The following is a 96,391-nucleotide window of genomic DNA, read 5'->3' as shown; positions in this document are numbered from 1 at the left end:
ACTTGGCAAGGTCGTTGCCGATCTGGATGTAGGTGCCGGTCTTCGAAGCGGTGACGATCTTGTACTCCGCCCTCGGCGCAGCGGCTGCGGACGACAGGAAGATCATCCCCATCAGCACGGTCAGTAGGGTTGTGATTCGCATGCTGGCTCCATCGAAGGTTGGTAGTCGCGCCAGGCGATGCCTGGCCCCTTGCTGCTGCTCGCTGTCTGATCACTTCTGGCACAGGGCCAGCGCCGCAAGCGCTTCATTGCACTCTTTTTCCTTCGGATCCGCTACGCCAATTGCGGGCGCAGGGACTGCGGGCTTCGGCGCTTCCTTCGCGGCAGGGGCAATCGGGGCGGCCGATTCCACCAGTCCGATTGCATTGGACGCCTTCACTGCGGCGTTTCGAAGCTGGTCACGGCGGGCGGCCTGCGCCAGGATTCGCTGATCGAAGGTCTCCCTCAACTCCAGCACGCCGGGGTCATCCGCGTGGTCGACGTCCAAAGTATCGAGCACGCGTTCCGCCGCTGCCAGGTCGCCACGGCTCAAGGCGCTCTGGACCCGCGCGATATTCGCCTTGAACTCTCGCTGCCTGCCGGCATCGCTTTCATTGTCGAGATAGAAGTGATCGAACATCAGCGCGATCACGAGGACTGCCAGCGTCGCCACGATGGCGATCACGAGGCGGAGCGACACGACGGAGTTGCTTGCCCAGTTCCTTGACCCGCGGCCCCCGCCCGCTACTTCCTGCTGCCAGACGGCGCCAGGGCGGACCTGCCCGATCTCGGGGTTCGTTTCGTCATTGGTTGCGCGGGTCAAGACGAGACTGCCTACAGGCTCTTCCTCTGGCTGCACCGTGTCCGCAAAATCCACCTGAATGGGTGCCAGGGCCCGGCCTCTGGCCGACCTTGCGCCAGCAGTGTGAGCCGCGGCACTCTGGATTGTCTGATCAGTACCGCAGAACCGGCAAAACCGGTCCCCTTCCTGCAACAGAGCAGCGCAATGCTTGCAGGACATCGGCGTAGACGAGGGCTGATCGGCCAGGCTCTCCATGACTCGGAACAAGGTTGATGCTCGCAATGGAGCGATGCCAGTCTCATTCTGGACCCGTGTGGCGTCAATCGGCCATCCGTCGGAGCCCCCGCCAAACTTACCTTTTCGGCTATTTTTTCTTCGGGAAATTCCCTGCAAAAATCCGTCGTTCTCGCGACTCAAGTGTTGCGAGGATGCCAAAGTACATGGCACTCGCGGGCTACCATGGCCCATGGACTGCACGACCTATATCGAGGCCGAACTGGACCTCTATTTCGCTTGGCTCACCCAGTTCGAAGCCAGTATTCCCCGCGCGCACGACGTCGTCTCGAACTGGTACACGAGCCACGTGCTTCAGGCCTACACGCGCTACTCGTGGTTCAAGCCTTCCACGCCGGGAGCGCCTGCCCTGTGCCTGGCCAACATCACCTTGGCCGACAGCGCCAGGGGCCAAGGCTACTTCGCCAGGTTCGTCGAGCGCTTCACCCATGGAGGCGATGGCTTGCAGGCGCGAGTGCTGTATCTGGAGAACATCGCCAGCCCCCGGTTCGAGGACAAGCTCCTCCGGATGGGATTCCAACGCTGCAATTACGGGACAGGCGAGTTCTCGGCCTACTACCTGGTGCGATAGCGCGATCGCGATCGCGACGTTGCCGGATCGCTCAGATTTCCCTGTCCAGCCCCTGCGCGCGCAGGACGGCCTTCAAGCGCCGCACTTCGTGCTCCAGATCGAGGATCAGCGCGGCGGCCTCGAGGCCCACGCCGAAGTCGCGCTCCAGCCGTCGCGCATCGAGTGCGCATTGCAGGTCGCTGCTGTGAAAGCGCCAGTCGTCCGGCCGTTGGGCCGGCGTGTGCGACGCGATGATGCCGACCTCGACCAGCTGAACCACCCACTCGATCTCCGCCCCGCAGGCGTGGGCGAGTTCGCCGGCGGCGAGCGGGTGCGACGCGCTCAAGGTGGTGCTTGTGACGGAAATGGTAGCCATGGTCATCACACTCCGAGGTGGCGGCGCGGATCGAAGGGCGCCGCCTGTGCGAGTTGTTCATAAGCCTTGCGCGCGGCCTCGGTGTCGGCCGGCGGCAACGCAATTTCGAGGAGCAGGTAGAGGTGGCCTGGCGGCTTGCCCGGCAATCCACGCTCCTTGAGCCGCAGTTTCAATCCGTTGCGCGCATTGGGCGGCACCGTGACCTCGACCACGCCGCCGTCGGGCGTCGGCACTTGCACCTGTGCGCCTAGCGCGCCTTCGGTTGGCGTGATCGGCAGCGTCATGTAGAGGTCGCGATCCTCGATGCGGTAGCGCTTGTGTGGCGCGATGCGCACTTCGAGGTAGAGGTCGCCGGCCGGCTCGCCGCCATGGCCTGGCATGCCTTGCCCGGCCAGGCGGATGTATTGGCCAGGATGCACGCCGGGCGGAATCTTCACGCTCAGCGTGCGGGTTTTCCACTCGGGCCGGCCCTGGGCGTCGATCTCCTGTGAACGCAGCGTGATCTCGCGCTCGGCGCCCTTGAGCGCGTCTTCCAGCGCGATCTCGATCGCCGCATGGTGGTCCTCCCCACGGGCACGGTAGTTCCTGCGCTCGGCGCCGCGTCGCTCGGCGGCGCCGAACAGTGACGAGAAGAATTCGCTGAATTCCGCATGGTCGGCCGGTCCCTGGTGCGGGCCGCGATGGAACTCGAAGCCTTCGTCCCATCCCGGCGGCGGCTGGAATCCTCCATCCGGGCTGCCGCCGCGCGCCACGTGATCGGCCAACTGGTCGTAGGCGGCACGCTTTTCCTTGTCGCGCAACACGTCGTTCGCCTCGTTGAGGTCGCGCATGCGCAGTTCGGCGTCCGGCTCCTTGCTGACGTCCGGGTGGTACTTGCGCGCCAGCTTGCGGTAAGCCTTGCGCACCTCGTCCTCGGAGGCGCCGCGTTCGAGCCCGAGGATCTTGTAGTAGTCCTTGAAGTCCATGCCGATGAATCCGTGGGGGGGTGGGCTAGGCCAAGGCTGCGCCGCCGTCCACGGCCTGCAGGAGCGGCTTCACGCGCCATGCAGAGCCGCTTCGTTCGAAGCGCAAGGGTTGCGCGTTGCCGAGCACGCTCATGTCGATCGGCACGCCGAGCAGCGCCGCGAGCACATAGAGCGATCCGCCGTGCGCCACGATCAGCACGGGCGCCGGGTGCGTCAAGGCTTGTTCGAGCGCGATCCGCTTGCGTGCGACGAACTCGGGCAGCGTCTCGCCGCCTTCGGGCTCGCAGGCCCAATCGATGTCGGCGGACGAAGTGCCGATCAGCGCGCCGAAGTTGCGCTCGCGCAGGCCCTCGAACACCACCGGCGCCATGCCATGCGGAGCCGACACCGTGTGCGCCGTGGTCAATGCGCGATTCACGTTGCTGCTCGCGATGCTGCGGATCGGCTCGCCGGCGAGCAGTTCGGCCGCGCGAGCGGCCTGCTGCAGACCCAGCGCGCTCAATGGCTCATCGGTCGTCTGGAAGATCCGGCGCGCGTTGCATTCGGTCTGTCCGTGGCGCAGGAAGTAGAAGTGGTCGCAAGCAGGTGTCAGCGGCTGTGCGGCTGCCAGCTTGACGAGTTGTCGAAGGCCGTCGTTCATCAGGTCAATCAAAAGAGGGCATGTGGGGCATCCACCCTACAGCATCCATTCGATGGGCAGGATCTCCAGGAAGTTGATCCAGCCACGCTTGAGCGCGCCCGAGCCCGGCTCGGTCGTGTAGATCGTCTCGCCTTGCGGTGTGCGGTCGATCCATTCCATGCTGCCATCCGGCTTGAGCCGAACCTGGTAAGCCGCCTTGGGGATCGCGGTGTCGAGCTGCTGCGCAAGACGGCCCGCCAGCACCGGGCTGTCGATGATCACGCCCATTTCCGTGTTGAGGTGCGCCGAGCGCGGGTCCAGGTTGAACGATCCGACGAAGATCCGGTTGCGATCCACCGCAAAGGTCTTTGCATGCAGGCTCGCGGCCGAACTTGCGCGGCTGCCGCTTCCGGGCAGACCTCTGGCTCTGTCGTCGTCCTTCTCGGGCGGTGGCACGCCGATGCCCGGCTTCAATTCGTAGAGCGTGACGCCGGACTGCAGCAGTTCCTTGCGGTACTTGGAGTAGCCGGCGTGGACCGGGCTGACGTCGGTCGCCGACATCGAGTTGGTCAGCACCCGTACCTTGATGCCGTTCTGCGCCAGCGTGGTCAGGGACTTCGTGCCGCCCTTGCCGGGTACGAAGTAGGGCGATACCAGGTCGAGTTCGTTCTGCGGATTGCCGAATGCTTCTGTCAGCAGCGGCAGCATCTGCAAGTCCTTGCGATCGGTCGTGTCGAGCACCTTGGCCGGGTTGTCGTGAATCACGCGCGCCGTCGTCCATTCGAAGCTGAGCTGGTTGTCAGTCAGTTGGCGCAAGAGCGGGGTCCGCCGCACGGCCTCGACGTAGCGCTGGGCCTCCGGGCTCTTGTGGACCTGCTCCCATTTCTGGAGCAGGCGCGCTGCGCCGTCGGATTCCGCGGGCGGCAACAAGCTCGCGGCGGGATAGGCGGAGGCGCTGTTCCAGAACAGGTCGAATTCCTTGGAGACTTCGCGCACGACGGGCCCGACCGCCATCACGTCGAGATCCTGGAAGCCGACTTCCATGTTGGCGCCGTAGTACTCGTCGCCAACGTTGCGGCCGCCCACGATGGACACCTGGTTGTCCGCGGTGAAAGCCTTGTTGTGCATTCGCCGGTTGACGCGCGAGAAATCCATGGCGAAGTCGCCGACCCTGAAGCCGCGGTTCGCGAAGGGATTGAAGAGGCGGATCTCGATGTTGGGGTGTGAGTCGAGCGCTGCAAGGGTCGGGTCGAGGCCGCCGGTGTTGGCATCGTCGAGCAGCAGGCGAACGCGCACACCGCGTTCCGCCGCCTTCCAGATGGCTTCCCACAACAACTGTCCAGTCGTGTCGCCATGCCAGATGTAGTACTGGAGGTCGAGGCTTCGATCGGCGTATTGCGTGAGCAAGATCCGGGCGGCGAAGGCGTCCTCGGCGACGGGGAGCGGATGGATGCCGGACTTGCCCGGGTTGGCCGATGTGAGCGTTCGGACCGACTTGCCTAGTCGGGTGTCATTCGTGTTCGTGAATGCGGCGGACTCTGTGCGCTCGAAGTGCCCAGGCAAGCTGGCACAGCCCGAGATCAACAGCCCAAGAAGGAAGGCAACCAGTACACGCGATGAAATCATGGATTGGGCCTGACTCGGCGACGACTATGTGCGCATTCTAGGCACGCCCCTGGTTTGCTACAGCTTGGGAATGCGCAGGGTCTTGCTGATCATCAGCGTGCCCGACAGCGCAAAGAGCAGTGACAGCGGATGAAGCACCCACGGCCCGAGCAACCACTCACCGCCCCAGATGGCATCGCCGATGCGGCCCTGCCATGCGGCCAGCGCGAGCACGCCCACGAGCACCACGCTGGTCGGGATGGGAGTGCCTTCGAAGTACTTGACCTTGTCGGCGCCTTCGGAAAGCGCTTCGGCCGTGACGTTGTAGCGCGCGAGCCGGCTCACGCCGCAGCACACGAAGTAGATGAGCAGCACGCAGTCCCAGCCGCCGTCGAGTCCCGCGGCAAAGGCGAGGGAGGCGGGCATGACGCCGAAGGAGATGACGTCGGCGAGCGAGTCGAGTTCGCGCCCGAGGGCCGAATGGGTTTGTCGCCAGCGAGCGATGCGGCCGTCGAACACGTCGAAGATGAAGGCCGCGGGCGCCAGTGCGGCTGCCCAGAGGAAGTGGGTGAGCGAATGGCTGGCCATATACGCCATCGCGAGGAAGACGGCGCCGACGCCGCATGCCGCGTTGCCCAGGGTGAACACGTCGGCCAGGTGGAAGCCGCGGATCATCGAGAAGTGCTTTCGGACGGGGGCCGATGCGGGAGATGAAGGGGGCATGGGTGCTTTCGTTTGGAAAGTTGCGGGACACATTAGCGCAAGGGCGTTCCGGGCGGTGTAGTCGCATTCTGATGTCGCGTGCGCCGCGCGGGGGCTCAGGCGCCGCCGGGTCGCGCCGCGGCGTCGTGCGCTTCGGCGATATGGGCGAAGCGTTCGAGCAGGCAGGCCGCGGTCGCCGTGCCTGCGACCCGGTCGCGCAACGCCGCGGGATCGACGCCCTCGGCGCGCAAGGATTGCGCGAGCTGCTCGACGTAGCCGCGCATGATGTCGGCGTCGAACTCGGGGTGAAACTGAACGCCCCACGCGTTCTCGCCGATGCGGAAGGCTTGCGTGCGCTCGAAGTCGTTCCCGGCGAGGCGCACGGCGCCCTCGGGAAGCCGCAGCGCGCTCTGGCGGTGCACCACGTGCGCGTCGAAACGAGATGGCAGGTCATGCATGAGCGGATCGTCGGCGGCCTCGGGCGTGAGTTCGACCTGGACCGTGCCGATCTCCATGCCGCCCGGATGGTCCCCGGCCTCGCCGCCGAGGGCACGGGCCAGTAGCTGGTGACCGAAGCAGATGCCGAGCACGGGGGTTCGGCTGGCGACGAGTTGCGAGAGCCACGCGCCGGTGGCCTCGCTCCAGGGTTCGCGATGCGAGACCATCGCGTGAGACCCGCTCACGATGGCACCGGAGATTTCCGCGGGCGAGGGCAGGGTGTCGCCGCGTCGCGGGTCGAGCACCACAACCGGCAGGCGGGTGTCGCCGAGGCCTGCGGCCATCCAGTGCTCGAAGTCGCCGCGGCGTTCGCGCAGCGCATTGAAGGTGTCGCCGAGCTTGATGATCGCGAGGGGACGAGGGGAGAGGTCTTCCATGCGCGTGATCATGCCGCACTCATGCGGGAACACGCTGCTCGACGACCTCGATGGCGCCTGCGACCCGTTGCGCCACCTGCGCCACGAGATCCTGCCTTTGAGGCGCCTCGCGCCAGCGCAGGCGTGTGCCGGACTCCCAGTCCGAATGGCTGCGGGCCGGTTGCGCGGCGCGAATTACATCGGCGATCGTGCGATGGGCCGCGTCTGTTGCGCTCGTTGCGCCTGCACCTGCGTCGATCCGGTCTACGGCCGCGTGACCGCGCTGCTCCAGCGCTCGCAGCAGGCGGAGTTGCCAGCTCAGGAGCACGAACAGCACCCGGTCTTCCACGGTGAGTTCGTGCACATCGCGCAGCTTGTTGGCGAGCTTGCGGCCCAGTGGGCCCCACCCCTGCGACACTGCACCACCGATGGCGCCGCCGAGCGCCGCGCCCGCGCCGAGCGAGAGGCCTGCAAGTGCGAGGTCCGCGACGACGCCCACCGCGGCGCCGACCGCAACGCCCTTGCCGAGCAGGATGCCTGCGTCCTTCAAGGCCTCGGGATGGAAGAAGTCCATGGTCCATCGACCTTCCACCAGCGGCAGAGCGGCTTCGTCCGCATCGCCTTCGCGAAAGCCGTAGAGCGCGAGCAAATCGTCGGCGCAGCGCTGCGCCTTTTCGAACAGGTCTTTCTGCAATCCGTTGACCAGGCGCCGGCGGCCCTCGGCGTCGGCGAACTCCGTGGCGGAGGCCGTGCGGCGCATGGCGGTCGCGTCGATCAGCAACTCTGCGATACGCGTGCTCGCAGCCTGCCGACGCTGCCTGAACTCGGCGTCGAGAAATGCCGCGACGCCATCCAGCGTGCCGCGTCGGTCGCGTAGCAAGGTCGACAGATCGCGATAGAGATCGCGCTCGGCGCCGACAAAGGGTGCCGCTGCATCGAAGCGCACCACCACGTGCAACCCATAGGCCGAAAGCAGCTCTTTCCAGGCGGCCTCTCGGCTCGTGGCACGGCCCACGAAGTTCAGCACGGGTAGGACGGGGCGTGCGCAGGCGCTCAGCAGTTCGATCTCCGCGCGGAACTTGGGCAGCACGGGTTCGCGCGCATCGATGACGAGGAACGCGGCATCGACATCGAGCAGGGCGCGGAGCACTTTGGCCTCCTGTTCGAAGGCGCCATGCGCTTCGGGGCCTTGCAGGAACTGTCGGATGCGGTCGGGCGGCGTCAGGCTTCTGTCGAAGTCTTCGAGATGCTCGCGCAGTGCGACGGCGTCCTCCAGGCCGGGTGTGTCGAAGAAGCGCACGGCGGGCGCACCATCGACCACCAGATCGACCGACTCGACATGGCGTGTGGTGCCGGGCCGCTCCGACACTTCACCGAAATTCACGCGCCGCGTGAGCGTGCGCAGCAACGAGGTCTTGCCGGCGTTGGTGTGGCCGACCACGGCGATGCGGATGGGGTTGGAGGGCTTGTTCATGCTCCGGTCCAGCCGTGAAGCATGGGTTCGAGCGCATCGCCAGCGTGCAGGCCGTCGAGTCCGGCATCGGCCAGCCAGGCGTGCCAGCGCTGCCGGGCGGTGTCGTCGGGCGCAGTGCCGAACAGCCACAGCCGGCATTCGCCACTCAAGGACATGACCTCACGCAGGAAGCGTTCGGTGCCGCGGTCCGGACTGGATGCTGCATGGCAGCCGACCAGCACGCGTCGGGGGCGCACGCGAGCCAGCGTGTCGAGCAGTTCGCGCCGGGCGTTGGCGCTGCCGTCGATGCGCATGGCCTGCGCGCCACGCATGTCGAGCGCGGCCGGCGGCCACGGGAGTTCATCGGGCAGTTCGAAGCCGACGGCCATCAGCGAGTCGGTGGTGTCGCCTGCTGCCAGAGCATGCGTTGCAAGGTGCGGCAGCTGGCCGGGATCGGCGTCGACGATGTGCGGTGGCGCGAGCGCGTCCAGGCGCGCGAGCAGCTTGCGGTAGTAGGCCTGAGACAAATCGGGCCGAAGTGCCTTCTTGCGCACCTGCCACACGGCCGCGCAGAGCAGCGCAAAGACCACGCGTGGCAGCAAGCCGTAGACCACGATGCAGCCGGTGAGCCATAGCGCCCAGGCGCGCTGGCCCGAGGCGGCCGCCAGCGGCGAGCGCACCGCCTGCGCATCGGGCACCGGGAAACCCAGCCACGCGGGCGCGCGCCCGAGAAATTCCACGCTGCGCACGAAGAAGTCCGGTTCGAGAATCGTGGTCTGCCAACTCAGCGTGTAGTTGCGAAACGCGAGTGCGAAGAGCATGGCCGCGAGCACCACGGCGAAAGAGAGCGTCCAGATCGCATGGCTCACGAAGCCCAGCGCCCAGGGTAGCAATCGCGCACGGTTCAGCAGTCGCGTGATGGCGCGCAGCAGCACCGGCGCCTGGCCGCGCTGGCCGCCTGCCACGCGCGCCGTGAGCGTCAGCCAGAGCCAGCCGAAAGACGCGTTGAACGATCCCAGCGGAACGACCAGACCGACCAGCCACGCCACCAGCGTGATCAGGTGCAGACACAGCAGACTTGCCAGCGCGACGACGACGTTGATCTGCCCGGTCCCGCCGAGCACGTTGCCCGCGAGCGTCAGGCCTGCGATGACGATGACCGCCACCAGCCCCAGCAGGACCCATGGAGACCAGGCCCGCGCCCGGGCCCATTCGTCCTGCAGTCCGATACGCTGCCCGAGAATCCGCGCGCGCTCGACGATTCGGCGGCCGGGGTCTTGCTGAAGGCGCATCGCCTCTCGCAGGGCTTGCGCGTCGTCGAGCGGGCCGGCTTCCTCGACCAGTTGCACCGCCTCGGTGATCGTCGCGTCCTGGAACGGAGAGGGGTGCACCACGGGATTCAACGGCTTCCTTTACAACACAGAGCAATGCCGGCGCACCGGAGGGGAGCGCGAAATTATGCCCGTGCCAAGTTGGCCGATCGCCCATGAAAAACGGGGCCGCTCGGCGGCCCCGTCAACCCCGTGGCCGGGGATACGAAAGAGGAAACGGGTGTTCTCAGCGGAGGCCGAAGAACGAAAGCACGGCGACGACGACCACTACCAGACCGACGATGTAAATGATGGAATTCACGGTGGAAACTCCTCTTTGTTGAAGACGAAGCCAGAATGCCCGCCGACCAGGGGCGACGATGTCGGCGGGCGTCACCGCGCCCTGTAGGACTTGCAAGTCAGACCGTCGAGGGTTCCGCGACCGCGTAGTCTTCTTCGTCGCTGCCGTCCCCCAGAAAGCCGCCGCTCTGGTGGGCCCACAGGCGCGCGTACAGGCCGCCTTTCGCCAGCAGCGTCTTGTGATCGCCTTCCTCGACCACTCGGCCTTCGTCGAGCACGATCAGCCGGTCCATCGCCGCGATCGTCGACAGGCGGTGCGCGATCGCGATCACCGTCTTGCCTTCCATCAGGCGATAAAGACTGGCCTGGATCGCGGCCTCCACCTCGGAGTCGAGTGCGCTCGTGGCCTCGTCGAGCAGCAGGATCGGCGCATCCTTCAGCATCACCCGCGCGATGGCCACGCGCTGGCGCTGCCCGCCGGAGAGCTTGACGCCGCGCTCGCCCACGTGGGCCTCGTAGCCGCGGCGCCCGTTCGGGTCGCCGAGCGTCTCGATGAATTCGTGCGCCTCGGCGCGGGCGGCGGCCGCGCGGATGGCCCCGTCCCTCGCATCGGGCTTGCCGTAAGCGATGTTGTCGGCGACCGAGCGGTGCATGAGCGAGGTGTCCTGCGTGACCATGCCGATGTGGGCGCGCAGGCTGTCCTGCGTGACGTGGGCGATGTCCTGTCCGTCGATGAGGATGCGGCCGCTGTCCAGGTCATGGAAGCGCAGCAGCAGGTTCACCAGCGTCGACTTGCCCGCGCCGGAACGGCCCACGAGGCCGATCTTTTCGCCGGGCGCGACGGCGAGCGTCAGGTCGTCGATCACGCGCCTGGCTCCGTCGCCGTAGCGGAAGCTCGCATGCTCGAAGCGCACCTCGCCGCGCGGCACATCCAGCGTGCGTGCATCCGGCGCATCGAGCACGGTGCGCGGGCGCGACAGCGTCTTCATGCCGTCCTGCACCGTGCCGATGTTCTCGAACAGGCTGGTCATCTCCCACATGATCCAGTGCGACATGCCTTGCAGGCGCAACGCCATGGCCGTGGCCGCGGCCACTGCGCCGACGCCGACCGAGCCCTGCGACCAGAGCCACAACGCCATGCCCGCCATGCCGGCGGTGAGGCCCATGCTCAGCGTGTGGTTCACGATCTCGAAGGCGCTCACCAGTCGCATCTGGCCGTAGCCGGTGTGCATGAATTCCTTCATCGCCGCGCGTGCGAAGCCGGCCTCGCGCTGCGTGTGCGAGAAGAGCTTGACGGTGGCGATGTTGGTGTAGGCGTCGGTCACGCGGCCCGTCATTGACGCACGTGCATCGGCCTGGGCTTTGCCGACCTTGCCGAGGCGCGGCACGAAGAACACCAGCGAACCAATGTAGAGCGCGAGCCAGATCAGGAAGGGCAGCATCAACTGCCGGTCGAGCACTGCGGCGAGCACGATCATGGTCGCGACATAGACGCCCATTGCCACGAGCACATCGGCCAGCACGAAGATCGTGTCGCGCACTGCCAGGGCGGTCTGCATGACCTTGGCGGTGATGCGGCCAGCGAACTCGTCCTGGTAGAAGGCCATGCTCTGGCCCAGCATGAGCCGGTGGAAGTTCCAGCGCAGCCGCATCGGCAGGTTGATCGCCAGCGTCTGGTGCTTGACGATGGTCTGCAGCGCGACCACGCCGATGCTCGCGAGCAGGGCGATGCCGAGCCACATCAGCGTGGTGCCGCGGTCTTCCCACAAGCGCGCTGGCACCTGGTCGCCGAGCCAGTCGACGATACGGCCCATCATGGCGAACAGCAGCGCCTCGAAAGCCGACATCACAGCCGTGAGAACGGCCATGGTGGCGATCGGGCCCCGCAGCCCGCGCGTGCAAGCCCAGAGAAAGGCGAGGAGCCCGTGCGGCGGCAGCGTGGGCTCGGCGGGCGGGTAGGGGTGAAGCAGTTTTTCGAAGAAACGGAACAAGGCGGGCTGTCTCCAGTGAGGCGCCACTGTACCGGCGGCCGGGGTGGTTCGCGCGCAGAGGGTTATGGCCCGTCCGCTTGCCGGCCGCCCAGTTCTTCGCCGAGGAAGTCGATGAGGCTGCGCAACTAGACTGATGCCCAAGGAGCATTTCGATGAGCACACACCTCTCGACCCTTCCCACCTATTTCATCTCCCATGGCGGCGGCCCCTGGCCGTGGATGAAGAAGGAAATGGGCCACGCCTACGACCAGCTCGAAGCCGCCCTGGCCGACATGCCCCGCCAGATCGGCCGCACGCCGGCTGCGATCCTGATGATCTCGGCGCACTGGGAAGAATCCGCCTTCACGGTGATGGGCAACCCGCGCCCGCCGATGATCTACGACTACGGCGGCTTTCCCGAGCACACCTATAGCGTGCGCTACGACGCACCCGGCTCGCCCGAACTCGCGCGCCGCGTGCAGGCGCTGATCGAGGCGGCGGGGTTGCCCGCGCGGGTGGATGCCGAGCGTGGCTTCGACCACGGCACCTTCGCTCCCATGGCCGCGATCTATCCGAAGGCCGACGTCCCGGTGGTGCAACTGTCGCTGCGGCGCGGGCTCGATCCGGCCGAGCACATCGCGCTGGGCCGTGCCATTGCGCCCCTGCGCGACGAGAACGTGCTGATCGTCGGCAGCGGCCTGAGCTATCACAACCTGCGCCAGTTCGGCCCGCAGGCGCGCGATGTGTCCAAGGCCTTCGACGATTGGCTGGACGAAGCGGTGGTCGCCGAGACGCCACAGCAGCGGGTCGAACGATTGCTGCAGTGGTCGACGGCGCCGGCGGCGCGCATTGCACATCCGCGTGAGGAGCACCTGATTCCGCTGATGGTCGCGGTGGGCGCGGCCGAAGGCGAAGCCGGGGAGCGCATCTATCACGAGGATGCCTTCATGGGCGGCATCGCCGTGTCGAGCTTCCGCTTCGGAGCGGCGGCGGCCTGAGCGCCGGTGCGCGGCACAATGCACCGGTGCCTTATTTCTCGACCTTCGATCCCCAGGCGGAAGCCGACGCGCTCCGCCTGATCGCGCGCATCGACGCGCTCTCCACCCATCACGATGCCGAGCATGGCGGCGTGCGCGTACGCTGGCGCCGCTTCGGCAATGACGACACGCACCCGCCGCTGGTGTTGCTTCACGGCGGCCACGGCAGCTGGATGCACTGGCTGCGCAACGTCGAGGCGCTCTCGTCCACGCACACGCTGTGGCTGCCCGACATGCCGGGCTTCCATGATTCCGACACGCCGCCGAAACCGACGTCCGGTCAGGCGGCGGTCGATCCGCTGCTCGATGCACTCTCCGGAACGCTCGACAGCCTGATCGGAGCGCAGACCGAGATCGACCTCGGCGGCTTCTCCTTCGGCGGCCTGGCGGCTGCGAAGTTCGGGGCACGACGCGGCGGTATCCGTCGGATTGCCTTGCTGGGCAGCGGCGGCCACGGCACGCTGCGCCGCATGACAGTGGAGATGATCAACTGGCGCGCCGCCGAAGACCGCGACGAGGAGCGCGCGGCGCTCTTGCACAACCTCGCCGCTCTGATGCTGCACGACAAGACGGCCATCGATGCGCTGGCTTTCGCGATCCACGACATCTCCTGCCATGGCACGCGATTCCGCAGCAAGGACATCTCGCTCGCGGGGGGATTGCAGGTGGCGCTGGATGCCATCGGCGGGCCGCAACTCCTGCTCTGGGGCGAACACGACGTGACCGCCGATTCGCGCCCGCTCGTCGCGCAACTCGCAGCCGGCCACCCGCAGCGCGAAGGCGTGGTGATCGACGGCGCCGGGCACTGGGTGCAGTTCGAGCGCGAGGACGAGGTCAACGCGCAGTTGCTGCGGTTTCTCGCCTAGCCCGGCAGCGAAACATCCTTGCGGCGCCAGAACGCCGCATCCGGCACAGGGCCCGCGCCGGCCGCTGCGTTGTCCGCCATGTGCTCGGGCCGGCTCGTTCCGGGAATCGTGCAGGTCACGGCAGGATGGCTCAGCACGAACTTGATCAGCACCTGCGCCCAGGTCGTGGCGCCGATCTCGGCGGCCCAGCCGGGCAGGGGCTTGTCGCGCAGCCGGCGCAGCAGCCCGCCGCCGCCGAAGGGCATGTTGACGATGACCGCAACGCCGCGTTCCGCCGCCAGCGGCAGCAGGCGCTGTGCCGCTTCGCGCTCGTCGAACGAATAGTTGATCTGCAGGAAATCGAGCTTCTCGGCACGCAGCACGGCCTCGACCTCGGCATAGGCCGACGCGGTGTAGTGCGTGATGCCGATGTAGCGCACGCGGCCCTTGTCCTTCCAGCCGCGCAAGGTCTTGAGGTGCGTGCGCCAGTCGACGAGGTTGTGCACCTGCATCAAGTCGATGCGATCGGTGCGCAGGCGCTCGAAGGACTGTTCCATCTGCGCGATGCCGGCATCGCGGCCGCTGGTCCACACCTTGGTGGCGAGAAAGGCCTTGGCTCGCTGGTTCGACGCGGCCAGGAGATCGCCGGTGACGGCTTCGGCGCGGCCATACATCGGCGAACTGTCGATCACCTTGCCGCCCGCGGCGAACAACGCATCGAGTACGCCCGGCAGGCGCTGGTACTCGGCGCTCCCGGCCGCGACGTCGAAGCCGATCCAGGTGCCGCAGCCGACCACGGGCAGCGCTTCGCGGGTGGAGGGGATGGGGCGGGTGTTCATGCGGAGAGGTCCTGATGTCTGGGCCGACGCGAATGGCAGTGATGCGCCGAGGGACAGGCCAGCTCCGAGGCGCAGGAAGTGCGATCGACGAATCGGATGGGGGTTCATGATTCCGAATGATCGTCTCGGGAATGCAAAAAGAAAAACCCGGCATCCCAAAATACTGTATAAAAATACAGTTACTCGATCCATCATGGGCCTCCCTTCCCTCGACTCTTTTTCACCCTCCGCGCGGCACAAGGTCTGGCGCGGGGATGAGCTGGGCATGGCCGATGCGCAGGTCATCGCCACCGGCCATGCCCCGCTCGATGCGCAGTTGCCCGGTGGCGGCTGGCCGGTCGGGGCGATGACCGAACTCTTGCAGTCCGCGCCCGAGGCGCATTCGTGGCAACTGCTATTGCCGGCGCTGGCGCATGCGGTGCGGGGCGGCACGGGGCCGGTGGCGCTGATCGGTGCGCCCCATGAACCTTTCGGCCCCTCGCTGGCGGCGCACGGCTTGCCGATCGAGTCCTTGCTGTGGATTCGCAGCGAGGCGGCCGCCGCACGGCTCTGGGCGTGCGAACAGGCGCTTCGCTGCGCCGACGTGGCCGCTGTGCTGGCGTGGCTGCCGCAGGCGCGCATGGGCGATCTGCGGCGGCTGCAGCTCGCGGCGGCGCAGCACGAATCCCTGCTGTTCGTGCTCCGGCCCGCGGCGTCGGCGTCTTCCACGTCGCCGGCCCGTTTGCGCCTGCAGGTGGCGCTCTGCGAGGAAGACAAATCGCGGCTCGATGTCCACATCCTCAAGCGTCGAGGGCCGCCGCTGGCCTCGCCCATCCAACTGCCGGCATGCGGCGAACGCATGGCCGCGCTGCTGGCGGCGAGCCAGCTCCGGCGCAAGCTGCTCCGTCAGCAGCAAGGCGTGCCGCAGGCAATCGGCACAGCCACGGTGGTGCGCATCGACCTCCACCAAGGAAAACGACATGCACTGGATCGCGTTGCGCTGGCCGCAGCCTGAGGCGGAGATGCGCATGCCGCCGATGCCCTCCGACGAGGCGCTCGGTTGGTGGGCCCTGCAGTTCACCCCGCGCGTCGCCTGGGTCGACGAGGCGCTGCTGCTCGAGGTGTCCGCCTGCGAGCGGCTGTGGGGCGGGCGGCTGGGCCTGATGCGCCAGATCCTGAGCCTCAATCCCGCGCCGGTGCGCGTTCAGCAGGCGCAGGGCGCGACTTGCCTCATCGCGCTCGCGCGACTGCGGATGTTCGCGCGCGGCGAGCAGCCTCCAGCCGATGTGCCGTCCGGGCTGCCGCTCGACACACTGAGCGCCGCGCGCGATCACCTCGAGGTGCTGGCGCACCTCGGCTGCCGCACCTGGGGCGAGGTGGCGGCATTGCCGCGTGGCGGCCTCACGCGGCGCTTCGGCAAGGATCTGCGCACCGCGCTCGATGCAGCCTACGGATTGCGACCCGAGAGCCATCGCTGGCTCACGCTGCCCGATGTGTTCGAGCAGAAGCTCGAACTGCCCGCACTGGCCGAAGGCGCACCCGAACTCATGTGGTCGGCCAATCGCCTGCTGTCGGCGCTACAGATCTGGCTGCGTGCCCGGCAGCGAGGCGCGCGTGCGCTCGAACTGCAATGGACGCTCGACCTCAAACGCTTCAACGGCGTGAACCTGCCGCCGCACCAGCTCATCACTGTGCGCACTGCCGAGGCGACGCAGGACATGGCGCACCTGCGCCGCTTGATGGCCGAAAAACTGGCGCTCACCACGCTCGCTGCACCCGCAAGCTGGCTGCGACTGCGTTCGCTCGAAACCGATCCTTGGGCTGGCGCCAGCGAGAGCTTCCTGCCCGAGGACAACCGCAAGGGCGACAGGCTCCATGAAATGGTCGAGCGGCTCAGCGCGCGACTCGGTCCGCAGCAGGTGCTCGTGCCCGTGGCGCAGGCCGATCACCGGCCCGAGCGCAAGCAGACATGGCAACCCGCCTTGAACACTGGCCGGCGCAGCGAAGCCCGTTCGCGGAACACCGTGGAACCAGCTTCGCCTACGTGGCTGCTGCCCGAGCCGCTGCGTCTCGACATGGATGGCGAGCGCCCGTGCTACCGCGGACCGCTGCGTCGATTGATCGGCCCGCAGCGGGTGGAGGCTGGCTGGTGGGGCGGCGTTGAAGACGGCGGCCGGCCTGCCGTGCGCGATTACTACGTCGCCGAAAGCCCCGAGGCCGGCCTGGTGTGGATCTTTCGCGAGCGCCCGGCCGCTTGCTTCGCTGAAGGCGAAGTTCGCTGGTACCTGCAAGGCCTCTATGCCTGAACTCAGCGACAAGAAAGTCCGCGCGCTCACGCTCGCGGCGATGCATGCGTTGCCGAAGCGGCAACCGCCCGTGCCTGGCTTGCCAGGGTATGCCGAGCTTCATTGCCTGACGAGCTTCAGCTTCCAGCGCGGCGCGTCCACGCCCGAGGAATTGGTGGAGCGCGCCTACCAACTCGGCTATGCGGCGCTCGCGATCACCGACGAATGCTCGGTGGCTGGGGTGGTGCGCGCACATGTCGGCCTGCGCGAACTGCCCGCCAAGCTCGATGCCTACGAGCGCGACCACCCTGAAGAGCCGCCGATCCCGCGCAACCCGGACTTTCGCCTGCTGTTCGGCAGCGAGTTCCGCTTCGAGCGCTTCAGGTTCGTGGTCATTGCGAACGACACAGAGGGCTGGGGCAACCTCTGCGAGTTCATCACCGCCGCGCGCACCACCGAACTGCCCAAGGGCGAATACCGCGTGAGCTGGGAAGACAGCGACGTCGCCTCTCTGCAGCATTGCCAGATTCTTTTCGTGCCCGACCGAAAGCCCGTTGGCACGGTCGATGTCGCCACGCTGCACGATGACCTGATCGCGGCGAAGACGCTTTATGGCGGCAGCCTCTGGCTCGCCGTCGAGATGCTCAACGAACTCGACGACGACCTCTGGTTCGTCACGCTGGTCGAGGCCGGCGCGCGGGCCGGCGTGGCGCTCGTGGCGGCCGGCGATGTGCACATGCATGCACGCGCACGCAAGCCGTTGCAGGATGTGCTCACGGCAGTGCGCGAAGGCAGGACCGTGGCCGAGTGCGGCTTCGCGCTGCAGCCCAACGCCGAGCGCCACCTGCGGCAGCGCGTGCGGCTGGCGGGGCTCTACACGCAAGAGATGCTCGCGAACACGCTCGAAGTGGCCGGACGTTGCCGCTTCGATCCCGAGGTGATCCGGGAGAACTACAAGTACCCGCTCGAAAGCGTGGGCAACGGAGAAACGCCGGCACAGACGTTGGTGCGCAAGACTTGGGAAGGCGCACGCGGGAGATATCCGGCAGGCATCCCGGAGAAGGTGTCCCAGCTGCTTGAGCGCGAGCTGCAATTGATCCTCGACCTCGAATACGAGATGTTCTTCCTCACGGTCGAGGACATCGTGCGCTTCGCCCGTTCGAAGGACATCCTCTGCCAGGGCCGCGGCTCCTCGGCCAATTCGGCGGTCTGCTACTGCCTCGGCATCACCTCGATCAATCCCGACAAGGGCCACCTGCTGTTCGAGCGCTTCCTGAGCCGCCATCGCCGCGAGCCGCCCGACATCGACGTCGACTTCGAGCACCAGCGGCGCGAAGAAGTCATCCAGTACATCTACGAGAAGTACGGTCGCGAGCGCGCCGCCATCGCCGCGGTCGTGATCTGCTACCGCTCGCGCAGCGCGTTGCGCGACGTGGGCAAGGCGCTCGGCGTCGATGCGCGGCTTGTCGACGAATTCGCCAAGGACCACTACTGGTTCGACGAGACCGTGCTCGGCGAGCAACTGCAGGCAGCCGCCGTGCGCGCGGAGGTGCAGGAAGACCCGCTCAAGCTGCAGCAGTGGATCGAACTCACATGCGAGCTCAAGGGTTTTCCGCGCCACCTGAGCCAGCATGTCGGTGGCTTCGTGCTCACCCATACGCGGCTCACGCGCCTGGTGCCGGTGGAAAAGGCTTCGATGAAAGATCGCTCCGTCATCCAGTGGGAAAAGGACGACCTCGAAGCCATGGGCATGCTCAAGGTTGACGTGCTCGCGCTGGGCATGCTCAGCGCCATCCGCCGCGGACTCGAACTCATGAACCACTGGCGTGGCACGGCGCTGCAGATGCACCAGATTCCCAATGACGACCCGGAGGTGTTCGACATGATCTGCGACGCCGACACCGTCGGCGTGTTCCAGATCGAGAGCAGGGCGCAGATGTCGATGCTGCCGCGCCTGAAGCCGCGCACCTACGAGGACCTGGTGATCGAGGTTGCGATCGTGCGTCCGGGGCCGATTCAGGGCGGCATGGTGCACCCCTATCTCAAGCAGCGCGAGCGGGTGCGCAAGGGGCTCTCCATCCACTACGAGAAGGACGAACTGCGGCCCGCGCTGGAGCGCACGCTGGGTGTGCCGATCTTCCAGGAACAGGTCATGCAGATTGCCATGGTCGCAGCCGATTTCACCGCCGACGAGGCCGATCAATTGCGTCGCGCCATGGCCGCATGGAAGCGCAAGGGCGGTCTCGGGAAGTTCCACGACAAACTCGTGAATGGCATGGTTCGCAAAGGGTACAAGCCCGCTTTTGCCGAAGCGATCTTCAAGCAGGTGATGGGCTTCGGCGACTACGGCTTTCCCGAGAGTCATGCCGCGAGCTTTGCCCTGTTGGTCTGCGTCAGCAGTTGGCTCAAGTGCCACGAGCCCGCCTGCTTCCTGGCGGCCTTGCTCGATTCGCAGCCGATGGGCTTCTACAGCCCTTCGCAGCTCGTGCAGGACGCGCGGCGCCATGGCGTCGAGGTGCGGCCGGTCGACGTCACGGCGAGCGAATTCGACAGCAGCCTCGAAGGTCGCACGCCTGGCGCGCCGCGCATGCCGCCTGGCGCCGATGCGCGCCATGCCGGGCGCTTGGGCAATGCCGACCCGCCCGCCGTGCGTCTGGGGCTGAGCCGCATCGCCAGTTTCAGCAAGGCCGGCGCCGAGCGCCTTCTGGCAGCGCGCGCACTGGCCCCTTTCACCAGCACCGAAGACCTTGCCTTGCGCGCCGAACTCGACGCCAAGGACATGGCGGCGCTGGCCGCCGCCGATGCATTGATGTCGCTCTCGGGCCATCGCCGCCAGCAGGTGTGGGACGCCACCGCCCAGCGCCGCGCACCCGCCTTGCTCAAGGGTGTGCCGATCCACGAGCCCACCTTGCAACTGCCCGCCGCGCCCGAAGGCGAGGAGATCCTCGGCGACTACGTCTCGCTCGGCCTCACGCTGCGCCGCCATCCGCTCGCATTGCTGCGCTCACGGCTCGCCCGCATGAACCTGATGAGCGCGGAGCAGTTGCGCCCGCTGCCCAGCGGCCAGACCGTGCGCGCCTGCGGCATCGTCAAGGGCCGCCAGCGCCCGCAGACCGCCAACGGCACCATCTTCGTCACGCTCGAGGACGAGACCGGCAACGTCAATGTGATCGTCTGGAGCCACGTGATCGAGGCCTGGCGCGAGCCGTTGCTCAAGTCGACGCTGCTGGCGGTGCAGGGCACGTGGCAGCGTGATGTGGACAGTGGTGGCGAGGTGCGGCATTTGGTGGCGACGGGGTTCAGGGATCTCACGCCGATGCTGGGCAGGTTGGCGCAGGCGAACAAGAGCCGGGATTTTCACTAGGCGGGTCGTTCGTGCGCCGTCACGGTCCGCGTGATGAGTCGGCCTTCGCGCAGCAGAGACACCTCCACGGGCCGCCCGATGCGGTCCGCGCCGAGCAGGCGCAGAAGGTCGTCCGCGCCTTCCACGACCACATCGTCCAACGCAAAGAGGATGTCGCCCACGCGCAGGCCTGCAAGCTGCGCCGCGCCGCCGGGCTGTACCTCGCCGATGCGCACGGCGTTGGCGCCGGAGTGAATGGCCAGTGACACGCGCCGGGGCAGGGGCACCGTCTGCGCCGCAATGCCGAGGTGCGCGCGCCGTACGCGGCCGTGGGCGATGAACTCGCCGATCACGAAGCGCGCCGTGTTGCTGGAAACCGCGAACGCAAGCCCCTGCGCGCCGGCGATCATGGCCGTATTGATGCCCACCACCTGCCCGGATGCGGCCACGAGGGCGCCGCCGGAGTTGCCCGGATTGAGCGCCGCGTCGGTCTGGATCACGTCGTCGATCAGGTGCCCGCTCTGCGAGCGCAGCGAGCGGCCCAGCGCCGACACGATGCCGGCAGTGATGGTCGATTCGAATCCCAGTGGATTGCCGATGCCGACGACCAGATGGCCGCGCCTGAGCATCTTCGAATCGCCGAGCGTCGCGGTGGCGGCGCCGCGCGGAAGTTCCACTCGCAGTAGCGCGAGATCGGTGGCGGGGTCTTCGCCGAGCACCTCGGCTTCCCTGTCGCCGGCTTCCGGGAGTCCGATCCGTACGCGGCGCGCACCGGCGACGACGTGGCTGTTGGTCAGCACCAGCCCGTCGCCGGCGATGACCACGCCCGAGCCCAGGCCGCCGCGTCGGTCGGGCGTGCCGCCTTGCACGCGCACCACGGCTGGCCCGACGCTGTCGGCCACCGCCGCGACCGCGTGCGAATAGGCATCGATCAGGGCGTCCTGGTTCAGATCGGGAGCGCTGCCTTCGGCGGAGGGCGAGGGGGCGTTGTCGTCGAACATGGTTTTCTCAAAGATGGATGACACCCTGCCGCACTGCCTGCGCCACTGCGTCCGTACGGCCTGTGGCGTCCAGCTTGTCGAGCAGCGAGCCGACATGGAACTTGGCCGTGTGCATCGAAATGCCCAGCCGCCGGGCGATGGTCTTGTTGGATGCGCCTTCGGCCATCAGGGCCAGCACTTCGAGCTCGCGCCGGGTCAGCGTTGCCTCGGCGTCGGCGGCGGGCACGGCGTGCGCCGGCACCACCGCGACATCGGCCGGCTCGCCGCGCTGCGCGACACGCAGCCCGGGCACATCCGACAGGGACGCGAGCAGGCGCTCCGACAGTTCCACGTCGGCGATATCGACCGCGATCACGATCGGCTCCGTGACGCCCGTCTTGTTCAATCGTCCGGCCTTTCGCCAATGGTGACGTTCGCCTCGACGGGCTCCCCGGCACGCCGCAGCGACAGCGTCACGACGGTGCCCACGCTCGCCGGGCCCAGCGCTCGCAGCAGCGCCTGCACGCTGCGCACCGCTTCGCCGTTCCAGGCCACGATCACGTCGCCCTGGTGAAGGCCAGCCTTCGCAGCCGGCCCGTCGCGATCGATGGCCATGACCATCGCGCCGATGCCCTCGGGTTCGATCTTTACGGGTTGGAGTCCCACACCCAGGTAACCGCGCGGGACCCGGCCGTGCGCTGCGATCTGCGCGGCGACCCGATCGATCGTCGCGCCCGGAATGACCAGCACGCGCCGGCGTGGCCCGAACACGCTCATGCCGATGGCCCGGCCCTGCACGTCCATTGCCAACCCGCCTTCGGCGATGCGCCGCAGGGTCAGCCCGAGTTCGATCCGTGCGTCGATCTCGCCGCCGCGCAAGCTGCGCCAGGCGGGGCCCGACAGCGAGACCACGCCCGCCGCCGCGACAGGTGCGCCGGCGAGCGACCCGACCGTGAGCGCGATGGAGCCGGCGCGCACCGGCGACAGGTCAAAAGCGATCGGGGAGGGCGCGTTGCCTTCGATGCGTAACAGAGCGATGTCGGTGCCGGCATCCCGACCAACGAGCTTCGCGCTGGCGTTCGCGCCGCCCGGCAGACACACCGTCACGTCCGCGTCGTCGGGCAGCGCCTCGTCGCAGGTGACGACCAGCCCGTCGCGCCAGGCAAATCCGCTGGAGCGCGAGCACCCGGTGTGCACTGCCACCACGCTGCCAGCTGCAGCGGCCACCGCCTCGGCCATTGCCGCGGACAGTTGTTCGAAAGATGAGGACATCGTGTCGGCCATGGGAGCTCCTAAGATGGCTTCATTGTGTGAATGCGCAAGGGGCTGACGCTACTGCCCGGATGGGCAGGGTGTGCATACTGGTCCGATGAAGCTCGAACCCTTTGTCCGCGTCGACGAAACGCCGTTCTCGGCCTCCAGGGAAGAGGTCTTGCGGATGTGGGGCGTGCCGACGAGAACATGCCGCAACGGCATCGGGCTCAATGAGCTGGACTATGAATCGATCGTCTTCCGCTTTCAGGACCGCGGCAGGCTGGAAGAGATCACGATGCAGGCGCCGGTCGTGAACATCGGCAACGTGTCGGTGCCATTCGCCGCACTCTCTTCTTTCGTTCGCGCGACCGATCCGTCGGTGTTCGAGAGGGCGGGCTTTCTCGTCAGTCCTGTGTTGGGACTGGCCTTCGATCCGGCCGAGCCTTGCTGGATTACCGCGCTCGCGGCTCACTGCATCGACTCCTGGCTCGCGATATGAACGGACCCGCCACTTTCGAGTGCCGTCAAAATGGCGCCCACCAGGACAAGGCAGCGACACTCGCGACTCAAGACACATGACCAGCTTTTTCGATTTTTCCAGGGCCAGCGTGGCCGAATTGGCGAGCACGGATGCGCTCCGGGCATTGCAGGAGGATGTCGGCGATCAGGATCTCACGGCCGGATTGGTGGCCCCGCAGCGGCGCGCCACCGCTCATGTGCGCACGCGCGAAGCCGCGGTGCTGTGCGGCGCGCCCTGGGTCGAGGCCGTGGTGCGGCAACTCGACCCGCAAGCGCGCGTGACGTGGCATTGCGTGGAGGGCGGGCATTGCGCCGTGGATCAGACGGTGCTCGAACTCGCCGGCGACGCGCGCAGCTTGCTCACGGCCGAACGCACCGCGCTCAACTTCCTTCAACTGCTGAGCGCCGTGGCAACACGCACCGCCATGTATGTCGATGCGGTGCGCGGCACGCGTGCCCAGATCGTCGACACGCGCAAGACGCTGCCGGGTCTTCGGCTGGCGCAGAAATACGCCGTGCGCACGGGCGGTGGCACGAATCACCGCATCGGCCTCTATGACGCGATCCTGATCAAGGAGAACCACATTGCAGCCGCCGGCGGCGTGAGCGCGGCCCTGCGCGCAGCGGCTGAAGTCGCTGCGCAGGCGAAATTCATCGAGATCGAGGTCGAAACCCTTGCCCAGCTCGACGAGGCGCTGGCCAGCGGCGCCCGCATGGTCCTGCTGGACAACATGGACCTGCCCACCTTACGCGAAGCCGTGCGTCGCAACGATGCGGCGGGCGGCGCCCGCGCCGTGCTCGAGATATCGGGCGGCGTCACGCTCGACAGCATTCGCGCCCTCGCCGAGACTGGCGTCGACCGCATCTCGGTCGGTGCACTCACCAAGGACGTCAAGGCCATCGATTTCTCGATGCGGTTCCTGGAAGGCTGAGCGATGGCGCACTCACTCATCGGCGTCGACTACGCCCAGCCCATCGAGACTGCCGAAAGCGGACCCGCGTGCGACACCCGCCGGGCCTGGGCCCGTGTGCCTCCCGAGCCCACGGCGGCCGAACGCGACGCCTTGAAGGATCGCATCCGCTCGTTGTTGCGCGAGCGCAATGCGGTGATGGTGTCGCACTACTACGTGCACCCCGACCTGCAGGACCTGGCCGAAGAGACCGGCGGCCTGGTGAGCGACTCGCTCGAAATGGCGCGCTTCGGCCGAGACCATGCCGCGCAGACGCTGGTCGTTTCCGGCGTGCGCTTCATGGGCGAGACGGCAAAGATCCTCTCGCCCGAAAAGCGTGTGCTGATGCCCGACCTGGACGCGACCTGCTCGCTGGATCTCGGCTGCCCGGTCGATGCCTTCAGTGCCTTTTGCGATCGGCATCCGGATCGCACGGTGGTCGTCTACGCCAATACCAGCGCTGCGGTGAAGGCGCGAGCCGACTGGCTGGTGACGTCGGGTTGTGCATTGGACGTGGTGCGGGCCTTGACGGCGCAGGGCCAGAAGATCCTGTGGGCGCCGGACCAGCACCTGGGCGACTACATCCGCCGCGAAACCGGGGCCGACATGGTGAGCTGGCAGGGCGCCTGCATCGTGCATGACGAGTTCAAGGCGCTGGAACTCGAACTGCTGAAGAAGGAGCACCCCGCGGCTCGCGTGCTCGTGCACCCTGAATCACCGGCCGACGTGATCGCGCTGGCCGATGCGGTGGGGTCCACCTCGGCCATCCTGAGTGCGGCGCAGCGCATGGATGCGAAGGAATTCATCGTCGCGACCGACACCGGCATGCTGCACAAGCTGCGCACACTCAATCCGGGCAAGACCTTCATCGCAGCGCCGACCTCGGGCAACGGTGCGACGTGCAAGAGCTGTGCGCACTGTCCGTGGATGGCCATGAACGGGCTGGCTGACGTGGCGCGCGCACTGGAAACGGGCGCGGGCGAAGTCCATGTCGAGCCGGCTCTGGGTCTGCGAGCGCGCGTGCCGATCGATCGCATGCTGGACTTCACCGCGAGGCTCAAAAGCGGGCAGCCCGCGGGCGCCATGGTCGCGGGAATCGGCGCAGCCTGAAGCTCCGGCGATGCCGGGCGCCGATCAGGTCTGCGCGTCGATTTCGAGGTTGTCGATCAGCCTCGTCGCGCCCAGGCGGGCCGCGGCGAGCGCAACGAGCGGGTCGCCGGGCGAAGGTGCTTGCAGGTCGGATCGTCGCCGCAGCACCAGGTAGTCGGGTTGCCAGCCGCGCGCCCGAAGGGCGTCCATCGCACGCGTCTCGACGGCCTCGAAATCGTGCTCGTCCGAGCGCACCGCCTCGGCCATGCCCTGAAGCGCCTTCGAAAGCTGCACCGCCTCCGCCCGCTCCGGCTCGCTCAGGTAGCCGTTGCGCGAAGACAGCGCAAGGCCATCTGCGGCGCGCAGCGTCTCGACGCCCACGATCTCGATCGGCAGCGCGAACTGGCGAACCATGTGCCGGATGATCATGAGCTGCTGGTAGTCCTTCTTGCCGAACATGGCTGTGGCCGGTTGCACGCACGAGAAGAGCTTCATCACCACGGTGCAGACCCCGACGAAGAAGCCGGGGCGGAAATGGCCTTCGAGGATGTCGGCCAGCACAGGGTCGGGGTGCACCTTGCAGGTCTGCGGTTCGGGGTACAGCGCCTTTTCGTCGGGCGCGAACAGCACATCGCAGCCGGCTGCGCGCAGCTTCTCGCAATCGCTGTCCCAGGTGCGCGGGTAGGTGTCGAAATCCTCGTGCGGCAGGAACTGAAGGCGATTGACGAAGATGCTGGCCACCGTGACGTCACCCAGCGGCTTGGCCCGGCGCACGAGGTCGAGGTGGCCGTCATGCAGATTGCCCATCGTGGGAACGAAGGCGGGGCGGTGAGAGGCGCCAAGGTGTTCGCGCAATTCGGGGATGGTGCGTGCGATGTACATGGGATGGACCGTGATCGTCGAAAGGGAGCGAAGGGAGGCAGCGAGGGCCCGCTACCACGCGTGCAGCGCGTCGTCCGGAAAGGTGCCGTCTTTCACGGCGCGCACGTAGGCTTGCATCGCCTGTGCAATGCCGCCGCTTTCTGCCATGAAGTTGCGCACGAACTTCGGCATCTTGCCGAGGTTGATGCCCAGCATGTCGTGCAGCACGAGCACCTGGCCTGCCGTTGCGTGCCCGGCACCGATCCCGATGGTCGCGCATCGTGCAAGTTCTTGCGTGAGCGTGGCGGCGAGCGACGCGGGCACCATTTCCAGCACCAGCATCGCCGCACCTGCGTCCTGCAGTTCGAGCGCGTGCCGGCGCAGAAGTGCGGCAGCCTCGATGTCCTTGCCTTGCACGCGATAGCCGCCCAGCGCATGCACCGTCTGCGGCGTGAGGCCGAGGTGCGCGCACACCGGAAGGCCGCGCTCCACCAGGAAGCGCACGGTGTCGGCAGTCCAACCGCCACCTTCGAGCTTCACCATGTGGGCGCCGGCCTGCATCAGCACCGTGGCACTGCGCAGGGCCTGTTCACGCGACTCCTGGTAGCTGCCGAAGGGCAGGTCGGCAACGAGCCAGGCGGTGCCTTGCACGCGGCGCAATCCGCGCGACACGCTTTCGGTGTGATAGCGCATGCTTTCAAGCGTGACGCCGACTGTGCTGTGCAGTCCCTGGCAGACCATGCCGAGCGAATCGCCCACGAGCAGGCATTCAACGCCTGCAGCATCCGCCATCGCGGCAAAGGTGGCGTCGTAGGCGGTCAGCATCGTGATTTTCTCGCCGCGCGCATGCATGTCTGCCAGGCGCGGCAGGCTCAAGGGTTTGCGCAGGGATGGCGGCGAAGCGGGTGGCAACGTGCCATAGGGACTTGCCGATTCCCTGGCGGTGATGGTTGACATGTTGATGGCTCGAAGTGAAATGCCGGCTGATCGACACGGCTCGGATGCCGCCTTGGATCATCTGAAAACGACCATGGCGGAGGGAAGCGCGCGGACTGTAGCATCGTCCAAATGGACGGCGGCGTTTTGACTCGGCCGCATGCGGTCAGTTGGTCGCCAACTCCGCCTGGGCGCGAAGCACGGCTTTGTTCGAGACCCCCACGACGCCGGAAAAAGGCGTGTCCAGTTCGAGGATGATGAAGATCGAACAGGCGAAGGCCAGCGCACAGATGGCCAAGGCGACGTTCACACTTCTATTGATGACCATGAACGCGCCCAGCCCGACGTAGATGGCCACCACCCATCCGCACACGATCACCAGCAGGGCAGCGGGCACCGAACTGTCCTCGCGCTCCGCGGTCAGTACGCGGCTCTGCGCGATATCGGAGGACAAGTGCATGGCGCGCGACTGGTACCACTTTTGGGAATCATTGCGCGGCAACATGGAGAGAATGGTCTGTTGAAGCCGCGTGATCGCGCGCAGGTCTGCGGAGTACTTGGCATCCTCCAGGCGTCGCTCCTTGTGGCGCTGTCGCTCGGTGAGCTCGACGATCCGGTTCAGGATGCCATGCAACTGGTCGCGAGCGGGGCGAGTCTCTTCCCCGAACCCCACGAGAGCGCGATCCAGCAGCACGATCGACGTAGAGAGCTGAATCAGCTCTGCCTCGCGTTCATCGAATGATCGCTTCGCGGAGGTGATCATGAGACCCAGCACCAACGCGAGTAGTGTGGCCAGCATTCCGATGCCGACCTTTGCGGAATCGCGTGCATCGCTCACAAGGTGGTGCTCCGGCAGCAGCGTCGACAGGCGAACGCCCAGCCAGAACCCGCTCAGGGTCAGAACGAAAACGAGAGCGGCGACGGTGTAGGAGAGCATTGGATGAACCCGGCACGAAGGTTGCCGAATCGGCTTCGAAGATGCGCTCCCTGACAAAAGACGATACCCGCTCACGCGAAAAGTGGGCAAGGACTTTGACATTGATGTGCCCGCGGCATCAATGCCGCCCGCCGTTTTCATCGAACCGACAGCGGCTTCCCCCTAGCATCGATGCACGAGGTGGCATTCATGACTCCGAATCTTCAAGGTCCGAACATCGATGGCGGCAGCGAGGGCGGCGACCCTATCGCCGAGTTCTTCGTGCAAGGCGCGGAGGACCGGTACAGCGACTGGGATCTCTTCGCGAATATGGTGCACTGGGCCAGCGTTTCGGCCGGCCTCGCGTTGATGATGGCGGCCGGCCTGGGTTTTTTCTAGCTATCGATCAGGACGAGGCCGTGCAAACGCCGGTCTTCCTGTGACGGGCCGGCTGAACCACGCGCACAGGCGCCTTGGCCTGCGTCCGACTGCTCACGGTGTGGATCAACAGGGCGCCGACCACCATCGCCATCCCCAGCAGTTCATTGCCCGAAGGGAGCTTGCCCGACGCGACGCTCATCAGCAGCGCCGAGACCGGAATGAAGTTCAGGAAGGCCGTGCCGGTGATCGTGCCCAACGAACGCACGCCATAGTTGAAGGCCAGTACGGCGATGGCGGACGACACGAGACCCACGTAGACCAGGCCGTGCCATGACAGCAGCAGGCCGTCGCCGCTGGGGATGTCCGCTGCACCCAGGACGGTCGCCAACGCGGCGCCGATCGCAAGCAGGGGCCATGACGCAACGACGGTCAATGCGCTGTATTCGATGACGTCGAGCCTGTCCGCGAACTGCGCGGCGCCGCGGGTGTACCAGACCCAGCCCAGCGTGCCTGCAAAGGCCACTGCATCACCCCATGCGGTCGATGTCTCGCCGTGAGCGTTGTGCGGCGACAGCGCACCTGAGACGATGACCACGCCGACCAGCGCGAGCAGGCTGGTGAGCAGCGTCGAGCGGGCGGGCCGCACGCCGTCGAGTGCCCAACGCAGCAACTGCGTCGTCATGGGCGTGGTGGCCATGATGATCGCGCCATGCGACGGCACGGAGTGCGCGAGGCCAGTCAGCAGCATCACGCTGAACACGCCGTAGCCTGCCACCCCTCGCACCGCGAGCGGCAGCGCATGGGCGCGAAGCTTGCGCCACGGCGCCATGCCGCGCGGCGCGATCAATGCGACGAAAAGGATGACGGAGAAGGTGTAGCGGATCAGCGTCAACCAAACCGGGTCGACGTGGTGAAGAACCCCTTTGCTGACGAGGAACATGCCTCCCCATGCGGAGGTGGCGAGCAGCAGCGCGGCGATGCCGAGTGAGCGTGGATGGATGGTGATCATTGAGGTGCCTGCAATGTGGAATCGATGGGCAGAAGCATCGGCGCCAGGTCGCTCGTTGACCATTCGTTTCTTTGGACGGGGCTTTCGGCTTTTGCGAATGGCCCGATGCGACCATCGCGCTCACAATTCGCGGCATGGAGCTTTACCAACTCAAGACCTTCGTCGCGATCGCCAGGGAGGGCAGCCTCACGCGTGCGGCCGAACGCGTCTTCACCAGCGCGCCAGCCGTAAGCGCGCAGCTCAAGGCGCTGGAGGATGAGCTCGGCGTCAAGCTGTTCGACCGGACGCCGCGGGGCATGACGCCGACGGATGCTGGCCTCAGCCTGCTCGAGGATGCAGAGCGCACGCTGGCTTCGGCGACGCGCATGCGATCGGCCGCCGAGCAGATCCGTGGTGCGGCGCAGGGTGTGGTTCGCTTCGGCACCGTGGTCGACCCGGTCGCGTTGCGGCTGGGGGATGTGCTGGTCAAGCTGGCCGAGCGTCATCCGCACGTGACGCTGCAATTGCAGCAGGGCTTGTCGCATCAGACGCTCGAGGGCGTGCGGCGAGGAGATCTGGACTGTGCCTACGCGCTGAGCGATGGCGAAGAGATCGACGGCCTCGCGGTGCAGCGCCTTGGTGCGGTCGATCTGGTGGTGACGCTGCCGACCTCGCTCGCGCGCTCGAATCCAACGATGAGCCTCGAGACGCTGACCAACCTGCCCTGGGTGGGCACGCCGCCCTCATGCATCCTGCGCGCGCATCTCGACGGCCTGTTCAACAGCATCGGCCGCGAGTATCGACCCGCGATGACTGCCGACAGCGAGAGCGCGCTGCGCGCGATGGTCGCCAGTGGCTTGGGCGCGGGCTTGCTGCGGCTCGACCAGGCCGAGCAAGCCGAACGCAAAGGCGAACTCGCGATCTGGCCAGGCTGGCGCTCGCACACCTGGCTGTGCTGGGTGGCGTCTGCGGACGACAGGCGTGCGCCGGCGGTGGATGCCGTGCGCGCCGCGGTGCTCGAGGCGTGGGCCTGAGACGGTACGTACTACCGAAGGCGAGCCGGCCCCAGCATCTCCGGCGTGATCCCGAAGGACGCCGGGTGCGCAGGGACGGTCAGTCCGCGCGCCAGGGCAGCGCAGGTCTCGCCCATCGCGGCCGAGGTCTGGATGCCGTAGCCGCCCTGAGCCGCAATCCAGAAGAAGCCCGGCGCCTCGTCGTCGAAACCGCCGACCAGATCACCGTCGGCCACGAAGGAGCGCAGCCCCGCCCATGTTCGCGTCGGCCTGCGGATCGCCAGCGTGGTCGCCTCTTCGATGCGATGGATCGCCATGGCGATGTCCATTTCCTCGGGCTGCACGTCCTGCGGTTCCACCGGGTCGGCGTTGGCGGGCGAGCCGAGCAGCATTCCTGCATCCGGCTTGATGTACCACTCCTCGTCGGCGTCATGCACCAGGGGCCACCTGGCAATGTCCATGTTCTCGGGCGGCGCGAAGATGAAGGCGGAGCGGCGGCACGGTTCGATGCCCAGTGGCCGCACGCCGGCCAGCCGCGCGATGATGTCGACCCACGCGCCGGCGGCGTTGAGCACGACCGGTGCTTCGTACACCGCGCCGCCTGCATGCACGCGCCATCGGTCCTGCACGCGCTCCATGGCCGTTACTTCGGCGTCGCACGCCAGCTTGCCGCCCGCCTGTCGCATGCCGCGCAGATAGCCCTGGTGGATGGCATGTACATCCATGTCGGCCGCGTCGGGCTCGTACACGGCACCGATGAGGCGTTCCGGTCGCAGCGCCGGGACGATGGCGCAGGCTTCTTCGCTGCTCAGTCGCCGCGCGTCGGGTGCCATCGCGTGCAGCACTCGCCAATGTTCTTCAAGCTGGGCGGATTGCCCCGGGCCCGCGACCATCATCGCGCCGCGTGGCGTGAGCAAAGGATGTTCGGCGAAGCCTGCAGGCGGATGCTGCAGAAACGCCCGGCTCGCCATCGTGAGTGCGCGCACCTGCGGCGTGCCGTAGCTCTCCATGAAGAGCGCCGCCGAGCGTCCGGTCGAGTGGTAGCCGGGTTGCGCCTCGCGCTCCAGCATGACGATGCGGCCATGCGGCGCCAGCCAGTAAGCGACGGAAGCGCCGGCAATGCCGCCGCCGATGATGAGGAAGTCGGCTTGCACCGCGGAGGAGAAAGTAGTCATGGCGCTGCTGGATTCGAATGCGGCGCAGTGTAGTGAGAAAACGTGTGGATACACGCGGCAGGATCTCGCCCGCTCCGCTTTTCGCTAACCTAGCGCGATGACTGCACTTGCTTCGCTGCGCGCCGGCGCCGACGCGCCCATCGGCCCGCCGCCACCGGCGCCCGATCTGCCGACGCCACCGCCTCCGGTCACGCCGCCGCCCGCGCCCGTGGTGGACCCGCCGCCTGCGGACCCACCGTTCGTCGAGCCCGGCGCGCCGCCGCCCGTCGCCGATCCGCCTCCGGGCGCGGTGGCGCTGGGCCGTGTGCATGCGCGACGGCTGCGCGAGGTCTATCGATCGGCCGGCTGGCCTTGCTGCGACGCCATCGAGGTCGACCTGCTGGCCGCCGGCCTGCTGGAGCGGGTGCGAACCACGCACGGCCACGAAACGCTGCGCGTGACCGATGCCGGCATCGCGCGCATTGCGACCAGCCTCGTCGTCAACCGGGCCGTGACATCGAGGCACGAAGCGCTCGTGGAGCAGGTCGCCCGCGAGATGACACGTGCCGGCCGAGTGGCCTGGCGCGGGCTCAGCCTGCGTGCGCGCCTGCCTGAAGTGGAGGAGGGCGGCAAGCCACGCTGGTGCATCGCGCGGCCCGACGTGTTTTCCATCCGCAATACCAGCGTCGAGGCGTACGCGCAGCCGATCGTCCACGAGGTCAAGGTCAACCGCGCCGACCTGTTGAGCGACCTGCGCAAACCCGACAAGCGCGCCGCCTACCTCGATCTGGGCGGCGAATGCTGGTACGTGCTGGGCTGCGACGCGAAGGGGCGACCCATCGGCGAGCCCGACGAGATCCCGTCCGCATGCGGCGTGCTGATCGCGCAGGAAGGCCGGCTTGTCGTGGCGCGGTCGGCCGTGCATCGTGCGTTGCAGCGCCTGCCGTTCGCCGTGTGGATGGCGCTTGCGAAGGCGCAGCCGGTAGCGGGATTCGACGAGGAAAGCCAGGATCTGCTCGGGGATTTCGCGGACTGATCCTCCTTGCCGTGTGGTCATCTTCCGCTGCCCTTAGGTGCAATAGCCGTGGACGGTTCAGCCACTTATGCTGCGTGGTGTCCGGGGCTGCTTTGGCGCCCGGCAAGGAGGCGATATGCGTGCCCTGTCCTTTCGATTCGCGCGTGCCCTGATGCTCGCCGCAGCGTTCCTCTCGGCGCTTGCGAGCGCGCAGCAGGCGCCGACCTTTTCCAGGGAGCAACTCGACCAGATGATGGCGCCGATCGCGCTGTACCCCGACTCGCTGCTGTCGCAGGTGCTGATGGCCGCGACCTATCCGGCAGATGTCGCCGATGCGGCGAAATGGTCGAAGGCCAACCCGAACCAGAAGGGCGACGCGGCGCTGAAGATGGTCGCGAACCAGCCCTGGGACCCGAGCGTGCAGTCGCTCGTTGCGTTCCCGCAGGTGCTGCAGATGATGGGCGATCAACCCGACTGGGTGCAGAACCTGGGTGATGCCTTCCTGGCTTCGTCCAAGGACACCCTCGACGCGGCCCAGCGCTTGCGCGCCCAGGCGCAGAAGACGGGCAGCCTCAAGAGCTCCGAGCAGCAGAAGGTGATCGTCGAGCAGGAGCCGCAGACGCAGCAGACGATCATCAAGATCGAGCCGGCGAATCCGGAGGTGGTGTACGTGCCGGCCTACAACCCGACCGTCGTGTACGGCGCGTGGCCGTATCCGGCCTATCCGCCTTACTACTATCCGCCGGCGCCTTACTACTATCCGCCGGCGCCTTACTACTACCCCGGCGCGGCGCTCGCGACGGGCATCGCGTTCGGTGTCGGCGTGGCCGCCACCGCCGCACTCTGGGGCAACACCAACTGGGGCGGCGGGAACGTCAACGTCAACGTCAACCGCTACAACAGCGTCAACGCGAACCGGCAGATCAGTGCCAACCAGACGAACTTCCAGCACAACGCGGCCAACCGGCGCGGCGTGCCGTACCGCGATTCAGCGAGTCGGCAGCAGTTCGGCAAGGATGTCGCCGGCGCGAACCAGCGCAACGATTTTCGCGGACGCGACACGGCAGCCCGTGACGCGCAGCGCCAGCAGGCTCAATCCCAACTGCAGCAGCGCGGCATGGACCCGGGCCAGGGCCGCGACCAGCTGCGCAACGACCCGGGCACACGCGACCGCGCGCAGGCGGCAGACCGAGACACTGGCCGCGATCGAGCGGGTCCAGGCGGTGACCGCGCGGGTGACCGCGTCGGGGACCGCGCTGGCGACCGTGCCGGTCCCCGCGCTGGAGCGGGGGACCGCGGGGGAGCGGGCGACCGTGGAGGACCGGGCGGACGCGGCGGTGCCGACCAGGGGCTGCAGCGGACGCAGCATGGCGGCGGCGGCGACAACGCCCTGCGAGGCGCAGGTGATGCCGGGGGGCAGGCCCGCCAGCAAGCAAGTCGCGGCGATGCGAGCCGCCAGTCCATGGCGCAGAACCGCGGCGGAGGCGGGGGCGGGGGTGCGCACATGGGCGGAGGCGGTGCCCGCACGAGTCCTGGCGGAGGTGGCGGAGCACACATGGGTGGCGGTGGCGGCGGCGCACGCATGGGTGGAGGCGGTGGCGGTGGCGGCGCGCGCGGTGGAGGCGGTGGAGGCGGTGGGCGCGGCGGTGGCGGTCGTCGCTGATCGAGAGGCGCACATGACGCAATCCACCTGCTCAGGAGATCGGACCATGTCCTTTGATGCCACACCTTTCAAGACGCTTGCGGCCTCTGTGGTCGTGGCGCTGTCGCTCGCCTCGGGCGCTTCATTCGCGCAAAAGGCCTACCCCACGCCCGATGCCGCGGCGCAAGCTTTCGTCGACGCCCTGGCGCGCACTGATGTCGACGCAATGCGCAACGTGCTCGGACCCGAATGGCGGCGCTTCGTGCCGGAAGGCACCGTCGACCAAGAGGACGTCTACGAATTCCTCGCCGCCTGGGCGAAGCAGCACAAGGTCGTGCTCGAACAGCCGGACAAGGCCCTGCTCGCCGCCGGCCCCGGAGATTGGACACTGCCCGTGCCCATCGTGAAGACCGCCGCCGGCTGGCGCTTCGACCCGAAAGCGGGCGCCGACGCCATGCGCAGCCGTCGCATCGGGCGCAACGAGCTCAGTGCAATGCAGGCCGCGCTCGCGTACTTCGATGCCCAGAAGGAATACGCGCAGAAGGACCGCGACGGCAATGGCGTGCTCGAGTACGCACAGAAGTTCGTGAGTTCGCCCGGAAAGCACGACGGGCTCTACTGGCCCGACGCTACGGGACAGGACGAAAGCCCGCTCGGGCCGCTCTATGGCGGGCAAAGAGCCGGCGAGGGCTACCACGGCTACCACTTCAAGATCCTCAAGGCCCAGGGCAAGGACGCTCCGGGCGGGGCCTACGACTACGTGATCGGCAACCGCATGCGCGGCGGATTCGCCTTGATCGCATGGCCGATCCACTATGGGGAGACGGGCGTGATGAGCTTCGTCGTCAGCCACGATGGCAAGGTGTACGAGAAGGATCTCGGCGTGGGCACCGATGCCGCCGTTCGGGCCATGGCGCGCTTCAACCCGGATTCAAGCTGGCGCAAGGTAGACGTGCCCGGGAGCTGACCGGTGCCCGCGCCACTCTTGCAGGGGCTCTGGACGGAAGTTGTAGTCCGCTTGTCACACGTGCGACAGAACGTAAACTAAGGGTGGCGCCAAGTCCGTTCGCGCACGGAAATGAGGAGTACCCGATGCAACCAGTCCTGGAGATCCGCAAGCTCGGCGAGCGCTGCTACACCTATACCGTCCGCGCACCTCGCTCCGCGGGCGAGCCACCGCCCAAGGCCTGCTATGTGGATCTGGGGCTTACCTCATTTGCCGACTGCCTTCGCGACGCCGCGGAGGCGCTGACCTATTTTTCACGTGTCTACATCCGCTATGAAGGCCTGTGCGTCGGCGAGCAGATGGTGATGCGGCTCGAAAGCCAGCCCGACACGGTGGCTCGCGAACTGCTGGCGGACTACGCGAGCCAGATCGAAGTGCCACCGGCGCCCAAGCCCGTGCCGCTCCAGCCGGCGGACCTACGCACTTCGGTCACGCGCAGCGCCACGCCGACCGGGTCAGTTCAGGTGGTGTAGTCGCCGCTGGCCTCCGGCTGGTAGTGGACCTCGGCCACCTCGGCGTTGAACTCCTCACCGCCGGGCGTTCGCCATTGGGCCGTTGCGCCAATGCGCAATCCAAGCAGGCTCATGCCCACCGGCGAAAGCACCGACACCAAACCCGTGGCCGGATCGGCATCGGTGGGATAGCACGGGGTCAGCTTCTGGCGCTGGCCCGTACGCGTGTCCACGATCGTGACCTGCGAGTTCATCGTGACGAAGTCGGGAGCGATCTCGCGCGAGGGCATCACCTCGACCAGATCCAGCAACTCTTCGAGGTCCGAGTGGGGTTTCACGGCGACCAGCTTCGTGAGGCGAACGTGATCCAGTTCGGTGAGCGTGCGATCGCCGTAGTTCTTTGCATGCATGAAAGGCACTCCTGTCGAAATGAGCGACCTGCCGACATCTTCAGCGGTCGCCAACGCGCGAGAACTGGGGCCCGGCGGTCGATGTTGCGCTAAATGAAAGAAAGAGGGGATCGCCGGGCCAAGGAGTGTGCGGCCGGCTGGCCCAGTCCCAGCATGCCCACGCCATTGCCGAGCGAACGCGTGTGCGCGCGGCAGTGGAAGAGGACCGGGGTGGGGAGATGCATGCGCTCGATTGTAGGAGGCCGCATCAAGGGTGGGGAGATGGAGCGGGTGAAGGGAATCGAACCCTCGTATGAAGCTTGGGAAGCTGCCGTTCTACCATTGAACTACACCCGCAGACCGGCGCGAATTCTACCGCGGGCCATGGGTCGGTCAGCGAACCGAAGGTCGTGCCGCACCGCGCGCATTCAAGTACACCGAGTACAGCGATGTCGTCGCGCAAATGAACAGCCGATTGAGCTTCGGCCCGCCAAAACACACATTGGCCACCACCTCGGGCACCCGGATCTTCCCGATCAGCTTTCCATCCGGTGCATGGCAGTGCACGCCATCCCCGGCGCTTGCCCACAGATTGCCTTGCATGTCGATGCGGAACCCATCGAACAAGCCGTAGCCGCACTCCGCGAAGACTTCGCCGCCGGACAAGCTACGCCCGTCGGCTTCGACGCGAAAGCGCCGGATATGCCGGGGGCCGTCGTGCACGTGCGTGACCCCGGAGTCCGAGACGTAAAGCAAGCTTTCGTCCGGTGAAAACGCGAGCCCATTGGGTTGCACGAATCCATCGGCGACTCTGCTGACTGCGCCCGACTCCGCGTCGATGCGGTAGACGCGCTGGCTCCCGATCTCGCTCGGCGCCGCGTCCCCTTCGTAGTCGCTGTCGATCCCGTAGGTGGGGTCGGAGAACCAGATGCTCCCATCCGACTTGACGACCACATCGTTCGGCGAGTTGAGCCGCTTGCCCTCGAATCGCGACGCGAGCACGCTGCGCGTGCCGTCATGCTCGGTGCGCGACACGCAACGCCCGCGGTGCTCGCAGGACACCAGCCGGCCCTGCAGGTCGACGGTGTGGCCGTTGGTGTTCAGCGCCGGTTGCCGGAACACGGAGACCGAACCGTCGGTCTCGTCCCAGCGCAGCATGCGGTCGTTCGGAATGTCCGACCACACGAGATACCGCCCGGGCGCGAACCACGCCGGTCCTTCGGCCCAGCGGCAGCCGGTGTAGAGCTTCTCGACATGGACGTTTGCGAAAACGAGTTGACGAAAGCGCGGGTCGAGTGATTCGAAGCTGGGCACGAGGTCGATCACCATTTGCTCCTGTGGGTTCACCGTCATCGAGGCATTGCGAATGTCGGCACGATCATCTTACAAAGCGGGTGATGACATCCGCACCTGCGCCGACCCGGCGCCTCTTTATCGGCCTGTTTCCCGATCCGGGCGTACAGGCTGCCATCGATGCGCACCGTCGCAATTGGTGGTGGCCGCCCGGCGCGCGAATGATTCCGCCAGCGCGCGTTCACATGACGCTGCACTTTCTCGGCGAGGTGCCCACGACGCAGCAGGCGGCGTTGCAGGACGGACTCGCCGAAGTGCCGATGCAGGCGTTGACGCTGGTACTGCGAACGCCGGAAGTCTGGCGCAATCCTGTCGCGGTGTTGCGGCCGGATGAGCACGAAGTGCTGCGCGCATTGCACGAACGCTTGAAGCAGCCGCTCCAACAGGCGGGGCTTTCACCGGAGCGGGCGCACTGGCTGCCGCATCTCACGATCGCGCGCAAGTGCCTGGGCGCCGTCCCGCCCGATGAACCGCCGCTGATTCCCTGGCAGGTCAGCGAGTTCGTGCTGGTCTGTTCGCACCTGACGCCGCCCGTCCACTACGAGATCCTGGCGCGCCATTCCACGCGTCGTCAACGATAGCAATCGGTTGCGGCAGAATCCTCCGATGAAGAAATTTCCGGTCGAAGCGAGCCTGCTTCTTGTCGATGACGACCCCGCCATCATTCAGGTACTGAGTCGGATACTTTCGGACTACACGACGGTTCGTTTCGCAACCAGTGGTGCCGATGCATTGCAGCTCAGCAAGGAATCGATTCCCGACCTGATCCTGCTCGACGCGCAGATGGGCGACATGAGCGGCCTGCAGGTGTGCGAAGCATTGAAGGCCGACCCGGCGTTGGCCGATGTGCCGGTCATCTTCGTGAGCAGCCACCAGGAATCCGAACTCGAAGTGGCGGTGCTGGAACTCGGCGCAGTCGATTTCATCCGCAAGCCATTCAATGCGTCGCAGGTGACGGCACGGGTGAACACCCAGCTCAAGCTGAAGCGCCTGTCGGACGACTTGCGCCGCTTGTCCAGGATCGATGGGCCCACGGGTCTCGGCAACGATCACGCCTATGCCGAGATCCTGGTGCGCGAAACACTTCGCGCGGCCGAGTCGGGTCAGTCGGTTGCGCTCGTCATGCTCGAGGTCGATTTCTTCCAGTCCTTCGAGGCGCTCTACGACCGGAAGGCCGCGGATGCCTGTCTTGTGGCCATTGCCGAATCCTTGCGGGGCAGCGCGCGCCGGCCCGGCGATTTCGTCGCCAGACTGGATCGCGAACGCTTTGCGCTGGTCCTGGCGGACACCTCCGCGGACGACGCGCTGCATGTGGCCAATCGCGCGCTCAGGTCCGTCGAAGCGTTGGACATCAGCCACCAGGGTTCCGCCGTCTCGCGTCACGTGACGTGCAGCGCCGGCGTCGCCTGCCTCGATGCCGCGGCGCGCGAGGAACTGGCCGGCGCGGGGGGCGATGCCGTGGAGGCCCTCGAGCGCGCCGCCCGTGATGCACTCGCCGAGGCAGCCAGGGCAGGGCGAGCGCAGGCGAGCCGGATGGCCCCCAACGCGCCGCCGCCGGAGCCCGGCACCGAGGCTGATTGACCATCCCCGTGGGGCTTCGGCAGTCCGCGCGATCGCTGATCTGGCTGGGCATCGGCCTGTGCATGGCAGCGGGCGCGGGGTGGTGGCAGGCGCGTTACAACGATTCACTCGCGCAAACGCGCTTCGACGCACTGGCCCGGCGCGCGGTCGAACAACTCACATCGCGCATGCACGCTTTCGAGTTCGGCTTGCGCGGAGCGCGTGGGGCTGTCATTGCGGCGGGCGGAGAAGGGGGCATCACTCGGCTGCGGTTCGCGCAGTTCAGCGCTTCACGCGATCTGGAGCGTGAGTTTCCCGGCTCGCGAGGATTCGGCTTCGTGCGCCGCGTGCCGGTCGCGCAGGAGGCCGCCTTCGTCGCGGCGGCGCGGCTCGACGGCAAGCCCGATTTCAGGATTCATCAACTCGGCGTGAACGAGGGCGATCGCTTCGTCATCCAGTATTTCGAGCCGTCGGATTCCACCAGTCCTGCCATCGGACTGGACATCGCATCGGAGCCCAACCGTCGCGCCGCCGCCGAGCGCGCCATGCAGACGGGCGAAGCCGCGATGACCGCGCCGATCGCGCTGGTGCAGTCGGAGACGGCGTCGCCAAGCCAGCTCTCCGTGTTGATGCTGTTGCCCGTCTACAGGGCGGACACGCAACTCGGCCGCCTGCAGCAGCGCCGGCACCGGTCCGCTGCGGCGCGCGGTACGCCGGACGAAGGGTTCGGCTGGATCTACACGCCTCTGATCATCGACGAAGTGCTGAAGGGATTCGATTTCCAGGACGGCGAGTTCGCCCTGGCCCTGGCCGATGTGACGCCGCCCGACAAGCCGGAGCCCTTCTTCACCTCGCCGGGCCATTCATCGGTCCGGCCCGGTGCGCTCAAGAACGTGCTGCCGCTGAATCTCTACGGCCGCACCTGGCACGTGGAGGTCAGCGCGCAGCCGATGTTCCTGAAGCGGTTGAACCTGCGCAGCCCGTGGGCCGCGGTGCTGATCGGCTCGACGCTGGCGCTGCTGCTGGCTCTGCTGTCCTTCATCGAGCAGACGACGCAGCGGCGCAAGCAGCAGGCGGGCGAACAGCGCTCGCGGCTCGCGGCGATCGTGACCAGTTCCAACGACGCCATCATCGGCTGCCGGCTCGACGGAACGATCACCGACTGGAACGACGCAGCGGCCAAGATCTTCGGGTACACCTCCCAGGAGGCGCTCGGGCAGCCCATGCAGGCCCTGCTGTTGCCGCCGGACTATGCGCAGGAAGAAGAGACGCTGCTGCGCCACATTGCGCAAGGCAAGTCGGTCGCCGCGTTCGAGACCTTCCGGCGTCACCGCGACGGCACGGCCGTGGCAGTCTCGGTGGCGGCAGCGCCGATCCGCTCGGCGGACGGCCGCGTGCTCGGCGCCGCCGAGACCCTGCGCGACATCACGCACGAGAGGGCGACCAAGGCGCACATCCTCGAGCTGAACGCGACGCTGGAGCAGCAGGTGGTCGAGCGCACCGGCGAGTTGGTGGCGCTGTCGGCGCGCGAGCGGGCCATCCTCGACGGAGCGGCGAGCGCCATCATCGCCACCGAGGTCAATGGCATGGTGACGCTGTTCAATCCCGCGGCGGAGGCCTTGCTGGGCTATTCGGCCGCCGAGGTCGTGAACCAGATGGAGATGAACCGCTTCCACGACGTGTTCGAGGTCCACAGCCGCGCGATGGCGCTCACCACCGAGCTGGGGCGTCCACTCGAAGTGTGCGAGGTCTTCGCGCCCGCGCCGGGCACCGGCCGGGCCCGACCCCGGGAGTGGACCTATGTCCGCAAGGACGGCAGCCGGGTCCCCGTGCACCTGAACGTGAGTCCGTTGCGCGATGCGGCCGGCAGCGTGGTCGGCTTCATCGCGATCGCGACCGACCTGTCGGAACGCAAGGCGGTCGAGGAAAGGCTGCACAAGAACGAGCGCTTCATGCGCATCGTGACCGACAACATCCCGGGGATCGTCGCCTACTGGACGACGGAGATGCGCTGCAGCTTCGCGAATAGCGCCTACCGGCGCTGGCTGGGGCGTGCGCCCGAGGAGATGCTCGGGATCACGCAGGTGGAGTTGCTCGGCCCTGAACTCTTCCGCGAGAACGAACCCTACATCCGCGCCGCATTGGCCGGGAACGACCAGCGCGTGATGCGTACCCGCACGCTGGCCGACGGATCGACAATGCACTACTGGCTGCACTACATCCCCGACTTCGACGAGTACGGCGTGGTGCAGGGCTTCATCTCGGTAGCGGTGGACGTCACCGACATGCGCCGCGCGCAAGACCAGCTCGAGAGCCTGAACCTCGCGCTGAACGAGCGCAGCGCGCAGGCGGAATCGGCGAGCAAGGCCAAGAGCGAATTCCTTGCCAACATGAGCCACGAGATCCGCTCGCCGCTCAACGCGGTCATCGGGCTGGCCTATCTGCTGCGGCAGACCTCGCTGGATGACAGGCAGCGCGAGTTCCTGCGAAAGATCGATGACGCCAGCAACGCGCTGCTGGGCGTCATCAACGACATCCTCGACATCTCCAAGATCGAGGCCGGCGAGATGGCGCTCGATGAATCCGAGTTCGGGCTGGGCGATCTGCTCGACAGCGCCATTTCGATGATGACCGTTGACGCCAGCGAGAAGGGCATCGCGTTGGCGCTGGAATCCGGTGCCGATCTTCCAAAGCACCTGGTCGGAGACGTCACCCGCATCCGGCAGATTCTCGTCAACCTTCTGAGCAATGCCGTCAAGTTCACCGCGCAGGGGTCGGTCCGGCTGAATGTGCAGGTAAAGGAGCGGCTGGAGGATCGCCTCCGCCTGCGCTTCGCCGTGATCGATACGGGCATCGGTATCGAGGCCGATGTGCTCGACCGGCTGTTCACGCCTTTCACGCAAGCCGACACATCGACCACGCGCCGCTTCGGCGGCACGGGACTGGGCCTGTCCATCGTGAAGCAACTCACGGAATTGATGGGCGGCGAACTCGGCGTCAGCAGCACCCCGGGCAGCGGCAGCGAGTTCTGGGTCATCCTGCCGCTGGACATTGCCGGCGAGGGCGCCATTCAGCCTGCGCTACCTACTCGCGCAGCGTCGACGGACCGGCGCCTGTCCCGGATGCGCGTGCTGGTGGCAGACGACAGCGCTGTGAACCTGGAGGTTTGCCAGCACATCCTCGAACGCGAAGGCGCTCAGGTCAGCGTGGCGTTGGATGGCCGCGAAGCAGTCGAGACGCTGCGCAGGAGTCCACAGGCTTTCGATCTGGTGCTGATGGACGTCCAGATGCCCACGCTCGACGGCAACGAGGCCACGCGGCTGATTCGTGGCGAGTTGGGCCTCAGGGCATTGCCGGTGGTCGCGCTGACGGCCAGCGCGCTGGTCGCCGAGCGCGATCGCGCGCTCGAAGCCGGCATGAACGACTTCATCAGCAAGCCTTTCGATGCCGAGGTGCTGGTGCGCACCGTGCGACGTTGCGTGGAGCGTGCACGGGGCCGGCTGGTGCCGACCGCGCATGAGGAGGCTCCAGCCATGGCGCCGCTTCCGCCCGGCTGGCCGTTGATCCAGGGCATCGACGCGCAGGGCGCATCGAAGCGGCTGATGGGCGACAGCGCTCTCCTCTTGAGCGTCTTGCGCAGCCTGCTCGCGGAGTTCGCCGACTTGGCTCGCGAGGGGGATGCGTCCTCCGGCGGATCGTCTTCGGCTCTCGCGGCCCGCTTGCACAAGCTGCAAGGCAGCGCTGGCGTGATCGGGATCGACGGCGTGCGGCAGCAGGCAGCCGAGGGAGAGGCGGCGCTGAAAGACGGCGACTCCCAACGGGCCGATCGTGCGCTGCGTGCGCTGGGCGCGGCGCTGCGGAATCTGCAGGCGGCGGCCCAGCCGTTTTTCGATGCGACGGACGCCAGGCCTGGGGCCGACGATGATGCGGCGCCCATCGATCCCGACGGGCTGGCCTCGCTCATCGATCTGCTGCGCAAGCAGAGCATGGCGGCGATGCCGTTGTTCGACGAACTGGGTCCGTCGTTGCGCCACTCGCTGGGCAGCGAACGCTTCGCGGCGCTGGAGCGGGCCATGCAGGCGCTTCAGTTCAGGCAGGCGGTCGAGATCCTGCAGATCGGCCAGGGCGCATAGCCATTGCCCGGTCAGGGCTGGGCGGCTTCAGCTTCGTTTCCGCCGCCGTTTGCGAATCAGCAGTGCATACGCGCCCAGGTTCAGGACGGCGACAAAGGTGCCCGATGCGATCTGCGCGCCGCGGGTGAGGCCCTCGGGATAGATCACGCCCAGCAGGTAGTGATCGATGAATCCGCCGCTGTAGCCGGCCTGGCCGGCCGCGCGCCGCAACTCGTTCTCGAGGGGCGTGAGCGGGCATTCCCATCCGAACCAGGCCACCCAGGCCGCCCACGCGACCGCCGGCAGGTGCAGCCAGGCCAGCCGAGGCCAGCGCCAGACCAGGACGCCACCGGCCAGGGCGAACAGGATGAAGAGGCCGTGTAGCACCAGGATGGCATCGGCCAGGACTCGGTTGCTCATGTCCGGGATTCTTCCCCAAACCTATAATGGAATGTTCACGCAGATCAAGCAGTTAGGTGGGTTCGATGCAGGGGCTGCCCGCAACCGGCCGCCTTCGCCACAAGCCAAAACCCAAGATGAGCCAGCCCACCTTCAGCGTCGCCGACATCCGCAAGTCGTTCCTCGATTTCTTCGCGACCAAGGGCCACACCGTCGTGCCCTCGAGTTCGCTGGTTCCCGGCAACGATCCGACCTTGATGTTCACCAACTCCGGCATGGTGCAGTTCAAGGACGTGTTCCTCGGCACCGACAAGCGCCCCTATGTGCGCGCGGCTTCCGTCCAGGCCTGCCTGCGCGCCGGCGGCAAGCACAACGATCTCGAGAACGTCGGCTACACCGCACGTCACCACACCTTCTTCGAGATGCTGGGCAACTGGAGCTTCGGCGACTACTTCAAGCGCGAGTCGCTCAAGTGGGCCTTCGAACTGCTGACCCAGGTCTACAAGCTGCCGGCCGAGAAGCTCTGGGCCACCGTCTACATCGAAGACGACGAGGCCTACGACATCTGGACGAAGGAAATCGGACTGCCACCGGAGCGTGTCGTGCGCATCGGCGACAACAAGGGCGGCCGCTACATGTCCGACAACTTCTGGATGATGGCCGACACCGGCCCTTGCGGACCCTGCAGCGAGATCTTCTACGACCACGGCCCCGAGATCGCCGGCGGCCCGCCCGGCAGCCCCGATGAAGACGGCGACCGCTACATCGAAATCTGGAACAACGTGTTCATGCAGTTCGACATGCAGCCCGACGGCAGCGTCAAGCCGCTGCCCGCGCCCTGCGTCGACACCGGCATGGGCCTGGAGCGCCTGGCCGCCATCCTGCAGCACGTGCACAGCAACTACGAAATCGATCTGTTCGACGCGCTCGTCAAGGCCGCATCGCGCGAGACCGGCGAGAAGGACCTCGGCAACAAGAGCCTGCGCGTGATCGCCGACCACATCCGCGCCACGGCCTTCCTGGTGGCCGACGGTGTGATCCCCTCGAACGAAGGCCGCGGCTATGTTCAGCGCCGCATCGTGCGCCGCGCCATTCGTCACGGCTACAAGCTCGGCCAGAAGAAACCCTTCTTCCACAAGCTCGTGCCTGACCTCGTGGCGCTGATGGGCGACGCCTATCCCAAGCTCAGAGCCGACGAGAAGCGCATTACCGATACCCTGAAGGCCGAGGAAGAGCGCTTCTTCGAGACCCTGGCCAACGGCATGGAAATCCTCGATGCGGCGCTCGCGGACGGCGCCAAGGTGCTGCCGGGTGAAGTCGCCTTCAAGCTGCACGACACCTACGGCTTCCCGCTCGACCTTTCGGCCGACGTTTGCCGTGAGCGCGGCGTCGCCGTCGATGAAGCCAGCTTCAGGGCCGCCATGGAAAAGCAGAAGGCCGCAGGCCGCGCCGCCGGCAAGTTCAAGATGGAACGCGCCGTCGAGTACACGGGCGAGGGCAATGCCTTCACCGGCTATGAGCATCTCGAAGAGAAGGCCAAGGTCGTTGCGCTGTATTTCGAAGGCGCCCCCGTGCAGCAGCTGGCCGAAGGCCAGCCTGGCATCGTCGTGCTCGACACCACGCCCTTCTATGCCGAAAGCGGCGGTCAGGTCGGCGACCAGGGCATGCTCGCCGCCGAAGGCGTGCAGTTCGGCGTCGAGGACACGCAGAAGATCAAGGCCGACGTGTTCGGCCACCACGGCACGCAGACGCAGGGCACGTTGAAGGTCGGCGACGCCGTCACGGCCCGTGTCGACACCGCGCGCCGCGCCTCGACCATGCGCAACCACAGCGTCACGCACCTGATGCACAAGGCCTTGCGCGAAGTGCTGGGCGAGCACGTGCAGCAGAAGGGCTCGCTGGTCGATGCCGACAAGACGCGCTTCGACTTCGCGCACAACGCGCCCGTCACGGCCGAGCAGATCCTGGAGATCGAGCGGCGCGTCAATGCCGAGATCCTCGCCAACGAAGCCACTCAGGCCCGGCTGATGGACATGGAATCGGCGCAGAAGACCGGCGCCGTGATGCTCTTCGGCGAGAAGTACGGCGAAACGGTGCGCGTGCTCGACATCGGCAGCAGCCGCGAACTCTGCGGCGGCACGCACGTTTCGCGCACCGGCGACATCGGGCTCTTCAAGATCGTGAGCGAAGGCGGCGTGGCCGCAGGCGTTCGTCGCATCGAGGCCGTGACTGGGGCCAATGCCTTGACCTACCTGCAGGAACTCGAAGCCACGGTCAACAGTGTCGCCGCCACGCTCAAGACGCCGGCCTCGGAACTGCACGCGCGTCTCACGCAGGTGCTCGACCAAGTGCGCACGCTGGAGCGCGAGGTCGGCTCGCTCAAGGGCAAGCTCGCGTCCTCCAAGGGCGACGAACTGCTGGCGCAGGCCGTCGACGTCGGTGGCATCAAGGTGCTTGCGGCCAAGCTCGACGGCGCGGACGCCAAGACCCTGCGCGACACCATGGACAAGCTCAAGGACAAGCTCAAGACCGCAGCCATCGTGCTCGCTGCCGTCGACGGCGGCAAGGTGCAGATCGCGGCCGGCGTCACTTTCGACACCATGGGCAAGGTGAAGGCGGGCGAACTCGTCAACTTCGTGGCCCAGCAGGTCGGCGGCAAGGGCGGTGGCAAGGCCGACATGGCGATGGCCGGCGGCACCGATGCGGCAGGCGTTCCGGCCGCGCTGAAGTCGGTGCAGGGCTGGGTCGCGGAACGCCTTCAATCGAACTGATGAGCGACGAACTGGCCGCCGATGTCCTCGTGATGGGGGCAGGCACCATCGGGTGCTTCATCGGCGGCAGTCTGGCTGCGGCGGGTGTTCGCGTCGCGCTGGTGGGGCGTCCTCGCGTGCTGGGGGACGTTGCTGCGCACGGGCTGACGCTCACCGATCTCGACGGCACGCGCCATCAGGTTCTGCCGGACGTGCTGCGGCTGTCGAATGAAGTACCGGCCGGCGTGCGGCCTGCGCTGGTACTGCTGACCGTCAAGAGCGGCGCGACCGAGGAAGCGGCAGCGGAACTGGGTGCGGTGCTGCCTGCCGGCACGCCGGTGCTGTCGCTGCAGAACGGCATCTCGAATGCCGCCGTTGCATCGCAAGCCGCGCCGAAGCTGAACATCCTTCCTGCGATGGTCCCTTACAACGTCGCGGAGATCGGCGCCGGTGCCTTCCATCGCGGCACGGTCGGCCGGTTGGCCGCGAAGGACGACCCTGCGCTGCGGCGGTGGGTTGCGGTGTTCGATCGCGCGGGCGTGCCCATCGATCTGCATCCCGATCTCTTGCCGATCCAGTGGGGCAAGCTGCTGCTCAATCTCAACAACCCGGTCAACGCGCTGTCCGGGCTGCCCTTGCGCGACGAGTTGCTTCAGCGTGGCTATCGCCGCTGCCTCGCCGCGCTGATGGACGAGGCGCTCGCCGCGCTCGACAAGGCCGGCATCGCGCCGGCTCAACTCGCGGCCGTGCCGGCGCGTCGCCTGCCCGCGATCCTGCGGTTGCCGACGCCGCTGTTCCGGCTGGTCGCGGCGCGCATGCTGCGCATCGATGCCAAGGCGCGTTCCAGCATGGCCGACGATCTGGCGCTCGGCCGGCGCACCGAGATCGATGCACTGTGCGGTGAAGTGGTGCGGCTGGCCGAAGCGAACGGCATGCGAGCGCCGCTCAACGCGAAGATGGTTGAACTGCTGGAGGGCTGGCCCGAGCGCAAGACGCGCTGGACGCCGGCGCAGTTGTTGGCGGAAATGCGTCTATAGATCGCGAAGGCGCTACGCGGGATCGCGTCCCGCTGGCGCCACGCTGGCACCCTGGATGCGATGCCGGGCCAGTGCATCGGCCACGAAGCCGCTCGCTTTCATCTCCTCGACGAACGCGTTGAGCGCCGCGCCGGCTTCGCCGCCGCGGGAGGAGGGCGTGCCCATTGCCTGCTGGATCACCATGAAACGGCCCGGGAGCAGGCGCAGCCCTGGCGCCTTTTCGGCCTCGGCTTCGAGCACCTGTCGGATGCCTGCTGCCACGTTCACCTGGCCCGCGTGGAGGCTTTCCATCACCCCCTTGGCGCCTTGCACGCGAACGATCTGCGCCTGCTTGATTTCGCGAGTGAGGAAGAGGTCGTAGGCGCTGCCGGCGCCGACGGCGATCCGCTGTGCATCGCTGTCGACCTCTTCATTGCGCGTGAGCGGCGAGGCGGCGGGCACGAGGTAGCTGCCTTCGATCAGCACATAGGGCGCGGTGAACTGCATGCCTTCGCTGCGCAGCGGATCGATCGCGAAGAAGCCGATGTCGGCCCGCTCGTTGCGGACCGCATCGACGGACGCGGCGGCCTTCTCGAACACTACGAGTTCGATGGCAACGCCGAGTCGCCGCGCGAACTCGCGCGCGAGATCGATCGACACGCCGACCGGCTCTCCGGTGGCGGCATCCCTGTTCGCGAGGATCGGGTTGCCGAGATTGATGGAGGCGCGCAGCGCGCCGGTGGGCGTGAAGGCCGAAACCACGGCCGCGGGGAGGGTGGTGCTCATCCCCCGATTCTGCCGCGCTACGCAACGGCCGCGCGCCGTCCCTTGCGATAGAGCGCCAGCGTCGCGCCCAATCCGCACACCGCGGCGAAGCTGAGCCAGTAAGCGGGCGCCGCCCTGTCCCCGGTCGTCTCGATCAGCCAGGTCGAGATGGCGGGCGTGAAGCCGCCAAAGACCGCTGTCGCCAGGCTGTAGGCCAGCGAAAAGCCCACCACTCGGACTTCCACCGGCATCACCTCCGTGAGGGCCACGACCATCGCACCGTTGTACATGCCGAACAGGAACGAGAACCACAGCAGCACGTCGAGCATGCGGCCGAAACTGGGCGCCGCAGCGAGCCAGTGCATCGCGGGGTAGGCGGTGAAGATGGCCAGGATCGTGACCGCCAGCAGCAAGGGCTTTCGCCCGATGTGGTCCGACAGCGCACCGCCGATGGGAAGCCAAATGAAATTGGTGACGGCGACCAGCAGGGTGACGATCAGGCTGTCCTTCGCGCTCAGGTGCAGCACGGTCTTGCCGAAGGTGGGCGTGTAGACGGTGATCAGGTAGAAGGTGGTCGTGGTCATCGCGACCAGCATCATTCCGGCCAGCACGACCCTCCAGTTTCGCACCATGGACTGGAACACTTCGCGTGTGCTCGGATGGTGCTTGCGCGCCTGGAAGGCCTCGGTCTCCTGCAGCGAGCGGCGCAGGACGAAGATGCACGGGATGATCATGCAGCCCACGAAGAACGGCATCCGCCAACCCCATCCGGCCAGCGCGGCAGGAGCCATCATTTCGTTGAGCGCGAAGCCCAGCGCGGCGGCCAGCACGATCGCCACCTGCTGGCTCGCCGATTGCCACGCCGTGTAGAAGCCCTTGTGGCCGGGCGTCGCCATCTCCGACAGATAGACCGAGACGCCACCCAGTTCGGCGCCGGCCGAGAAGCCCTGCAGCAGGCGGCCGAGCAGCACCAGCACGGGCGCGATCGCGCCAATCGTCGCGTAGCCGGGCACGAAGGCGATGAGCACGGTGCCACTGGCCATGATGCCCAGCGTGACGATCAAACCCTTGCGCCGTCCCACTTCGTCGATGTAGGCGCCGAGGATGATCGCGCCGAGAGGGCGCATCAGGAATCCCGCGCCGAACACCGCAAAGGTCAGCATCAGCGAGGCGAAGTCGCTGCTCGCGGGGAAGAAGGCCTTGGAGATGTAGGTCGCGTAGAAGCCGAACAGGAAGAAGTCGAACTGCTCGAGGAAGTTGCCGCTGGTCACGCGCAGCACGGCGCCGAGCTTGGAGGTGCTGCGAGGCGGCGCGGCGTGGCCGGGGGCCAGTGTGGCGGTGCTCATGGGTGTCTCCTGAGGGGTGGACGCGCCGGTGTCGGTGCGGTCCATTCATCGTAGGGAGGCAACCTGTCGAACAGCCGTCATCTCGCTCGGGGTATGTCCTGCCCCCGGGAGTCAGGCGCTGCTCAGGCGGTGAGGGCTAGCGCTCGCGCCACGCGCCCTGTTCGCGCAGGGTCGTCTTGCTGCCCTTCGTGACGATCAGCCAGCCGTCCTGCCCGACGAAGTAGCTGGTGTTGCCATCGTAGAACTGCCAGCCCATTGGATTGCAGGGAGCATTGCCGGGCGGGCACGGCCGCTGCCCGGGCTTGCCCACCATGTTGAGTTGGCTGCCCGTGCGCTTGTGCGTGTCGGCGTAGGCGAACTGCTCGCAGTCCGTCACCCGCTCGCCGCACAGGGGCGTGATCTCCACCGTGTAGGTGCGCGTGTCGAGCGTGGCAGCGTGCAGCAGAGGGACGGCCATCGCTGCGGCGAAGGCGAGGGCGGGCGCGAGGTGGTTCATGCGCCCATCGTCGCCAGGTAAGCGGACGTAAAAGATAGGGTTTATACCTATCTTTCTGAAGGGTTTCCGCATTATTCTCGCTTCATCGTTCCATTGATAAACCGCTGTTTAATTAGTGAAACAAACCGAAGCGAACAGACCAGAGCTCCAGTGCGGTCTGTCAGCGTTCACCACTCCACGGATCGCAATGACCATGATGAAGCAGACACGTCGCCAGGCCCTGGCTCTCGCTCTCTCGATCGCAGCCGCAAGTGCAGCCGCTCCAGTCTGGGCCCAGGGCTTTCCGAGCAAGCCCGTCACATTGGTTGTGGCCTACCCGGCCGGCGGCGACACCGACGCGCTTGCGCGCCTCTTTGCCGAAAAGCTGTCCACGCGCATCGGCCAGCCGGTGGTGGTCGACAACCGGCCGGGCGCCAGCGGCGTCATCGGCAGCAGCTTTGTGGCCAAGGCGCCTGCGGACGGCTACACGTTGCTCCTGGCGCCCAGCACGTTCTCCATTGCGCAACTCGTCCTGAAGACCAACGGCTCGTCGAGCTACGACGTGCTCAACGGCTTCACGCCCATCATCCAGACGGGCACCCTGCCGCTGGCCCTGGTGGCCAGCACCGCCTCCGGTATCAAGAGCTTCAAGGACCTGCCGGCTGCCGCCAAGGCCCAGCCCCTTTCTTATGCCAGCCCCGGCAGCGGCTCGCCGATGCACATCCTCGGCGAGATGGTCAACAAGTCGGCCGGTCTGAACATTCGCCACGTGCCGTATCGCGGCGTGGCGCCGGCCGTCAACGACGTGCTCGGCGGCCATGTGCCCTTGACCTACATCACGCTGGGCCCGGTCGCGCCTTACCTCCCGAACGGCAAGATGGTCGTGCTCGCGGTGGCGGACCATCAGCGTTCGCCGCTCGCGCCCAACGTGCCGACCTTTCAGGAACTGGGCTACAAGGACATCGAAGTCACCGCCTGGCACGGCCTGTTCGGGCCCAAGGGCATGCCTGCCGACGTCGTGAAGACGCTGAACGGCCACTTCAACGAGATCCTCAAGATGCCGGACGTCGCCTCCAGGATGGCCGTCCTTGGCGCGCTGCCGCTGGGTGGCACCCCCGAGACGCTGGCCAAGACCAATGCCGCTGATTTCGAGCGCTTCGGGCGGATCATCAAGGAACTGGGCATCCAGGCGGACTGATCTCATGACCCAAGTGAATACCACCGCCGATCCCGCCACCCTGCAAGCGCTGCTCGACGAACTGCCTTCGAACCTGCTGGCAGGCCGCCGCGTGCTGGTGACCGGCGCCGCGCGCGGTCTCGGGCTCGCCTTTGCCAAGTGCATCGCGAAGGCCGGCGCCAGCGTGGTGCTTGCCGACATCCTCACCGACCTCGCGCAGGTCGAGGCGCAGGCCTTGCGCGAGGATGGCTTCACGGCGCATGCGCTCACTGTCGACCTGAGCGATCCGGCCTCGATCGCCGAGGGCGCTGCCGACGCGGTCAAGCTGCTCGGCGGACTGGACGGCCTGGTCAACAACGCGGCTATCACCAACTCGGGCGGTCGCGACGCCCACGCACTCGAGATCGACATGTGGGACCGCGTGATGGACGTCAACGTGCGCGGCACCTGGCTCATGAGCCGCGCCTGCCAACCCGCACTGGCAGAGAGCGGTCGCGGCGCGATCGTCAACCTCGCGTCCGACACCGCTCTGTGGGGCGCTCCGAACCTGCTGGCCTACGCATCGAGCAAGGGTGCCGTCATCTCGATGACGCGTTCGCTGTCGCGCGAGTGGGGCGGCGACGGCATCACGGTCAACGCCGTGGCGCCCGGCCTCACGCTCGTGGAGGCGACTGAATACGTGCCCATGGCGCGGCACCAGAAGTACCTGGAAGGCCGGTCCCTCCCGCGCGAACAGCAGGCGGTCGACGTCTGCGGCGCAGTCCTGTTCGCCTTGTCCGGCCTGTCGCGTTTCATGACCGGCCAGCTGCTCGCCGTCAATGGCGGCTTTGTGATGCATTGATTTTTCTCGACCAAGGAGTTTCCCGATGAGCGATTTGTCCGAACAACAGAACATCGACGGCACTGCCCCGACCTGGGAGCGTCCCGAAGGCGCCAGCCTCGAAGCGTGGATGAACACCCGCATCGCGCGCTATTCGACCCGCAAGTACGACTGGGACGCGCTGAAGTTCCAGGCCGACTTCGACCCCAAGTTCCGCCGCGCCCAGATGCGCTATGTCGGCACCGGCGGCACCGGCGTCGCGAAGGACGTCAACACCGTGCCGGCCGAGAACTTCACCTTCTCAACGATGGTGATCCCCGCCGGCCACGAAGGCCCGCCGCACCTGCACACGGACGTGGAGGAAGTGTTCTTCCTGATCCGCGGCAAGCTCAAGGTCGTCCTCGAGAAGGACGGCGAGCGCTTCGAAACCATCATGACCGACCGCGACCTGATCTCGGTGCCGCCCGGCGTGTACCGCGAAGAAATCAACATCGGCGATGAAGACGCGCTGATGTGCGTGATGCTCGGTGCGAAGAAGCCGGTCACGCCGACGTACCCGGCCGATCACCCCCTCGCAAAAATCAAGCGCTGAGCCCTGACATGAGCGACACCGCCGTGATCGATGCCCTGTCTCCGCCGCCTTCCGAGCTGAACCGGCTCGATGCGCGCTTTCCGGCGCGTCGCGTGCCGGTGGGCGACGGCGCGGTGGTGTCCGTGCGCGAATGCGGCACAGGCCCGGCGCTGGTGTGCCTGCATGGCATCGGCTCCGGCGCGGCATCGTGGCTGGACACGGCATCGCTGCTCGCGCCACGTGCGCGGCTGATTGCGTGGGACGCGCCGGGCTATGGCGAGTCCACGCCCGTCGCGCCCGCAGTGCCGACCGCGGCCGACTACGCCGCGCGCCTGCACGGCCTGCTCGATGCACTGGAGATCGAATCCTGCGTGCTGGTCGGGCATTCGCTCGGGGCGCTCACCGCCGCTTCGGCGGCGCGTGCGGGCTCGGCGCTCGCTGCGCGCATCCGGCGGCTCGTGCTGATCAGCCCCGCGGCAGGTTATGGCACACCCGGTCGCGCCGACGCCCGTGAGCGCGTCCATGGGGAACGCATGGGCACACTGGCCCAGTTCGGCATCGTCGGCATGGCCGCGAAGCGCTCGGGGCGCCTGCTGTCCGACAACGCGAGCGAACTGGCACGCCAATGGGTGCGCTGGAACATGTCTCGCCTCAACGATGCCGGCTACCGCCAGGCCGTCGAACTGCTGTGCGGCGGCGACCTGCTGGCCGACCTGCCGCCTGCGATGCCCGTGCGCGTGGCCTGCGGCGCCCTCGACGTGGTCACGTCCCCGGCCGGCTGTGCCGAGGTCGCGCAGAAGTGCGGCGTATCGCTCGAACTGATCGAAGGCGCAGGCCACGCGAGCTATGTGGAGCAGCCTGCCGCCGTCGCCGCGATCCTGCGCGATGCGCTGTCTGCCTGAACACACGTCCAGAACTACTCAATCGGAGACCTATGAACACGACCGGCAATGATGCGATGGAGGAGGGGACGGACCGCTACAACGTCCCTGCACTCGAACGAGGGCTGCGCGTTCTCTGCGAATTCAGCCGCGAGAACCGCTCGCTCTCCGCGCCGGAACTCGCGCGCCGCTTCGACCTGCCGCGCTCGACGGTATTCCGTCTGCTGACGACGCTCGAGAACATGGGCTTCCTCGAGAAGGCCGAAGGCGGCCGCGACTATCGCCTTGGCTTGGCGGTGCTGCGCCTCGGCTTCGAATACCTGGCCTCGCTGGAACTCACCCAGCTCGGCACACCGCTGCTGCAGCGCCTGTGCGAAGAGCTGCGCACGCCCTGCAACCTGGTGGTGCGCGATGGCCGCTCGATCGTCTACGTCGCGAAGGTCGCGCCGCCGACGCCCTTTGCCAGCTCGGTCACCGTGGGCACCCGCCTGCCCGCGCATGCCACGGTCCTCGGTCGCATCCTGCTCGAAGACTTGACGCTGACGCAGCTGCGTGCGCTCTACCCCGAAGACAAGCTCGAAACCTTTTCACCGAGCACGCCCAAGACGGTCAACGAACTGTTCGACATGGTCCAGGCCGACCGCACGCGTGGCTATGTGTTGGGCGAAGGCTTCTTCGAATCGAACATCTCCACCATCGCCGCACCCGTGCGCGATCACAGCGGACACATCGTGGCCGCACTGGGCGCCACCATCACGTCCGGCCACATCGACGAAGCCCGCATGGAGGAAATGGTGCAGCGCGTGCGCGACACCGCCGATGCCATCTCGGGCCTCCTGAACTATTCGCCCTCGGCGAAGGTCGTTCCGCTGCGAAGCGGTCAACGCGCCTGAGCCCCGCGGGCATCATGAACATGACGACGCCGACCCTTTCTCCTTCCTTCTTCGCCGCCGATGCGCTGGCTGGCCGCGTGGCCGTCGTGACCGGCGGCTCTTCCGGCATCGGGCTTGCAACGGTCGAGGCGCTGCTGGACTGCGGCGCCGCCGTGGCACTGTGCGGCCGCAATGCGGAGCGGCTCGATCGCGCCGTGGCCGCTCTGCGCGTAGACCGCCCTCAGGCCAAGCTCTTCGCGCGGACCTGCGACGTGCTCGACGCGGCCTCGGTGCAAAGCTTCGCCGCCGAGAGCGAGGCCGCGCTGGGCCCGGCCTCGATGCTGATCAACAACGCGGGGCAGGGGCGCGTCTCCACTTTCGCCAACACAGAAGACGCTGCCTGGACCGAAGAACTGAACCTGAAATTCTTCTCGGTCATCAACCCAACGCGCGCCTTCCTGCCGCAGCTCGCGGCGCAGCGCGTCGTGCTCGGCGATGCTTCCATCGTCTGCGCCAATTCGCTGCTCGCGCGCCAGCCCGAACCGCACATGGTCGCGACCTCGGCTGCACGGGCCGGCCTGCTCAACCTGGTGCGCTCGATGGCCACCGAGTTCGCCCAGCAGGGGGTGCGCGTCAACGGCATCCTGATCGGCCTGGTCGAGTCGGGCCAGTGGCGCCGCCGCTTCGAGGCTCGCGAGCAGACCGAGCTCGACTGGGCCGCATGGAGCAGCCAGCTCGCGCAGAGCAAACACATTCCGCTGGGTCGCCTGGGACTTCCGATCGAAGCCGCTCGCGCGATTCTCTTTCTCGCTTCGCCCCTCGCTTCCTACACGACGGGTGCCCACATCGATATCTCCGGAGGCCATTCCCGCCATGCATAACCCCAACAACACCGTGACCGTCGGCGCAGTCGTCGCGGCCTTCCTCGAACAATGCGGCGTCAAGGCTGCGTTCGGCGTCATCTCGATCCACAACATGCCGATCCTCGATGCGTTCGCGCAGCGCGGCGCCATCCGCTTCATCTCGGCGCGGGGCGAGGCTGGCGCGGGCAACATGGCGGACGCCTATGCACGTTCCACCGCGAGCCTGGGCGTGTGCGTGACCAGCACCGGCCCGGCCGCGGGCAACATCGCCGGCAGCATGGTCGAGGCGCTGACCGCCGGCGCGCCGCTGCTGCACATCACGGGCCAGATCGAGACCCCCTACATCGACAAGGGCATGTCGTACATCCACGAGGCACCGGACCAACTCACGATGCTCAAGGCCATCTCCAAGGCCGCGTTCCGTGTGCGCAGCGTCGAGAACGTGCTCGGCACGCTCAAGCGCGCGGTGCAGGTGGCGATGACCGCGCCCACCGGCCCCGTGAGCGTCGAGATCCCGATCGACATCCAGTCGGCGCTCGTCACGATGCCGGCCGACCTCTCACCGCTGCCCATCGAGCGTGCCGTGCCCTCGAAGGCCGGCCTCGATGCGCTGGCCGCAGACTTGGCCAAGGCCAAACGCCCTCTGCTGTGGGTCGGCGGCGGCGCGCGCCATGCCCGCGCGGCCATCCAGCGGCTGCAGAAGCTCGGCTTCGGCGTGGTCACAACCACGCAAGGCCGCGGCACGGTGCCTGAGGACGACGCCGGCTCTCTCGGCGCCTACAACATCCAGAAGCCCGTCGAGAACTTCTATCAAACCTGCGACGCCATGCTCGTGGTCGGCTCGCGCCTGCGCGGCAATGAGACGCTCAAGTACGAACTGAAGCTCCCGCGCCCGCTGTACCGCATCGATGCCGACGCCGCTGCCGAAGGCCGCTGCTACGCCACCGAAGCCTTCGTCTGCGGTGACTCCGCCCTGGCCCTCGAAGGTCTGGCCGATCGCCTCGAAGCCGCGAAGTACAAGGCCGATCCGAAGCTGCTGGTCGACCTGCGCGCTGCGCACGACCAGGCCGTTGCGACGCTGCGAGACGGCCTCGGCCCCTACGCCGAGCTCGTTCGCCAGATCCAGTCCGTGGCAGGCCGCAACTTCAACTGGGTGCGCGACGTGACTGTTTCCAACAGCACTTGGGGCAACCGCGAACTGCGCATCTTCGAACCCAGCGCCGGCGTGCATGCCACGGGCGGCGGCATCGGCCAGGGCATGCCCATGGCCATCGGTGCGGCCATCGGCGCCGCGGTGACGGGCTCGAGCCGCAAGACCTTCTGCCTGGCCGGCGACGGCGGCTTCATCCTGAACCTGGGCGAACTGGCCTGCATGGTGCAGGAGAAGGCCCCCATGGTGATCGTGCTGATGAACGACAAGAGCTACGGCGTCATCAAGAACATCCAGGACGTGCAGTACGGCGGCCGTCGCTGCTACGCCGAACTGCACACGCCCGACTACGACCTGCTGTGCAAGTCGATCGCGCTGCCGCACGCCCGCGTGCAGAGCCTGGACGACCTGCCGGCGCGCCTGGACCAGGCGCTGTCCACCGACGGTCCCTTCCTGCTCGAGATCGACATGCTGTCGATCGGCGGCTTCAAGAGCACCTTTGCAGGCCCGCCGACCAACACGATCACGCAGATCCCTGCGCTCGGCACGGCCAAGTGAGCGGAGCGCCTCGCATGTCCTCCACCACGCGCATTGCGCTCATCGGCTGCGGTGCCATCGGCACCTCGGTGCTGGAACTGCTGCAGGGCGACGCCGCCCTGGAGATCAAGGCCATCGTCGTGCCGGCCGATGCGCTGGCTTCGGCACAGGCCACGGCGAAGCGGCTCGCACCGCGCGCGCAGGTCGTGTCCTCCGTTCCGGCCGATGGCATCGACCTCGTCGTCGAAGCCGCAGGCCATGCGGCCATCGAGGCGCACGTGCTCCCGGCGCTGGAACGCGGTACGCCCTGCATCGTGGCCTCCGTGGGCGCGCTCTCGGCCGAGGGCTTCGCTGAAAGGCTCGAAGCGGCCGCCGTCACAGGCGGCACGCAGGTGCAACTGATCGCCGGCGCCATCGGCGCCATCGACGCGCTGGCGGCCGCCCGCGTCGGCGGGCTCGACACTGTGCGCTACACCGGTCGCAAGCCGCCGCACGCGTGGAAGGGAACGCCGGCGGAAGAGGGCCGCGACCTGGGCGCGCTGACGGTCGAGACCGTGATTTTCGAAGGCAGCGCCCGCGAGGCCGCCATGCTTTATCCGAAGAACGCCAACGTGGCGGCCACCGTGTCGCTGGCCGGGCTGGGTCTGGACCGCACTTTCGTGCGCCTGATCGCCGATCCGGCCGTCACCGAGAACATCCATACGGTCGAGGCCGAAGGTGCCTTTGGCGACTTCGAACTGACCATGCGCAACAAGCCGCTGGCGGCCAATCCCAAGACGTCCGCGCTCACGGTCTATAGCGCCGTGCGTGCGCTGCGCAACCGCGTGGCAGCCCTCGCGATCTGAAACGAGACACTCCATGATTTCCTCTGAACTGCTCCCCCTCAACATCGCCGGCGAATGGCGCCTGGGCGGCGGCGACGTCTACGAAAGCCTCTATCCGGCCACCGGCGAGCCGATCGCACGCCTGCGGGCCGCGACCCTGGCCGATGTGGACGAGGCCATCACGCGCGCGCACCACGCCTTCCTGACCAGCGGCTGGGCGCAGAAGCTCCCGCACGAGCGCGCGGCAGTCCTGCATCGCGTGGCGCACCTGATTCGCGAACAGAGCGAAGCGCTGGCCCAGAAGCAGCGCCTGGACAACGGCAAGCCGATCAACGAGACGCGAAGCCTGGTGGCGAGCGCCGCCGGCACTTTCCAGTTCTTCGCCGCCGCGCTGGAGACGCTGGAAGAGACCATCACGCCGTCGCGCGGCCCCTTCGTCACGATGAGCGTGCACGAGCCCATGGGCGTCGTCGCCGCCATCACGCCGTGGAACTCGCCGATCGCGAGCGAAGCGCAGAAACTGGCACCCGCGCTCGCGGCCGGCAACGCGGTGGTCGTCAAGCCCGCCGAAGTCACGCCGCTGATGGCGCTCGAACTCGCGCGCATCTGCGAAGAAGCCGGCGTGCCGAAGGGCATCGTCAGCGTGCTGCCGGGCAAGGGCTCGGTCATCGGCGATGCGATCACCAAGCATCCGCTGGTCAAGCGCGTGTCCTTCACCGGCGGCACGACCACCGGCAAGCACATCGCCCACATCGCGGCCGACAAGATGATGCCGGTGTCGTTGGAACTCGGCGGTAAGTCGCCAACGATGGTGCTCGAAGACGCGGACCTCGACCATGCCATCAATGGCGTGCTCTACGGCATCTTCAGCTCGTCGGGCGAATCGTGCATTGCGGGTTCGCGACTGTTCGTCGCGCGTTCGATCTACGACGAGTTCCTGACGCGACTCGCCGAAGGCGCCAACGCCCTGCGCGTGGGCGACCCGGCTTCCGAAAGCACGCAGATGGGGCCGCTGATCACGGCGCGCCACCGCGAGGGCATCGAGCGCTATGTGGAGCTCGGCGTGCACGAAGGCGGCCGCATCCGCACGGGCGGCGTGCGTCCGCACGGCAATGGCATGGACAAGGGCTACTTCTACACGCCGACCATCCTCGAAGGCCTCACCAACAGCGCACGCATCAGCCAGGAAGAAATCTTCGGGCCGGTGCTGGTCGCGATGCCTTTCGACAACGAGGAAGAGCTGATCGCGCAAGCCAACGACAGCATCTACGCACTTGCCGCCGGCGTGTGGAGCCGCGACTTCAAGCGCGCCTGGCGCCTGGGCCGCGCGGTGCAAGCCGGCACGGTCTGGGTCAACACCTACAAGCAGTTCTCGGTCTCGACCCCGTTCGGCGGATGGCGCGACAGCGGCCTGGGCCGCGAAAAGGGCCGCGAAGGCATCTTCCAGTACATGGAGCAGAAGAGCATGTACTGGGGCACAAATGAACAACCCTTGCCCTGGGCAAATGCATGAACACCCCCAGGCTTGCCCACTTCGTGTGGCCGCCCACCCCCTGCAGGGGGCAATACCAGCGGCCCGGCGAAGCCGGTTCCGCGGTATTTCTTGAATGGAGATCGATATGAGCGTTTTGGGAATCGACCAGATCACCTACGGGGCGGATGACCTCCCCGCCTGCCGTGGATTCTTCCAGGACTGGGGCCTCACCCTGAAGTCCGAGGCGGCTGACGAACTCGTCTTCGAGTGCCTCAATGGCTGCAGGGTCGTCGTCGCGGCGTTGGAGAAGCCCGGCCTGCCGCCAGCGATGGAAGAGGGGCCCACGCTGCGCGAAGTGGTGTGGGGCGTCGAGAGCGACGCGGACCTCGACCGCTATGCCGCTGCCATTGCGAAGGATCCAAGCTTCGTCGACGGCATCGTCGACGGCGCGCGCCGCATCGGCTGTATCGACCCGAACGGCCTGGCGGTGCGCCTTCAGGTCAGCCGCAAGCACGCAGTCGAGATCGACTGCGGCGCGATGAATACGTGGAACGCCAAGCCCCGCGTCAACCAGCCCGCGCCGATCTACGAGCGCGCGACGCCCATCGAGGTGGGCCACGTGGTCTTTTTCGTGAGCGACGTGCAGGCGACCAGCGCGTTCTACAGCGATCGCTTCGGCTTCGTGTCGTCGGACAGCTACCCCAATCGCGGCGCCTTCATGCGCTGCGCTCCGAGCGGAGGCCACCACGACCTGTTCCTGCTGCAGATCCCTTCGGGCAAGCGCGGGCTCAACCATGTGGCTTTCACGGTGCGCGACATCCACGAAGTGTTCGGGGGTGGTCTGCACTTCTCGCGCAAGGGCTGGGAAACGCAGCTCGGCCCGGGCCGGCATCCGGTGTCGTCGGCGTACTTCTGGTACTTCAAGAACCCGGCCGGCGGTCTGATCGAGTACTACGCCGACGAAGACCAGCTCACGGCCGACTGGCAGCCGCGCGAGTTCGAACCCGGCCCGACGGTGTTTGCGGAATGGGCGGTCGACGGCGGGCTCGACGGCAACACGCGTCGCCAGAAAAATGTCGAAGGCCCGCAGGGCAAGTTCCTGACAGAGAAAAAGTAAGCACATCACCATGCAACGACACACCTCCATGTTCCGCATCCTCGGCACGGCGCTGGTTGCCTTCGCGGCCGTCACAGCAGCTCACGCACAGACCGACGTGCACAAGCAGCTGTCGAGCGAGCGCTTCACCATCATTTCGCCGTTCCCGCCGGGCGGTCCGGTCGACACGCTGGCACGCATTCTGTCGGACGGCCTCGCCAAGCGCTACAGCCAAGCGGCCGTGGTGGAGAACATGGCGGGTGCCGCCGGCAACATCGGCATCGACAAGGTCAAGCGCGCCAAGGGCGACGGCCACACATTGCTGGTGGTGCCTGCCGGCAACCTCACGATCAACCCGACCCTGATGCCGAACTTCCCGTTCAACATCGAGAAGGACTTCGTGCCGGTCACGATGCTCGCGAAGGCGCCCAACGTGCTGGTCGCTTCGCCCGGCTCCGGCATCAAGACCGCGAAGGATCTGGTCGCACAGGCCAAGGCCAAGCCGAACACCTTGTCGTACGCATCGCCTGGCGTCGGCAGCGGCCTGCACCTCGCCGGCGAGTTATTCAAGCAACAGGCCGGTGTCGATCTGCTGCATGTTCCGTACAAGGGCACGGGCCCCGCGCTCAACGACGTCCTCGGCGGCGTGGTGCCGCTGATGTTCAGCAACCTGCCTGCGACGCTGCCCTTCATCAAGAGCGGCAAGCTGGTCGCGCTCGGCGTGACCGAAGCCAAGCGCAGCCCGGTCGCACCCGAGATCCCGACGCTGGCGGAGCAGGGCATCCAGGGCGTGAACGTGACCTCGTGGTATGGATTGCTCGCACCCGCCGGCACGCCGCCGGCCGTCGCCGAGCAGTTGGCCAAGGACGCCGCGGAGATTCTGGACCAGCCCGACGTGCGTGAACGCCTGCAGGCGCAGGGCATGACGGCCGCCACGATGAAGCCGGCCGAGTTCGCCACCGCGATGCGTGACGAAACGGCGGTTTGGGCCAAGATCATCAAGGCCCGGAACATCGTTGCCGAATAACTCGAAGACCCAAGGAGACACTTCATGAAGACAAATGAATCCACCATCGGCATCGTCGGCGCCGGCATCGGCGGGCTGGTCGCCGGCATCGCACTCCAGCGCGCAGGGCACGACGTGGTCGTGTTCGAACAGGCGAAGCAGTTCGCAAGAGTTGGTGCCGACATCAACCTGACGCCCAATGCGGTGCGCGCACTCGACGGCCTCGGCGTTGGCGAAGCGGCCCGCGTGACAGCCGCACGCCCCACGCACCGCATCAGCCGCACTTACGACACCGGCGAGGAAACCTCGCGCCTCGAAATGGCCGACTCGGCCGAAGAGCGCTACGGCGCGCCTCAGCTGACCATCCACCGCGCCGACCTGCTGGCGGCTCTCGCGGACATGTTCCCGGCCGAGCGCGTCGCGCTGGGCAAGCGCGCCAAGACCATCGCCGCGGACAAGGATGGCGTGAGCCTGGACTTCGAGGACGGCACCAGCGCGCGCGTCGGCGTGTTGATCGGCGCGGACGGCATCCACTCGGCGGTGCGCACCGCGATGTTCGGCGCCGAGAGCCCGCGCTTCACCGGCATCGTCGCGTATCGCGCCGTGGTGCCGGCGGAACGTGTCGCCAGCGTGCCCAACCTCGGTGCCTTCACCAAGTGGTGGGGCCCCAACCCGCAAAGCCAGATCGTGACTTTCCCGCTCAACCGCGGCAAGGACATCTTCATCTTCGCCACCACGCCGCAGGACACCTGGCATCTCGAATCGTGGACCGCGCCCGGCAGCGTCGACGAGCTGCGCGAGCAGTACGTCGACTACCACCCCGAGGCGCGCGCCTTGCTCGACGCTTGCGACACCGTGCTCAAGACCGCGCTGTACGAGCGCGATCCGATGCCGGCATGGGCCGAAGGCCGCATGGCGCTGCTGGGCGACGCGGCGCACCCGATGCTGCCCTTCATGGCACAGGGCGCCGGCATGGCGATCGAAGACGCCGTCGTGTTGGCCCGTCACCTCGAAGGTGTCTCGATGAGCGATGCCGCCAGGGGGCTGCAGCGCTACGAGAAGGCCCGCATCGAACGCGCGAGCCAGGTTCAACTGGGTTCCCGCGGCAACAACTGGCTGCGCGAAGGCGGCAATGCCGACTGGGTCTATGGCTACGACGCCTGGGCCGTTCCCGTCGCTGCCCAAGCCGCCTGAACCAACAGCAATTCCGCACAACCCACTTCTTCTCGATGGAGCGAACCATGACCGACCGTTATCTCGATCCCCACCAGGCGCGCCAGCGCACCCCCACCACCTACGAAGACCTGCTCGGCGATGCCATCGAGCGCGCCTTCGCGGCCGGCATCCACGATCTGCCCGGCCTGGTCGAGCAACTCAACCAGAGCGGCCTCGCCAGCCCCAGCGGCAAGAGCTGGACCGAGGCCATCTATCGCGAAGAAATGGCCGCCCTCGGCGCCTGAGTCTTCGATCGCCCCATTTCTCCCATTCAAGAGGAACCGCCATGACCACCACTCACGATGACCCGGTCGATCAACTGCTCGAAATCGGCCTGAAGGATCTCTGGTATCCGATCTGCCCGACGAGCTTCATCAAGGAATCGCCCGTCTCCCTGCGCCGCCTCGGCCGCAAGTTCGCCTTCTGGCGCGACCATGCCGGCAAGCTGCATGCGCTCGAAGACCGCTGCCCACACCGCGGCGCGCCGCTGTCGCAGGGCGTGATCCTCGGCGACCGCCTGTCCTGCCCGTACCACGGCGTCGAAGTGCGCTGCGACGGCGTCGTCACCCGCGTGCCCGGCAGCCCCGGCTGCAAGCTCGAAGGCTCGCAGGCCACGCGCTTCTATCACGTGGAAGAACGCGCCGGCGCCGTGTGGCTCTACAACTCCAAGGAGTCGGTCGAGACGCCGCCGCCGCTGGTGCTCCCCGAGCAACTGACCGACGACGCGCAGTACTCCAGCTTCCTCTGCTATGCGGAATGGAAGGGCGACTACCGCTACGTGCTGGACAACGTGATGGACCCCATGCACGGCACTTTCCTGCACAAGCAGTCGCACTCGATGGCCGAGGGCGACTCCACGGCCAAGTTCGGCATCCGCGCGACGGACACCGGCTTCGTGTTCGAGAAGGAAGGCCAGCGCAACGTGAACTTCGACTGGACGGAATGGGCCGACACCGGCATCCACTGGATGCGTCTGGAGATCCCGTACCCGAAGACCGGCGGCCCCGGCGGCAACTTCGGCATCGTCGGCAGCTACACGCCGATCTCGCCGACGCTCTCGTGCGCTTTCCACTGGCGCGTGCGCCGGCTGCCCGTGGGCTGGGAGCGTGACACCTGGCGCTTCCTCTACAAGAATCGTCTCGAGGCGCGCCACTGGCATGTGCTCGAACAGGACCGCGTGCTGATCGAGAACATGGAGCCCGATGCCAACCAGCACGAGCAGCTCTACCAGCACGACCTGGGCATCGTGCGCCTGCGCCGCCACCTTCGCGGCCTGGCGCAACAGCAACTGGATACCCGTTCGGTTTCCTGATCCCCTGAACTGCGTTTCCTTGCAACGACCCAGCCCTCGCCAATGCGCAGCGCTCTCCTCCAGAGATACCGCCGAACCGGCTTCGCCGGGCCGCTGGTATCGCCCCCGGTCGGGGGTGGGAGGCTACACGCAGTGAGCCGATCTGGGGGCGAGCAATTACATCCTTCGAGGTTCCTGCCATGTCATCCCCCACGCTGAACGCCCTGGTGCACACGATGCGCTACGAGGCCGACGGCATCGTCAGCGTCGAGTTCCGACCGGCCACGCCGGAAGTGGATTTCCCCGCCTTCGAAGCCGGCTCCCACATCGACCTGCACCTGCCCAACGGACTGGTGCGCAGCTATTCCCTGTGCAACCCGTCGACCGATCGCCAGCGCTACGTGGTCGGTGTGCTGAACGACCGCAAGAGCCGCGGCGGATCGCGTTATGTGCACCAGCAGTTGCGCGTGGGCATGACGCTCCCGATTTCGGTGCCGCGCAACAACTTCAAGCTGGAGGAGGGTGCGGAACGCTCCGTGCTCGTGGCCGGCGGCATCGGCGTGACGCCCATCTGGTGCATGCTGCAGCGCCTGATCTCGCTCGGCAAGCCAGTGGAACTGCTCTACTGCGCACGCGCCCGCAAGGAGGCCGCATTCGTCGAAGCCATCACCGCGCTGGCCGCGGAAAAGTCGGTGCAACTCACCTGGCACTTCGACGAAGAGAAGGGCGGCCCGCCCAATCTCGCGGAGCTGCTGGCCGGCAAGGGCGCCGACAGCCACTACTACTGCTGCGGCCCCACGCCGATGCTCGACGGCTTCGAGAAGACGTGCGAGCAGCTCGGCTACCCGCATGCGCACATCGAACGCTTCGCAGCGGTTCATGTCGAGGCGCCGAGCGCCACGCAGAGCTACATGGTCGAGTGCGCGAAGAGTGGCAAGACCGTCGAAGTGCCACCGGGCAAGTCGATCCTCGACAGCCTGATCGACGCCGGTCTCAACCCCGACCACAGCTGCAAGGAAGGCGTCTGTGGCGCTTGTGAAACCAAGGTGCTCGACGGCGAGATCGACCACCACGACGGCATCCTGACCAAGCTGGAACGTGCGTCGAACAAGACCATGATGATTTGCGTATCGGGGTGCAAACGCGGCCCGCTCGTGCTCGACATTTAACTCTCCCCCCGAAAGAAAAAAACCAATGAAGAAGACTCTCGTGGCCGCGGCCGCATGCGCGGCCGCGTCGATTGCCTGCGCCCAATCGAGCGTGACCTTGTTCGGCGTGCTGGACGCCGCAGTCGCCTATACAACCGGATCGGGGCCGATCTCGTCGAGCAAATGGCAATTGACCAACAGTTCCAACACTTTCAGCCGCCTCGGCTTTCGCGGCACGGAAGATCTGGGCGGCGGATATGCCGCGGGGTTCTGGCTCGAAGCCGGCCTGCAGAACGACGCCGGGACCGGCTACCTCACGAACACCAACAACCAGATCAGCGGCACCACCGGCGGCGGCGGCCTGACGTGGTCACGCCGCTCGACGGTCAGCCTGTCGGGTCCCTTCGGCGAAGTGCGCCTCGGCCGCGATTACACCCCCACGTTCTGGAACACGGCGCTCTTCGATCCCTTCGGCACCGGCGGCGGCATCGGTGCGAACCACGTGTACTTCGCGAGCCAGAGCGGCCTCGCCGCACCGACGGGCACGCGCGCGTCGAACAGTGTCGGGTACTTCCTGCCTCCTTCGCTGGGCGGCGTCTATGGCCAGTTGATGGTTGCCACGGGCGAGAACGATTCGAGGGCCGTCCTCCCGGGCCCGATTCCCCTTTCGACCCAGGACGACGGCAACTACGCGGGTGCACGCGTGGGCTATCTCAATGGTCCCTTCAACGTGGCGATCGCCACCGGCAAGACCACCTATGCCACCGGTGACCTCCGCATGACGAACTTCGGCATCTCCTACGTCGTCGAATCCCTGATGAACCTGAAACTCATGGCCGAGTACTACGACGAGTCGCTGGGCTCGATCGATGGCGAGGGCGCGCTGCTGGGCCTGAACCTGCCGGTCGGTCCTGGCGAGATCAAGCTGTCGTACGCACGCTATGAGCGCGATGCCCTCGTCGGCCTGCAGAAGCCGACGTCGTCGAAGGTGGCGCTGGGCTATGTCCACAACCTGTCGAAGCGCAGCGCCATGTACGTCACGGTCGCGCGCATCTCGAACAGCAACGGCGCGGCGCAATCGCTGGGCGGTGTTCTCACGTCGCCGAACAGCGCGTCCACGGGAACCGAGTTCGGATTTCGCACCGCCTTCTAGCGTCGGCGCATTCTCCAGGGGATAGAAGCAATGCAAGCCAGAGCATTCCGTTGGTATGGCGTGATCACCTTGTTCGTGATCGTCGCCATCTCCTATGTCGACCGCATCAACATCGCTGTCCTGATCACCGATCCGGCGTTTCTCGAGCACATCGGAATCACCCGGGAGGATCGCGTGAGCCAGGGGCTCCTCGCGACTGCGTTCATGGTTGGCTATGGCGTGTCGGCATTCGTGCTGACGCCGTTCTGCGCTGCGCTGTTCGGGGTGCGAAGGAGCTTGATCCTCGGCCTCATCCTGTGGGGCGTCGTGACCTTCATCACACCGTGGTTCGAGGGCTACGGGATGCTGCTCGCGTCCCGTGTGCTGCTCGGCGTGTCCGAAGGTCCGTTGTTCTCGCTGGCTTCTTCCTACATCAAGGCGCACTTCGAGAGCCATGAGAACGGCAAGCCCAACTCCTTCGTCAACATGGGGACGGGCCTGGGCCTGGCGCTCGGCTATCCGCTCATCGGCTACATGCTCGTCCACTTCCATTGGGAGACATCGTTCTACGTGCTGGGTCTGATCAACGTTGCGCTCGGCATTCCGCTGGTGGTGGCCTTCGTGAAGATGCCGACCTCGTACTCCGGCATGAAGAAGCCGAAGTCCATCGGCGATGCGATGACGCACGTGGGGGACATCGTCAAGGGCGCGCTGCAAACGCGCTACCTGGTGCTGATCACGGTGCTGACCTCGGCGACGCTCGCCTATCTCTGGGGCAGCAGCAACTGGTTGCCAACCTATCTCAAGGAAGCTCGCGGCTTCTCGCTCAAGGAAATGGGCTGGCTGGCGTCCTTGCCGCAGTACGCGACCGTCGTGGCCGTGCTGCTGGGCGGCGTGATCATCGACAAGATCGAGCGGCAGCGCGTGCCTTTCATCTTCATGGTGGCCAGCGCTGGCGTGGCGCTGTCGGTGCTGCTGGCGATCTGCACGGCCGACCGCTATCTGGCCGCCTACGCGCTGATCGCGGCGAACTTTTGCTGGGGCCTGCAGAGCCCTGCGATTCCGAGCACGGTTCAGTACTGCTCGCGTCCGGAGCACGTCGCCAGCGCCTTCGGCGTCGTCAACGGCACCGGGAGCCTGGTCGCCGGCTTCATGCCGGCCTTGATGGGTGGCGTGATCAGCTTGATGTCGGGCGGCCATGGCGCTTCCGGCGGTGCGGCCTCGGGCTTCTTCTCAGGATTCGCTTTGCTCATCGGCACCCAGATGGTGGTGTTTGCCTGCGGTTTCCTGCTCTGGCTCCGCGAGCGCAAGCTGCAGGTGGCAGGCATCAGCGCAACGCCGGCCTGACACCCGCCGCGCATCACTTGATCAGATCCCGCAGCCAGCCCTTGCATTGATCGGCGCCTTCGAGGGGCCAATCGATGCTGACGGTCTTGTCGAGTTGGCGCACTTCGATGCGGATGAACCGTCCCGAGGCCGAGACGGTCGCGGGACGGCCGGTCCTGGCGCCGAGCAGGCGTGACCACCAGCCCGGTTCGGTCTCCGGCTCGCTGACCTGGATGGATGGCGAGGGCGCGACGGGCGTGCCCGCTGCGGGCATGCGTTTTCCACTGTCCGAAAGAATCGGCGCGTAAGCGGTGCCTGCCTCCGGCAGCGGCCCAGCGATGGCAGGCTTGGCGGGCGCGGCCGCGGGCCGGGATGCCATTGGCGCCGGTGCAGCAGCCAGTGCCTTGGTGGGGGAGGGTTCCACCCCGCCATCGATTCGTGCGGCGAGGTTGGTGCCGAACTCTTCCCACATCCGGTCGGCCTTGGTCTTCATCACGCTCAGGCCGAAGGTGCCCAGGCGGCCGAGCACGTCGACCTTGACCTTGATGCGCAACTCGGTGCCGCCTTCCGCGGTGGGCGTCAGGAAGATCTCGCTCTGCTGCTTCAGCGAACTGGCCACGGAGGCATCCTCGCCCGTGCCCTCGGCCCGCAGGTAGCTCGGTTCGCGTTGCTCTACGAGCGTGGTGCGCAACTTGAACTTGGCGCTCACGAAGGCGATCTTCACGTGCATGAGCGCCACGTACTCGACGTCGCTCACGACCTCGATGGACTGCATGCCGGGCACGCAGCCGCCCATCACTTGCGGATCGAGCAGCATGGCCCACACGCGCTGCGGCGGCGCCGCGACTGTCAATGTCTTTTCAATTTCCACGCATCTTCTCCGAGGCGGTCAGGATGGATTCGACGATCTGGGTGTAGCCGGTGCAGCGGCAGAGGTTGCCGTTGAGACCGTGGCGCACTTCATCGACCGTCGGGTCGGGGTTGTTCTTGAGCATGGCGCAAGAAGTCATGAGAAAGCCGGGCGTGCAGTAGCCGCACTGAAGGCCGCCGCACTGCATGAAGCTCTCCTGCAGCGGGTGGAGTTCGTCGCCTTGGCCGAGGCCTTCGACGGTGGTGATCTCGCGGCCTTGCACCTGCACGGCCAGCATCAGGCAGGACTTGACGACCTCGCCATCGACCAGCACCGAGCAGGCGCCGCAGATGCCGGTTTCGCAGCCGCGCTTGGTGCCTGTGAGGTGCAGGTCATCACGCAGGAAATCCGAGAGCAGGCGGCGCGCCGGCACGTCCACGCTTTGTGCTTCGCCGTTGACTGAACATTCGATACGGTGCTGGGTCATTGCCGGGTCCCTTCATTGATGTCGAGGCCGAACAGTTCGGCCACAGTGCGGCGCGCGACGATGCGCGCCATGTCGCGGCGGAAATCCGCCGAGCCGCGCGTATCCGACACCGGTTCGATGTCGGCGGCGACGATGTCGGCCACTTCGGCCGCGATATCGGCAGTGACGGTGCGGCCTTCGAGGAAGGCTTCGGCACGCCGTAGCCGCGTCGGGATGGGTGTCGATGCGCCAACGGCGATCCTTGCCTCGCGGCAGAGCGCGCCCTCGCGACGCGCGATCAACGCAACGCTCGCCAATGGCCGATGCTCGGCGGCCGTGCGCAGGAAGCGCGAGTACACGCCCGACGTGCCAGCTTGAAGCGGAGGCACGCGGATCTCGATCACCATCTCGTCGGGCTCCAGCGCCGTGACGTAGTAGTCGACGAGAAACTCTTCGATGCTCAACACGCGTTCGCCGCGGCTGCTGCCCAGCACGACCTGGGCGTCGAGCGCCATCAGGCAACCGGGCGGATCGGTGGACGGATCGGCGTAGCAGAGGTTGCCGCCGATCGTGCCCTGGTTGCGCACCTGCGGGTTCGCCACGCGCGAAGCCATGCTGGCGAGCACGGGGTAGTGCGCGCGCACGATGGGCGAGTTCGCCACGTCGGCATGGCGCGAAAGCGCACCGATGCGCAGGCCACGGCGCTCGTCGAAGTCGATGCCGCGCAGCGGCTGCAGATGCGCGAGGGACACGAGGTGCGTCGGCGTCAGCATGCGCTGGCGCATGCCGAGCATCAAGGCCGTGCCGCCGGCAATCGCGCGGCATTCATCACCCAGGTCCGCCAGCATCCGGCTGGCCTCGTCGATGGTGGTGGGTTCGAGATAGTCGAAATCACGCATGGCGTGTCTCCTCTTCCTTGCGCTCGCGCAGTGCGGCGAGGATCTTTTCGGGCGTGATCGGCAACTCGGTGATGCGCACGCCGATGGCGTCGTACACCGCGTTGGCAATCGCGGGTGCGCCGGGGAGGATGGCCGTTTCGCTCGCACCCTTGGCGCCATAGGGGCCGTTGGGGTCGTTCGATTCGACGAAGCCGCCGCGCAGCAGAGGCACGGCGTCGGCCGTCGCCATCGTGTAGTCGGCGAAGTTGCCGTTCATCAGCCGGCCGCCTTCCACCTGCATCTGTTCATAGAGCGTCCAGCCGAAAGCCTGCACCGTGGCGCCGTTGGTCTGGCCGTGGATCGCGATCGGATTCAGCGCCTTGCCGCAGTCGTCGGCCACATAGCTGTCGAGCACGGTGATCTGGCCGGTCTCGGTGTCGACTTCGACTTCGACGGCTTGCGCGGCGAAGGAATAGGCCGGCGCGATGTTGCCGTACACCTTGTCGTCGTGCATGACAGTCTGGGCGTCCCAGGTGCCGCTGACCTGGATGCCCTCGCCGCCGTGGGTCCAGATGTGCAGCTTGGCGAGTTCGGCGATGGTGGCGCGGCGTTCGGGCGCGTCGGCGACGAACACGGCGCCGCCGCCGATCTTCAGTTGCTCGGCCGGCACGTTCCATTGCTTCGATGCGAGCGCGAAGAGCTTGTCGCGTGCCATGCGTGCGGCGACGATGGCCGCATTGCCGGCGGCGATGGTCACGCGCGACGCGAGCGAGCCGATGGCGATGGGCGATGTGTCGGTGTCGGGTGGCACGACGTGCATGTGGGCCAGCGGCAGATCCAGTTCGTGCGCCACCACCTGGCTCAACATGGTCATCGCGCCCTGGCCCATGTCGCATTCGCCGCTCATGATGAACACGCGGCCGTCCTCGTTGATCTTCACGATCACCGTGGAGCCGTCCCAGTTGCCGATGGTGCGGTTGCCGCTGACGTGCATCGCTGCGGCCATGCCGACGCCGCGCCGCTTGACGCCGGGGGTCTTCGGCGAGGCGCGCTTGGCCTCCCAGCCGATGGCGTCGATGGCCTGGTCGATGCACTCCACCAGGCCGGTGCTGCCGATCTTCCATCCGTGGATCGAGACTTCGCCGACGCGGATCGCGTTGCGCTTGTGAATGAGCGCCGGGTCCAGCCCGAGCATCTCGCCCATCGTGTGGATGTGGCTGTTGAGCGCGAACTGCATCTGCGTGCCGCCGAAGCCGCGAAAGGCGCCGTGCGGCGGGTTGTTGGTGTAGACCAGCGTGGCGTGCGAACGGACGTTGGGGTTGCGGTGCATGTTGTCGCTGCGCATGGCGGTGACGTGCATCACCTCGGCCGAGAGCCCGCTGTAGGCGCCGCATTCGGCAATGATGCGAACGTCCTTCGCAACGATCAGTCCGTCGCGGTCCATGCCCAGCCTGAGCGTGATGCGCTCGGGCACGCTGGAGCTGGCCGCGAGGAAATCTTCCAGGCGGTTGTTGATCAGCCGCACCGGCTTGCCCGTCTTCACCGCCAGCAGACCGGCGATGAGGTTGTTGGCATCTTCCACCAGCTTCCCGCCGAAGCCGCCGCCGGTCGTCGCCTGGATCACCCGGATGCTGGAGATCGGACGCTCCAGTGCCGCCGCCAGTCGCAGCCGCGCCTGCGTGACCGATTGGGTCGAGGTCCAGACCACGAGGCGCCCGTCGGGATCGATGCTCGCCACCGTGCCCATCGGCTCCAGGTAGCCTGGGTACTGTGCGTGCGCGTAGTAGGTGGCCTCGTGCACCACGTGGGCCGAGGCGAAGCCGCTGTCGACGTCACCGCGCTCGAAGCGGATCTCGTGCGCGACGTTGTTGCGCTCCGGATGCACGCCCGGCGCCTCCTCGTCCATCGCCTCCTCGGGCGTGAGGATCGCCGGCAGTTCCTCGTACTCGACGCGGATCAGGTCCAGCGCGTCCCGCGCGATCTCTTCGGTCGTGGCCGCCACCGCAGCCACTTCCTCGCCTGCGAAGCGCACCACGCCCTCGGCAAGAATGCGCCGCTCCTTGTGATGCACCCCCCACATCGCGCGCGGCGCCTCCGCGCCCGTCAGCACCGCCTTCACCCCCGGCAGAGCCAGCGCTTCGGAGGTGTCGATCGACACGATGCGCGCATGTGGATAGGGACTCCGCAGCACCTTGCCATGCAACATGCCCGCGACCTTGATGTCGCCCGCATACATCGCACGCCCCAGCACCTTGGCCCGTGCCGTGACCTGGGGGATATCGGCCCCCAGCGTCGACGCGCTGGAGGTCGGAGGATTCGAAGAATGTCTCATCGTTGATTACCAAGAAGCCGGCCGCTTCCGTCCGCCAATGGCAAGCGAAGCGAAGCCCGTTCATGAAACACCGCGGATCCGGCTCAGCCGATCCGCCGGTGTTGCCCCCGGCAGGGGGTAGGCGGCGACACGAAGTGCGCAAGCCTGGGGGCGAGCCCTATTCCACGGTGATCCCGAGATCCTTGATGACCTTGCCCATGACTGTGTAGTCGCTGGCGTTGATCTTGCTGAGCACATCCGGCGCGCCGCCTGCGGGCAGGGCGCCAAAGACCGCCAGCTTCTCCGTTACTTCGGGCGACTTCAGGATCTCGTTGAGGTTCTCGTTCAACAATTTGACGACAGGCGCGGGTGTTCCCTTGGGCGCGAAGAACCCGTTCCAGGCACCCACCACCACGTCCTTGTAGCCCAGCTCGACCAGGGTCGGGACGTTCGGCGCCAGCTTGGAGCGCTGGGCATCACCGATCGCCAGCGGGATGAGGCGGCCGTTCTGCAGGTACTGGCGAACGGCGCCGAAGGTGACCCAGGCCGTGTCGACGTGGCCGGCAACCACATCGGTCACCGACGGGCCCACGCCGCGATAGGGGACATGCGTGATCTTCACGCCGGCCGCGCGGTTGAGCCATTCGCCGACGATGTGCATCGGCGAGCCGGCGCCGGGGCTGGCGTAGGTCACGGACTTGCCGGACTTGGCGGCGGCGATCAACTCCGGCAGCGTCTTGACACCGAGACCCGGATTGGCGACCAGCACCAGCGGCTGGGTGGCCGTGTTGATGATCGGCTCGAAGCCGTGCAGCACGTCGTAGCTGGCACTGGGCGACAACTTCATCACCAGCGGGGCCGTGGTGAAGGGATTGGGCGTGAACAGCAGCGTGTATCCGTCGGCAGGCGCGCGGCTCACGAAGTTGTTGCCCAGGGCGCCGCCGGCCCCGGGCTTGTTGTCGACGATCACCGTCTGCTTCAGCCGCTGCGAGAGCTTGTCGGCGAAGAGGCGCGCGATGGCGTCCGTGTCGCCTCCCGGCGGATACGAGACGATCATGCTGACGGTCTTGGACGGGTAGTCCGGCTCGGCGATGGCATGTCCGGCGGACATGGCGCATGCCGCCATCGTGGCCGCAAGAAGGACTTGGCGACGGGTCGAAAACATCACTGGCTCCTGGAAGGGCCATGCGGGACGCGGGAGCGATGCATGGCGGCTGGCAACTGAATGAACTTTGGCGATTCATTAGTAAAACAACGGTTTACTAACGAATACGTCATTGTGAAGTCATTGTTGATGCATCAACTTGCTGCAAATACCAATTGACGTGTTAAAAAATAGTGATCTACGTGATTGAAATGGCCTCGCGCGTTCGCATGAAACAATGCGGGGCAATGACAGACAAACGCATCACTTCTTCCCCCACGGTCGAGGCGGCCACGCCCTGGACCGAGCTCGACGAGGCAGGCACGACGCTGACGGTCGATGCCTTCATCACGACCATGATGAGCCAGGTGGGCAACGCGCTCCGGCGCACGATCACGCTGCCGTACGCGGATCAGTTCGGCTTGTCCGTATCGGAATGGCGCGTGCTGTCGCTCGTGGCGCACTCGGAGCGCCTGGCGTTCAGCGATCTGGTGAAGCAGTCCACTTCGGACAAGGCACTGGTCAGCCGCACGCTCAAACTGCTCGAAGCCCGGGGGCTGGTCGAGTTGCAGGCTGAAGGCAACACCCCGCGCAAGAAGGTCTACTGCGCGGTGACAGCGGCAGGAAAGGCGCTGCACGCAGAGGCGATCCCGATCGCCCGCCGGCGCCAAGCCGCGGCAATCCGTGTGATGACACCCGACGAGCGGGATGCGATGTATCGCGCGCTGCTCAAGCTGCGCGAGTACTGCAGGGCAGCAGAAGAAGCGCGCGACGAGGATTCGCCCGACGCCTCCGCCCTGGATATCTGAAGATTCAGTTCTTGTAGCTGGGGTCGACGCGGTCGAGCTTGCGAATGAGCGAAGGCCAGACGAAGACGCCGCCCAGTCCACCCGTCTGCACCTTCATCGCATGGCCCACGCCTTCGACGATGCGCGGGTCGACCTGCGTCAGCTCACCGCCGCCGGCTTGCGCGGCGATCTGGATCTGGCAGGTGTTCTCGAAGGTGTACATGCTCAGGAAGGCGTCGGCGATGGTCTTGCCCACGGTGAGCAGACCGTGGTTGCGCAGCATGAGGTAGTTGGCGTTGCCCATGTCGGCCTGCAGACGCGGCTTCTCGTCGTCGCGGAAGGCCACGCCCTCGTAGTCGTGATAGGCGAGCGACGCCAGCACGAAGGTCGATTGCTGGCTGATCGGCAGCACGCCGTTCGTTTGCGCGCTCACCGCGATGCCGGCGCGCGTGTGGGTGTGCAGCACGCACTGAATGTCTTCACGCGCGGCATGGATCGCGCTGTGGATCACGAAGCCCGCCGGGTTCACGGGGTAGGGCGAATCGATCACCTTGTTGCAGTCCTTGTCGACCTTGATCAGGCTCGACGCGGTGATCTCGTCGAACATGAGGCCGTAAGGATTGATCAGGAAATGATGCTCCGGTCCCGGCACGCGCGCGCTGATGTGCGTGAAGACGAGGTCGCTCCAGCCGTACAGCGCAACCAGTCGGTAGCAGGCCGCGAGGTCGACGCGCAACTGCCATTCTTCGGCGCTGACGAGTTTCTGGACTTCACTTTGGGAGGTGGCGTTCATCGAGGGTCTCCTGGGATGGATGAGGTGCTTGTCAGGCCGCGGCCGTTTCGGATTTCAGCGCGGACTTGTAGATGCTCTGGCGGGGTTGTGCCATCACACGCCGCAGCATCGGCTCGAATTCGCTGATCGGCAAGGTCTCGGCGTTCGCATCGAAGGCCGGGTTGTCATAGAGCTCGCAGAACTCAGCGGTGCGCTCGAAGCTCGGGTGGCTGCGGAAGTTCTCGCGCAGGTCACGGTCGAGGCCGATGTGATGGAAGAAGTAGTGCCCCTGGAAGATGCCGTGGTGCTGCACCATCCAGTGGTTCTCCTCGGCCACGAAGGGCTTGAGGATCGCGGCGGCGATGTCGGGATGGTTGAAGGTGCCGAGTGTGTCGCCGATGTCGTGCAGCAGCGCGCACACCACGTACTCCTCGTCGCGGCCGTCGCGCAGTGCGCGCGTGGCGGTCTGCAGCGAATGCGTGTAGCGGTCGATCGGAAAGCCGCCGTAGTCGCCTTCGAGGATCTGCAGGTGCTTGATCACGCGCTCGGGCAGGCCGGTCGCGAACTGCATGAACTCGCCGCCGATCAGTTGCCAGTCTTCACGGGTGCTGTCCTGCATGCGGACGAATTTCGCTCTTGCATTCATCGTGGTGTTCTCCTTGGTGTGCGGCCCACTGTAGACCTGCGGTTGACGCTCAACTGTCAAGAATTTGACAATGGAGCGCTCTCGTTAACCCCCGGAATTGCCCTCCATGCCCAGACCTCGCCTGTCCGCCGCGCACCGCGTCGCCGTGGAGACCAATCCGTGGTTCGCCTCCATGCCCCGCGCCCAGCGGGAAGGTCTTCTCGGCGCGGCCGAACTGATCCACCTGCGGCGCGGTGCGATGGTGTTCAGGCAGGGCGATCCGGTGCACGTGGCGGGCGCGGCCTTTTTCCGTCTGGCCGCGGGGACGATCAAGATTTCGACATTGCGGCAGGACGGCCGCGAAGCCATCCTCGCCGTGCTGGAGCCCGGCAACTGGTTCGGCGAGATCAGCCTGATCGACGGCTCGCCGCGCACCCACGATGCGACGGCGCTGTCCGCGCTGGACCTGCTGGCCGTTCCCTTCGAGGCCTTCGCGCACCAGATGGAGGGAGCAGCCTTTGCACGCGCGATCGCCGCCTTGCTGGCGGCGCGCGTGCGCGGCCTCTACGGACTGATGGAGGACGCCACGCTGCGCGGCTTGCGCGCCCGCGTCGCGCGTCGGCTGCTCGCGCTGGCGCGGGGCGATGCGACGCAATCGCCCGACCCGCGCCGCAGCGTGGCGCTGCCTCAGGAGGCGCTGGCGATGATGCTCGGCGTGACGCGGCAGACCTTGTCGAAGGAACTCAACGCCCTGGCGCACGAAGGCGTGATCGCGCTGGGCTATGGGCGGATCGAGTTGCTCTCCCTCGATGCGCTGCAACAGTTGGGCAGCGCCGGGTAGGGCCTCAGCGAAGCACGCGTCCGTCCTTGGTGATGCTGATGAGGTCGATGGTCCGCCCGGGATCGCGCAGGCCCGGCCGCAGGTTGATGCGGAAGCCGCCCACGTCGTAGTCCGTCATGCCTGCCATGACGCGCTGAATCGCGGCCGGCGTGAACCCGCGGCCCGCCCGGCGCACCGCTTCGCCCGCCGCCTTGGTGGCGATGAAGCCTTCGAGGCCTTCATACGACGGCGTCTGGTCGGAGTTGTCGACGGCGGCGAGGTATTCCTTGACGATCGGGATCGCCGAGGAGCGCGGCGAGGGCACCACCTGCGAGATCACGATGCCGCCGATGTCCTTGCCGAGTGCCGTGTAGAGCGGATCGATGCCCACGATCGAGAACGCCATGAAGGCTCCGGCATAGCCGCGCTTGCGCAGCTTGCGGATCACGTTGGCCGTGGTGCCCGAGAGCGATACCAGAACGATGACCTGCGGCGATTGCTTCTGCACCTCGGCGAGCGCCGCATCCACCTTGTCGCCAGACGCGGGCACCAGCGCGGTTGCGACCAGTGGCGCGAGCTTGAGATCAGCCGCCGCCTGCTGCACTGCCGCGAGCCCGGCGCGACCCATGGCGTCGTCGTCGCCGATCAAGGCGATGCGCGTCTGTCCGACGGTGGCGCACTGGCGGACGATCTTGAAGGCCTCGTCGGCCATGCTGGGCCGGACGTGGAACACGTTAGGGTGGCCCGCTGCACGCAGGTTGTCCGCAGCCGCGAAGGGGGCGAACAGCACCGAGCCCTGCTGCGCTGCTGCGGCCGCGCCGGCTTCGCTGCTGGCGGTTCCGACAAAGCCGAAGAGCATGTCCGCCTTGTCGGTGGTGAGAAGGGTGCGGGCGTTCGTGGCCGCGCGCGCGGCGTCATATCCATCGTCGAGCTGCAGCAGCTTCAGCTGGATGCCGCCGCCGGCGCCGCTTTCGTTGAATTCGGTCGCATAAAGCCGGCAACCCGCGGCGAACGCCAGGCCGATCTCGCTGGCCGCACCGGTCAACGGGACCGATTGGCCCAGGACCACGGTGCGCGCGGCGGAGGCCGTGGCGCGCGTCGTCGTCTGGGCGTGGCTCGTCCGGCCCGCATACAGCCCTCCACCGAGGAACAGTGCGGCGCCGGTCTTGCCGAGCCAGGCCCTGCGTGACAGGTTCATCAGACACCTTTCGTTGTAATTGACAAAAAAATGTAGCAACTTCGATGCCGTAAATGAAGGCAGTAAGTCACGGCCGGTCGTTCTCTGTCGGGCTTGTGGCACCAGAGCTGGGCCGCAATGGCCTTGCATTTGTAAACTTTTGTATTTCGACTGTGGCTTATTGCACAGTGAAAAAGTGCCATCCACTGTCACCATTCCCGCTGGACCGGAATCCATCCGGCTGGATGAAATGAAGCAAAAGTCACTCGATATCGCATTGCTGGAAAACGCGCTGGCCGCCATTGAAAAGGTGCTCGCCCACGCCGACAGCGAACTCCAAGGCGCCCCGTATCTCGGGCCCACCGCCAACGTTCCCCTCGAAGCCCTGGGCGGTGATCCGCAGAGCCAAGAACAGCGCCTGCGCACCAGCGCCGCGCAGTCCGCCATCAACATCTGCCTCAGCTCCGCGGCCGCGCTGGTCGACGTCAGCCAGGCTCTGATGGGCACTCCCAAGGATCGGTCGCGACAGGATCTCGAGCGCGAGTGGCAGGCGCTGATCACCCACACCAAGATCGCGAGCCGTTCTGCCTACCGTGCCGCGCTCATCATGGCGGCGCAGAAGAACCTGGTCGCGGCGCAAGGCCTTGCAGCCGACGAAGCGGAAGACCTTTCCATCCTCACGCACTGACCGCCAGCCCACATGAAGGTGAGATGCCCGATTTGCGACACCGAGAACCGCGGTATCGCCAAGTTCTGCATCGGGTGCGTGAACCCGTTGCCGACGGCTCTTGCGGCGCTGGGATCTGCACGGACGGACTTTTCACCACCGCCTGAGTCGTCCCGGCGGCCGAAGGCAGGACCCGCGTTGGCTCCGGTTCATGAGCCGAACCGGGGCGCGTGGTTCACGATTGGGGGGCTGGTCGTTGCACTGACCGTGGGTTCCGCAGCGGGGTGGCTGCTCTCGGGCCCCGGCGCGGTGTACAAGGCCGAGCCGGTGGCGGCCTCATCGCCGCCCCTGCATGCTCCCGCGCCGCCCGCTCAGAAGGACAGGGTCGCAAAGCCTGTCGCAGCGGCCCGACCCATGCCACGTGAATTCGTCGAACCCGGCGCAGCCTGCGCGGGCCTGAACTTCTTCGCCGCAGCGCGGTGCATGGCCGCTCAATGCCTGAAGCCGGCCTTCAAGCCGCACGCACAGTGCGAGGCCGTGCGCAGGCAGCAGCGGCTCGAAGCGGAAAAGCGCAATCCGATCCTGGCGAACTGAGCTCGATGCTCAGACGCGTTCGAACACCACGTCCCACACGCCGTGGCCGAGTTTGAGACCGCGGTTCTCGAACTTGGTGAGCGGGCGATAAGCCGGCTTGGGCGCATAGGCCTCGGCCGTGTTGCGCAGCAGCGGCTCTTGCGAAAGCACTTCGAGCATCTGTTCGGCGTAGGGTTGCCAGTCGGTGGCGCAATGCAAGTAGCCGCCGGGCGCCAGTCGTTCCGCCAGCTTGCGAACGAAGGGTGACTGGATCAGCCGGCGCTTGTTGTGCCGCGTCTTGTGCCACGGGTCCGGAAAGAACACGTGCACGCCGGCCAGCGTCGCAGGCTGCAGCATGTGGTCCAGCACATCGACGGCGTCATGCGCGCAGATGCGGATGTTTTGCAGGTTCTGCTCGCCGATGCGCTTGAGCAGCGCGCCGACGCCGGGCTCGTGCACTTCGCAGCAGAGGAAGTTCTTTTCCGGCATCAGTGCGGCGATGTGCGCTGTGGCCTCGCCCATGCCGAAACCGATCTCCAGGATGGTGGGCGCATTGCGGCCGAAGGTCGCTTCGAAGTGGAGCGGCGCGGCGCGGTAGGGCAGCAGGAACTGCGGCCCGAATTGCTCATAGGCCCGGGCCTGGCCCTCGGTCGTGCGGCCGCCGCGCTTGACGAAGCTTTTCAGGCGGCGATGGAGCGGATGCGCCTCGCCAGTGGGTTTGTCGCCGGCGGGCATGTCGTCCGGCGGATCGCGGGGGAGGTCGGTAGTGGGGCTGGTCATCACGGCCGCGGATTGTAGAGTTCGCGCCACTGAGGCACCCAGGTCGCGAGCGCTTCGGCGGTCGATGAGGTTCCCGCGGCGGTCAAACCCAGCACCTGCGCCGCCGAGTTCAGGGCGGCCAGCGCATCCGCCGATGTGGCGGTCGTCAGCGGTGTTGCGCCGTTCTGCTTGGAGAGCTTGTCGCCATCGGCGCCCCGCACCAGGGGTGTGTGCAGGTAGCTCGGCGTGGGTACGCGAAGCGCTTGCTGAAGGAGGATCTGGCGCGCAGTGTTGTCCGCCAGGTCTTCGCCACGCACGACGTCGGTCACGCCCTGATCGGCGTCATCGACCACGACCGCGAGTTGATAGGCCCAGGGGCCGTCGGCGCGCTTGAGCACGAAGTCGCCGACCTCGTTCGTCACGTTCTGCGCCTGGCTGCCGAGGCGGCGGTCGGCCCAGTGCAGGCCGGTCGATTTCCTGTCGGCCTCGAACTTGGCGACGGCAAAGCGCCATGCACGCGCCGGCTTTCCGTGCAGTCCGTCGCGGCAGGTGCCCGGGTAGATGCGCTCGCCGTGGCGCGCATGCACGATGCCGCTGCGCGCGAGCGCCTCGTCGATGTCCTTGCGCGAACAGCCGCAGGGGTAGGCCAACTGCGCGGCCTTGAGCTTGTCGAGCGCCCGTTCGTAGGGCCCGGTGCGCCGGGTCTGCCAGACGGGCGTATCGTCAGGCGTCAATCCGCACGCGGCGAGCTGCCGGAGAATTTCCTCTCCCATGCCAGGCAGGCAGCGCTCGGTATCGGCATCCTCGATCCGCACCAGCCAACGGGCCTGCGGACCCGTCGCTCGCACATCCAGCCAACTGGCGAGCGCGGCCACCAATGACCCGGCGTGCAGCGGCCCGGTGGGCGAGGGTGCGAACCGGCCGATCCGAAGCATCACCGCGGGAGGGGCGTCAAGCTACCTTGAGCGCCAGGGTGAGACCCGACAGGAAAGCATCCTCGACCCGGTGCCCCGTGCACCAGTCGCCAGCGACGCCGATGCGTGCCTTGGCGTCCCACAGATGCGGCTTGCCGACGGGTATTTGCGTCTGTGCCTCCGCCCAGCAGCGTGCCTGTGCGTGCGAAGGTTCGGCGCGGATGCCGGTGATCTCGGCGAAGGCGCGCAGGAGCTTGGCTTCGACTCTCGGCGCATCGTCGCGCAGATGTTCCTGCGACCAGGCTGCGCTGGCCTGCAGGGTCCAGCGCTCGATGCGGTCGCGGCCGGGCTTGGACGATTCGCGGGCGAGCCATGCCACGCGGTGGTGCGTGCTGCGCGCGGCATTCCACTGCGGGCCCAGGTGCGACATGGTCGGCTGGTTGGCCTGGGGGAAGGCGATCATCAAGGTCCAGCACGGAGCGATGCGCACCGCTTCGATCTTCTGGCTGATCTCCTGCGAATGCTTGCCGTTGTCCAGCAGGGCGCGCGTACGGGACGGCGGCACTGCCAGCAGCACCGTGTCGAAACCTGAATAGACATGCGTCGAATCGTCGACGCCCGCGGTGCGCAACTGCCAGCGCTTGGCGTCGAGTGCGTCGCGTTCGATGTGGGTCACTTGCGTTTGCGTGACGAGCGAATCGCCCAGCGGCACCGACCAATTCGCGACCAGCGCATCCATGCCGGGCTGCGCGACCCAATGCGGTTCGAGCGCGGGCAGGGCGGCTTCGGCGACGCGGCCGTGCGCGTCGAGCACGCGCACGAGGTTCGCGCTCCAGGGCTTGCACACCTTGGGCGCGGTTTCGAGCGCGCGCGCAAAGCGGGGGTCGCGGACGGTGAAGTACTGGGCGCCGCTGTCGAACCGGCCGAAGGGCGTCGATTCGCTCGCCATGCGGCCGCCCGCGCCGACTTCGCGCTCGAACACGGTGACGCGGTGCCCCGCCTGAAGCAGCGTGCGGGCGCATGCCACACCGGCGATGCCCGCGCCGATGACGGCGAAATGGCGCGATGCGGTGGATCGGTGACGGTCGGCGACAGGTCGAATGGTCATGGCAGTCTCATGTTGGTGTGGCAGTCGAAGCACTCTAACCGGGTTGGCGGCCTCATCGGCCGGCGCCGCCTGGTCATCTTCCGCGGTGGCGCTCCAGGAGGGCGCGACGCGTACCTTCGTGTTCGAACTGCTCCAGCCACCATTGCATTCCCCGGCCTGGCTGGCCGGCTGTGCGAACGCGCCACGCGCAATGCATGGTGGCGACGGGCGGAACGCGCTCGGTGCGTCGTTCGACCAGGTGACCCGCTTCGATGTACGGGCGCGCCATCGGCTCCGGCAGGAAACCGCCGCCCAACCCGTGAAGCTGCGCCGCCAGCTTGGCCTGCATGGTCGGCACGGTCAGCACATCCTGGCCGCCCACCAGATTGACGGTCATGCTCGGGCCCGCGCGCGATGAATCGGCGGCGGCCACGGCACGGTACTGGCGCAGCACTTCGTCGCTCAGCGGTTCCTCCATCCGTGCCAGCGGATGGTGCGGGGCGACGGCGTAGACGAAGGCCAGTTCCCCCAGCGGACGGCTGCGGATGCCCGTCGCGGTGAAGGCCAGGCTGGCTGCGTCGAGCACCGCACCGACCGCGAGGTCGGCCTCGCCGGAGGTCAGCGCCTCGATGGTGCCCAGCAGCGTTTCGTCGCGCAGCTTGAGGCGTGTCGGCGGCTCGAGCGCGTAGAAGGAGTTCACGAGATCGAGCAGCGGGTCGCGCGCGATGACGCTGTCGACCGCGATCGTGAGCATCGGCTCCCAGCCCGTGGCCACGCGCTTGACGCGGTTGGCCACCGAATCGATTTCGCCCAGCAGCCGCGAGGCCTCGCGCAACAGTTCCTGGCCGGCCTCCGTCACGCGTGCCTGCCGGCCGCTGCGGTCGAACAGCAGCACGTCCAGCGCGTCCTCGATCAGCCGCACTCGGTAGCTCAATGCGCTCGGCACCACGTTCAGCGCCCGGGCCGCGGCGGCAAAGCTGCCGGTGCTCGCCACGGTCTGCAGCATCGACAGCGCATCGGGTGTCAGGACATCGCGAGCAGTGGGCATGGTGGCCGATTGATCAAAAAAATTGAATGATGCCATCAAACGGCATTGCTTTTGCCCCAGGTCTGCCGCCCTAAAGTTCCATACATCCGCTGCGCACAGGGCGCGGCATTCGAAGAGCCCTCTAGGCGAGGGCAGGAGTTCAACGATGTTGCAAGTCCGCAAATCCCAGGAACGCGGTTATGCCGATCACGGCTGGCTGCGCTCCTTCCACAGCTTCTCCTTTGCGGGGTACTACGACCCGGCCCACATGGGTTTCGGCAATCTGCGCGTGATCAACGAAGATCGCGTCGCCGCGGGCGCCGGCTTCGGCACCCACGGCCACAAGGACATGGAAATCATCAGCTACGTGCTGTCCGGGGAGCTCGCTCACAAGGACAGCATGGGCAATGTCGAATCCATTCCTCCGGGCGACGTGCAGCGCATGAGCGCGGGCCGTGGCGTGATGCACAGCGAGTTCAACCACAAGGCCGACGAGACCACGCACTTCCTGCAGATCTGGATCGAGCCGAACGTGCGCGGCATCGCTCCGGGCTATGAGCAGAAGACGTTCCCCGAAGCCGAGAAGCGCGGCAAGCTGCGGCTGGTCGCATCGCCCGACGGCGCGGACGGCTCGGTGCTCGTGCATGCCGACGCGCGCCTCTTCGCAGGGCTGCTCGATGGCGACGAGAAGGCCAGCCTGACGCTCGACCCGAAGCGCAAGAGCTACGTGCACCTGGTGCGCGGCGAGCTCGAGGCCAATGGCACGAAGCTCGCTACCGGCGATGCGGCCTTGCTCGAAGGCGAATCGCAACTGACGCTCGGCGCCGGCAAGAATGCCGAAGTGCTCGTGTTCGACCTCGCGGCCTGAAGCCGCGCAACCTATTTTTTCAACCCAGGAGTAAATCCCATGTCCACCACCACCGCAAACTACGCCGCTCCGGCAACCGCAGGCGCTGCGCAAGACACGCTGGCACTCATTGGTCGCGTACTGATCGCGTTGCTCTTCGTGCCCGCCGGCTTCGGCAAGATCAGCGGGTTCGCTGGCGTCGTCGGATACATCGGCGCAGTCGGCCTGCCGCTGCCGGCGCTCGGCGCGGTCATCGCGATCGCCGTCGAACTCGGACTCGGCCTGTTGCTTCTCGTCGGCTACAAGACGCGCATCGTGTCCATCATCCTGGCCGTGTTCACGGTTGCGACGGCTGTGTTCTTCCACAACTACTGGGCCATGCCTGCCGACAAGGCGTACGTCAACCAGCTGATGTTCTTCAAGAACATTGCGATCGCCGGTGGCCTGCTCGCGATTGCCGCTCTCGGCGCTGGTCGGTTCAGCCTGGACCGGAGATAACCCCCAGGCTTGCCCACTTCGTGTGGCCGCCCACCCCCTTTCAGGGGGCAACGCCTGCGGACCGGCCAAGCTGGTCCGTGGCGTTTCTGGCTTGAGACGCCGTAGGATGCGGCGATTCATTGACTAGGAAGTATCGATGGCTGACATCGTTGTCGTTTTTCATTCGGGCTACGGGCACACCCAGCGCGTTGCCCAGGCGGTGGCCGAAGGGGCCGGCGCGCATCTGCTGGCGATCGATGCCGACGGCAATCTGCCGGCGCACGGCTGGGAAATGCTCGCCGGCGCCGACGCGATCATCTTCGGCTCGCCCACCTACATGGGCGGAGCGAGCTGGCAGTTCAAGAAATTCGCGGACGCATCGTCCAAGGTCTGGTTCAAGCAGGGCTGGAAGGACAAGCTCTTCGCCGGCTTCAGCAACAGCGCCGCCATGAACGGTGACAAGGACGCGACGCTCACTTATCTCTGGCACCTCGCCATGCAGCACGGCGGCCTCTGGGTCAGCCTCGGGATCATGCCGAGCAACGACAAGGCGGCGAAGCGCGATTCGATCAACTACGTCGGCGGCTACAACGGCCTGCTGACCACCTCGCCTACCGATGCGAGCCCGGCCGAGATGGCGCGTGGTGACCTCGACACCGCGCGCGCGTTCGGCGAGCGTGTAGCTGAGGTGGCAACATCACGCACCCCGAATCACTGAATCGTCCCACGGAGTACCACGATGACCGCACCACTGCTGCTGCAACCGCATGACAAGGACTTAGGTGGGGGCTTCAAGGTCCGGCGCCTGCTGCCGGCGGCGAAGCGGCGTTCTGTGGGGCCCTTCGTGTTCTTCGACCACTTCGGGCCGGCGACCGAGCAGCCCGGCTCGGAGCATGACGTGCGGCCTCATCCGCACATCGGCCTCGCGACCGTGACCTATCTTTTCGAGGGCGCGATGATGCATCGCGACAGCCTCGGCAGCGTGCAGGAAATCCGTCCCGGCGCGATCAACTGGATGACCGCCGGGCGCGGCATCGTGCACTCCGAGCGCAAGCCAGAGCGCTTGCTCGATGCGACCTACGTCAACCACGGTCTGCAGCTCTGGGCCGCCTTGCCGCAGGCGCACGAGGAGGTCGAACCCAGCTTTGCGCACACGGCCGCGGCGGACATCCCGTCGCTCGACCTGCAAGGTGTGCAGGTCCGCGTGCTCGTGGGCGAGGCTTTTGGGGTGCGCTCGCCCGTGGCAACCTTCTCGAAGACGATCTATCTGGATCTGGCCTTGCCGGCAGGCGCTCGTTTCGAATTGCCGGCGCTGGCGCCGGAACTGGCGATCTATCCCGTCGACGGCGAGGCATCGCTCGACGGCGAGCCGGTTGCGCAACACACCATGGCGATGCTGCCTGACGGCGAGGGCGGTGTGCTGACTGCGCAAGCGGCTGTCCGCGTCGTCGTGATCGGCGGCGAGCCACTCGACGGCCCGCGCTTCATCACCTGGAACTTCGTTTCGAGCCGGCGCGATCGCATCCTCGAAGCCGGCGCCGACTGGTCCGCTCAACGCATGGGCCACGTGCCCGGCGAGACCGAATTCATCCCGCTGCCCGGCCATCCCTTCCAGGTGCAGGCGCCCGCGGATTCCGGCACGACGCCGGTCTGAAATTCAACGCTTGATCGAGATGTCCGGGTCCTCGGCGGCCCGGGCGCTCACGCCACTCGCGCGCGCCCTCAGGTCCGGCGACAGCGATTCGCGGCCGTCAAAGACGAAGCACTCGCCCTGGTAGTGCGAGCCGCCCACTTCCTCGAAATACTTGAGGATGCCGCCTTCGAGCTGCAGCACATCAGCCACGCCGACTTCCCGCATCAGGATCGCGGCCTTCTCGCATCGGATGCCGCCGGTGCAGAAGCTGACCACGGTCTTGCCCGCGAGATCGTCGCGGTGTTTCTGCAGAGCTTTGGGGAATTCGGTGAACTTGTGGATGCGCCAGTCGATGGCGCCTTCGAAAGTGCCGTAGTCGACCTCGAAGGCATTTCGAGTGTCGAGCAGCGCGACCGGCTTGCCGGCATCATCGTGCCCCTGGTCGAGCCAGCGCTTGAGCGTCGGCGCGTCCACGCCGGGCGCGCGCCCGGCGGCGGGTTGGATGGCGGGATGATCCATGCGGATGATCTCGCGCTTGAGTTTCACGAGCATGCGGCGGAAGGGCTGCGAGGCAGACCAGCTTTCCTTCGCTTCCAGATCGTCGAAGCGCGCATCCGCACGCAGCGTCGCCAGAAACGCGCGCACGGAATCCACCGTGCCCGCCAGGAATAGGTTGATGCCTTCCGGCGCAATCAGGATCGTGCCCTTGAGCGCGAGCGCATGGGTCTGCGCACGAAGCGCTTCACGCAGTTCGGCGGCGTCGTCGATCGGGACGAACTTGTAGGCCGCGATATTCAGAATCTCTTGCACGGGGCGGGATTGTAGGTGGGGCGCGCAAGCTAGGGAGAGCGAGATCACATCGTGGAGGTCGCGCTTTCTACAATGAGCAGATGTTCGTTCACCTGCGCCTGCACACCGAGTTTTCCGTCGTCGACGGCACCAACCGCATCGATGAAGTCGTCAAGGCTGCCGCGGCCGACGGCCAGCCTTCGCTGGCGATCACCGACCTCAACAATCTCTTCGGCGCCGTCAAGTTCTACAAGGAAGCGCGCGGCAAAGGCGTCAAGCCGGTGCTGGGCGCCGAGGTCTTCGTCGAGGGGCTGAGTGCCGAGCCGGGCGCGCTGACGCGCATCGTCCTGCTGGTGCAGAACAAGGAAGGCTATCTCCATCTTTCCGAACTGCTCGCGCGCGCCTGGACGCAGAACGTCGGCCGTGGGCAGGCCCAGGCCGCCTGCAAGCTGGCGTGGCTGGAAGAACTCCAGGGCGGGCTGATCGCGTTGTCGGGCGCGCAGGCCGGGCCGCTCGGCGCGCCGTTGCTGCAAGGCCAGGCCGAGCGTGCTGCCGAGATCGCGCTTCAGTTGGCGGGGCTTTTTCCGCACCGCTTCTACATCGAACTGCAACGCGCCGGGCGCCCTGAAGACGAGCCCCACGTGGTGGCAGCTGTGCAGTTGGCCGCGCGGCTCAGGCTGCCGGTGGTCGCGACGCATCCGGTGCAGTTCGCCACCGCCGACGACTACGAGGCGCACGAGGCTCGCGTCTGCATCTCCGAAGGCGAAATTCTGGGCAACCCGCGCCGCATCCGTAAGTTCACGCGCGAGCAGTACTTCAAGTCATCCGCCGAGATGACCCGGCTGTTCGCCGACGTGCCGAGCGCGATCGCCAACACGGTCGAGATCGCCAAGCGCTGCAACCTCACGCTGGTGCTCGGCAAGCCGCAGCTGCCGAACTTCCCGACGCCCAACAACATGCCGATCGCGGAGTATTTCCGGGTCGCTTCCTTCGAGGGTCTGGAAGAGCGTCTCGCGCACTTGTATCCCGACGTGGCCAGGCGCGACGCCGAACGCCCGCGCTACGTGGAGCGCCTGGAGTTCGAGATCAACACCATCCTCAAGATGGGGTTCCCGGGCTACTTCCTGATCGTGGGCGACTTCATCAACTGGGCCAAGAAAAACGGCTGCCCCGTGGGGCCGGGCCGGGGCTCGGGCGCGGGCTCGCTGGTGGCGTATGCGCTCAAGATCACCGACCTCGATCCGCTCGAATACAAGCTGCTGTTCGAACGTTTCCTGAACCCCGAGCGCGTCTCGATGCCCGACTTCGACATCGACTTCTGCCAGGGCAACCGGGACCGGGTGATCGACTACGTCAAGGACAAGTACGGCCGCGATGCCGTGAGCCAGATCGCGACCTTCGGAACGATGGCCGCGCGCGCCGCCATCCGCGACGTGGGCCGGGTGCTCGACATGAGCTACATGTTCTGCGACGGCATCAGCAAGCTGATTCCGAACAAGCCCGGCCAGCCGGTGACGATCCAGTATCCGCCGTCGCCCAAGCCCGAGAACGACAAGAACAACTACGCCATCGAGATGGAGCCGCAGCTCGCGGCCCGCATCGAGAAGGAGGAAGAAGTCCGCATGCTGGTCGAGCTCGCACAGAAGCTCGAAGGCATGACGCGCAACATCGGCATGCACGCCGGAGGCGTGCTGATCGCGCCGGGCAAGCTCACCGACTTCTGTCCGCTCTACCAGCAGCCGGGCAGCGACTCGGCCGTGAGCCAGTACGACAAGGACGACGTCGAGGCCGTCGGCCTGGTGAAGTTCGACTTCCTGGGCCTGGCGACGCTCACGATCCTCGAGATCGCGAAGGAGTTCATCGTCCAGCGCCACAAGGGGCAGGAGAACTTCGCCTACGAGAACATCCGGCTCGACGACGTGCCGACCTACAAGCTGTTTTCCGAGGGCAAGACCGAGGCCGTGTTCCAGTTCGAATCGCGCGGCATGCAGGGCATGCTGAAGGACGCGCGTCCGACGCGGCTGGAAGACCTGATCGCGCTGAACGCGCTGTACCGTCCGGGTCCGATGGACCTGATCCCCAGCTTCGTCGCGCGCAAGCACGGTCGCGAGACGGTGGAGTATCCGCACCCGCTGGTGGCCGACATGCTTTCCGAGACCTACGGAATCATGGTCTACCAGGAGCAGGTGATGCAGACCGCGCAGATCCTGGGCGGCTACTCGCTCGGCGGCGCCGACTTGCTGCGTCGCGCGATGGGCAAGAAGAAGGCCGAGGAGATGGCCGAGCACCGCGAGATCTTCCGCAAGGGTGCCGCCAAGAACGACATCGACCAGAAGAAGGCCGACGAGATCTTCGACTTGATGGAGAAGTTCGCGGGCTACGGCTTCAACAAGTCGCACGCGGCCGCTTACTCGCTGCTGGCCTATCACACGGGCTGGCTCAAGGTGCACTTCACGGCCGAGTTCTTCTGCGCGAACATGACCGTGGAAATGGACGACACCGACAAGCTCAAGGTGCTGTTCGAGGATGCACAGAAGAACTTCGGCATGACTTTCGAGCCGCCGGACGTGAACCGCGGCAACTATCGCTTCGAGCCGGTCAACGACAAGGTCATCCGCTACGGGCTGGGCGCGGTGAAGGGCACCGGGCAGCTTGCCGTCGAGGCGATCGTCCGGGCGCGCGAAGCAGGCGGTCCGTTCAAGAGTCTGTTCGACTTCTGCGTGCGCGTGGACCGGCAGCGCATCAACAAGCGCACGGTCGAAGCGTTGATCAAGGCCGGCGCCTTCGATTCGCTCCAGCAGAACCGCGCGTCGCTGATCGCCTCAGTCGATCGAGCCTACGAATTCGCCGTCGCGACCGAAGCCAATGCCGCGCAGGTCGACATCTTCGGCGACAGCGAGCACGGCTCCGCCACACAGGAACCCGAACTGGTCGACGCTACGCCCTGGGGCGTGAAGGAGCGCCTGACCTACGAGAAGACGGCGGTCGGTTTCTATCTGTCCGGACACCTCTTCGACGAAGTCGCGCACGAGGTGCGGCGCTTCTGCAAGCGCGAGATCGACGACCTGATGGACACCCGCGACCAGCAGGTCATCGCCGGCATCGTGAGCGACTTTCGCGTGATCAACGGCCAGCGCGGCCGGCTCGCCATCTTCAAGCTCGACGACAAGTCGGGCGCGATCGATGCGACGGCCGACGAGGCGCTCTTCAACGCCAACCGCAACGTGCTCAAGGACGACGAGCTGGTGATCGTGAGCGGACGCCTGCAGCCCGGCCGTGGAGGCTTCGAGGCGCGCTTCCAGGTCCAGCAGGTGTGGGATCTGGCGACGGCGCGCTGCCGCTTCGGCAAGTTCCTGCGCGTGGCGGTCAACGGCAAGGCGCCGGACATCGCCCGGATGGTGAAGGACTTTCCGCCGCGCACCGAGCAGAGCGAGCACGGCGAGTTGCAGCAGGGGCTGGGTGTGCGTCTCTCGATCGCGCGCGGCGGCGCGCAGGTCGAATTGCAACTGGGCGAACGCGCGAAGTTCTTCCCGACCGATGCGGCGCTGGCCAGCTGGATGGCCCAGGCCGATGCGGGCAAGGCCGCGATCGTCTACGACTAAGGCGTTTGGGCACCATGATTGCAGCGGACCAGAAACTGTTCCTGCTGTTGAACGCGGACAAGGACGCGTACGCCTGGGTGGTCGACGCTGGTCATTTCCTCGCGGTCCATGCTCATTGGCTTTTGCTGCTGCTTCCCGTAGGGCTGGCACTTCATCGCTGGAGGCAGCAGCTGCTCAGGCCGACGTTTGCGGCCTTGCTGGCGATCGCGCTCGGCAGCATCGCCTGCAACCTCATCGGGGAGGTCTGGGATCGTCCGAGGCCCGTCGAGCTCGGTCTCGGTCACCAGCATCTGGAATCCGGTTTCGGCCCGTCCTTCCCGAGCAGTCACGCCACCGTGTACGCAGCCCTGGCGTTTTCGTTCCTGCTGGCAGCGAATTGCAGGGCCGTTGGATGCGTTCTGCTGGTCCTGGCCGGCCTCGTGAGCCTCGCCCGAGTGGTCGTTGGGGTGCACTATCCATTGGACATCGCGGCCGGCATGGCGATCGGAGGTTTGGCTGCCGTTGCCGCGCATTCGCTGATCGCCTGGCTCTGGAAGCGTATCCATCTGCACCCCGGCCCACGGTGAATCGTCGGGCCGGCCTGCGTTCTCGGCCTCGATGCCGAGGGTCAGGCCCTTCCCAGACCCCGGAGGGTCAGCGCTTTGGACGCAGCGTGACGATCAGCCGTGGAGGCACGGTGCCATCGACATCGCGCGGGAGCTTCTCGGTCTTCTGTAGTGCGCGCAACGCGGCTTCGTCCCATGCCGGCAGACCGCTGGATTTCGAGAGTGCCGGCGTGCCGACGATGGTGCCGTCGGGCGCAAGGCGAACGTCGAACTCCGCCCCTGGATTGCCGCTGACAAGGTCCGCATCCGGGAACACGACGTTGGGTCGCACCACTGCGGCGACCTTTCCGCCGTAGCTGCCGGAGGGTCCCGAAGACTTCGCTGCCACGCCTTCGCCGCCAGTACCCGCCATGGCCTGCATGCGCTTGAGCGTCGCGGCACGGTCGGCAGCAGCGGCCTGGGCCGCCTGCTTGGCGTCAGCTTCCTTCTTCTTGGCGGCTTCGGCCTGCTTGGCCTCTGCCTCCTGGCGCTTCTTCAGTTCGGCCTGCTTCTGCTGCTCGGCTTTCCTGCGCTCGGCCTCGTCCTCGGCACGCTCACGGGCCTCGGCTTCTTTCTTTTCCTGAGCGGCCTTCTTTGCGGCCTCGAGCTTCTTCTGTTGCTGCGCCTGCTGCTCCAGTTCGCGCTCGCGCTCCTTCTGCTCCTTGAGCTTCTTCTCGCGTTCGAGCGCGATATCAGGTGCCTTGGGCATCGGCGTGGGCTCGGGCGGCTTCACTGCCTGAGGCGGCGGCGGGGGGGGCGGGGGCGGTGGTGCAGGGGTGGGCACCGGAGGCGGCGGCGTGGGCACGGGCGGCGCGACGGCGCGCGGCGCGGCCTGCTGGACGGTCGAGGACCACAGCTCGGCCTCGGCCGCCTCGTTTTCCGCCTCGCGCCGCCAACTCACGCCCCAGGTCAGCGCGGCGATGAGCAGCGCATGGGCGATCAGCGCCAGCAGCACGGCGCGCGGCGTGCCGCGCTGCGGCGGCGGAGCGAATTCGGGACGGTCGGCGGCGAGCGACATGCCTTACTTCGCGCCCGTGGTTTGCACCGAGAGGCCGACGCGCTCGATGCCGCTGCGCTTGAGCTGGTTCATCGCCTTGACCACGGTTTCGTACTTGACCGACTTGTCGGCGCTGATGACCACCGGGCGCTCCGCGTCACCGCCTTGCGCGGTCTTGGCGGCCGACCCGATCTGCGTCATCGGGATCGAGCTGCCGCCGCTGCCGGAGGACGGGTCCTTCTTGATCTGCACTTCGTCGTCGCTCTTGATCACGATCTCGATCGGCTTGTCGGGCTGCTTGTTGGCGCGATCGACGCTCGGCAGGTTGATCACGCTCGGCGTGATGAGCGGCGCCGTGACCATGAAGATGATCAGCAGCACCAGCATCACGTCGATGAACGGGACCATGTTGATCTCGTTGATCGTTCGGCGGCCGCGGCCGCGGGAAGACATGGCTGGCATGGCGAGGTGCTCCGCTTCAGCGGCCCGTGGCCGGGGTGACGGACGTCGGGTTGACGTGCGCCGTCAGGTTGCGCTGCAGGATGTTCGAGAACTCTTCGATGAAGGTCTCGAGCGCAATGGCGATCTTGTCGATCTCGCGGGCAAAGCGGTTGTAGGCGACCACGGCCGGGATGGCGGCGAAGAGGCCGATCGCGGTGGCGACCAGCGCTTCCGCGATGCCGGGTGCCACGGTCGACAGCGTGACCTGTGCCAGCGCGGCCAGGCCGGTGAAGGCATGCATGATCCCCCACACCGTGCCGAAGAGACCGACATAGGGCGAGACCGAACCGACGGTGGCGAGGAACGAGAGGTTCTGCTCGACCGCGTCCAGTTCTCGCTGGAAGCTCGCCCGCATCGCACGGCGCGCGCCGTCCAGGAGCGTGCCGGTGTCCGACACATGGCGCTCGCGCAGCTTCTGGTATTCGCGCATGCCGGAGGCAAAGATGCGTTCCATCGGGCCGGCGAATTTGGCGTTCTGCGCCGCAGAGGAAAACAGCTCGTTCAGGCTGGTGCCCGACCAGAAATCACGTTCGAAGTCCTCATTGAGCGAGCGCGTGCGCTTGAGGGAGAAGTATTTGCGGAAGATCGCCGCCCAGCTCGCGACGGAAACCACGATGAGCAGCAGCACGACGAGCTGCACCGGGAGGCTGGCGTGCAGCAGCAGGGAAAGGATCGACAGGTCTTGATTCATGGCTTGAGAGGTTGAGACATGGAGCCGGCGTAGCGCTCGAGGGTTCCCGAAACTTTTCCAGGAATGCGCGCAGGCCGCAGTGTGTTGGCGTTGACCCAGCCGATGCGGATCGTGCCTTCGCACAACAGGCTGCCTTCGGCGGCAGCAACGCCTTCATCGGCGATTTGCTCTGATTTTGATAGCACGCGCTGCGCGATTATCAATGACGCGGAGCCGATCTGGCGCAGTTCGGCTGTAACGAGCAGTTCGTCGTCGAGCCGGGCAGGGCGGTGGTACTTGAGCTGCGTTTCGCTGACCACGAAGATGCCGCCCGTTTCTTCGCGCAGCTTGCCTTGCGCGATGCCCAGCGAGCGCAGCCACTCGGTGCGGGCGCGCTCCATGAACTTGAGGTAGTTGGCATAGAACACGATGCCGCCGGCATCGGTGTCCTCCCAGTAGACGCGAATGGGCAGCGCAAAACTCATGCGGGAACGGCGGCTTCCGCCCAGGCACGCAAGCGCGCGACCGATTCTTCGAGGTGCGCCATCGAACTGGCCGTCGAGAAGCGGACGAAGCGTCCGGTTTCGGCCGAGCCGAAATCGCGGCCGGGCGTGACGGCGACGTGCGCCTGCTTCATCGCCTCGAAGGCGAAATCCCAGCTGCCGGCGATGCCGAGTCTTTCCGCGAAGGAACTGCAGTCGGCCCAGGCGTAGAAGGCGCCATCGGGCATCACCGGCACCTGGAGGCCGAGCGCGTTGAGCTGCGGAATGAACCAGTCGCGCCTTGCCTTGAACTCGGCGCGGCGGCGCTCGTACTCGGCGATGCTGTCGGCTTCGAAGCAGGCCAGCGCCGCGTACTGCGACACCGTGCTCGCGCAAATGAAGAGGTTCTGCGCCAGCCGCTCGACCGCCGGCACCAGCGCGTCGGGCACCACCAGCCAGCCGAGGCGCCAGCCGGTCATGTTGAAGTACTTGCTGAAGCTGTTGATGCTGATGACCTGGTCGTCGAGCGCGAGCGCGGTCTGGCCGAAGGCGTCGTCGTAGGACAGGCCGAGGTAGATCTCATCGATCATCGTGATGCCGCCGCGCCGCGACACGACCTCGTGGATGCGCCGCAGTTCATCGGGCGCGATCGAGGTGCCGGTCGGATTGGACGGCGAGGCCAGCAGCACGCCGCGTGTGCGGTCGGTCCACGCGGCTTCGACCTTGGCGGCGCTGAGCTGGAAGCGCTCGGCAGCCGTGGTCGGCACCAGCACGGCGCGGCCGTCGGCTGCGGTGACGAAATGGCGGTTGCATGGATAGCTCGGGTCGGGCAGCAGCATCTCGTCGCCGGCCTCGATCAGCGCCAGGCAAGCAAGCTGCAATGCGGCCGACGCGCCGGCCGTGATGACGATGCGGCGTGCCGGCACGTCGACGCCGAAGCGTTGTGCATACCAGCCGCTGATGCGTTCGCGCAGGTGATCGAGGCCGGTGGCCTGGGTGTACTGCGTGGCGCCTGCACGGACGGCGCGTGCGGCGGCTTCCTGGACCAGCGGCGGCGCGGTGAAGTCGGGTTCGCCGATGTTCAGGAAGATCATCGGCCGATCGGTGTGCGCGACCTCGCGTGCGAGCCTGGAAGCTGCCTTGGCCACTTCCATGACATAGAACGGCTCGATGCGTTCCGCGCGCTTCGAAATCCTCATGGCTTCGCCTTCCCACTGGCGCGATCGGCTTCGACCTCAGCGGCACGCAGCTGAGGCGCGAGCCCGTTGAGCACGGCGTTCACGTACTTGTGGCCGTCGGTGCCGCCGAATTCCTTGGCAAGCTCGATGCACTCGTTGAGCACCACGCGCCAGGGCACGTCGAGGCAGTTCTGGAACTCGTACACGCCGATCCACATCACTGCATGCTCGATCGGGGAGATTTCCTCGAGCTTGCGGTCGAGCAGGGGGACGATCAGTGCGTCGAGCTGGTCCGCCGCCTCGATCGAGCCGTGCAGCAGCGCGTCGTAGTGCGCCGCGTCGGCCTTGTGGAAGCCGGCGAGATCGCGCGTGAACTGGTCGATCGACTCTGCGTCGTTGCGGCCCACGATGTGCTGGTAGAGCGCCTGCACGGCGAACTCGCGCGCACGGCTGCGCGTCGACTTGGCCGATGCCTTGCGCGCGCCTGTGCTGGTGAGCCCAGTGCGGGACTGGCGCGGCTTGCCGCTGGATGCTTTGGTGTCTTCGGTCATGAAAGGGTGGCGAGCAGTTGCGCCATCTCGACTGCGACACGTGCTGCATCGCGGCCCTTGTCGGTCTGTCGCGCGATGGCCTGTTCGAGGTTTTCGGTGGTGAGGATCGCGTTGGCGATCGGGATGCGGTAGTCCAGCGCCAGGCGGCTCACGCTCGCGCCCGATTCGTTGGCCACCAGTTCGAAGTGGTAGGTTTCGCCGCGGATGATGCAGCCCAGCGCGACCAGTGCGTGATAGCGGTTGCGCTCGGCCAGCGCCTGCAGCGCGACCGGCACTTCGAGCGCACCGGGCACGCTCAGGTGGTCGATGTCGGCCTCGGCGACGCCCAGCGCCGCGAGTTCGGCGCGGCAGGCCTTGGCGAGCGCGTCGGTGATGTCTTCATTGAAGCGCGCCTGGACGATGCCGATGCGCAGGCCCTTGCCGTTGAGCTCGACGTCGCTGCCCTTGTTTGCGTGTTGCATCAGGTCTCGTCTTTCGTGATGTAGCCGGCGATCTCCAGGCCGTAGCCTGCCGCCATGCTGGGCATGCGGCGCGGCGTGCCCAGCAGATTCATCTTGTGCACGCCGCATTCGCGCAGGATCTGCGCGCCGATGCCGTAGCTGCGCAGGTCCATGCGGCCGCGTTCGGGGGCCTGGGCCGGACGCGCGGTGCCATCGAATTGCGACAGCAGCTCGGCGCCGGTTTCGCCGCAGTTCAGCAGCACGGCGACGCCTTTGCCTTCGGCCGCGAGGTGGGCGAGGCTGGCGTCGAGGCTCCAGGAGTGCAGTGCGCGGTTCAGTTCCAGCGCGTCGAGCACCGACAGCGGCTCGTGCACACGCACGTCCACCGTGTCGCCGGTATTCCATTGGCCGCGCACCAGAGCCAGGTGCACGCCGTTGCTGGGCTTGTCCTTGAAGGCATGGGCCGTGAACGGGCCCCACGCAGTCTGGATCTCGCGGCAACCAACCTTCTCGATCAGCGATTCGGTCCGGCTGCGGTGCTCTATCAGCGCTGCGATGGTGCCGATCTTGATGCCGTGCTCGGCGGCGAAGAGCTGCAGGTCGGGCAGCCGCGCCATCGTGCCGTCTTCGTTCATGACCTCGCAGATCACGGCGGAAGGCGAGCAGCCAGCCATGGCCGCCAGGTCGCAGCCGGCTTCGGTGTGGCCGGCGCGCATGAGAACGCCGCCGTCGACCGCTTGCAAGGGGAAGATGTGGCCGGGCTGGACCAGGTCGGCCGCGACCGCATTGGACGCGACCGCGGCCTGGACGGTGCGCGAGCGGTCTGCGGCGGAAATGCCGGTCGTCACGCCCTCGGCCGCCTCGATCGACACGGTGAACGCGGTCGAATGCTTGGCGCCGTTGCGCGCCACCATCGGCGGCAGTTGCAGCCGCTCGCACATCTCGCGCGACAGCGTGAGGCAGATCAGCCCGCGGGCATGGCGAGCCATGAAGTTGATGGCTTCGGGCGTGACGTGGTCGGCGGCGAGGACGATGTCGCCTTCATTCTCGCGGTCTTCCTCGTCGACCAGGATCACCATGCGGCCGGCGCGAAGCTCGGCCACGATCTCTTCGACCGGGGAAATCGGCGCCGGCGCACGGCCGTTGCGCGAGGCGCCGATCGGCGTGACGGATGCATTCATGGGGAGCTGTCTTTCTGTGGCATTGGAATGGCGCCGGCCTGGAGCATGCGCTCCACGTAGCGCGCGACGGTGTCGATCTCGAGGTTGACGCGGCTGCCCGCCTTCAGGCTGCCGAGCCCCGTGTTCTCGACCGTGTGGGGGATCAGGTTGATGCTGATTTCGCTGCCCTGCGGGCCGTCGCTCACGCTGTTGACGGTGAGGCTGACGCCGTTGATCGTGATCGAGCCCTTGTAGGCCAGGAACCGCGCGAGGGCGGGTGGCGCGAGCACGCGCAGCTCCCAGCTTTCGCCGACGGGCTCGAACCGGCTGACGGTGCCGATGCCGTCGACGTGGCCGGACACGATGTGGCCGCCCAGCCGGTCGCTGGCGCGAAGGGCCTTCTCGAGATTGACGCGCGTCGCTTCTTCCGACAGGCCAGCCGTCTTGTCGAGCGATTCGGCCGAGATGTCGATGGTGAAGAGCTGTTGCGCAGGGTCGAGCGTGGTGACGGTCATGCACGCGCCATTGAGCGCGATGCTGTCACCGAGACCCACGTCGTCGAGGTACCCGTCAGGCACTGCGATGCTGAGCCGCTTGCCGTGGGATGAAGAGCTTCCGAGGTCGTGGACGGCGGCGATGCGCCCCACGCCGGTGATGATTCCGGTGAACATCCCGGCATTTTCGCAGAGAAGCGGCCCCCGGCCACGGAGGGGGCTAGAAAGCGTCGCGGTCGGCCACTCGGGCCAGGATCCTCAGGTCGGGTCCGAAGCGATCGACGGAGCGGAAATTCAGGGGCAGGGCGGCAGAAAGG

95 protein-coding genes and 1 tRNA gene (1 of these 96 cut by a window edge) are annotated in these 96,391 nt (G+C 66.7%); 47 read left to right on the top strand and 49 right to left on the bottom strand.

Features of this window, described 5'->3' with window-relative positions; all coding sequences use genetic code 11:
- Positions 1-211 precede the first annotated feature (211 nt).
- Positions 212-802 (bottom strand): hypothetical protein, encoded by a 591-nt coding sequence (locus QTI24_RS22405; protein ID WP_286603491.1) that lies wholly within the window; start codon positions 800-802, stop codon positions 212-214.
- 445 nt (positions 803-1,247) lie between these two features.
- Here QTI24_RS22405 and QTI24_RS22400 point away from each other — a divergent pair, with 445 nt between their 5' ends.
- Entirely contained in the window at positions 1,248-1,646 is a 399-nt protein-coding gene (locus tag QTI24_RS22400) for a hypothetical protein (RefSeq protein ID WP_286603490.1), read from the top strand.
- A 31-nt stretch (positions 1,647-1,677) separates the two neighbouring features.
- Here the strand turns inward: QTI24_RS22400 and QTI24_RS22395 are convergent, their stop codons facing one another.
- From QTI24_RS22395 to QTI24_RS22355, 9 genes are all read right to left on the bottom strand, one after another.
- Positions 1,678-2,001, bottom strand: a complete 324-nt coding sequence (locus QTI24_RS22395) for a chaperone modulator CbpM (protein WP_286603489.1) — start codon at positions 1,999-2,001, stop codon at positions 1,678-1,680.
- Between the two features lie 5 nt (positions 2,002-2,006).
- Positions 2,007-2,966, bottom strand: a complete 960-nt coding sequence (locus QTI24_RS22390; protein ID WP_286603488.1) for a DnaJ C-terminal domain-containing protein — start codon at positions 2,964-2,966, stop codon at positions 2,007-2,009.
- Positions 2,967-2,991: 25 nt separating this feature from the next.
- A complete protein-coding gene (locus QTI24_RS22385) occupies positions 2,992-3,606 on the bottom strand; it encodes a histidine phosphatase family protein (protein ID WP_286603487.1) in 615 nt (204 codons plus the stop codon).
- Between the two features lie 36 nt (positions 3,607-3,642).
- Positions 3,643-5,211: a phospholipase D family protein gene (locus QTI24_RS22380; RefSeq protein ID WP_286603486.1), complete on the bottom strand. Its 1,569-nt coding sequence runs from the start codon at positions 5,209-5,211 to the stop codon at positions 3,643-3,645.
- A 57-nt stretch (positions 5,212-5,268) separates the two neighbouring features.
- The gene (locus tag QTI24_RS22375) at positions 5,269-5,913 is read right to left on the bottom strand and encodes a CDP-alcohol phosphatidyltransferase family protein (protein ID WP_286603485.1); all 645 of its coding nucleotides are present in this window, start codon (positions 5,911-5,913) and stop codon (positions 5,269-5,271) included.
- A 95-nt stretch (positions 5,914-6,008) separates the two neighbouring features.
- A complete protein-coding gene (locus QTI24_RS22370) occupies positions 6,009-6,779 on the bottom strand; it encodes a glutamine amidotransferase (protein WP_286603484.1) in 771 nt (256 codons plus the stop codon).
- A gap of 7 nt (positions 6,780-6,786) precedes the next feature.
- Positions 6,787-8,220, bottom strand: a complete 1,434-nt coding sequence (locus tag QTI24_RS22365) for a GTPase/DUF3482 domain-containing protein (RefSeq protein ID WP_286603483.1) — start codon at positions 8,218-8,220, stop codon at positions 6,787-6,789.
- Entirely contained in the window at positions 8,217-9,590 is a 1,374-nt protein-coding gene (locus QTI24_RS22360; protein ID WP_286603482.1) for a DUF2868 domain-containing protein, read from the bottom strand. Before QTI24_RS22360 ends, QTI24_RS22365 begins: the two co-directional genes overlap by 4 nt.
- A gap of 338 nt (positions 9,591-9,928) precedes the next feature.
- Positions 9,929-11,800 carry an ABC transporter ATP-binding protein gene (locus QTI24_RS22355; protein WP_286603481.1) on the bottom strand — a complete coding sequence of 624 codons (1,872 nt, stop codon included), beginning with the start codon at positions 11,798-11,800 and terminating at the stop codon, positions 9,929-9,931.
- A 152-nt stretch (positions 11,801-11,952) separates the two neighbouring features.
- On the opposite strand from QTI24_RS22355, the gene QTI24_RS22350 reads away from it, so the two are divergent.
- Both QTI24_RS22350 and QTI24_RS22345 read left to right on the top strand, forming a co-directional pair.
- Positions 11,953-12,777 carry a DODA-type extradiol aromatic ring-opening family dioxygenase gene (locus tag QTI24_RS22350; RefSeq protein ID WP_286603480.1) on the top strand — a complete coding sequence of 275 codons (825 nt, stop codon included), beginning with the start codon at positions 11,953-11,955 and terminating at the stop codon, positions 12,775-12,777.
- A 26-nt stretch (positions 12,778-12,803) separates the two neighbouring features.
- Positions 12,804-13,682: an alpha/beta fold hydrolase gene (locus QTI24_RS22345; protein ID WP_286603479.1), complete on the top strand. Its 879-nt coding sequence runs from the start codon at positions 12,804-12,806 to the stop codon at positions 13,680-13,682.
- On the opposite strand, the gene QTI24_RS22340 is transcribed toward QTI24_RS22345, so the two are convergent.
- A complete protein-coding gene (locus tag QTI24_RS22340) occupies positions 13,679-14,593 on the bottom strand; it encodes an aldo/keto reductase (protein ID WP_503011302.1) in 915 nt (304 codons plus the stop codon). The two genes, QTI24_RS22345 and QTI24_RS22340, sit on opposite strands and share 4 nt — an antisense overlap.
- A gap of 100 nt (positions 14,594-14,693) precedes the next feature.
- Between QTI24_RS22340 and imuA the strand changes: the two genes are divergently transcribed.
- The 3 genes from imuA to QTI24_RS22325 are packed head-to-tail and all read left to right on the top strand — an operon-like array spanning position 14,694 to position 20,128.
- On the top strand, positions 14,694-15,494 hold the full coding sequence (gene imuA, locus QTI24_RS22335; RefSeq protein ID WP_286603476.1) for a translesion DNA synthesis-associated protein ImuA: 801 nt from the start codon (positions 14,694-14,696) through the stop codon (positions 15,492-15,494).
- Complete coding sequence (locus QTI24_RS22330; RefSeq protein ID WP_286603475.1) at positions 15,460-16,785, top strand: Y-family DNA polymerase; 1,326 nt, start codon at positions 15,460-15,462, stop codon at positions 16,783-16,785. Before imuA ends, QTI24_RS22330 begins: the two co-directional genes overlap by 35 nt.
- Positions 16,778-20,128 (top strand): error-prone DNA polymerase, encoded by a 3,351-nt coding sequence (locus tag QTI24_RS22325; protein ID WP_286603473.1) that lies wholly within the window; start codon positions 16,778-16,780, stop codon positions 20,126-20,128. Before QTI24_RS22330 ends, QTI24_RS22325 begins: the two co-directional genes overlap by 8 nt.
- Here the strand turns inward: QTI24_RS22325 and QTI24_RS22320 are convergent.
- Genes QTI24_RS22320 through QTI24_RS22310 form a run of 3 tightly spaced genes read right to left on the bottom strand, consistent with a single transcriptional unit; the run spans position 20,125 to position 22,371 of the window.
- On the bottom strand, positions 20,125-21,108 hold the full coding sequence (locus QTI24_RS22320) for a S1C family serine protease (RefSeq protein ID WP_286603472.1): 984 nt from the start codon (positions 21,106-21,108) through the stop codon (positions 20,125-20,127). The genes QTI24_RS22325 and QTI24_RS22320 overlap by 4 nt on opposite strands.
- A 7-nt stretch (positions 21,109-21,115) precedes the next feature.
- Entirely contained in the window at positions 21,116-21,493 is a 378-nt protein-coding gene (locus QTI24_RS22315) for a response regulator transcription factor (protein ID WP_286603471.1), read from the bottom strand.
- A complete protein-coding gene (locus QTI24_RS22310) occupies positions 21,490-22,371 on the bottom strand; it encodes a S1C family serine protease (protein ID WP_286603470.1) in 882 nt (293 codons plus the stop codon). The genes QTI24_RS22315 and QTI24_RS22310 overlap by 4 nt, the downstream gene beginning before the upstream one ends.
- A gap of 85 nt (positions 22,372-22,456) precedes the next feature.
- On the opposite strand from QTI24_RS22310, the gene QTI24_RS22305 reads away from it, so the two are divergent.
- From QTI24_RS22305 to nadA, 3 genes are all read left to right on the top strand, one after another.
- Positions 22,457-22,840, top strand: a complete 384-nt coding sequence (locus QTI24_RS22305; protein ID WP_286603469.1) for a hypothetical protein — start codon at positions 22,457-22,459, stop codon at positions 22,838-22,840.
- A 76-nt stretch (positions 22,841-22,916) separates the two neighbouring features.
- A complete protein-coding gene (nadC, locus tag QTI24_RS22300) occupies positions 22,917-23,792 on the top strand; it encodes a carboxylating nicotinate-nucleotide diphosphorylase (protein WP_286603468.1) in 876 nt (291 codons plus the stop codon).
- Between the two features lie 3 nt (positions 23,793-23,795).
- On the top strand, positions 23,796-24,920 hold the full coding sequence (gene nadA, locus QTI24_RS22295; RefSeq protein WP_286603467.1) for a quinolinate synthase NadA: 1,125 nt from the start codon (positions 23,796-23,798) through the stop codon (positions 24,918-24,920).
- A gap of 24 nt (positions 24,921-24,944) precedes the next feature.
- On the opposite strand, the gene panC is transcribed toward nadA, so the two are convergent.
- The 3 genes from panC to QTI24_RS22280 form a co-directional block, all read right to left on the bottom strand.
- A complete protein-coding gene (gene panC / locus QTI24_RS22290) occupies positions 24,945-25,781 on the bottom strand; it encodes a pantoate--beta-alanine ligase (RefSeq protein ID WP_286603466.1) in 837 nt (278 codons plus the stop codon).
- Between the two features lie 51 nt (positions 25,782-25,832).
- The gene (gene panB, locus QTI24_RS22285; protein ID WP_286603465.1) at positions 25,833-26,717 is read right to left on the bottom strand and encodes a 3-methyl-2-oxobutanoate hydroxymethyltransferase; all 885 of its coding nucleotides are present in this window, start codon (positions 26,715-26,717) and stop codon (positions 25,833-25,835) included.
- A gap of 145 nt (positions 26,718-26,862) precedes the next feature.
- Complete coding sequence (locus QTI24_RS22280) at positions 26,863-27,774, bottom strand: bestrophin-like domain (RefSeq protein ID WP_286603464.1); 912 nt, start codon at positions 27,772-27,774, stop codon at positions 26,863-26,865.
- A gap of 48 nt (positions 27,775-27,822) precedes the next feature.
- On the opposite strand from QTI24_RS22280, the gene QTI24_RS22275 reads away from it, so the two are divergent.
- A complete protein-coding gene (locus tag QTI24_RS22275; RefSeq protein WP_286603463.1) occupies positions 27,823-28,011 on the top strand; it encodes a hypothetical protein in 189 nt (62 codons plus the stop codon).
- A gap of 7 nt (positions 28,012-28,018) precedes the next feature.
- On the opposite strand, the gene QTI24_RS22270 is transcribed toward QTI24_RS22275, so the two are convergent.
- On the bottom strand, positions 28,019-29,002 hold the full coding sequence (locus QTI24_RS22270; RefSeq protein WP_286603462.1) for a DMT family transporter: 984 nt from the start codon (positions 29,000-29,002) through the stop codon (positions 28,019-28,021).
- A gap of 134 nt (positions 29,003-29,136) precedes the next feature.
- Here QTI24_RS22270 and QTI24_RS22265 point away from each other — a divergent pair, with 134 nt between their 5' ends.
- The gene (locus QTI24_RS22265) at positions 29,137-30,015 is read left to right on the top strand and encodes a LysR family transcriptional regulator (RefSeq protein WP_286603460.1); all 879 of its coding nucleotides are present in this window, start codon (positions 29,137-29,139) and stop codon (positions 30,013-30,015) included.
- A gap of 11 nt (positions 30,016-30,026) precedes the next feature.
- Here QTI24_RS22265 and QTI24_RS22260 read toward each other — a convergent pair whose 3' ends face one another.
- The gene (locus tag QTI24_RS22260) at positions 30,027-31,169 is read right to left on the bottom strand and encodes an NAD(P)/FAD-dependent oxidoreductase (RefSeq protein WP_286603459.1); all 1,143 of its coding nucleotides are present in this window, start codon (positions 31,167-31,169) and stop codon (positions 30,027-30,029) included.
- Positions 31,170-31,266: 97 nt separating this feature from the next.
- Here QTI24_RS22260 and QTI24_RS22255 point away from each other — a divergent pair, with 97 nt between their 5' ends.
- The 4 genes from QTI24_RS22255 to QTI24_RS22240 all read left to right on the top strand — a co-directional run bounded on the left by QTI24_RS22255 (position 31,267) and on the right by QTI24_RS22240 (position 35,284).
- Entirely contained in the window at positions 31,267-32,184 is a 918-nt protein-coding gene (locus QTI24_RS22255) for a hypothetical protein (RefSeq protein WP_286603458.1), read from the top strand.
- Between the two features lie 115 nt (positions 32,185-32,299).
- Positions 32,300-33,826: a DUF3300 domain-containing protein gene (locus tag QTI24_RS22250; RefSeq protein ID WP_286603457.1), complete on the top strand. Its 1,527-nt coding sequence runs from the start codon at positions 32,300-32,302 to the stop codon at positions 33,824-33,826.
- 46 nt (positions 33,827-33,872) lie between these two features.
- Positions 33,873-34,772 (top strand): DUF2950 domain-containing protein, encoded by a 900-nt coding sequence (locus QTI24_RS22245; protein WP_286603456.1) that lies wholly within the window; start codon positions 33,873-33,875, stop codon positions 34,770-34,772.
- 125 nt (positions 34,773-34,897) lie between these two features.
- A complete protein-coding gene (locus tag QTI24_RS22240) occupies positions 34,898-35,284 on the top strand; it encodes a hypothetical protein (protein WP_286603455.1) in 387 nt (128 codons plus the stop codon).
- On the opposite strand, the gene QTI24_RS22235 is transcribed toward QTI24_RS22240, so the two are convergent.
- The 3 genes from QTI24_RS22235 to QTI24_RS22225 form a co-directional block, all read right to left on the bottom strand.
- Positions 35,272-35,673: a GreA/GreB family elongation factor gene (locus QTI24_RS22235; protein WP_286603454.1), complete on the bottom strand. Its 402-nt coding sequence runs from the start codon at positions 35,671-35,673 to the stop codon at positions 35,272-35,274. The two genes, QTI24_RS22240 and QTI24_RS22235, sit on opposite strands and share 13 nt — an antisense overlap.
- Before the next feature lie 262 nt (positions 35,674-35,935).
- Positions 35,936-36,009: transfer RNA gene (locus QTI24_RS22230), tRNA-Gly, on the bottom strand.
- 36 nt (positions 36,010-36,045) lie between these two features.
- Complete coding sequence (locus QTI24_RS22225) at positions 36,046-36,981, bottom strand: SMP-30/gluconolactonase/LRE family protein (RefSeq protein WP_286603453.1); 936 nt, start codon at positions 36,979-36,981, stop codon at positions 36,046-36,048.
- 68 nt (positions 36,982-37,049) lie between these two features.
- Between QTI24_RS22225 and thpR the strand changes: the two genes are divergently transcribed.
- From thpR to QTI24_RS22210, 3 genes are read left to right on the top strand one after another with little or no spacing between them, the layout of a single operon-like run.
- Positions 37,050-37,586 (top strand): RNA 2',3'-cyclic phosphodiesterase, encoded by a 537-nt coding sequence (gene thpR, locus QTI24_RS22220; protein ID WP_286603452.1) that lies wholly within the window; start codon positions 37,050-37,052, stop codon positions 37,584-37,586.
- Positions 37,587-37,611: 25 nt separating this feature from the next.
- The gene (locus tag QTI24_RS22215; protein WP_286603451.1) at positions 37,612-38,586 is read left to right on the top strand and encodes a response regulator; all 975 of its coding nucleotides are present in this window, start codon (positions 37,612-37,614) and stop codon (positions 38,584-38,586) included.
- The gene (locus QTI24_RS22210; RefSeq protein ID WP_286603450.1) at positions 38,583-42,698 is read left to right on the top strand and encodes a PAS domain S-box protein; all 4,116 of its coding nucleotides are present in this window, start codon (positions 38,583-38,585) and stop codon (positions 42,696-42,698) included. Before QTI24_RS22215 ends, QTI24_RS22210 begins: the two co-directional genes overlap by 4 nt.
- A gap of 27 nt (positions 42,699-42,725) precedes the next feature.
- On the opposite strand, the gene QTI24_RS22205 is transcribed toward QTI24_RS22210, so the two are convergent.
- Complete coding sequence (locus QTI24_RS22205; RefSeq protein WP_286603448.1) at positions 42,726-43,097, bottom strand: DUF2784 domain-containing protein; 372 nt, start codon at positions 43,095-43,097, stop codon at positions 42,726-42,728.
- A 116-nt stretch (positions 43,098-43,213) separates the two neighbouring features.
- On the opposite strand from QTI24_RS22205, the gene alaS reads away from it, so the two are divergent.
- Positions 43,214-45,847, top strand: a complete 2,634-nt coding sequence (gene alaS, locus QTI24_RS22200; RefSeq protein WP_286603446.1) for an alanine--tRNA ligase — start codon at positions 43,214-43,216, stop codon at positions 45,845-45,847.
- Positions 45,847-46,863 carry a 2-dehydropantoate 2-reductase gene (locus tag QTI24_RS22195; protein WP_286603445.1) on the top strand — a complete coding sequence of 339 codons (1,017 nt, stop codon included), beginning with the start codon at positions 45,847-45,849 and terminating at the stop codon, positions 46,861-46,863. The genes alaS and QTI24_RS22195 overlap by 1 nt, the downstream gene beginning before the upstream one ends.
- A 12-nt stretch (positions 46,864-46,875) precedes the next feature.
- Here QTI24_RS22195 and QTI24_RS22190 read toward each other — a convergent pair whose 3' ends face one another.
- The 3 genes from QTI24_RS22190 to QTI24_RS22180 all read right to left on the bottom strand — a co-directional run bounded on the left by QTI24_RS22190 (position 46,876) and on the right by QTI24_RS22180 (position 49,449).
- Positions 46,876-47,628, bottom strand: coding sequence for a transporter substrate-binding domain-containing protein (locus QTI24_RS22190; protein ID WP_286603444.1), 753 nt, complete (start codon positions 47,626-47,628; stop codon positions 46,876-46,878).
- 17 nt (positions 47,629-47,645) lie between these two features.
- Positions 47,646-48,953, bottom strand: a complete 1,308-nt coding sequence (locus tag QTI24_RS22185) for an MFS transporter (protein WP_286603443.1) — start codon at positions 48,951-48,953, stop codon at positions 47,646-47,648.
- Between the two features lie 136 nt (positions 48,954-49,089).
- A complete protein-coding gene (locus tag QTI24_RS22180; RefSeq protein ID WP_286603442.1) occupies positions 49,090-49,449 on the bottom strand; it encodes a hypothetical protein in 360 nt (119 codons plus the stop codon).
- 196 nt (positions 49,450-49,645) lie between these two features.
- Here QTI24_RS22180 and QTI24_RS22175 point away from each other — a divergent pair, with 196 nt between their 5' ends.
- From QTI24_RS22175 to QTI24_RS22095, 17 genes are all read left to right on the top strand, one after another.
- Positions 49,646-50,626 (top strand): Bug family tripartite tricarboxylate transporter substrate binding protein, encoded by a 981-nt coding sequence (locus QTI24_RS22175; protein ID WP_286603495.1) that lies wholly within the window; start codon positions 49,646-49,648, stop codon positions 50,624-50,626.
- A 4-nt stretch (positions 50,627-50,630) separates the two neighbouring features.
- Positions 50,631-51,446 (top strand): SDR family oxidoreductase, encoded by an 816-nt coding sequence (locus tag QTI24_RS22170; RefSeq protein ID WP_286603441.1) that lies wholly within the window; start codon positions 50,631-50,633, stop codon positions 51,444-51,446.
- A 25-nt stretch (positions 51,447-51,471) separates the two neighbouring features.
- Positions 51,472-52,017, top strand: coding sequence for a cupin domain-containing protein (locus tag QTI24_RS22165; RefSeq protein WP_286603440.1), 546 nt, complete (start codon positions 51,472-51,474; stop codon positions 52,015-52,017).
- An 8-nt stretch (positions 52,018-52,025) separates the two neighbouring features.
- Positions 52,026-52,898 carry an alpha/beta fold hydrolase gene (locus QTI24_RS22160; RefSeq protein ID WP_286603439.1) on the top strand — a complete coding sequence of 291 codons (873 nt, stop codon included), beginning with the start codon at positions 52,026-52,028 and terminating at the stop codon, positions 52,896-52,898.
- A 32-nt stretch (positions 52,899-52,930) separates the two neighbouring features.
- On the top strand, positions 52,931-53,770 hold the full coding sequence (locus QTI24_RS22155) for an IclR family transcriptional regulator (RefSeq protein ID WP_286603438.1): 840 nt from the start codon (positions 52,931-52,933) through the stop codon (positions 53,768-53,770).
- A gap of 20 nt (positions 53,771-53,790) precedes the next feature.
- Entirely contained in the window at positions 53,791-54,630 is an 840-nt protein-coding gene (locus tag QTI24_RS22150; RefSeq protein ID WP_286603435.1) for an SDR family oxidoreductase, read from the top strand.
- Positions 54,623-56,320 (top strand): thiamine pyrophosphate-binding protein, encoded by a 1,698-nt coding sequence (locus QTI24_RS22145; RefSeq protein ID WP_286603433.1) that lies wholly within the window; start codon positions 54,623-54,625, stop codon positions 56,318-56,320. Before QTI24_RS22150 ends, QTI24_RS22145 begins: the two co-directional genes overlap by 8 nt.
- A 14-nt stretch (positions 56,321-56,334) precedes the next feature.
- Positions 56,335-57,144, top strand: a complete 810-nt coding sequence (locus QTI24_RS22140) for an aspartate dehydrogenase (RefSeq protein ID WP_286603432.1) — start codon at positions 56,335-56,337, stop codon at positions 57,142-57,144.
- Positions 57,145-57,157: 13 nt separating this feature from the next.
- Positions 57,158-58,636: an aldehyde dehydrogenase gene (locus QTI24_RS22135; protein WP_286603430.1), complete on the top strand. Its 1,479-nt coding sequence runs from the start codon at positions 57,158-57,160 to the stop codon at positions 58,634-58,636.
- Positions 58,637-58,742: 106 nt separating this feature from the next.
- Complete coding sequence (locus QTI24_RS22130; RefSeq protein WP_286603429.1) at positions 58,743-59,714, top strand: VOC family protein; 972 nt, start codon at positions 58,743-58,745, stop codon at positions 59,712-59,714.
- 10 nt (positions 59,715-59,724) lie between these two features.
- Complete coding sequence (locus QTI24_RS22125) at positions 59,725-60,720, top strand: Bug family tripartite tricarboxylate transporter substrate binding protein (RefSeq protein WP_286603427.1); 996 nt, start codon at positions 59,725-59,727, stop codon at positions 60,718-60,720.
- Between the two features lie 24 nt (positions 60,721-60,744).
- Positions 60,745-61,893, top strand: coding sequence for an FAD-dependent monooxygenase (locus tag QTI24_RS22120; RefSeq protein WP_286603426.1), 1,149 nt, complete (start codon positions 60,745-60,747; stop codon positions 61,891-61,893).
- Positions 61,894-61,940: 47 nt separating this feature from the next.
- The gene (locus tag QTI24_RS22115) at positions 61,941-62,159 is read left to right on the top strand and encodes a recombinase-like helix-turn-helix domain-containing protein (RefSeq protein ID WP_286603424.1); all 219 of its coding nucleotides are present in this window, start codon (positions 61,941-61,943) and stop codon (positions 62,157-62,159) included.
- Between the two features lie 41 nt (positions 62,160-62,200).
- Entirely contained in the window at positions 62,201-63,226 is a 1,026-nt protein-coding gene (locus tag QTI24_RS22110) for a Rieske 2Fe-2S domain-containing protein (RefSeq protein WP_286603423.1), read from the top strand.
- Positions 63,227-63,405: 179 nt separating this feature from the next.
- Entirely contained in the window at positions 63,406-64,374 is a 969-nt protein-coding gene (locus QTI24_RS22105) for a PDR/VanB family oxidoreductase (RefSeq protein WP_286603422.1), read from the top strand.
- A gap of 25 nt (positions 64,375-64,399) precedes the next feature.
- Complete coding sequence (locus tag QTI24_RS22100; protein WP_286603421.1) at positions 64,400-65,506, top strand: porin; 1,107 nt, start codon at positions 64,400-64,402, stop codon at positions 65,504-65,506.
- A gap of 30 nt (positions 65,507-65,536) precedes the next feature.
- Positions 65,537-66,832 carry an MFS transporter gene (locus QTI24_RS22095; protein WP_286603419.1) on the top strand — a complete coding sequence of 432 codons (1,296 nt, stop codon included), beginning with the start codon at positions 65,537-65,539 and terminating at the stop codon, positions 66,830-66,832.
- Positions 66,833-66,845: 13 nt separating this feature from the next.
- Here the strand turns inward: QTI24_RS22095 and QTI24_RS22090 are convergent, their stop codons facing one another.
- The 5 genes from QTI24_RS22090 to QTI24_RS22070 all read right to left on the bottom strand — a co-directional run bounded on the left by QTI24_RS22090 (position 66,846) and on the right by QTI24_RS22070 (position 72,481).
- Positions 66,846-67,682, bottom strand: coding sequence for an SRPBCC family protein (locus QTI24_RS22090; RefSeq protein ID WP_286603417.1), 837 nt, complete (start codon positions 67,680-67,682; stop codon positions 66,846-66,848).
- Positions 67,672-68,148, bottom strand: coding sequence for a (2Fe-2S)-binding protein (locus QTI24_RS22085; protein WP_286603414.1), 477 nt, complete (start codon positions 68,146-68,148; stop codon positions 67,672-67,674). Before QTI24_RS22085 ends, QTI24_RS22090 begins: the two co-directional genes overlap by 11 nt.
- Positions 68,145-69,026: an FAD binding domain-containing protein gene (locus tag QTI24_RS22080; RefSeq protein WP_286603412.1), complete on the bottom strand. Its 882-nt coding sequence runs from the start codon at positions 69,024-69,026 to the stop codon at positions 68,145-68,147. Before QTI24_RS22080 ends, QTI24_RS22085 begins: the two co-directional genes overlap by 4 nt.
- On the bottom strand, positions 69,019-71,337 hold the full coding sequence (locus QTI24_RS22075) for a xanthine dehydrogenase family protein molybdopterin-binding subunit (protein WP_286603409.1): 2,319 nt from the start codon (positions 71,335-71,337) through the stop codon (positions 69,019-69,021). Before QTI24_RS22075 ends, QTI24_RS22080 begins: the two co-directional genes overlap by 8 nt.
- 157 nt (positions 71,338-71,494) lie before the next feature.
- A complete protein-coding gene (locus QTI24_RS22070) occupies positions 71,495-72,481 on the bottom strand; it encodes a Bug family tripartite tricarboxylate transporter substrate binding protein (protein WP_503011301.1) in 987 nt (328 codons plus the stop codon).
- Between the two features lie 227 nt (positions 72,482-72,708).
- Between QTI24_RS22070 and QTI24_RS22065 the strand changes: the two genes are divergently transcribed.
- Positions 72,709-73,269: a MarR family winged helix-turn-helix transcriptional regulator gene (locus QTI24_RS22065; protein ID WP_286603407.1), complete on the top strand. Its 561-nt coding sequence runs from the start codon at positions 72,709-72,711 to the stop codon at positions 73,267-73,269.
- Positions 73,270-73,273: 4 nt separating this feature from the next.
- Here the strand turns inward: QTI24_RS22065 and QTI24_RS22060 are convergent, their stop codons facing one another.
- Both QTI24_RS22060 and QTI24_RS22055 read right to left on the bottom strand, forming a co-directional pair.
- The gene (locus tag QTI24_RS22060; protein ID WP_286603406.1) at positions 73,274-74,041 is read right to left on the bottom strand and encodes a class II aldolase/adducin family protein; all 768 of its coding nucleotides are present in this window, start codon (positions 74,039-74,041) and stop codon (positions 73,274-73,276) included.
- A 31-nt stretch (positions 74,042-74,072) separates the two neighbouring features.
- On the bottom strand, positions 74,073-74,666 hold the full coding sequence (locus QTI24_RS22055; RefSeq protein WP_286603404.1) for an HD domain-containing protein: 594 nt from the start codon (positions 74,664-74,666) through the stop codon (positions 74,073-74,075).
- Positions 74,667-74,772: 106 nt separating this feature from the next.
- On the opposite strand from QTI24_RS22055, the gene QTI24_RS22050 reads away from it, so the two are divergent.
- Positions 74,773-75,486 carry a Crp/Fnr family transcriptional regulator gene (locus QTI24_RS22050; RefSeq protein ID WP_503011300.1) on the top strand — a complete coding sequence of 238 codons (714 nt, stop codon included), beginning with the start codon at positions 74,773-74,775 and terminating at the stop codon, positions 75,484-75,486.
- A 4-nt stretch (positions 75,487-75,490) separates the two neighbouring features.
- Here QTI24_RS22050 and QTI24_RS22045 read toward each other — a convergent pair whose 3' ends face one another.
- Positions 75,491-76,663: an ABC transporter substrate-binding protein gene (locus tag QTI24_RS22045; RefSeq protein WP_286603401.1), complete on the bottom strand. Its 1,173-nt coding sequence runs from the start codon at positions 76,661-76,663 to the stop codon at positions 75,491-75,493.
- Between the two features lie 229 nt (positions 76,664-76,892).
- Here QTI24_RS22045 and QTI24_RS22040 point away from each other — a divergent pair, with 229 nt between their 5' ends.
- Positions 76,893-77,330 carry a hypothetical protein gene (locus QTI24_RS22040; RefSeq protein ID WP_286603400.1) on the top strand — a complete coding sequence of 146 codons (438 nt, stop codon included), beginning with the start codon at positions 76,893-76,895 and terminating at the stop codon, positions 77,328-77,330.
- Positions 77,331-77,507: 177 nt separating this feature from the next.
- Positions 77,508-77,903, top strand: coding sequence for a hypothetical protein (locus QTI24_RS22035; RefSeq protein ID WP_286603399.1), 396 nt, complete (start codon positions 77,508-77,510; stop codon positions 77,901-77,903).
- A 9-nt stretch (positions 77,904-77,912) separates the two neighbouring features.
- Here QTI24_RS22035 and trmB read toward each other — a convergent pair whose 3' ends face one another.
- From trmB to QTI24_RS22015, 4 genes are all read right to left on the bottom strand, one after another.
- The gene (gene trmB / locus QTI24_RS22030; RefSeq protein WP_286603397.1) at positions 77,913-78,662 is read right to left on the bottom strand and encodes a tRNA (guanosine(46)-N7)-methyltransferase TrmB; all 750 of its coding nucleotides are present in this window, start codon (positions 78,660-78,662) and stop codon (positions 77,913-77,915) included.
- Entirely contained in the window at positions 78,662-79,576 is a 915-nt protein-coding gene (gluQRS, locus tag QTI24_RS22025) for a tRNA glutamyl-Q(34) synthetase GluQRS (RefSeq protein ID WP_286603493.1), read from the bottom strand. The genes trmB and gluQRS overlap by 1 nt, the downstream gene beginning before the upstream one ends.
- A gap of 16 nt (positions 79,577-79,592) precedes the next feature.
- A complete protein-coding gene (locus tag QTI24_RS22020) occupies positions 79,593-80,663 on the bottom strand; it encodes an NAD(P)/FAD-dependent oxidoreductase (protein ID WP_286603395.1) in 1,071 nt (356 codons plus the stop codon).
- Positions 80,664-80,736: 73 nt separating this feature from the next.
- Positions 80,737-81,690, bottom strand: coding sequence for a LysR family transcriptional regulator (locus tag QTI24_RS22015; RefSeq protein ID WP_286603394.1), 954 nt, complete (start codon positions 81,688-81,690; stop codon positions 80,737-80,739).
- Positions 81,691-81,835: 145 nt separating this feature from the next.
- Between QTI24_RS22015 and QTI24_RS22010 the strand changes: the two genes are divergently transcribed.
- From QTI24_RS22010 to QTI24_RS21995, 4 genes are all read left to right on the top strand, one after another.
- Complete coding sequence (locus QTI24_RS22010) at positions 81,836-82,537, top strand: pirin family protein (RefSeq protein WP_286603392.1); 702 nt, start codon at positions 81,836-81,838, stop codon at positions 82,535-82,537.
- 39 nt (positions 82,538-82,576) lie between these two features.
- Positions 82,577-83,014, top strand: a complete 438-nt coding sequence (locus QTI24_RS22005) for a DoxX family protein (protein ID WP_286603390.1) — start codon at positions 82,577-82,579, stop codon at positions 83,012-83,014.
- Positions 83,015-83,150: 136 nt separating this feature from the next.
- On the top strand, positions 83,151-83,711 hold the full coding sequence (locus tag QTI24_RS22000; RefSeq protein ID WP_286603389.1) for a flavodoxin family protein: 561 nt from the start codon (positions 83,151-83,153) through the stop codon (positions 83,709-83,711).
- Between the two features lie 21 nt (positions 83,712-83,732).
- Positions 83,733-84,647 (top strand): pirin family protein, encoded by a 915-nt coding sequence (locus tag QTI24_RS21995; protein ID WP_286603388.1) that lies wholly within the window; start codon positions 83,733-83,735, stop codon positions 84,645-84,647.
- A 3-nt stretch (positions 84,648-84,650) separates the two neighbouring features.
- On the opposite strand, the gene QTI24_RS21990 is transcribed toward QTI24_RS21995, so the two are convergent.
- Positions 84,651-85,436: a sulfurtransferase gene (locus QTI24_RS21990; RefSeq protein WP_286603387.1), complete on the bottom strand. Its 786-nt coding sequence runs from the start codon at positions 85,434-85,436 to the stop codon at positions 84,651-84,653.
- An 80-nt stretch (positions 85,437-85,516) separates the two neighbouring features.
- On the opposite strand from QTI24_RS21990, the gene dnaE reads away from it, so the two are divergent.
- Both dnaE and QTI24_RS21980 read left to right on the top strand, forming a co-directional pair.
- On the top strand, positions 85,517-89,017 hold the full coding sequence (gene dnaE, locus QTI24_RS21985; RefSeq protein ID WP_286603386.1) for a DNA polymerase III subunit alpha: 3,501 nt from the start codon (positions 85,517-85,519) through the stop codon (positions 89,015-89,017).
- 47 nt (positions 89,018-89,064) lie between these two features.
- Complete coding sequence (locus QTI24_RS21980) at positions 89,065-89,583, top strand: phosphatase PAP2 family protein (protein ID WP_286603385.1); 519 nt, start codon at positions 89,065-89,067, stop codon at positions 89,581-89,583.
- Positions 89,584-89,650: 67 nt separating this feature from the next.
- Here QTI24_RS21980 and tolA read toward each other — a convergent pair whose 3' ends face one another.
- The 10 genes in view from tolA to ribD are tightly spaced (at most 43 nt apart) and all read right to left on the bottom strand, a layout consistent with a single transcriptional unit that may run on beyond the window.
- The gene (tolA, locus tag QTI24_RS21975) at positions 89,651-90,619 is read right to left on the bottom strand and encodes a cell envelope integrity protein TolA (protein ID WP_286603384.1); all 969 of its coding nucleotides are present in this window, start codon (positions 90,617-90,619) and stop codon (positions 89,651-89,653) included.
- A gap of 3 nt (positions 90,620-90,622) precedes the next feature.
- A complete protein-coding gene (locus QTI24_RS21970) occupies positions 90,623-91,060 on the bottom strand; it encodes a biopolymer transporter ExbD (RefSeq protein WP_286566615.1) in 438 nt (145 codons plus the stop codon).
- Positions 91,061-91,076: 16 nt separating this feature from the next.
- The gene (tolQ, locus tag QTI24_RS21965) at positions 91,077-91,790 is read right to left on the bottom strand and encodes a protein TolQ (protein ID WP_286603383.1); all 714 of its coding nucleotides are present in this window, start codon (positions 91,788-91,790) and stop codon (positions 91,077-91,079) included.
- Complete coding sequence (ybgC, locus tag QTI24_RS21960; RefSeq protein ID WP_286603381.1) at positions 91,787-92,254, bottom strand: tol-pal system-associated acyl-CoA thioesterase; 468 nt, start codon at positions 92,252-92,254, stop codon at positions 91,787-91,789. The genes tolQ and ybgC overlap by 4 nt, the downstream gene beginning before the upstream one ends.
- Positions 92,251-93,450: a pyridoxal phosphate-dependent aminotransferase gene (locus tag QTI24_RS21955; protein WP_286603380.1), complete on the bottom strand. Its 1,200-nt coding sequence runs from the start codon at positions 93,448-93,450 to the stop codon at positions 92,251-92,253. The genes ybgC and QTI24_RS21955 overlap by 4 nt, the downstream gene beginning before the upstream one ends.
- Complete coding sequence (gene nusB, locus QTI24_RS21950) at positions 93,447-93,980, bottom strand: transcription antitermination factor NusB (protein WP_286603379.1); 534 nt, start codon at positions 93,978-93,980, stop codon at positions 93,447-93,449. Before nusB ends, QTI24_RS21955 begins: the two co-directional genes overlap by 4 nt.
- On the bottom strand, positions 93,977-94,441 hold the full coding sequence (gene ribH, locus QTI24_RS21945) for a 6,7-dimethyl-8-ribityllumazine synthase (RefSeq protein WP_286603378.1): 465 nt from the start codon (positions 94,439-94,441) through the stop codon (positions 93,977-93,979). Before ribH ends, nusB begins: the two co-directional genes overlap by 4 nt.
- Entirely contained in the window at positions 94,441-95,601 is a 1,161-nt protein-coding gene (gene ribBA / locus QTI24_RS21940) for a bifunctional 3,4-dihydroxy-2-butanone-4-phosphate synthase/GTP cyclohydrolase II (protein ID WP_286603376.1), read from the bottom strand. The genes ribH and ribBA overlap by 1 nt, the downstream gene beginning before the upstream one ends.
- Complete coding sequence (locus tag QTI24_RS21935; protein WP_286603373.1) at positions 95,598-96,251, bottom strand: riboflavin synthase; 654 nt, start codon at positions 96,249-96,251, stop codon at positions 95,598-95,600. The genes ribBA and QTI24_RS21935 overlap by 4 nt, the downstream gene beginning before the upstream one ends.
- A gap of 43 nt (positions 96,252-96,294) precedes the next feature.
- A protein-coding gene (gene ribD, locus QTI24_RS21930) for a bifunctional diaminohydroxyphosphoribosylaminopyrimidine deaminase/5-amino-6-(5-phosphoribosylamino)uracil reductase RibD (protein ID WP_286603372.1) crosses the window boundary here: on the bottom strand, positions 96,295-96,391 show its final stretch. The gene runs 1,034 nt beyond the window's last position; the window shows 97 of its 1,131 coding nt (coding positions 1,035-1,131); its start codon lies beyond the right edge, outside the window; it ends in the stop codon at positions 96,295-96,297.

It is taken from the genome of Variovorax sp. J22P240 (assembly GCF_030316855.1).
In the GTDB taxonomy this organism is placed as follows: domain Bacteria; phylum Pseudomonadota; class Gammaproteobacteria; order Burkholderiales; family Burkholderiaceae_C; genus Variovorax.
This window is presented reverse-complemented; position numbering and strand designations above follow the sequence as displayed.

Bases quoted from the DNA above. Each gene is read 5' to 3' on its own strand.
- QTI24_RS22400 (WP_286603490.1), top strand. From the start codon at position 1,248: ATGGACTGCACGACCTATATCGAGGCCGAACTGGACCTCTATTTCGCT.
- QTI24_RS22395 (WP_286603489.1), bottom strand. From the start codon at position 2,001: ATGGCTACCATTTCCGTCACAAGCACCACCTTGAGCGCGTCGCACCCG.
- QTI24_RS22390 (WP_286603488.1), bottom strand. From the start codon at position 2,966: ATGGACTTCAAGGACTACTACAAGATCCTCGGGCTCGAACGCGGCGCC.
- QTI24_RS22385 (WP_286603487.1), bottom strand. From the start codon at position 3,606: ATGAACGACGGCCTTCGACAACTCGTCAAGCTGGCAGCCGCACAGCCG.
- QTI24_RS22380 (WP_286603486.1), bottom strand. From the start codon at position 5,211: ATGATTTCATCGCGTGTACTGGTTGCCTTCCTTCTTGGGCTGTTGATC.
- QTI24_RS22375 (WP_286603485.1), bottom strand. From the start codon at position 5,913: ATGCCCCCTTCATCTCCCGCATCGGCCCCCGTCCGAAAGCACTTCTCG.
- QTI24_RS22370 (WP_286603484.1), bottom strand. From the start codon at position 6,779: ATGATCACGCGCATGGAAGACCTCTCCCCTCGTCCCCTCGCGATCATC.
- QTI24_RS22365 (WP_286603483.1), bottom strand. From the start codon at position 8,220: ATGAACAAGCCCTCCAACCCCATCCGCATCGCCGTGGTCGGCCACACC.
- QTI24_RS22350 (WP_286603480.1), top strand. From the start codon at position 11,953: ATGAGCACACACCTCTCGACCCTTCCCACCTATTTCATCTCCCATGGC.
- imuA (WP_286603476.1), top strand. From the start codon at position 14,694: ATGGGCCTCCCTTCCCTCGACTCTTTTTCACCCTCCGCGCGGCACAAG.
- QTI24_RS22330 (WP_286603475.1), top strand. From the start codon at position 15,460: ATGCACTGGATCGCGTTGCGCTGGCCGCAGCCTGAGGCGGAGATGCGC.
- QTI24_RS22325 (WP_286603473.1), top strand. From the start codon at position 16,778: ATGCCTGAACTCAGCGACAAGAAAGTCCGCGCGCTCACGCTCGCGGCG.
- QTI24_RS22320 (WP_286603472.1), bottom strand. From the start codon at position 21,108: ATGTTCGACGACAACGCCCCCTCGCCCTCCGCCGAAGGCAGCGCTCCC.
- QTI24_RS22310 (WP_286603470.1), bottom strand. From the start codon at position 22,371: ATGGCCGACACGATGTCCTCATCTTTCGAACAACTGTCCGCGGCAATG.
- QTI24_RS22305 (WP_286603469.1), top strand. From the start codon at position 22,457: ATGAAGCTCGAACCCTTTGTCCGCGTCGACGAAACGCCGTTCTCGGCC.
- nadC (WP_286603468.1), top strand. From the start codon at position 22,917: ATGACCAGCTTTTTCGATTTTTCCAGGGCCAGCGTGGCCGAATTGGCG.
- nadA (WP_286603467.1), top strand. From the start codon at position 23,796: ATGGCGCACTCACTCATCGGCGTCGACTACGCCCAGCCCATCGAGACT.
- panC (WP_286603466.1), bottom strand. From the start codon at position 25,781: ATGTACATCGCACGCACCATCCCCGAATTGCGCGAACACCTTGGCGCC.
- panB (WP_286603465.1), bottom strand. From the start codon at position 26,717: ATGTCAACCATCACCGCCAGGGAATCGGCAAGTCCCTATGGCACGTTG.
- QTI24_RS22280 (WP_286603464.1), bottom strand. From the start codon at position 27,774: ATGAAAACGGCGGGCGGCATTGATGCCGCGGGCACATCAATGTCAAAG.
- QTI24_RS22275 (WP_286603463.1), top strand. From the start codon at position 27,823: ATGACTCCGAATCTTCAAGGTCCGAACATCGATGGCGGCAGCGAGGGC.
- QTI24_RS22270 (WP_286603462.1), bottom strand. From the start codon at position 29,002: ATGATCACCATCCATCCACGCTCACTCGGCATCGCCGCGCTGCTGCTC.
- QTI24_RS22265 (WP_286603460.1), top strand. From the start codon at position 29,137: ATGGAGCTTTACCAACTCAAGACCTTCGTCGCGATCGCCAGGGAGGGC.
- QTI24_RS22260 (WP_286603459.1), bottom strand. From the start codon at position 31,169: ATGACTACTTTCTCCTCCGCGGTGCAAGCCGACTTCCTCATCATCGGC.
- QTI24_RS22255 (WP_286603458.1), top strand. From the start codon at position 31,267: ATGACTGCACTTGCTTCGCTGCGCGCCGGCGCCGACGCGCCCATCGGC.
- QTI24_RS22250 (WP_286603457.1), top strand. From the start codon at position 32,300: ATGCGTGCCCTGTCCTTTCGATTCGCGCGTGCCCTGATGCTCGCCGCA.
- QTI24_RS22245 (WP_286603456.1), top strand. From the start codon at position 33,873: ATGTCCTTTGATGCCACACCTTTCAAGACGCTTGCGGCCTCTGTGGTC.
- QTI24_RS22240 (WP_286603455.1), top strand. From the start codon at position 34,898: ATGCAACCAGTCCTGGAGATCCGCAAGCTCGGCGAGCGCTGCTACACC.
- QTI24_RS22235 (WP_286603454.1), bottom strand. From the start codon at position 35,673: ATGCATGCAAAGAACTACGGCGATCGCACGCTCACCGAACTGGATCAC.
- QTI24_RS22225 (WP_286603453.1), bottom strand. From the start codon at position 36,981: ATGGTGATCGACCTCGTGCCCAGCTTCGAATCACTCGACCCGCGCTTT.
- thpR (WP_286603452.1), top strand. From the start codon at position 37,050: ATGACATCCGCACCTGCGCCGACCCGGCGCCTCTTTATCGGCCTGTTT.
- QTI24_RS22215 (WP_286603451.1), top strand. From the start codon at position 37,612: ATGAAGAAATTTCCGGTCGAAGCGAGCCTGCTTCTTGTCGATGACGAC.
- QTI24_RS22205 (WP_286603448.1), bottom strand. From the start codon at position 43,097: ATGAGCAACCGAGTCCTGGCCGATGCCATCCTGGTGCTACACGGCCTC.
- alaS (WP_286603446.1), top strand. From the start codon at position 43,214: ATGAGCCAGCCCACCTTCAGCGTCGCCGACATCCGCAAGTCGTTCCTC.
- QTI24_RS22195 (WP_286603445.1), top strand. From the start codon at position 45,847: ATGAGCGACGAACTGGCCGCCGATGTCCTCGTGATGGGGGCAGGCACC.
- QTI24_RS22190 (WP_286603444.1), bottom strand. From the start codon at position 47,628: ATGAGCACCACCCTCCCCGCGGCCGTGGTTTCGGCCTTCACGCCCACC.
- QTI24_RS22185 (WP_286603443.1), bottom strand. From the start codon at position 48,953: ATGAGCACCGCCACACTGGCCCCCGGCCACGCCGCGCCGCCTCGCAGC.
- QTI24_RS22180 (WP_286603442.1), bottom strand. From the start codon at position 49,449: ATGAACCACCTCGCGCCCGCCCTCGCCTTCGCCGCAGCGATGGCCGTC.
- QTI24_RS22175 (WP_286603495.1), top strand. From the start codon at position 49,646: ATGAAGCAGACACGTCGCCAGGCCCTGGCTCTCGCTCTCTCGATCGCA.
- QTI24_RS22170 (WP_286603441.1), top strand. From the start codon at position 50,631: ATGACCCAAGTGAATACCACCGCCGATCCCGCCACCCTGCAAGCGCTG.
- QTI24_RS22165 (WP_286603440.1), top strand. From the start codon at position 51,472: ATGAGCGATTTGTCCGAACAACAGAACATCGACGGCACTGCCCCGACC.
- QTI24_RS22160 (WP_286603439.1), top strand. From the start codon at position 52,026: ATGAGCGACACCGCCGTGATCGATGCCCTGTCTCCGCCGCCTTCCGAG.
- QTI24_RS22155 (WP_286603438.1), top strand. From the start codon at position 52,931: ATGAACACGACCGGCAATGATGCGATGGAGGAGGGGACGGACCGCTAC.
- QTI24_RS22150 (WP_286603435.1), top strand. From the start codon at position 53,791: ATGACGACGCCGACCCTTTCTCCTTCCTTCTTCGCCGCCGATGCGCTG.
- QTI24_RS22145 (WP_286603433.1), top strand. From the start codon at position 54,623: ATGCATAACCCCAACAACACCGTGACCGTCGGCGCAGTCGTCGCGGCC.
- QTI24_RS22140 (WP_286603432.1), top strand. From the start codon at position 56,335: ATGTCCTCCACCACGCGCATTGCGCTCATCGGCTGCGGTGCCATCGGC.
- QTI24_RS22135 (WP_286603430.1), top strand. From the start codon at position 57,158: ATGATTTCCTCTGAACTGCTCCCCCTCAACATCGCCGGCGAATGGCGC.
- QTI24_RS22130 (WP_286603429.1), top strand. From the start codon at position 58,743: ATGAGCGTTTTGGGAATCGACCAGATCACCTACGGGGCGGATGACCTC.
- QTI24_RS22125 (WP_286603427.1), top strand. From the start codon at position 59,725: ATGCAACGACACACCTCCATGTTCCGCATCCTCGGCACGGCGCTGGTT.
- QTI24_RS22120 (WP_286603426.1), top strand. From the start codon at position 60,745: ATGAAGACAAATGAATCCACCATCGGCATCGTCGGCGCCGGCATCGGC.
- QTI24_RS22115 (WP_286603424.1), top strand. From the start codon at position 61,941: ATGACCGACCGTTATCTCGATCCCCACCAGGCGCGCCAGCGCACCCCC.
- QTI24_RS22110 (WP_286603423.1), top strand. From the start codon at position 62,201: ATGACCACCACTCACGATGACCCGGTCGATCAACTGCTCGAAATCGGC.
- QTI24_RS22105 (WP_286603422.1), top strand. From the start codon at position 63,406: ATGTCATCCCCCACGCTGAACGCCCTGGTGCACACGATGCGCTACGAG.
- QTI24_RS22100 (WP_286603421.1), top strand. From the start codon at position 64,400: ATGAAGAAGACTCTCGTGGCCGCGGCCGCATGCGCGGCCGCGTCGATT.
- QTI24_RS22095 (WP_286603419.1), top strand. From the start codon at position 65,537: ATGCAAGCCAGAGCATTCCGTTGGTATGGCGTGATCACCTTGTTCGTG.
- QTI24_RS22085 (WP_286603414.1), bottom strand. From the start codon at position 68,148: ATGACCCAGCACCGTATCGAATGTTCAGTCAACGGCGAAGCACAAAGC.
- QTI24_RS22080 (WP_286603412.1), bottom strand. From the start codon at position 69,026: ATGCGTGATTTCGACTATCTCGAACCCACCACCATCGACGAGGCCAGC.
- QTI24_RS22075 (WP_286603409.1), bottom strand. From the start codon at position 71,337: ATGAGACATTCTTCGAATCCTCCGACCTCCAGCGCGTCGACGCTGGGG.
- QTI24_RS22070 (WP_503011301.1), bottom strand. From the start codon at position 72,481: ATGTTTTCGACCCGTCGCCAAGTCCTTCTTGCGGCCACGATGGCGGCA.
- QTI24_RS22065 (WP_286603407.1), top strand. From the start codon at position 72,709: ATGACAGACAAACGCATCACTTCTTCCCCCACGGTCGAGGCGGCCACG.
- QTI24_RS22060 (WP_286603406.1), bottom strand. From the start codon at position 74,041: ATGAACGCCACCTCCCAAAGTGAAGTCCAGAAACTCGTCAGCGCCGAA.
- QTI24_RS22055 (WP_286603404.1), bottom strand. From the start codon at position 74,666: ATGAATGCAAGAGCGAAATTCGTCCGCATGCAGGACAGCACCCGTGAA.
- QTI24_RS22050 (WP_503011300.1), top strand. From the start codon at position 74,773: ATGCCCAGACCTCGCCTGTCCGCCGCGCACCGCGTCGCCGTGGAGACC.
- QTI24_RS22045 (WP_286603401.1), bottom strand. From the start codon at position 76,663: ATGAACCTGTCACGCAGGGCCTGGCTCGGCAAGACCGGCGCCGCACTG.
- QTI24_RS22040 (WP_286603400.1), top strand. From the start codon at position 76,893: ATGAAGCAAAAGTCACTCGATATCGCATTGCTGGAAAACGCGCTGGCC.
- trmB (WP_286603397.1), bottom strand. From the start codon at position 78,662: ATGACCAGCCCCACTACCGACCTCCCCCGCGATCCGCCGGACGACATG.
- gluQRS (WP_286603493.1), bottom strand. From the start codon at position 79,576: ATGCTTCGGATCGGCCGGTTCGCACCCTCGCCCACCGGGCCGCTGCAC.
- QTI24_RS22020 (WP_286603395.1), bottom strand. From the start codon at position 80,663: ATGACCATTCGACCTGTCGCCGACCGTCACCGATCCACCGCATCGCGC.
- QTI24_RS22015 (WP_286603394.1), bottom strand. From the start codon at position 81,690: ATGCCCACTGCTCGCGATGTCCTGACACCCGATGCGCTGTCGATGCTG.
- QTI24_RS22010 (WP_286603392.1), top strand. From the start codon at position 81,836: ATGTTGCAAGTCCGCAAATCCCAGGAACGCGGTTATGCCGATCACGGC.
- QTI24_RS22005 (WP_286603390.1), top strand. From the start codon at position 82,577: ATGTCCACCACCACCGCAAACTACGCCGCTCCGGCAACCGCAGGCGCT.
- QTI24_RS22000 (WP_286603389.1), top strand. From the start codon at position 83,151: ATGGCTGACATCGTTGTCGTTTTTCATTCGGGCTACGGGCACACCCAG.
- QTI24_RS21995 (WP_286603388.1), top strand. From the start codon at position 83,733: ATGACCGCACCACTGCTGCTGCAACCGCATGACAAGGACTTAGGTGGG.
- dnaE (WP_286603386.1), top strand. From the start codon at position 85,517: ATGTTCGTTCACCTGCGCCTGCACACCGAGTTTTCCGTCGTCGACGGC.
- tolA (WP_286603384.1), bottom strand. From the start codon at position 90,619: ATGTCGCTCGCCGCCGACCGTCCCGAATTCGCTCCGCCGCCGCAGCGC.
- QTI24_RS21970 (WP_286566615.1), bottom strand. From the start codon at position 91,060: ATGCCAGCCATGTCTTCCCGCGGCCGCGGCCGCCGAACGATCAACGAG.
- tolQ (WP_286603383.1), bottom strand. From the start codon at position 91,790: ATGAATCAAGACCTGTCGATCCTTTCCCTGCTGCTGCACGCCAGCCTC.
- ybgC (WP_286603381.1), bottom strand. From the start codon at position 92,254: ATGAGTTTTGCGCTGCCCATTCGCGTCTACTGGGAGGACACCGATGCC.
- QTI24_RS21955 (WP_286603380.1), bottom strand. From the start codon at position 93,450: ATGAGGATTTCGAAGCGCGCGGAACGCATCGAGCCGTTCTATGTCATG.
- nusB (WP_286603379.1), bottom strand. From the start codon at position 93,980: ATGACCGAAGACACCAAAGCATCCAGCGGCAAGCCGCGCCAGTCCCGC.
- ribH (WP_286603378.1), bottom strand. From the start codon at position 94,441: ATGCAACACGCAAACAAGGGCAGCGACGTCGAGCTCAACGGCAAGGGC.
- ribBA (WP_286603376.1), bottom strand. From the start codon at position 95,601: ATGAATGCATCCGTCACGCCGATCGGCGCCTCGCGCAACGGCCGTGCG.
- QTI24_RS21935 (WP_286603373.1), bottom strand. From the start codon at position 96,251: ATGTTCACCGGAATCATCACCGGCGTGGGGCGCATCGCCGCCGTCCAC.